General features: G+C 69.5%; 99 protein-coding genes, 1 tRNA gene, 3 rRNA genes and 1 riboswitch (2 of these 104 only partly in view). Of the genes, 78 read left to right on the forward strand and 25 right to left on the reverse strand.

All coding sequences use genetic code 11. The features are described 5' to 3' along the window. Positions 1-599, reverse strand: partial view of a Na+/H+ antiporter NhaA gene (gene nhaA / locus AC2IPW_RS02665; RefSeq protein WP_486376223.1) — the 5' end (the start) only. Its footprint begins 619 nt before the window's first position; only the first 599 of its 1,218 coding nucleotides appear in the window; it begins with the start codon at positions 597-599; the stop codon falls past the left edge of the window. Positions 600-794: 195 nt separating this feature from the next. Between nhaA and AC2IPW_RS02670 the strand changes: the two genes are divergently transcribed. Continuing rightward, the gene (locus AC2IPW_RS02670; protein WP_003935265.1) at positions 795-2,168 is read left to right on the forward strand and encodes an MFS transporter; all 1,374 of its coding nucleotides are present in this window, start codon (positions 795-797) and stop codon (positions 2,166-2,168) included. A gap of 70 nt (positions 2,169-2,238) precedes the next feature. Here AC2IPW_RS02670 and acs read toward each other — a convergent pair whose 3' ends face one another. Continuing rightward, a complete protein-coding gene (gene acs, locus AC2IPW_RS02675) occupies positions 2,239-4,176 on the reverse strand; it encodes an acetate--CoA ligase (protein ID WP_486376224.1) in 1,938 nt (645 codons plus the stop codon). A gap of 203 nt (positions 4,177-4,379) precedes the next feature. On the opposite strand from acs, the gene AC2IPW_RS02680 reads away from it, so the two are divergent. Next, positions 4,380-5,129, forward strand: a complete 750-nt coding sequence (locus tag AC2IPW_RS02680) for a Fic family protein (protein WP_450119476.1) — start codon at positions 4,380-4,382, stop codon at positions 5,127-5,129. Between the two features lie 411 nt (positions 5,130-5,540). Here AC2IPW_RS02680 and AC2IPW_RS02685 read toward each other — a convergent pair whose 3' ends face one another. Beyond that, a complete protein-coding gene (locus AC2IPW_RS02685; protein ID WP_486376225.1) occupies positions 5,541-6,383 on the reverse strand; it encodes an HAD-IB family hydrolase in 843 nt (280 codons plus the stop codon). A 343-nt stretch (positions 6,384-6,726) separates the two neighbouring features. On the opposite strand from AC2IPW_RS02685, the gene ssd reads away from it, so the two are divergent. The 7 genes from ssd to AC2IPW_RS02720 are packed head-to-tail and all read left to right on the forward strand — an operon-like array spanning position 6,727 to position 11,284. Continuing rightward, complete coding sequence (gene ssd / locus AC2IPW_RS02690) at positions 6,727-7,803, forward strand: septum site-determining protein Ssd (RefSeq protein WP_289377546.1); 1,077 nt, start codon at positions 6,727-6,729, stop codon at positions 7,801-7,803. Further along, positions 7,800-8,972, forward strand: a complete 1,173-nt coding sequence (locus AC2IPW_RS02695) for a TadA family conjugal transfer-associated ATPase (protein ID WP_416062574.1) — start codon at positions 7,800-7,802, stop codon at positions 8,970-8,972. Before ssd ends, AC2IPW_RS02695 begins: the two co-directional genes overlap by 4 nt. Then, positions 8,969-9,769: a secretion protein F gene (locus AC2IPW_RS02700; RefSeq protein ID WP_416062575.1), complete on the forward strand. Its 801-nt coding sequence runs from the start codon at positions 8,969-8,971 to the stop codon at positions 9,767-9,769. Before AC2IPW_RS02695 ends, AC2IPW_RS02700 begins: the two co-directional genes overlap by 4 nt. After that, positions 9,733-10,365, forward strand: a complete 633-nt coding sequence (locus AC2IPW_RS02705) for a type II secretion system F family protein (protein WP_416063605.1) — start codon at positions 9,733-9,735, stop codon at positions 10,363-10,365. The genes AC2IPW_RS02700 and AC2IPW_RS02705 overlap by 37 nt, the downstream gene beginning before the upstream one ends. A gap of 42 nt (positions 10,366-10,407) precedes the next feature. Then, complete coding sequence (locus tag AC2IPW_RS02710; protein WP_289377543.1) at positions 10,408-10,611, forward strand: DUF4244 domain-containing protein; 204 nt, start codon at positions 10,408-10,410, stop codon at positions 10,609-10,611. A gap of 17 nt (positions 10,612-10,628) precedes the next feature. Further along, positions 10,629-10,943, forward strand: a complete 315-nt coding sequence (locus tag AC2IPW_RS02715; RefSeq protein ID WP_003935255.1) for a TadE family type IV pilus minor pilin — start codon at positions 10,629-10,631, stop codon at positions 10,941-10,943. After that, a complete protein-coding gene (locus AC2IPW_RS02720) occupies positions 10,940-11,284 on the forward strand; it encodes an Rv3654c family TadE-like protein (protein ID WP_289377542.1) in 345 nt (114 codons plus the stop codon). The genes AC2IPW_RS02715 and AC2IPW_RS02720 overlap by 4 nt, the downstream gene beginning before the upstream one ends. 5 nt (positions 11,285-11,289) lie before the next feature. Here AC2IPW_RS02720 and AC2IPW_RS02725 read toward each other — a convergent pair whose 3' ends face one another. Next, the gene (locus AC2IPW_RS02725; protein ID WP_486376226.1) at positions 11,290-13,635 is read right to left on the reverse strand and encodes a DEAD/DEAH box helicase; all 2,346 of its coding nucleotides are present in this window, start codon (positions 13,633-13,635) and stop codon (positions 11,290-11,292) included. A gap of 391 nt (positions 13,636-14,026) precedes the next feature. Between AC2IPW_RS02725 and AC2IPW_RS02730 the strand changes: the two genes are divergently transcribed. From AC2IPW_RS02730 to AC2IPW_RS02745, 4 genes are all read left to right on the forward strand, one after another. Next, positions 14,027-14,230, forward strand: a complete 204-nt coding sequence (locus AC2IPW_RS02730; protein WP_003935252.1) for a cold-shock protein — start codon at positions 14,027-14,029, stop codon at positions 14,228-14,230. A gap of 129 nt (positions 14,231-14,359) precedes the next feature. Next, the gene (locus AC2IPW_RS02735) at positions 14,360-14,947 is read left to right on the forward strand and encodes a hypothetical protein (RefSeq protein WP_486376227.1); all 588 of its coding nucleotides are present in this window, start codon (positions 14,360-14,362) and stop codon (positions 14,945-14,947) included. 135 nt (positions 14,948-15,082) lie between these two features. After that, positions 15,083-18,010: a type I DNA topoisomerase gene (gene topA / locus AC2IPW_RS02740; protein WP_003935250.1), complete on the forward strand. Its 2,928-nt coding sequence runs from the start codon at positions 15,083-15,085 to the stop codon at positions 18,008-18,010. A gap of 31 nt (positions 18,011-18,041) precedes the next feature. Then, positions 18,042-18,716, forward strand: coding sequence for a helix-turn-helix transcriptional regulator (locus AC2IPW_RS02745; protein ID WP_486376228.1), 675 nt, complete (start codon positions 18,042-18,044; stop codon positions 18,714-18,716). Between the two features lie 4 nt (positions 18,717-18,720). Here AC2IPW_RS02745 and AC2IPW_RS02750 read toward each other — a convergent pair whose 3' ends face one another. After that, positions 18,721-19,107: a VOC family protein gene (locus AC2IPW_RS02750; RefSeq protein ID WP_003935248.1), complete on the reverse strand. Its 387-nt coding sequence runs from the start codon at positions 19,105-19,107 to the stop codon at positions 18,721-18,723. Between the two features lie 94 nt (positions 19,108-19,201). Here AC2IPW_RS02750 and AC2IPW_RS02755 point away from each other — a divergent pair, with 94 nt between their 5' ends. From AC2IPW_RS02755 to AC2IPW_RS02785, 7 genes are all read left to right on the forward strand, one after another. Next, positions 19,202-20,389: a DNA polymerase III subunit delta' gene (locus AC2IPW_RS02755; RefSeq protein ID WP_003935247.1), complete on the forward strand. Its 1,188-nt coding sequence runs from the start codon at positions 19,202-19,204 to the stop codon at positions 20,387-20,389. A gap of 65 nt (positions 20,390-20,454) precedes the next feature. Further along, positions 20,455-20,527, forward strand: a tRNA-Thr gene (locus AC2IPW_RS02760). A gap of 291 nt (positions 20,528-20,818) precedes the next feature. Continuing rightward, positions 20,819-21,016 (forward strand): hypothetical protein, encoded by a 198-nt coding sequence (locus tag AC2IPW_RS02765; RefSeq protein ID WP_003935246.1) that lies wholly within the window; start codon positions 20,819-20,821, stop codon positions 21,014-21,016. A gap of 498 nt (positions 21,017-21,514) precedes the next feature. Next, positions 21,515-23,037: ribosomal RNA gene (locus AC2IPW_RS02770) — 16S ribosomal RNA — on the forward strand. Between the two features lie 296 nt (positions 23,038-23,333). Continuing rightward, positions 23,334-26,468: ribosomal RNA gene (locus AC2IPW_RS02775) — 23S ribosomal RNA — on the forward strand. A gap of 85 nt (positions 26,469-26,553) precedes the next feature. Then, positions 26,554-26,670, forward strand: a 5S ribosomal RNA gene (gene rrf, locus AC2IPW_RS02780). Together the 16S, 23S and 5S rRNA genes form the textbook arrangement of a ribosomal RNA operon. A 206-nt stretch (positions 26,671-26,876) precedes the next feature. Then, a complete protein-coding gene (locus tag AC2IPW_RS02785) occupies positions 26,877-28,445 on the forward strand; it encodes an IS1634 family transposase (RefSeq protein WP_486376229.1) in 1,569 nt (522 codons plus the stop codon). A 68-nt stretch (positions 28,446-28,513) separates the two neighbouring features. Here the strand turns inward: AC2IPW_RS02785 and AC2IPW_RS02790 are convergent, their stop codons facing one another. After that, complete coding sequence (locus tag AC2IPW_RS02790; RefSeq protein ID WP_486376230.1) at positions 28,514-28,939, reverse strand: hypothetical protein; 426 nt, start codon at positions 28,937-28,939, stop codon at positions 28,514-28,516. Positions 28,940-29,091: 152 nt separating this feature from the next. On the opposite strand from AC2IPW_RS02790, the gene AC2IPW_RS02795 reads away from it, so the two are divergent. Next, on the forward strand, positions 29,092-29,733 hold the full coding sequence (locus AC2IPW_RS02795) for a GntR family transcriptional regulator (RefSeq protein ID WP_486376231.1): 642 nt from the start codon (positions 29,092-29,094) through the stop codon (positions 29,731-29,733). A gap of 86 nt (positions 29,734-29,819) precedes the next feature. Continuing rightward, positions 29,820-31,001, forward strand: a complete 1,182-nt coding sequence (locus AC2IPW_RS02800) for an MFS transporter (protein ID WP_486376963.1) — start codon at positions 29,820-29,822, stop codon at positions 30,999-31,001. A gap of 4 nt (positions 31,002-31,005) precedes the next feature. On the opposite strand, the gene AC2IPW_RS02805 is transcribed toward AC2IPW_RS02800, so the two are convergent. Both AC2IPW_RS02805 and AC2IPW_RS02810 read right to left on the reverse strand, forming a co-directional pair. Next, positions 31,006-32,421 (reverse strand): M1 family metallopeptidase, encoded by a 1,416-nt coding sequence (locus tag AC2IPW_RS02805; protein ID WP_486376232.1) that lies wholly within the window; start codon positions 32,419-32,421, stop codon positions 31,006-31,008. Next, positions 32,364-36,278, reverse strand: coding sequence for a Pls/PosA family non-ribosomal peptide synthetase (locus AC2IPW_RS02810; protein ID WP_486376233.1), 3,915 nt, complete (start codon positions 36,276-36,278; stop codon positions 32,364-32,366). Before AC2IPW_RS02810 ends, AC2IPW_RS02805 begins: the two co-directional genes overlap by 58 nt. A gap of 245 nt (positions 36,279-36,523) precedes the next feature. After that, positions 36,524-36,639: riboswitch (SAM riboswitch) on the forward strand. 66 nt (positions 36,640-36,705) lie between these two features. Here AC2IPW_RS02810 and AC2IPW_RS02815 point away from each other — a divergent pair. Further along, positions 36,706-38,025, forward strand: coding sequence for an aminotransferase class V-fold PLP-dependent enzyme (locus AC2IPW_RS02815; protein ID WP_003938275.1), 1,320 nt, complete (start codon positions 36,706-36,708; stop codon positions 38,023-38,025). 46 nt (positions 38,026-38,071) lie between these two features. Here the strand turns inward: AC2IPW_RS02815 and AC2IPW_RS02820 are convergent, their stop codons facing one another. Next, positions 38,072-38,545: a YbaK/EbsC family protein gene (locus tag AC2IPW_RS02820; protein WP_003938274.1), complete on the reverse strand. Its 474-nt coding sequence runs from the start codon at positions 38,543-38,545 to the stop codon at positions 38,072-38,074. A gap of 95 nt (positions 38,546-38,640) precedes the next feature. Further along, positions 38,641-39,162, reverse strand: a complete 522-nt coding sequence (locus tag AC2IPW_RS02825; RefSeq protein WP_416062585.1) for a 2-oxo-4-hydroxy-4-carboxy-5-ureidoimidazoline decarboxylase — start codon at positions 39,160-39,162, stop codon at positions 38,641-38,643. 148 nt (positions 39,163-39,310) lie between these two features. Between AC2IPW_RS02825 and AC2IPW_RS02830 the strand changes: the two genes are divergently transcribed. Both AC2IPW_RS02830 and AC2IPW_RS02835 read left to right on the forward strand, forming a co-directional pair. Continuing rightward, the gene (locus tag AC2IPW_RS02830; RefSeq protein WP_003938272.1) at positions 39,311-40,141 is read left to right on the forward strand and encodes a crotonase/enoyl-CoA hydratase family protein; all 831 of its coding nucleotides are present in this window, start codon (positions 39,311-39,313) and stop codon (positions 40,139-40,141) included. 11 nt (positions 40,142-40,152) lie between these two features. After that, positions 40,153-41,262, forward strand: coding sequence for an SRPBCC family protein (locus AC2IPW_RS02835; RefSeq protein ID WP_486376234.1), 1,110 nt, complete (start codon positions 40,153-40,155; stop codon positions 41,260-41,262). A gap of 54 nt (positions 41,263-41,316) precedes the next feature. Here AC2IPW_RS02835 and AC2IPW_RS02840 read toward each other — a convergent pair whose 3' ends face one another. Next, a complete protein-coding gene (locus AC2IPW_RS02840) occupies positions 41,317-41,808 on the reverse strand; it encodes an inorganic diphosphatase (protein WP_003938269.1) in 492 nt (163 codons plus the stop codon). 170 nt (positions 41,809-41,978) lie between these two features. Between AC2IPW_RS02840 and dacB the strand changes: the two genes are divergently transcribed. The 4 genes from dacB to hpt are packed head-to-tail and all read left to right on the forward strand — an operon-like array spanning position 41,979 to position 45,992. After that, positions 41,979-43,385: a D-alanyl-D-alanine carboxypeptidase/D-alanyl-D-alanine endopeptidase gene (gene dacB / locus AC2IPW_RS02845; protein ID WP_003938268.1), complete on the forward strand. Its 1,407-nt coding sequence runs from the start codon at positions 41,979-41,981 to the stop codon at positions 43,383-43,385. Continuing rightward, positions 43,376-44,416: a zinc-dependent metalloprotease gene (locus AC2IPW_RS02850; RefSeq protein WP_416062588.1), complete on the forward strand. Its 1,041-nt coding sequence runs from the start codon at positions 43,376-43,378 to the stop codon at positions 44,414-44,416. Before dacB ends, AC2IPW_RS02850 begins: the two co-directional genes overlap by 10 nt. A 2-nt stretch (positions 44,417-44,418) precedes the next feature. Further along, complete coding sequence (gene tilS / locus AC2IPW_RS02855) at positions 44,419-45,417, forward strand: tRNA lysidine(34) synthetase TilS (protein WP_486376235.1); 999 nt, start codon at positions 44,419-44,421, stop codon at positions 45,415-45,417. A gap of 20 nt (positions 45,418-45,437) precedes the next feature. Continuing rightward, entirely contained in the window at positions 45,438-45,992 is a 555-nt protein-coding gene (gene hpt, locus AC2IPW_RS02860) for a hypoxanthine phosphoribosyltransferase (protein WP_003938265.1), read from the forward strand. On the opposite strand, the gene AC2IPW_RS02865 is transcribed toward hpt, so the two are convergent. After that, positions 45,980-48,124 (reverse strand): serine/threonine-protein kinase, encoded by a 2,145-nt coding sequence (locus AC2IPW_RS02865; protein ID WP_486376236.1) that lies wholly within the window; start codon positions 48,122-48,124, stop codon positions 45,980-45,982. The two genes, hpt and AC2IPW_RS02865, sit on opposite strands and share 13 nt — an antisense overlap. A 227-nt stretch (positions 48,125-48,351) precedes the next feature. On the opposite strand from AC2IPW_RS02865, the gene ftsH reads away from it, so the two are divergent. From ftsH to AC2IPW_RS02945, 16 genes are all read left to right on the forward strand, one after another. Further along, positions 48,352-50,697, forward strand: coding sequence for an ATP-dependent zinc metalloprotease FtsH (ftsH, locus tag AC2IPW_RS02870; RefSeq protein ID WP_486376237.1), 2,346 nt, complete (start codon positions 48,352-48,354; stop codon positions 50,695-50,697). A 68-nt stretch (positions 50,698-50,765) separates the two neighbouring features. Further along, positions 50,766-51,383: a GTP cyclohydrolase I FolE gene (folE, locus tag AC2IPW_RS02875; RefSeq protein WP_238586230.1), complete on the forward strand. Its 618-nt coding sequence runs from the start codon at positions 50,766-50,768 to the stop codon at positions 51,381-51,383. A 32-nt stretch (positions 51,384-51,415) separates the two neighbouring features. Continuing rightward, positions 51,416-52,237 carry a dihydropteroate synthase gene (gene folP, locus AC2IPW_RS02880; protein ID WP_052033950.1) on the forward strand — a complete coding sequence of 274 codons (822 nt, stop codon included), beginning with the start codon at positions 51,416-51,418 and terminating at the stop codon, positions 52,235-52,237. Next, positions 52,234-52,602: a dihydroneopterin aldolase gene (gene folB / locus AC2IPW_RS02885; protein ID WP_003936005.1), complete on the forward strand. Its 369-nt coding sequence runs from the start codon at positions 52,234-52,236 to the stop codon at positions 52,600-52,602. Before folP ends, folB begins: the two co-directional genes overlap by 4 nt. Beyond that, the gene (gene folK, locus AC2IPW_RS02890; protein ID WP_003936004.1) at positions 52,599-53,123 is read left to right on the forward strand and encodes a 2-amino-4-hydroxy-6-hydroxymethyldihydropteridine diphosphokinase; all 525 of its coding nucleotides are present in this window, start codon (positions 52,599-52,601) and stop codon (positions 53,121-53,123) included. The genes folB and folK overlap by 4 nt, the downstream gene beginning before the upstream one ends. Further along, the gene (locus AC2IPW_RS02895) at positions 53,123-53,587 is read left to right on the forward strand and encodes a DUF3180 domain-containing protein (RefSeq protein ID WP_003936003.1); all 465 of its coding nucleotides are present in this window, start codon (positions 53,123-53,125) and stop codon (positions 53,585-53,587) included. The genes folK and AC2IPW_RS02895 overlap by 1 nt, the downstream gene beginning before the upstream one ends. A 130-nt stretch (positions 53,588-53,717) precedes the next feature. After that, positions 53,718-54,611, forward strand: coding sequence for a DUF6779 domain-containing protein (locus AC2IPW_RS02900; RefSeq protein WP_486376238.1), 894 nt, complete (start codon positions 53,718-53,720; stop codon positions 54,609-54,611). A 128-nt stretch (positions 54,612-54,739) separates the two neighbouring features. Beyond that, entirely contained in the window at positions 54,740-55,675 is a 936-nt protein-coding gene (locus tag AC2IPW_RS02905; RefSeq protein ID WP_054371497.1) for a Rossmann-like and DUF2520 domain-containing protein, read from the forward strand. Next, the gene (gene panC / locus AC2IPW_RS02910) at positions 55,668-56,609 is read left to right on the forward strand and encodes a pantoate--beta-alanine ligase (protein ID WP_289381495.1); all 942 of its coding nucleotides are present in this window, start codon (positions 55,668-55,670) and stop codon (positions 56,607-56,609) included. Before AC2IPW_RS02905 ends, panC begins: the two co-directional genes overlap by 8 nt. A 31-nt stretch (positions 56,610-56,640) precedes the next feature. Next, a complete protein-coding gene (gene panD / locus AC2IPW_RS02915) occupies positions 56,641-57,078 on the forward strand; it encodes an aspartate 1-decarboxylase (RefSeq protein ID WP_003935999.1) in 438 nt (145 codons plus the stop codon). A 2-nt stretch (positions 57,079-57,080) separates the two neighbouring features. After that, entirely contained in the window at positions 57,081-57,923 is an 843-nt protein-coding gene (locus tag AC2IPW_RS02920) for a type III pantothenate kinase (protein ID WP_486376239.1), read from the forward strand. Between the two features lie 87 nt (positions 57,924-58,010). Further along, positions 58,011-58,454: a rhodanese-like domain-containing protein gene (locus AC2IPW_RS02925; protein WP_486376240.1), complete on the forward strand. Its 444-nt coding sequence runs from the start codon at positions 58,011-58,013 to the stop codon at positions 58,452-58,454. A gap of 76 nt (positions 58,455-58,530) precedes the next feature. After that, on the forward strand, positions 58,531-60,039 hold the full coding sequence (lysS, locus tag AC2IPW_RS02930) for a lysine--tRNA ligase (RefSeq protein WP_003935996.1): 1,509 nt from the start codon (positions 58,531-58,533) through the stop codon (positions 60,037-60,039). 102 nt (positions 60,040-60,141) lie between these two features. Continuing rightward, on the forward strand, positions 60,142-60,498 hold the full coding sequence (locus tag AC2IPW_RS02935) for a histone-like nucleoid-structuring protein Lsr2 (RefSeq protein ID WP_054371500.1): 357 nt from the start codon (positions 60,142-60,144) through the stop codon (positions 60,496-60,498). A 220-nt stretch (positions 60,499-60,718) separates the two neighbouring features. Next, on the forward strand, positions 60,719-62,149 hold the full coding sequence (locus AC2IPW_RS02940) for a phospholipase D-like domain-containing protein (protein WP_486376241.1): 1,431 nt from the start codon (positions 60,719-60,721) through the stop codon (positions 62,147-62,149). A gap of 256 nt (positions 62,150-62,405) precedes the next feature. After that, on the forward strand, positions 62,406-64,931 hold the full coding sequence (locus tag AC2IPW_RS02945; RefSeq protein WP_010594602.1) for an ATP-dependent Clp protease ATP-binding subunit: 2,526 nt from the start codon (positions 62,406-62,408) through the stop codon (positions 64,929-64,931). A 70-nt stretch (positions 64,932-65,001) separates the two neighbouring features. Here the strand turns inward: AC2IPW_RS02945 and AC2IPW_RS02950 are convergent, their stop codons facing one another. Beyond that, on the reverse strand, positions 65,002-65,595 hold the full coding sequence (locus tag AC2IPW_RS02950) for a TIGR03086 family metal-binding protein (RefSeq protein ID WP_416062596.1): 594 nt from the start codon (positions 65,593-65,595) through the stop codon (positions 65,002-65,004). A gap of 94 nt (positions 65,596-65,689) precedes the next feature. On the opposite strand from AC2IPW_RS02950, the gene AC2IPW_RS02955 reads away from it, so the two are divergent. Then, complete coding sequence (locus AC2IPW_RS02955; RefSeq protein WP_486376242.1) at positions 65,690-66,637, forward strand: helix-turn-helix transcriptional regulator; 948 nt, start codon at positions 65,690-65,692, stop codon at positions 66,635-66,637. Between the two features lie 9 nt (positions 66,638-66,646). Here AC2IPW_RS02955 and AC2IPW_RS02960 read toward each other — a convergent pair whose 3' ends face one another. Further along, entirely contained in the window at positions 66,647-67,420 is a 774-nt protein-coding gene (locus tag AC2IPW_RS02960) for a PIG-L deacetylase family protein (protein ID WP_486376243.1), read from the reverse strand. A 106-nt stretch (positions 67,421-67,526) separates the two neighbouring features. On the opposite strand from AC2IPW_RS02960, the gene AC2IPW_RS02965 reads away from it, so the two are divergent. Further along, positions 67,527-68,726 carry an acyl-CoA dehydrogenase family protein gene (locus AC2IPW_RS02965; RefSeq protein ID WP_486376244.1) on the forward strand — a complete coding sequence of 400 codons (1,200 nt, stop codon included), beginning with the start codon at positions 67,527-67,529 and terminating at the stop codon, positions 68,724-68,726. 19 nt (positions 68,727-68,745) lie between these two features. Here AC2IPW_RS02965 and AC2IPW_RS02970 read toward each other — a convergent pair whose 3' ends face one another. Then, complete coding sequence (locus AC2IPW_RS02970; RefSeq protein WP_486376245.1) at positions 68,746-71,592, reverse strand: ATP-binding protein; 2,847 nt, start codon at positions 71,590-71,592, stop codon at positions 68,746-68,748. 47 nt (positions 71,593-71,639) lie between these two features. Next, positions 71,640-72,257 (reverse strand): YrhK family protein, encoded by a 618-nt coding sequence (locus tag AC2IPW_RS02975; protein ID WP_054371506.1) that lies wholly within the window; start codon positions 72,255-72,257, stop codon positions 71,640-71,642. A 155-nt stretch (positions 72,258-72,412) separates the two neighbouring features. Here AC2IPW_RS02975 and AC2IPW_RS02980 point away from each other — a divergent pair, with 155 nt between their 5' ends. Then, positions 72,413-72,853 (forward strand): OsmC family protein, encoded by a 441-nt coding sequence (locus AC2IPW_RS02980; protein ID WP_003935986.1) that lies wholly within the window; start codon positions 72,413-72,415, stop codon positions 72,851-72,853. Positions 72,854-72,916: 63 nt separating this feature from the next. On the opposite strand, the gene AC2IPW_RS02985 is transcribed toward AC2IPW_RS02980, so the two are convergent. Further along, positions 72,917-73,420: a DUF1990 domain-containing protein gene (locus AC2IPW_RS02985; protein WP_486376246.1), complete on the reverse strand. Its 504-nt coding sequence runs from the start codon at positions 73,418-73,420 to the stop codon at positions 72,917-72,919. A 10-nt stretch (positions 73,421-73,430) separates the two neighbouring features. Continuing rightward, positions 73,431-73,757 (reverse strand): antibiotic biosynthesis monooxygenase family protein, encoded by a 327-nt coding sequence (locus AC2IPW_RS02990; RefSeq protein WP_003935984.1) that lies wholly within the window; start codon positions 73,755-73,757, stop codon positions 73,431-73,433. A 32-nt stretch (positions 73,758-73,789) separates the two neighbouring features. Here AC2IPW_RS02990 and AC2IPW_RS02995 point away from each other — a divergent pair, with 32 nt between their 5' ends. Next, positions 73,790-74,533 carry an alpha/beta fold hydrolase gene (locus AC2IPW_RS02995; RefSeq protein ID WP_486376247.1) on the forward strand — a complete coding sequence of 248 codons (744 nt, stop codon included), beginning with the start codon at positions 73,790-73,792 and terminating at the stop codon, positions 74,531-74,533. Positions 74,534-74,540: 7 nt separating this feature from the next. On the opposite strand, the gene AC2IPW_RS03000 is transcribed toward AC2IPW_RS02995, so the two are convergent. Continuing rightward, positions 74,541-75,416, reverse strand: a complete 876-nt coding sequence (locus AC2IPW_RS03000) for an HhH-GPD family protein (RefSeq protein ID WP_003935982.1) — start codon at positions 75,414-75,416, stop codon at positions 74,541-74,543. Positions 75,417-75,511: 95 nt separating this feature from the next. Between AC2IPW_RS03000 and AC2IPW_RS03005 the strand changes: the two genes are divergently transcribed. Continuing rightward, positions 75,512-76,138, forward strand: coding sequence for a carbonic anhydrase (locus AC2IPW_RS03005; protein ID WP_003935981.1), 627 nt, complete (start codon positions 75,512-75,514; stop codon positions 76,136-76,138). Between the two features lie 58 nt (positions 76,139-76,196). Continuing rightward, positions 76,197-76,970, forward strand: a complete 774-nt coding sequence (locus AC2IPW_RS03010; RefSeq protein ID WP_040781906.1) for a hypothetical protein — start codon at positions 76,197-76,199, stop codon at positions 76,968-76,970. A gap of 37 nt (positions 76,971-77,007) precedes the next feature. Here the strand turns inward: AC2IPW_RS03010 and disA are convergent, their stop codons facing one another. After that, entirely contained in the window at positions 77,008-78,093 is a 1,086-nt protein-coding gene (gene disA, locus AC2IPW_RS03015) for a DNA integrity scanning diadenylate cyclase DisA (RefSeq protein ID WP_003935979.1), read from the reverse strand. A gap of 97 nt (positions 78,094-78,190) precedes the next feature. Here disA and AC2IPW_RS03020 point away from each other — a divergent pair, with 97 nt between their 5' ends. Continuing rightward, entirely contained in the window at positions 78,191-78,751 is a 561-nt protein-coding gene (locus AC2IPW_RS03020; RefSeq protein WP_040781904.1) for a PaaI family thioesterase, read from the forward strand. A gap of 8 nt (positions 78,752-78,759) precedes the next feature. On the opposite strand, the gene dinB is transcribed toward AC2IPW_RS03020, so the two are convergent. The 3 genes from dinB to AC2IPW_RS03035 form a co-directional block, all read right to left on the reverse strand. Further along, positions 78,760-80,007: a DNA polymerase IV gene (gene dinB, locus AC2IPW_RS03025; RefSeq protein WP_486376248.1), complete on the reverse strand. Its 1,248-nt coding sequence runs from the start codon at positions 80,005-80,007 to the stop codon at positions 78,760-78,762. Positions 80,008-80,032: 25 nt separating this feature from the next. Next, on the reverse strand, positions 80,033-81,445 hold the full coding sequence (gene radA, locus AC2IPW_RS03030) for a DNA repair protein RadA (RefSeq protein ID WP_040781902.1): 1,413 nt from the start codon (positions 81,443-81,445) through the stop codon (positions 80,033-80,035). 107 nt (positions 81,446-81,552) lie between these two features. Further along, positions 81,553-82,191 carry a copper chaperone PCu(A)C domain-containing protein gene (locus tag AC2IPW_RS03035; protein WP_003935975.1) on the reverse strand — a complete coding sequence of 213 codons (639 nt, stop codon included), beginning with the start codon at positions 82,189-82,191 and terminating at the stop codon, positions 81,553-81,555. A 286-nt stretch (positions 82,192-82,477) separates the two neighbouring features. Here AC2IPW_RS03035 and carD point away from each other — a divergent pair, with 286 nt between their 5' ends. The 6 genes from carD to AC2IPW_RS03065 all read left to right on the forward strand — a co-directional run bounded on the left by carD (position 82,478) and on the right by AC2IPW_RS03065 (position 87,120). Next, positions 82,478-82,966 carry an RNA polymerase-binding transcription factor CarD gene (carD, locus tag AC2IPW_RS03040; RefSeq protein ID WP_003935974.1) on the forward strand — a complete coding sequence of 163 codons (489 nt, stop codon included), beginning with the start codon at positions 82,478-82,480 and terminating at the stop codon, positions 82,964-82,966. A gap of 27 nt (positions 82,967-82,993) precedes the next feature. Next, positions 82,994-83,686: a 2-C-methyl-D-erythritol 4-phosphate cytidylyltransferase gene (gene ispD, locus AC2IPW_RS03045; RefSeq protein ID WP_003935973.1), complete on the forward strand. Its 693-nt coding sequence runs from the start codon at positions 82,994-82,996 to the stop codon at positions 83,684-83,686. Then, on the forward strand, positions 83,687-84,163 hold the full coding sequence (ispF, locus tag AC2IPW_RS03050; RefSeq protein ID WP_003935972.1) for a 2-C-methyl-D-erythritol 2,4-cyclodiphosphate synthase: 477 nt from the start codon (positions 83,687-83,689) through the stop codon (positions 84,161-84,163). 11 nt (positions 84,164-84,174) lie between these two features. After that, entirely contained in the window at positions 84,175-85,569 is a 1,395-nt protein-coding gene (cysS, locus tag AC2IPW_RS03055; protein ID WP_416062603.1) for a cysteine--tRNA ligase, read from the forward strand. After that, the gene (gene rlmB, locus AC2IPW_RS03060; protein ID WP_003935970.1) at positions 85,569-86,531 is read left to right on the forward strand and encodes a 23S rRNA (guanosine(2251)-2'-O)-methyltransferase RlmB; all 963 of its coding nucleotides are present in this window, start codon (positions 85,569-85,571) and stop codon (positions 86,529-86,531) included. Before cysS ends, rlmB begins: the two co-directional genes overlap by 1 nt. A gap of 118 nt (positions 86,532-86,649) precedes the next feature. Then, positions 86,650-87,120 carry a glycoside hydrolase family protein gene (locus tag AC2IPW_RS03065; protein ID WP_371384115.1) on the forward strand — a complete coding sequence of 157 codons (471 nt, stop codon included), beginning with the start codon at positions 86,650-86,652 and terminating at the stop codon, positions 87,118-87,120. 12 nt (positions 87,121-87,132) lie between these two features. Here AC2IPW_RS03065 and AC2IPW_RS03070 read toward each other — a convergent pair whose 3' ends face one another. Further along, on the reverse strand, positions 87,133-88,002 hold the full coding sequence (locus AC2IPW_RS03070; RefSeq protein WP_486376249.1) for a 5-oxoprolinase subunit C family protein: 870 nt from the start codon (positions 88,000-88,002) through the stop codon (positions 87,133-87,135). Positions 88,003-88,174: 172 nt separating this feature from the next. On the opposite strand from AC2IPW_RS03070, the gene AC2IPW_RS03075 reads away from it, so the two are divergent. The 20 genes from AC2IPW_RS03075 to AC2IPW_RS03170 all read left to right on the forward strand — a co-directional run bounded on the left by AC2IPW_RS03075 (position 88,175) and on the right by AC2IPW_RS03170 (position 112,011). Beyond that, positions 88,175-88,855 (forward strand): SGNH/GDSL hydrolase family protein, encoded by a 681-nt coding sequence (locus AC2IPW_RS03075; protein WP_003935967.1) that lies wholly within the window; start codon positions 88,175-88,177, stop codon positions 88,853-88,855. A 59-nt stretch (positions 88,856-88,914) separates the two neighbouring features. Then, the gene (locus AC2IPW_RS03080; RefSeq protein ID WP_486376250.1) at positions 88,915-89,565 is read left to right on the forward strand and encodes a TetR/AcrR family transcriptional regulator; all 651 of its coding nucleotides are present in this window, start codon (positions 88,915-88,917) and stop codon (positions 89,563-89,565) included. A 408-nt stretch (positions 89,566-89,973) separates the two neighbouring features. Next, entirely contained in the window at positions 89,974-92,220 is a 2,247-nt protein-coding gene (locus AC2IPW_RS03085) for an MMPL family transporter (protein WP_486376251.1), read from the forward strand. A gap of 68 nt (positions 92,221-92,288) precedes the next feature. Further along, the gene (locus AC2IPW_RS03090) at positions 92,289-92,711 is read left to right on the forward strand and encodes a hypothetical protein (protein ID WP_486376252.1); all 423 of its coding nucleotides are present in this window, start codon (positions 92,289-92,291) and stop codon (positions 92,709-92,711) included. Further along, positions 92,692-93,822: an acyl-CoA dehydrogenase family protein gene (locus tag AC2IPW_RS03095; RefSeq protein WP_003935963.1), complete on the forward strand. Its 1,131-nt coding sequence runs from the start codon at positions 92,692-92,694 to the stop codon at positions 93,820-93,822. The genes AC2IPW_RS03090 and AC2IPW_RS03095 overlap by 20 nt, the downstream gene beginning before the upstream one ends. A gap of 10 nt (positions 93,823-93,832) precedes the next feature. Further along, the gene (locus tag AC2IPW_RS03100; protein ID WP_486376253.1) at positions 93,833-94,873 is read left to right on the forward strand and encodes an SDR family oxidoreductase; all 1,041 of its coding nucleotides are present in this window, start codon (positions 93,833-93,835) and stop codon (positions 94,871-94,873) included. Then, entirely contained in the window at positions 94,870-96,111 is a 1,242-nt protein-coding gene (locus tag AC2IPW_RS03105; RefSeq protein WP_486376254.1) for an aspartate aminotransferase family protein, read from the forward strand. Before AC2IPW_RS03100 ends, AC2IPW_RS03105 begins: the two co-directional genes overlap by 4 nt. 23 nt (positions 96,112-96,134) lie before the next feature. After that, positions 96,135-96,593, forward strand: coding sequence for a type II toxin-antitoxin system RatA family toxin (locus tag AC2IPW_RS03110; RefSeq protein WP_003935960.1), 459 nt, complete (start codon positions 96,135-96,137; stop codon positions 96,591-96,593). Continuing rightward, positions 96,590-97,615 (forward strand): bifunctional lysylphosphatidylglycerol flippase/synthetase MprF, encoded by a 1,026-nt coding sequence (locus tag AC2IPW_RS03115; RefSeq protein ID WP_486376255.1) that lies wholly within the window; start codon positions 96,590-96,592, stop codon positions 97,613-97,615. The genes AC2IPW_RS03110 and AC2IPW_RS03115 overlap by 4 nt, the downstream gene beginning before the upstream one ends. 11 nt (positions 97,616-97,626) lie before the next feature. After that, complete coding sequence (locus tag AC2IPW_RS03120; RefSeq protein WP_486376256.1) at positions 97,627-99,027, forward strand: NAD(P)/FAD-dependent oxidoreductase; 1,401 nt, start codon at positions 97,627-97,629, stop codon at positions 99,025-99,027. After that, positions 99,024-100,439 (forward strand): NAD(P)/FAD-dependent oxidoreductase, encoded by a 1,416-nt coding sequence (locus AC2IPW_RS03125; protein ID WP_486376257.1) that lies wholly within the window; start codon positions 99,024-99,026, stop codon positions 100,437-100,439. Before AC2IPW_RS03120 ends, AC2IPW_RS03125 begins: the two co-directional genes overlap by 4 nt. Before the next feature lies 1 nt (position 100,440). Beyond that, positions 100,441-101,346, forward strand: a complete 906-nt coding sequence (locus AC2IPW_RS03130) for an alpha/beta fold hydrolase (protein ID WP_486376258.1) — start codon at positions 100,441-100,443, stop codon at positions 101,344-101,346. Beyond that, positions 101,336-102,256 (forward strand): alpha/beta fold hydrolase, encoded by a 921-nt coding sequence (locus AC2IPW_RS03135; RefSeq protein ID WP_486376259.1) that lies wholly within the window; start codon positions 101,336-101,338, stop codon positions 102,254-102,256. Before AC2IPW_RS03130 ends, AC2IPW_RS03135 begins: the two co-directional genes overlap by 11 nt. 4 nt (positions 102,257-102,260) lie before the next feature. Beyond that, positions 102,261-104,051, forward strand: a complete 1,791-nt coding sequence (locus tag AC2IPW_RS03140; protein WP_486376260.1) for an NAD(P)/FAD-dependent oxidoreductase — start codon at positions 102,261-102,263, stop codon at positions 104,049-104,051. Positions 104,052-104,060: 9 nt separating this feature from the next. Continuing rightward, positions 104,061-105,404, forward strand: coding sequence for a cation:proton antiporter (locus tag AC2IPW_RS03145; protein WP_486376261.1), 1,344 nt, complete (start codon positions 104,061-104,063; stop codon positions 105,402-105,404). After that, on the forward strand, positions 105,401-106,753 hold the full coding sequence (locus AC2IPW_RS03150; RefSeq protein WP_486376262.1) for a cytochrome P450: 1,353 nt from the start codon (positions 105,401-105,403) through the stop codon (positions 106,751-106,753). Before AC2IPW_RS03145 ends, AC2IPW_RS03150 begins: the two co-directional genes overlap by 4 nt. Continuing rightward, complete coding sequence (locus AC2IPW_RS03155; protein WP_486376263.1) at positions 106,750-107,595, forward strand: SDR family NAD(P)-dependent oxidoreductase; 846 nt, start codon at positions 106,750-106,752, stop codon at positions 107,593-107,595. The genes AC2IPW_RS03150 and AC2IPW_RS03155 overlap by 4 nt, the downstream gene beginning before the upstream one ends. Beyond that, complete coding sequence (locus AC2IPW_RS03160) at positions 107,592-109,118, forward strand: flavin-containing monooxygenase (protein ID WP_486376264.1); 1,527 nt, start codon at positions 107,592-107,594, stop codon at positions 109,116-109,118. Before AC2IPW_RS03155 ends, AC2IPW_RS03160 begins: the two co-directional genes overlap by 4 nt. A 49-nt stretch (positions 109,119-109,167) precedes the next feature. Further along, positions 109,168-110,580: a DHA2 family efflux MFS transporter permease subunit gene (locus AC2IPW_RS03165; RefSeq protein ID WP_003935949.1), complete on the forward strand. Its 1,413-nt coding sequence runs from the start codon at positions 109,168-109,170 to the stop codon at positions 110,578-110,580. Between the two features lie 165 nt (positions 110,581-110,745). Continuing rightward, positions 110,746-112,011, forward strand: a complete 1,266-nt coding sequence (locus AC2IPW_RS03170) for an MFS transporter (protein WP_289377133.1) — start codon at positions 110,746-110,748, stop codon at positions 112,009-112,011. Here AC2IPW_RS03170 and AC2IPW_RS03175 read toward each other — a convergent pair. Beyond that, positions 111,999-115,343 carry the 3' portion of a hydantoinase B/oxoprolinase family protein gene (locus AC2IPW_RS03175; protein WP_486376265.1) on the reverse strand. Its footprint extends 291 nt past the window's final position, so 3,345 of the gene's 3,636 nt are visible here — the last part of the coding sequence; the start codon falls outside the window, past its right edge — the gene reads right to left on this strand; it ends in the stop codon at positions 111,999-112,001. The two genes, AC2IPW_RS03170 and AC2IPW_RS03175, sit on opposite strands and share 13 nt — an antisense overlap.

A 115,343-nucleotide genomic window follows, 5' to 3' on the forward strand; every position in this document is an offset into this window, starting at 1 on the left:
TGGGCGTACCGATAGGCGGCGGCGCACGCGACGGTCCCGAGCAGCCACAGCGCCGCGATGGACGTGGTGAACAGGACGGCGATCAGTGCGATGCCGATGAGATCGTCGACGACGGCGAGGCTGAGCAGGAAGACACGCGCGCCGGTGGGGATGCGGGAACCGGTGAGGGCGAGGACTCCGAGGGCGAAGGCGATGTCGGTGGCGACGGGAATTGCCCAGCCGCGGTCCATGCCCGGGGTGCCCCATCCGACGGCGGCGGCGATGAGTGCCGGCAGCAGCACGCCGCCGCAGGCCGCGATGACCGGCAGCAGGGCCTTCTTGCGGTCCGCCAGTTCACCGATCACGAGTTCGCGTTTGAGTTCGAGTCCGGCGACGAAGAAGAACACGGCGAGCAGGCCGTCCTGTGCCCAGGTGCCGACGGTGAGATGCAGGTGCAGCGCCTCCGGTCCGACGGTGAAGTCGCGCAGCCTCTCGTAGACGGGTCCGAGTGGGGAGTTGACCCACAGGACGGCGACGGCGGCGGCGACCAGAAGGATGGCGCCACCGACGGTCTCGGTGCGTAGGTACCGAGTGAGTTCCGAGCGCAGTGGCTGAGTCACGTAGGCCTTCCATCGACGAATCCGCGGGGCGACGGTGCTGCCGCCGACCGGGATTCCCAGCGCACCCGGCGACGAATCGTATCCCCCGTCCGGCCGGTCGGCGGGTGTCCGATTTGATTCGTTCCGGAAAGAAGGTGTTCACTTTCCTAGAAGCTGGGATCGTTTCCCATCATGTGAATCTCTGGAGCTGGTTTCGTGAGTACTGCCCTCGACAACACCGCCGGCCGAGACGGATCGCTGGTCGCGGGAGTACCGCGCAGCCGCATCATCGTCGCGAGTACCGTCGGCACCTCGATCGAGTTCTACGACTTCTACATCTACGCGACCGCCGCGGTCTCGGTGTTCCCGCACCTGTTCTTCCCCAAGGGCAACGGCACCACCGCCCTGCTCGCCTCGCTCGCGACGTTCGGTCTCGCGTTCGTCGCCCGCCCGGTCGGCTCGATCCTGTTCGGCCACTTCGGCGACCGCATCGGCCGCAAAGCCACCCTCGTCGGCTCGCTGCTGACCATGGGCATCGCGACCTTCCTGATCGGCATCCTGCCCACGTACCACCAGGTGGGCCTGCTGGCCCCGGCGCTGCTCGCACTCATGCGCTTCTGCCAGGGCCTCGGCCTCGGGGGCGAATGGAGCGGTGCGGCGTTGCTGGCCACCGAGACCGCCGAGAAGGGCAAGCGGGCGTGGGCCGCCATGTGGCCACAGCTGGGCGCGCCGATCGGATTCTTCCTGGCCAACGGCCTGTTCCTGATCATCACCCTGTTCCTGAACCACAACAACGCCGAGCCCGACCTGGACAGCGCGTTCCTGACGTGGGGCTGGCGGATTCCGTTCCTGCTCAGCGCGGTGATGGTGATCATCGGCCTCTACGTGCGGCTCAAGCTGGAGGAGACGCCGGTGTTCGCCCGCGCCGTCGCCGAGGGCAAGAAGGTCAAGACCCCGCTGGCCGAGGTCTTCCGGACCAGCTGGCGACAGCTGATCATCGGCACGTTCGTGATGCTCGCGACGTACACCCTCTTCTACATCATGACGACCTGGGTGCTCAGCCACGGCACCGGGAAGACGCCCGCGCAAGGCGGTACCGGCGCCGGGTTCCAGTACTCGGACTTCCTGGTGCTGCAGCTGGTCGCGGTGCTGTTCTTCGCGGCCGCGATTCCGGTGTCCGGCCGGCTCGCCGACCGTTACGGCCGCCGCATCACCCTGCTCGTCGTCACCGGGATCATCATGGCGTTCGGCCTGACCTTCGGGATCCTCCTCGACCCGGAGGGCATGGACGAACCGCGCATGCTGCTGTTCCTGGTCGTCGGCATGATCCTGATGGGCTTCACCTTCGGTCCCATGAGCGCCGTGCTGCCCGAGCTGTTCCCCACCAACGTGCGCTACACCGGATCGGGCATCGCCTACAACGTCTCGAGCATCCTCGGCGCGGCCGTCGCCCCGTTCATCGCGACCTGGCTCGCCACGACCTACGGCGTCGGCTGGGTGGGGGTGTACCTCCTGGCCGCGGCCGCACTCACCTTCGTCGCGCTGCTCGTGATGCACGAGACCAAGGATCGCCAGCTGGACGAGGTCTAGGCCGCGCCGCGGCCGGTGTGTCCTTCGGGCTGTTGGGGCCGCCCAAAGGACACACCGGCAGCTCTGCTGCCTACTTGTTCTGGGAACGGATGGCTTCGAAGACCTTCGGGTCGACCAGGGTGGAGGTGTCGCCGAGTTCGCGGCCCTCGGCTACGTCGCGCAGCAGGCGGCGCATGATCTTGCCGGACCGGGTCTTGGGCAGTTCCGGCACGACGGAGATCTGCCGGGGCTTGGCGATCGGGGAGATCTCGGTGGAGACCTGGTTGCGCAGTTCCGCGATCAGCGCGTCGCCGGTGTTCTCCACGCCCTCGCGCAGGATGACGAACGCGACGATGCCCTGGCCGGTGGTCTCGTCGGCGGCACCGACGACGGCGGCCTCGGCGACGGCCGGGTGCCCGACGAGCGCGGATTCGACCTCCGAGGTCGAGATGCGGTGCCCGGAGACGTTCATGACGTCGTCGACGCGGCCGAGGACCCACAGGGCCCCGTCCTCGTCGTAGCGGGCGCCGTCGCCGGCGAAGTACCAGCCCTCCTCGGCGTACCGGGACCAGTAGGTGTCCTTGTACCGGTCCATGTCGCCCCAGATGCCGCGCAGCATCGACGGCCACGGCTGATCGAGCACCAGGTAGCCGTTGCCGCCGGCCCCGAGCGGGGCCGCGTTGTCGTCGACGATCTTGGCGGAGACACCCGGCAGCGGCGCCATCGCCGATCCCGGCTTGGTGGCGGTGATGCCCGGCAGCGGGGAGATCATGATCGCGCCGGTCTCGGTCTGCCACCAGGTGTCGACGATGGGGGCGGTGCCCGAGCCGATCACCTCCCGGAACCAGCGCCAGGCCTCCGGGTTGATCGGCTCACCGACCGACCCGAGCAGGCGGATCGAGGACAGGTCGTGCGCGTCGGGGATCTGCCGGCCCCACTTCATGAAGGTGCGGATCAGGGTCGGGGCGGTGTAGTAGATGCTCACCCCGTACTTTTCGATGATCTCGAAGTGCCGGTGCTCGTTCGGCGAGTTCGGAGTGCCCTCGTAGACGACCTGGGTCGCGCCGTTGGACAGCGGGCCGTACACGATGTAGCTGTGCCCGGTGACCCAGCCGATGTCGGCGGTGCACCAGTACACGTCCTGGCCGGGCTTGTGGTCGAACACGTAGTGGTGGGTGTACGAGGTCTGGGTCAGGTAGCCGCCGGAGGTGTGGACGATGCCCTTGGGCTTGCCGGTGGTGCCGGAGGTGTAGAGGATGAACAGCGGGTGCTCGGCGTCGAACGGCTGCGCGGTGTGCTCGGCGGAGGCCTTGTCCACCGTCTCGTGCCACCACAGATCGCGCCCGTCGGTCCAGTCGACGTCGATGCCGGTGCGCTTGACCACCAGCACGTGCTGCACCGACGCGGCTTCGGCGACGGCCTCGTCGGCGGCCGGCTTGAGCGGGGCGGCCTGGCCGCGGCGCCACTGTCCGTCGACGGTGACCACCAGCTTGGCCTGCGCGTCGTCGATGCGTGAGCGCAGCGCGTGCGAGGAGAAACCGCCGAAGACCACCGAGTGGGTCAGGCCCAGGCGGGCGCACGCGAGCATCGTCACGATCGCCTCGGGGATCATCGGCATGTAGATCGCCACCCGGTCGCCGGCGACCAGGCCCAGATCGGTGAAGGTGTTCGCCGCCTTGGACACCTCGGCGAGCAGATCGTTGTAGGTCAGCGAGCGCGAATCGCCGGGCTCGCCTTCGAAGTGGATCGCGACGCGGTCGCCGTTGCCGGCGAGCACGTGCCGGTCGACGCAGTTGTAGGCGACGTTGAGCTGCCCACCGACGAACCACTTCGCCACCGGCGCCTCGGACCAGTCCAGCACCTCGGTCCACGGCGTGGCCCAGTCCAGCCGGCGGGCCTGCGTCTCCCAGAACCCGAGCCGGTCGGCGTCCGCGGCGGCCTGCAACTCGGGACCGGCGTTGGCGGTGGCGACGAACTCGGGGCTCGGTGGGTACACCTGCTGTTCGTGGTCCTGCGCTGCGCTCGTCATGGTTGCGGGGCCTCTTTCCGGTCGGTCCAAACAGTTCGGGCACCCGTGAGGGTAGTCACCTGTGACCGACATCGCACCGTTGCATACGGCTGCAACCTGCTCACTTTCGACAATCGGTCGGTCCCACGCGACGGGCGGTCGGCCTCCACGGTCAGCGGAACCGGCAGACGGGCAGTCGGCGCCGGCCGGTACCGTCGGATGCCGTGAGCGACCCCTTGCAGCCCCTGCTCGACCTGCCCGGAGTGCGCGACGCCGCGGACCGGGCGCGCGACGCCCTCGCCGAGGTGCACCGGCACAAGACCAACCGGCGCGGCTGGCCGAACACCGCCGCCGAGGCGTCGGTCCGGGCGGCCCGGGCCTCCGCCGTGCTCGACGGCGGATCCATGGAACTGCCGACGCCCGGGGAGGCGGGTGATCCGATTCTGGCGGGCGCACTGCGAGTGGCGCAGGCGCTCGACGGCGACGGCCTGGCCGTCATGGTGTCCACCTGGCAGCGCGCGCCCTTGCAGACCCTCGCGCGTCTGCATCTGCTCGCGGCGGCCGACCTCGTCGACGATCCGGAGCTGCTGGGCCGGCCCCGCACGGAGCCCGGCGTAGGGGAGCGGCTCGACGTCCTCGCGCAGTTGGTGACCGGCGGGACCCGCGCACCTGCCCCGGTGCTGGCCGCGGTGGTGCACGGCGAGCTGGCGGTGCTGCGTCCCTTCGGGGTGGCCGACGGCGTGATCGCCCGGGCGGCGTCCCGCCTCGTGTCGGTCGCCAGTGGGCTGGACGTGCACAATCTCGGCGTACCCGAGGTGAGCTGGATGCGTCGCGCCCAGGCCTACCGCGACGGGCTCGCGGGTTTCGAGTCGGGCACCGCGGTCGGCGTCGGTGGCTGGATCGTCTTCTGCTGCGGTGGGCTGGAAGCGGGCGCGCGGGAGGCGACATCGATCGCGGACGCCTTCGCCGGCTAGTCCGAGCAGTGAATCAGGCTGCCCGACATCGTTTTCGGGGATCATGTGGTCACATGTAAGCGGGCGACGTCGCCGAATGACTTCGGTGGCGTCGCCCGCCAGCACGGACTGCCGAGTTACCAAGCGTGCTGCATGGGTTGTGTGTCACTGGCCTCGGCGAGTGTTCGGATATCGCTGGTTCGTCCTCGCAACGGGTGCGGGGTGCTCGCCCTCGAAGACCCGAATCTCGCAAGCCCACAACGCTTTTGCCCTTATAGTGGCATCGGCTCCGCGTGGGTGCTCGGTGTCCGTGCTGGGAAGTCCGGTCGGGAGATCGAACCTTCTCTTCCGATTCGCTCTTGGCCTTCCGTCCTTCCGTAACTCCTTTCTACTCCCGGTCTCACAGGGGGGCAAGCCCCATTTTCGGGACCGTCACCCCCGGGCCGCGAACCCGTGCCGGGGCCTCCGGCGCAACGCCAGGTACGCCGCGGCGCCCGCGGCGGCCGCGCCCGCGGTGATCGCGGCCGCCGCGGCGACCACGGTCGGCGACGTCGTGGCGAATCGGTGCAGGAGCGGCACGGGACGGGTGAAAGTGAGTATCGGCCAACCGTTTTCGACGGCTCCGCGACGCAGTACCCGATCCGGGTTCACCGCCCGCGGATGGCCTACGGCCCGCAGCATCGGGATGTCCGTCGACGAGTCCGAGTACGCGTAGCAACGTGCGAGGTCGTAGCCGTACTGCAGCGCCAGCGCCTGGATCGCCTCCGCCTTGGCCTCCCCGTAGCAGTAGAACTCCAGCTCCCCGGCGTAGCGGCCGTCCTCGATCCGCATCCGGCTCGCGGTGCTGTGCGTCGCCCCGAGTGCCGTCGCGATGGGGGTGACCACCTCCTCTCCGGACGCGGACACGATGATCACGTCGTGTCCGCGGAGCCGGTGGTCCGCGATGAGATCGGCGGCCTCGGCGAAGACCAGCGGGTCCACGATGTCGTGCAGTGTCTCGGCGACGATCGCCTTGATCTGCTCGACATCCCAGCCGGTACACATCGCCGCGATGTGGGCGCGCATGCGCTCCACCTGATCGTGATCGGCGCCGGAGAGCATGAACAGGAACTGGGCGTAGCTGCTCTTGAGCACCGCCCGCCGGTTGAGGAGCCCCTGGGCGAAGAAGGGCTTGCTGAAGGCGAGCGCGCTGGACTTCGCGATGACGGTCTTGTCGAGGTCGAAGAAGGCGGCGATTCGGCCGGACGGGGTCGGGGCCACGGTCGCATCGGTCACGGCACCACAATAGGTGCGGCTGCACCTTCCCGGCACGCCCCGTGATGCGGCCGGTCGTCGGGCACCTCCACCTGCATGGAACACGCGACGGTTGAACTTGCAAATATCAGGTCCCGGCGTAGTATCGACGTCACCTGGACATTGTCCAGGGGGTGTTCAGCCCGACCCCCCGGGGCTGAACATGACGACCCTCGCCTCCTCCCCCCCTGGCGAGGGTCGTCCTCTGTTCGGGGACCTTTTCGGAGCCCGGTGTTCATCCACAGGCGGCGCATTCATCCACAGATTTGCCGATTCGCTCCGTCTCCGCTTCCGGCAGGCCCGCTGGGCCCGCAAGCTGAGCGCCATGAACGACGTCCTGGCCCTCGTCGACGATCCCGCCCTGACGGCGAGTCTGCACCGCGTGGCCGCCGCCACCGACCGCACCGTCGGCGCGGCGGCGGCGACGCCACCGCCGCGCCGAACCTGGCTCGACGCGGGACTCGTCGTGGTCGACCGGAGCGCAGCCCTGCTCTGCGCGCAGCAGCTCCCCCGTCGCGGCGGAATCGTCCTGGTCACCGCCGGCGGGGCCGACCTCCCCGATTGGCAGGCGGCCACCGCCGTCGGGGCCGAACACGTCGTCGGTCTGCCCGACGACGAAGTCGAACTGCTCACGGTGCTCGGCACCGCCGCCGAACCCGACACCGGCGGTGGGCACGTCGTCGCCGTACTCGGCGGTTGCGGCGGGGCCGGCGCCTCCACGTTCGCGGCCGCCCTGGCATGGACCGTCGCCGCCTTCCGACGGAGTGCGGGAGCACTCCTCGTCGACGGTGATCCCCTGGGTGGAGGATTGGACGTCCTCACCGGAATCGAGGAGCGGCCGGGCGTCCGCTGGTCCGGCCTCGCCGTCGATCGTGGCCGGCTCTCCGCCCGGTCCCTGCGGGACGCGGTGCCCGAATGGCTCCCGGGACTCGGCGTGCTGTCCGCAGATCGCGAGTCCACGTCCGAACCGGCTCCCGCCGCCGTCACCGCGGTGCTCGACACCGTCCGTCGCTCGGGTGACGTGGTGGTGTGCGACGTGCCGCGCAGCCGCGGGCCGGCCGCCGAGGCGATGGTGGCGGCCGCCGACCTGGCCGTGCTGGTGGTCCCCGCCCGTGTGCGTGCCGCCCTCGCCGCGGGACGGGTCGCAGGCTGGGTCGCCGACCAGAACACCAACCAGGGAATCGTCGTGCGCGGCCCGGCCCCCGGCGGACTGCGCGGCCGGGACGTCGCCGAGGTGGTGGGGTTGCCGCTGCTCGCCACGATGCGCGCGCAGCCCGGCCTTGCCGAGACACTCGAACGCGGTGGACTGCGGCTCGGACGTCGCTCGCCTCTCGTCCACGCCGCCGAGTCGGTCCTCGACGTGCTGGCCGGTCCCGAGCCGGGATCGCGGTGGGCAGCATGAGCGCCGTCCTCACTGCCGAGCTGCTCGACCGGGTCCGCGAACGTCTCGCGACGGAGGCCGGCGAGCTTACACCGGACCGGGTCGCCGCCGCGTTGCGCGCCGAATCCGGCGGGGTCCTCGGCGATTTCGATCTGCTCACGGCCTTGCGGCACCTGCAGACCGAGTTGTCCGGCGCCGGACCGCTCGAAGCGCTGCTCGCCGAACCCGGCGTCACCGACGTACTCGTCACCGCCCCCGACCGCGTCTGGGTCGACCGCGGCGGCGGGCTGCGGCTCACTCCCGTCGCCTTTCCCGACGAGGCGTCGGTGCGACGACTGGCCCAGCGCCTCGCGCTGTTCGCGGGGCGGCGGCTCGACGACGCCCAACCGTGGGTCGACGGCCGGCTGCCCGGGCACGGCGAATTCGGGGTCCGCCTGCATGCCGTCCTCGCGCCCGTCGCGCAGGGCGGCACGTGCCTGTCGCTACGGGTGCTGCGGCCCGCCACCCAGGGACTCGACGCGCTGCGCGACCGCGGCGCCGTCGACCCGCACGCGTACGGGTTGCTGCGCCGGATCGTCGCCGCCCGGCTCGCCTTCCTCGTCGTCGGGGGTACGGGGGCGGGCAAGACCACCCTGCTCGCGGCGCTGCTCGGCACCGTGGATCCGGGCGAGCGGATCGTGTGCGTCGAGGACGCGGCGGAACTGGCGCCCGCTCATCCCCACGTCGTGCGGCTCGTCGCGCGGGCCGCGAACGTCGAGGGGGTCGGGGAGGTCGCGGTGCGCGATCTCGTCCGGCAGGCGCTGCGAATGCGACCCGACCGCATCGTCGTCGGTGAGGTGCGCGGCGCCGAGGTCGTGGATCTGCTGACAGCGCTGAACACCGGTCACGACGGGGGCGCGGGCACCGTGCACGCCAATTCTCCGGACGAGGTGCCGGCGCGGCTCGAAGCCCTCGCCGCGCTCGGCGGTCTGGACCGCGCCGCCCTGCACAGTCAGCTCGTCGCAGCGGTGCAGGTGGTCCTGCACGTGCACCGCACCCCCGACGGCACCCGTCGGCTGACGGAGATCGGTGTCGTGCAGCGGGACGAGGTCTCGGGGGTCGTCGTCGCACCCGCGTGGACCCACGGGCGCGGCACGCAGGCCGGCATGGACCGGCTCGAACAGCTCTTCCGGCGACGGGAGGTGCCGTGACCGCGACTACCTTGTGCCTGGCCGCGGCCCTGCTGGTCGCACCGGCGACGGTCGCCGCGCCGCGCCTGCGGTCGTTGCGCACGACAGTCGTCGCCGGACGGCCGTGGCGACCGCCGCAGGAGGTGACGGCAGTGCTGTGCGTCCTCCCGGTGTTGTCGGTCGGCGTCGCGCCGGCCGTCGCGGCGGCGATCGTCGCGGGCACCACCGTGCGCCGGGTACGGCGACGCCGCCGCGACCGAGCCCGTGACGCCGAACAGCGCGCCCTCCTCGCCGGTCTCGAAACCGTCGTCGCCGAGTTGGAGGTGGGCACCCATCCGGCTGACGCGTGTGCGACGGCGGCACGGGAGACGACCGGGCCCACTGCCGACGCCTTCCGCGTCGCGGCGGCGCGGGCACGGCTCGGCGGAAGCGCGGCCGACGGCCTGCGTGCGGTAGCCCGCGCGACGGAGCCGTCCGGAATCGCCGCGTCGCTCGATAGGGTCGCCGGGGCCTGGGAGGTGTCCGACCGGTACGGGCTGGCGCTGGCGCAACTCCTCGCGGCCGCACGAGCAGATCTGTCCGGTCGTATGCGTCTGCGCTCACGCACCGAGGCGGGCCTGGCGGGGGCCCGCGCGACGGCGGCGGTGCTCGCGGCTCTGCCGGCGCTCGGGGTGGCGCTCGGGCAGATGATGGGGGCGGCGCCGGTGTCGGTGCTGCTCGGCGACGGTGTCGGCGGGGTGCTGCTGGTGGTGGGCACCGTGCTGGCGTGCGCCGGACTGCTGTGGACCGATCGGATTGCGACGCGGGCGGCATCGTGACGGTAGCGCTGGTGTGCCTGGCCGCGGCACTCGTGATCCTGCCGGACCTGCGGACGCGACGGTGCCGGACTGCCGGGGCCGCGACCCCCGGGGGAGCCACCGGATCCGGCGGCGCCCCGGACGACCCGCATGCCGTGCCGGCCGCATTCGACCTGATGGCCGCCTGCCTGCGTGCCGGCCTTCCGACGGCGACGGCGGCCCGGGCGGTGGCCGATTCGGCGCCCCCGGCGCTGGCACTGGCCCTGCGACGGGGCGCCGACCGGCTCGAGCTCGGGGCGGCGCCGTCGGACGCGTGGAGCGGTCTCGGTGAGGCGACGGCCGACGGATCCGACGACGAGACGGAGGCGCTGGAGGCCTTCGCTCGCGCCGCGCGGCGATCGGCACGATCCGGCGCGCCGCTGTCGGGCATCGTCGCCGAGGTGGCGGAACGGCAGCGCGAACGAGCGGAGGACCGGGCGGCTGCAGCCGTCGAGCGCGCCGGGGTTCTGGTCAGCGGCCCCCTGGGCCTGTGCTTCCTGCCGGCGTTCGTGTGCCTGGGCATCGTGCCCGTCGTGATCGGGCTCGCGGGCCGCGTGCTCGGTGAGGGGCTGTTGTGAGACGTCGGTGCGGACGGTCCGCGCCGGAGAAGGGGAGGAACCATGGTAGGCAACGGGATTCGTTCGATCGTGCAACGGCTGAGCGGTGCTGTCGCTGCGGAGGACGGGATGTCCACCGCGGAGTACGCGATCGGCACGATCGCCGCGGCGGCGTTCGGGGCCGTGCTCTACACGGTCGTCACCGGCGACAACATCGTCACTGCGCTCACCGGCATCGTCGAGCGCGCACTGAACACGGCGGTGTGAGCGGGGACGACGGTGGGGTGACCGTCGAGGCGGCGATCGCCCTCACCGCACTGGTGAGCGTTCTCGTGCTGTGTCTCGGTGCGGTGCTGTGTGTTTCGAGTCAGCTCCGGTGTCAGGACGCGGCACGGGAGGCCGCCCGGCTCGCGGCCCGCGGCGACGGGGCGCGGGCGGTGGAGGTCGCGGCGCGGATCGCGCCGGAGGGCGCACGGATCTCCGTGCGCCCCGACGGGGACCTCGTCGTGGCGACGGTGACAGCGGACGGTCCGCTGCTGCCGGCGGTGACGCTCACCGCGGAGGCCGTGGCGGCGTTCGAACCGGAAGTGGCGCAGTGACATTCCGGGACGATCGGGGGAGTGCGAGTGTGGTGGGGTGTTTCGTTGCGGTCGCGCTGATCGCGGTCACCGGGCTGCTCGTACAGATCGGTGCGGGGGTCGCGACGCGGCATCGGGCGCAGGGAGCGGCCGACCTGGCGGCCCTCGCGGTGGCCGGCGCACTCGACCGCGGGGCGGGTACCGCCTGCTCGGAGGCGAACCGGATCGCGGCGCGGATGCGGGTGCAGGTGCGTTCGTGCACCGTCGACGGCTGGGACGCCGTCGTCGAGGTCGAGGCCGCGGTGTCGCTGCCGGGCGGGCGGCAGGCCCGGGCGATCGCGCGGGCGGGGCCGGTCGAGTGAGCCGGTCAGGCGAGGGCGTCGAGCACCGCGCCCAGCAGCGCGATCGCGCCGGCCTTGTCGAGCGGGTCGTTGCCGTTGCCGCATTTGGGGGAGTACACGCACGACGGGCAGCCGGCGGCGCACTCGCAGGCCGTCACGGCCGCGCGGGTCGCACCGAGCCATTCGGCGAGGCGCGCGTAACCGCGGTCGGCGAAGCCCGCGCCGCCGGGATGCCCGTCGTAGACGAAGACGGTGGGCAGCCCGGTGTCCGGGTGCACGGCCGTGGACACACCGCCGATGTCCCAGCGGTCGCACGTCGCCACCAACGGCAGCAGCCCGATCGCGGCATGCTCGGCGGCGTGCAGCGCGCCTGGTACCCGCTCCGGTCCGATTCCGCTCCGGTCGAGCAGTTCGGGAGTGACGGTGTACATCACTGCGCGCGTGGGCAGGCACTGCGACGGCATGTCGAGTTCGGTGCTGTCGAGAACCTCGCCCGACGGCAGCCGCCGCAGGTAGGAGACCACCTGATGGGTCACCTCCACCTCGACGAGGGCCACGGTCACCGGGCCGAGCGAGCGCTGCTCCGTCACGGCGGTCACGACGATGTCGGTGATCTCCCGTGCGGACGTGGACCATTCGGGGTCCTCGGAGTGCACGAGCGCGATCCCGTCGTCGAGGTGCAACTCGTCGACGACGAACGACTCGCCGCGGTGCAGGTACACCGCGCCCGGATGCACGGTCGCCGGCGCGCGGCCGCCGTCGACGGTGCCGAGCATCCGTCCGGTGTCCGATTCGACGATGGCGATCTGGGTGCCGATGCCGCCGCGGATATCGATGTCGGAGTGCGGACGGGTGTCGGGGGTGACGAACCAGCCGTGCGGGCGCCGCCGGATCGCGCCCTGGGCGGCCAGGGCGGCGAGTACGTCGGCCGCACCGAACTCCTCGACCTCGGCATCGGTGAGCGGCAGCTCGAGCGCGGCGCACAGCAGTTGCGGACCGAGCACGTACGGGTTGGTGGGATCGGTGACCGTCGCCTCGACGGGCTTGTCGAGCAGCGCCGCCGGATGGTGCACGAGGTAGGTGTCGAGGGGATCGTCGCGGGCGACGAGCACGACCAGCGATCCCGCGCCGCGGCGGCCGGCCCGGCCGGCCTGCTGCCAGAACGACGCGACGGTGCCCGGGAATCCGGCGACGACGACGGCGTCGAGGCCGGCGATGTCCATGCCGAGTTCGAGTGCGTTGGTGCTGGCGGCACCGAGCAGGCGACCGTCCGCCAGAGCCGCCTCGAGCTCGCGCCGTTCCTCGGCGAGGTAGCCGGCGCGGTACGCGGCGACACGATCGACGAGTTCGGGGGCGGCCTCGGCGAGCAGCCGCTGCGCGCCGAGCGCGGTGAGCTCGGCACCGCGCCGGGACCGTACGAAGGCGAGGGTGCGGGCACCTTCGACGACGAGGTCGGCGAGGATGCGCGCCGCCTCGGTTCCGGCGGCGCGGCGCACCGGGGCGCCGTTCTCACCGGTCACCTGCTCGAGCAGTGGCGGTTCCCACAGCGCGACGGTGCGCGGCCCGTGCGGGGAGCCGTCCTCGGTCACCTCCCGGCAGGGCGCGCCGACGAGCCGGGACGCCGCGGCGCCGGGGTCGGCGGTCGTGGCGGAGGCGAGGACGAAGACCGGTCGGGCGCCGTAGCGTGCGGCGATCCGTCGCAGCCGGCGCAGTACCAGAGCCACGTTGGAGCCGAAGACGCCGCGATAGGAGTGGCACTCGTCGACCACGACGTAGCGCAGTCGCCGGAAGAACCGGGACCAGCGGGCGTGCCCGGGCAACATCGACATGTGCAGCATGTCGGGGTTGGTGAAGATCCACCGCGAGTGGCTGCGCGCCCACTGCCGCAGTTCGGTGGAGGTGTCGCCGTCGTAGGCACACGCGTGCACCCGACCGAGTTCGGGTTCGGCGGTGGTCACGTCGGTGACGGCGCGCAACTGGTCCGCACACAGTGCCTTCGTGGGGGAGAGGTACAGCGCGGTGGCGTGCGGGTCCTCGACGAGTGCGGTGAGCACGGGCAACTGGTAGGCGAGGGACTTACCCGAGGCGGTGCCGGTGGAGACGACGACGTGCTCCCCTCCGGTTGCGAGGTCGGCGGCCGCCCTCTGGTGGCTCCACGGCTGGGGCACGCCCGTCGCGCGCAGGGCCCGGACGACGGCGTCGGACGCCCAGTCCGGCCAGTCGGTGTGCCGCACGTCGCGGGCGGGCAGTTCCGCGCTGTGGGTGAGGGGGTGCTCCGTGGCCGGCGTGCCCGCGAGAACTCGTTCGAGCAGTTCGTGGCCGAAGCTCGTCGGCCCGTCGCCGACGGGACGGCGGTGCGGCGAGCTGGTCACACGGGTACTCCGGAGGATGCGGTCGGGATGGGAAACCAGCGTAGTCGGCCGTCGTTCCCGGCGTTCGGTCGGTGTCCGGCCCGCGCGCGGGTTAACATCGATGTAACCGTACCGACGAGTAATCGTACCGTCGGTATGTACAAGATCAAATTTTCGGGCGAATTGTGCGCCCTCCTACTGTTGTCGGCGCCCGGAACGTGGTTCACTGACATCGGTCGCAGCTTCTGTGTTCGGTGACTTGAGAAAGTGCACGGCTCGCAGGATCGATGGTTGCGAGCGCGGTGCTTTGCTCTTCCTGTGGGGGGATCAAGAAGTACAGCGGTCGGAACCGGCCCGGCGGCTCGCTCGCCCGCGAACCGCCGCATCCGGTGTTAGAAAGAGAAGGAAAAGCATGGCACAGGGCACTGTGAAGTGGTTCAACGCGGAGAAGGGCTTCGGCTTCATCGCTCCCGAGGACGGCTCCGCCGACGTTTTCGTCCACTACTCGGAGATCCAGGGCAGCGGCTTCCGCACCCTGGAGGAGAACCAGCGCGTGGAGTTCGAGGTCGGCCAGGGCACCAAGGGCCCGCAGGCCACCGGCGTTCGCGCGCTCTGATCGTCGACGCTCCTGCCGGAGCGTGACGTGACTCGGTCCGCAAGGACCGAAGCCTCGATCGTCCCCCGTCACCATCGGTGATGGGGGACGATCTGTTTCTGCGGGAGGCAGCGAAGGAAGGACGGGGGAGTGAGTCAACTGTCGTTCTTCGGGGCCGAGGAGATGCCACCGGACCCGGCCGACCTCGGTGGTCTACTGGCGGCGCACGGGCACGCGGTGGTCTCCGGCGACGGCGCGCGGATCTCGGTGGTCGTGGACGAACCGTGGCGGGCGGACGCGATCGCGGAACTGATGGCGCAGGCCGCGCTGTCCCCGGAGGTGACCCGCACGGACGAGGGACATCCGCTGGTGCGCACCGCCGCCCTGCCCGAACTGGTCCCGATCGCGGCCGAATGGACGCGGGGCGCGGTGAAGTCGGTGCCAGCGGGATGGGTGCCGGGTTCGCGAGCCCTGCGGGCGTGGGTGCTCGCGGCCGGTCGTGTCGAGGTCGAGGGCGAACGCTACGTTCTGGGGCTGGATCCGCACGCCCCGGACACCCACGCGGTGCTGGCCCAGTCGCTGATGCGTGCCGGGATCGCGCCGACGCTGATCGGCACCCGTGGCGCCGGACCGGGCCTGCGGGTGTCCGGGAGACGGCGATTGACGCGTCTCGTCGAGAACATCGGGGCGCCCCCGGACGACCCCCGCGCGCGGCAGATCTGGCCACGCGTGCAGTAGGCGCCGCATCACACGTGACAGGCCTTCCGTTGCAGGTGTGCGACCCTGTGTATGGCCGCGTCCGGGGAACGGGTCGGTATACATGTCTTCAGAGAAGCGGGACATGTCAGCGAACAGGGAAGGTGCGGCAGCGCTGTGGCAGCACGGGACAACAGCACGTCGAACGGCTCGTCGGGCACGCGTCGGCTCGTCATCGTCGAGTCCCCGACCAAGGCGAAGAAGATCGCGCCCTACCTGGGCCGCGACTACGTCGTCGAGGCGTCCGTCGGGCACATCCGCGACCTGCCCCGCGGGGCCGCCGACGTGCCGGCCAAGTACAAGGGCGAGTCGTGGGCCCGCCTCGGCGTGAACGTCGACCACGGTTTCGAGCCGCTGTACGTCGTCAGTCCCGAGAAGAAGTCCAAGGTCACCGAGCTGAAGGGGCTGCTGAAGGACGCCGACGAGCTGTACCTCGCGACCGACCCCGACCGGGAGGGCGAGGCCATCGCCTGGCACCTGCTCGAGACGCTCAAGCCGAAGGTCCCGGTCCGCCGGATGGTGTTCCACGAGATCACCGAGCCGGCCATCAGAGCCGCCGCGGAGCACACCCGCGACCTCGACAACAATCTGGTCGACGCGCAGGAGACCCGCCGGATCCTCGACCGCCTCTACGGCTACGAGGTCAGCCCGGTGCTGTGGAAGAAGGTCATGCCGCGGCTGTCGGCGGGCCGCGTGCAGTCCGTCGCCACCCGGGTCATCGTCCAGCGCGAACGTGAGCGCATGGCTTTCCGGTCCGCGACGTACTGGGACATTGCCGCCACCCTCGACGCCGGCGCCGACGCGAGCCCCCGATCGTTCGGGGCGCGGCTCGTCGGTGTCGACGGCGCCCGCGTCGCCGCCGGCCGCGATTTCGGTGCCGACGGCCAGTTGAAGTCCACCGGCGTCGTCGTGCTCGACGAGGCGTACGCGCGACGGCTCGCCGACGCTCTGCACGGCGTGGACCTGACGGTGACGTCGGTCGAGAGCAAGCCGTACACGCGCAAGCCGTACGCCCCGTTCATGACGTCGACGCTGCAGCAGGAGGCGGGCCGCAAGCTGCGGTTCTCGTCCGAGCGCACGATGCGCATCGCCCAGCGCCTGTACGAGAACGGCTACATCACGTACATGCGTACCGACTCGACGACCCTGTCCGAGAGCGCGATCGCCGCCGCCCGGGCGCAGGCCACCGAGTTGTACGGCGCGGAGTACGTGCACGCCACCCCGCGGCAGTTCACCCGCAAGGTCAAGAACGCGCAGGAGGCCCACGAGGCGATCCGCCCAGCCGGCGACGTGTTCGCCACGCCCGGCGAACTGCACTCGCGTCTCGACACCGACGAGTACCGCCTCTACGAACTCATCTGGCAGCGCACCGTCGCCTCCCAGATGGCCGACGCGCGGGGCACGACCCTGACGCTGCGCATCACCGGCACCGCCGCGAGTGGCGAGGAATGCACGTTCTCGTCGTCCGGCCGCACCATCACCTTCCCCGGCTTCCTGAGGGCGTACGTCGAGAGCGTCGACGAGGAAGCCGGCGGCCAGTCCGACGACGCCGAATCCCGGCTGCCGAACCTGTCCGAGGGGCAGCGCGTCACCGCGACGAAGCTCGACCCGGACGGTCACTCGACCAACCCGCCGGCTCGCTACACCGAGGCCAGCCTGATCAAGGCCCTCGAGGACCTCGGCATCGGCCGGCCGTCGACGTACGCGTCGATCATCAAGACCATCCTCGACCGCGGCTACGTCTACAAGCGGGGTAGCGCCCTGGTCCCGTCGTGGGTGGCGTTCGCGGTCATCGGGCTCCTCGAGGCGCATTTCGGACGCCTCGTCGACTACGGGTTCACCGCTGCCATGGAGGACGACCTCGACGAGATCGCGGGCGGTCACGAGCAGCGCACCGACTGGCTGTCGAGCTTCTACTTCGGTGGCGCCCACGGAGCCGAGAACTCGGTGGCGCGCGAGGGCGGCCTGAAGAAGATGGTGGGGGAGAACCTCGAGGACATCGACGCCCGCGAGATCAACTCCATCCGGTTGTTCGACGACGCCGAGGGACGGGAGATCCGCGTGCGCGTCGGCCGGTTCGGCCCCTACCTCGAGCGGATGGTTGCCGATCCCGACGCGCCCGACGGGGAACCGGTCTCCCAGCGGGCGAACCTGCCCGACGACCTGCCGCCGGACGAGCTGACGCTCGAGTATGCGGAGAAGCTGTTCTCGACCCCGCAGGAGGGCCGGGTCCTCGGCGCCGACCCGGTCACCGGCAACGAGATCGTCGCGCGGGAGGGCCGCTTCGGTCCGTATGTGACCGAGTTGCTGCGTGAGCCGGAGCCGGAGCCGGAGCCCGACATCACGCCGATCCCGGTCGAGGAATCGCCCGTGGCGGGCGGCACCAGCACCACCGCCACGGCCGTGGCGAAGAAGGCTGCGAAGAAGGCACCGGCGAAGAAGGCCACCAAGAAGGCGGCCGGTCCCAAGCCGCGGACGGCGTCGCTGCTCAAGTCGATGGAACTGTCGACGGTGACGCTCGAGGACGCACTGCGGCTGCTGTCGTTGCCGCGGGTCGTCGGGGTCGACCCTGCGACGGGTGAGGAGATCACCGCCCAGAACGGTCGCTACGGCCCGTACCTGAAGAAGGGCACCGACTCGCGGTCGCTGGCGAACGAGGAACAGATGTTTACCGTCACCCTCGAGGAGGCGCTGAAGATCTACTCCGAGCCGAAACGACGCGGACGGCAGGCCGCTGCCACGCCGCCGCTGCGGGAACTGGGCACCGACCCGGTCAGCGGCAAGCCGATGGTGATCAAGGACGGCCGCTTCGGCCCGTACGTCACGGACGGCGAGACCAACGCGAGCCTCCGCAAGGGCGACGAGGTCGACAGCATCACCGACGAGCGGGCCTCCGAGCTGCTCGCGGATCGTCGTGCCCGCGGTCCGGCGAAGAAGACCGCCAAGAAGACCGCTGCGAAGAAGGCCCCCGCGAAGAAGACGGCGGCGAAGAAGACCGCGGCCAAGAAGACGACTGCGAAGAAGACCGCCGCGAAGAAGGAGTGACCTCCGGGGTACGGCGTCATATCCTCGCCGTGTGTACCGCGAAGCGGCGTCCGGCATACCCGGTGTGCTCGTGTGGACGGCGACGAGGACCGCGGATTCGGCGGGAACGTCCGTGCTGCCCGACGGTTGCACGGACCTGATCTGGCACGAGGACGGCCTCCTCGTCGCCGGACCGGACACCCGAGCGCAGTTCTCCGACCTGGGTACCCGCCGTGGCCTGACCGCCGTGCGTTTCGGCCCCGGCGTGGGGCCGGTGGTGCTCGGCGTGGACGCGGCCGAGTTACGTGACGCACGCGTACCGCTGGACCACATCCGGCCCAGCGCACACGTTCGTCGCCTGGTGTCGGACGCGGAGTCCGACCCGGTCGGTGCGCTTCTGCGCGAGACCCGGCGCCGTCTGGACGGCGTCGACCGCAGCGTCGAGACGGGCATCGCGGCGCAGCTCGGTGCCGGAGCGTCCGTCGCCGAGGTGGCGGGCTCGGCGGGCTGGAGTGTGCGCCGGCTGCACCGGCACGCGCTGCGCGCGTACGGCTACGGACCGAAGACGCTGGCACGAGTGCTGCGGTTCCGCCGGGCGGTCGGTCTCGCCCGCACCGGCCGACCGTTCGCCGACGTCGCGGCCGAGTGCGGCTTCAGCGACCAGGCTCATCTCGCACGGGAGGTCCGCGCCCTCTCCGGTACCACGCTCGGTGCGCTCCTCGGCTGAGCGGTCACCCGGGCAGGGACGCGAACAGTTCGATGCTGTGCCCGTCGGGATCGTGGACGCTCGCGTAGCGCTGCTTCCAGAACGCGTCCCACGGTTCGAGCGCGCTCGTGCATCCCGCCTCCAGCAAGTCGCGGTACGTCGCATCCACGCCTGCCGGTGAACCGCAGTCGAAGGCGAGCGCAGGGCCACCCGTTCCCGGCCGGAAGTCCGGATGGAAGGACCGGACCGACTCGACGGTGTCCCATGCCAAGCGGAGCCCACCCGGGAGTGTCGTTTCGAAGTGGGGTTCGTCGGTACCGGCAGGAAGGTCCAGTCCGAGGCGTCGATAGCAGTCGAAGGAACGGGTCATGTCGGCGACGACGAGCCCGACCAGGGCGAGTTGTGCAGTCATACCGGTGACGCTAGGTCGCGGTGACGTCACCGTCTTGAAGGTTTCGGACGGCCGACGCCTCGGCGGCGTCGGAGCCGGTCGCTACGCTGAGGCCATGCCCGGTGTCTTCGAACGTCTCGTCGGTCAGCGCGACGTGGAGACCGAACTGATCGCCGCAGCCACCGCGGCGCGCGGCGGTGGGGCCGGTTCCCGGATGACGCACTCGTGGCTGTTCACCGGCCCTCCCGGTTCCGGACGGTCGATCGCGGCGCTCTGCTTCGCCGCTGCCCTGCAGTGCACCGATCCCGATGTCCCGGGTTGCGGTCGCTGCCACGCGTGCAGCACCACCATGGCCGGTACCCACGGCGACGTCCGTCGGGTCGTTCCCGAGGGGCTCACGATCAGTGTCAAGGCGATGCGCGACATCGTCCGGACCGCGTCGCGTCGTCCGAGCACCGGGCAGTGGCAGGTAGTGGTGATCGAGGATGCGGACCGTCTCACCGAGGGCGCCGCGAACGCACTGCTCAAGGTCGTCGAGGAACCGCCCGAGCGCACGGTGTTCCTCCTGTGCGCGCCGTCCGTCGATCCACAGGACATCTCCGTGACCCTGCGTTCACGATGCCGGCACGTCGCGCTCGTCACGCCCAACACGGACGCAATCGCCCGGGTGCTGCGCGAACGCGACGGACTCGACTCCGAGACCGCGAACTGGGCTGCATCGATCAGCGGGGGCCACGTCGGGCGGGCCCGACGTCTGGCCACCGACGAGACCGCTCGCACCAGCCGTCGACGTGCGCTGGATCTGGCCGCGGCGGTACTCCGCCCCGCCACCACGTACACCGCTGCGGACGAGCTGGTGCAGCGTGCGGAGGCGGAAGCCAAGGAGATCAGCGCCACGCGCGACGAACGAGAGACCGAGGAACTTCGGACCGCTCTCGGCGCCGGAGGCACCGGTAAGGGTGCCGCCGGGGCGCTCCGGGGCGCGGCGGGCGTCCTCAAGGACCTCGAACGCACCCAGAAGTCCCGACGTACCCGGACCGAGCGCGACATCATGGACCGCGCTCTCATCGATCTGGCCGGTCTGTACCGGGATGCGCTGGCACGTTCCCTGGGCGCTTCCGGCACCGCCAATCATCCCGACATGGCCGAGCGTGCCGCCGACCTGGCGTCGCGTGCCCGGCCGGAGGCGCTGCTGACCTGCATCGAGGCGATCCTCGAGTGCCGCGAGGTCCTCGCGCAGAACGTCAAGCCGCGCTTCGCGGTGGCCGCGATGGCGGCCCGGTTGAGCTCGGCCTTCCGGTAGGCGCCGACGGGTGGTTTGCATTGGGCAGGGGGGTAGGCGCTAGACTCGTGCGCGCCGTCAGGCACGCTGCCTTAGCTCAGTCGGTAGAGCATTTCACTCGTAATGAAAAGGTCGCGAGTTCGATTCTCGCAGGCAGCTCCGAACGACGAAGGCCCTCCATCCCGAACGCGGATGGAGGGCCTTCGTCGTCGTGCGCACGTGCATTCTCCGGTCCGGTCGCCCCGGGCAAAGTCGCCCGCCGCTGCGCTGCGTGCCGGATGATGGCGGGTGTGCTCCTGGAGATCTTCTCGATCGTTCTGATCGTCGGCGCCCTGGTCGTTCTCATCCCCACCGCGGTGCGCGTGTTCCGCCGGCGCGACGACGACCACTAGGCCGATCGTCGCTGCTCGGCGCCCCGCTCAGGCGTCGCCGGCTCAGTACACTCGACTTATGAGTGAGTCGTTGAAGGAGCGGGTGCGAGCGAAGATTCTGCGCCAGCGCGGAGAAGACGGCGGGCGGCCCCTCGGGGACGCGGAAGGGGACAACCCCCGGCTCATCGACATCGGCCTCGACCTGGCACTGCTGGACCAGGCCGCCGAGGGAGACGCCGTTGTAGAGGAGCTGGCCGCGAAGTACTGGGTGCCCTGATGTCGTCCGGAAAAGCGGTTTGACCAGGCGATTTGGTAAGTCGCGCAATGTTCACGTAACTTATTGCAGGTCAGAGCGACACGGACACCGACCCGGCCCGCAGGGGCTCGGGACAACGAGGTTGGACGCAGGCGCCTGATTGTTCGGTTCGGGATCTTCTGGTAGGGTTCTGGGCCGTTGCTGATCCCACCGAGTGCGTCGGGTTTGTGCCCGTCGGGTGGTGTGGGTAGGCTGGAACGGTTGCCCCGGAGCGCCGCGGACGTCGGTTCGCGGGGTGATGGTGTGTGCGTGTTCTTTGAGAACTCAACAGTGTGCCGATGAATGTCAGTGCCAAATATTTTTGGTGCGGCCGCCCCGCGTTCGTGTGGGGTGGTTGTTGCTGGACATCGCATTCTTCCGTCTGTGATGGTCCAGTGTTTTTGCTAGTTTGAGTTTTTTGCTAGTGATTCGGCTCTACGCTTATGGCTGATCAGCCCTTCGGGGTTTGGTTGAGAGTCTTCAACGGAGAGTTTGATCCTGGCTCAGGACGAACGCTGGCGGCGTGCTTAACACATGCAAGTCGAACGATGAAGCCCAGCTTGCTGGGTGGATTAGTGGCGAACGGGTGAGTAACACGTGGGTGATCTGCCCTGCACTTCGGGATAAGCCTGGGAAACTGGGTCTAATACCGGATAGGACCTTCTGCCGCATGGTGGGGGGTGGAAAGGTTTTCCGGTGCAGGATGGGCCCGCGGCCTATCAGCTTGTTGGTGGGGTAACGGCCCACCAAGGCGACGACGGGTAGCCGGCCTGAGAGGGCGACCGGCCACACTGGGACTGAGACACGGCCCAGACTCCTACGGGAGGCAGCAGTGGGGAATATTGCACAATGGGCGCAAGCCTGATGCAGCGACGCCGCGTGAGGGATGACGGCCTTCGGGTTGTAAACCTCTTTCAGTACCGACGAAGCGCAAGTGACGGTAGGTACAGAAGAAGCACCGGCCAACTACGTGCCAGCAGCCGCGGTAATACGTAGGGTGCGAGCGTTGTCCGGAATTACTGGGCGTAAAGAGCTCGTAGGCGGTTTGTCGCGTCGTCTGTGAAAACCCGCAGCTCAACTGCGGGCTTGCAGGCGATACGGGCAGACTTGAGTACTGCAGGGGAGACTGGAATTCCTGGTGTAGCGGTGAAATGCGCAGATATCAGGAGGAACACCGGTGGCGAAGGCGGGTCTCTGGGCAGTAACTGACGCTGAGGAGCGAAAGCGTGGGTAGCGAACAGGATTAGATACCCTGGTAGTCCACGCCGTAAACGGTGGGCGCTAGGTGTGGGTTTCCTTCCACGGGATCCGTGCCGTAGCTAACGCATTAAGCGCCCCGCCTGGGGAGTACGGCCGCAAGGCTAAAACTCAAAGGAATTGACGGGGGCCCGCACAAGCGGCGGAGCATGTGGATTAATTCGATGCAACGCGAAGAACCTTACCTGGGTTTGACATACACCGGACCGCCCCAGAGATGGGGTTTCCCTTGTGGTCGGTGTACAGGTGGTGCATGGCTGTCGTCAGCTCGTGTCGTGAGATGTTGGGTTAAGTCCCGCAACGAGCGCAACCCTTGTCCTGTGTTGCCAGCAAGTCAAGTTGGGGACTCGCAGGAGACTGCCGGGGTCAACTCGGAGGAAGGTGGGGACGACGTCAAGTCATCATGCCCCTTATGTCCAGGGCTTCACACATGCTACAATGGCCGGTACAGAGGGCTGCGATACCGCGAGGTGGAGCGAATCCCTTAAAGCCGGTCTCAGTTCGGATCGGGGTCTGCAACTCGACCCCGTGAAGTCGGAGTCGCTAGTAATCGCAGATCAGCAACGCTGCGGTGAATACGTTCCCGGGCCTTGTACACACCGCCCGTCACGTCATGAAAGTCGGTAACACCCGAAGCCGGTGGCCTAACCCCTCGTGGGAGGGAGCCGTCGAAGGTGGGATCGGCGATTGGGACGAAGTCGTAACAAGGTAGCCGTACCGGAAGGTGCGGCTGGATCACCTCCTTTCTAAGGAGCACCTCCTTCGTCCGCCTGCACACAGGTGCCGGCGGGGAAGGCAGAGCCCGTTTGTCCCCGCATGTGGGACACGGGAGCTCATGGGTGGAACGCTGACAAGCACTTCTCATCGATTCTTCTCCATGCAGAAGAATCCGGGAGGTTATATCGGTGCACTGTTGGGTCCTGAGAGAACACGCAATGTGTTTTGTCAGCGACGATGACCTGCGAAGTAAGGAACTGGTTTTCTTGCGGTAGGGGTTGTTGTGTGTTGTTTGAGAACTGCACAGTGGACGCGAGCATCTTTGTTGTAAGTGTTTATGAGCGTACGGTGGATGCCTTGGCACCAGGAGCCGATGAAGGACGTGGGAGGCTGCGATATGCCTCGGGGAGCTGTCAACCGAGCTGTGATCCGAGGATTTCCGAATGGGGAAACCCAGCACGAGTGATGTCGTGTTACCCGCGCCTGAATATATAGGGCGTGTGGAGGGAACGTGGGGAAGTGAAACATCTCAGTACCCACAGGAAGAGAAAACAACATGTGATTCCGTGAGTAGTGGCGAGCGAAAGCGGAAGAGGCTAAACCGGGCACATGCGATACCCGGCAGGGGTTGTGTGTTCGGGGTTGTGGGGTTCGATGTGTCGGTGCTGCCGCACCGGCCGACAGTGAGAAATCGCCTGTGTTAGTCGAAGTGGTCTGGAACGGCCTGTCGTAGAGGGTGAGAATCCCGTAGACGAAAACACGGTGACTGTCGATTCGAATACCCGAGTAGCAGCGGGCCCGTGAAATCTGCTGTGAATCCGTCGGGACCACCCGATAAGCCTGAATACTCCCTGGTGACCGATAGCGGACTAGTACCGTGAGGGAAAGGTGAAAAGTACCCCGGGAGGGGAGTGAAATAGTACCTGAAACCGTGCGCTTACAATCCGTCGGAGCCTGCGCGACCTTTGGTGGTCGGTGGGTGACGGCGTGCCTTTTGAAGAATGAGCCTGCGAGTTAGTGGCATGTCGCGAGGTTAACCCGTGTGGGGTAGTCGTAGCGAAAGCGAGTCCGAACAGGGCGTATCAGTGGCATGTTCTAGACCCGAAGCGGAGTGATCTACCCATGGCCAGGGTGAAGCGACGGTAAGACGTCGTGGAGGCCCGAACCCACTTAGGTTGAAAACTGAGGGGATGAGCTGTGGGTAGGGGTGAAAGGCCAATCAAACTCCGTGATAGCTGGTTCTCCCCGAAATGCATTTAGGTGCAGCGTCGCGTGTTTCTCACCGGAGGTAGAGCTACTGGATGGTCTAGGGGGCCCACAAGCTTACCGAAATCAGCCAAACTCCGAATGCCGGTGAGTGAGAGCGCGGCAGTGAGACTGCGGGGGATAAGCTTCGTAGTCGAGAGGGAAACAGCCCAGATCGCCGGCTAAGGCCCCTAAGCGTGTACTAAGTGGAAAAGGATGTGGGATCGCTGAGACAACCAGGAGGTTGGCTTAGAAGCAGCCACCCTTGAAAGAGTGCGTAATAGCTCACTGGTCAAGTGGTTCTGCGCCGACAATGTAGCGGGGCTCAAGTACACCGCCGAAGCCGCGGCACTCACACAACACCCCGGAGGGTTTACGGACCGTCCGGCAGTGGTGTGGGTGGGTAGGGGAGCGTCGTGCCGCCGGGGAAGCGCCGGAGTGATCCAGGTGTGGAGGCGGCGCGAGTGAGAATGCAGGCATGAGTAGCGAAAGACGAGTGAGAAACTCGTCCGCCGAATGACCAAGGGTTCCTGGGCCAGGTTAATCCGCCCAGGGTGAGTCGGGACCTAAGGCGAGGCCGACAGGCGTAGTCGATGGACAACGGGTTGATATTCCCGTACCCGTGTGAACGCGCCCCTGGTGAATCAGTGATGCTAACCGTCCTGAAGCCGGCCGGTTCCTTCGGGAATCGGTTGTGTGGATGCACGGGACCCGATCTGGTAGTAGCCAAGCGATGGGGTGACGCAGGAAGGTAGTGGGGCCGGTCAGTGGTTGTACCGGTGTAAGCCCGTAGGGCGTGACATAGGCAAATCCGTGTCGCACACAGCCTGAGAGGTGATGCGTAGCCGAATGAGGCGAATTCCATGATCCTATGCTGCCGAGAAAAGCCTCTAGCGAGCTTTCACACGGCCCGTACCCCAAACCGACACAGGTGGTCAGGTAGAGAATACCGAGGCGATCGAGAGAACTGTGGTTAAGGAACTCGGCAAAATGCCCCCGTAACTTCGGGAGAAGGGGGACCACGCCCGGTGAAGACCTTCGCGGTCGGAGCTGGGGGTGGTCGCAGAGACCAGAGAGAAGCGACTGTTTACTAAAAACACAGGTCCGTGCGAAGTCGTAAGACGAGGTATACGGACTGACGCCTGCCCGGTGCTGGAAGGTTAAGAGGACCGGTCAGCGGAGTGATCCGCGAAGCTGAGAATTTAAGCCCCAGTAAACGGCGGTGGTAACTATAACCATCCTAAGGTAGCGAAATTCCTTGTCGGGTAAGTTCCGACCTGCACGAATGGCGTAACGACTTCTCTGCTGTCTCAACCACAGACTCGGCGAAATTGCATTACGAGTAAAGATGCTCGTTACGCGCGGCAGGACGAAAAGACCCCGGGACCTTCACTACAGCTTGGTATTGGTGTTCGGTTCGGTTTGTGTAGGATAGGTGGGAGACGGAGAAGCCCGCACGCCAGTGTGGGTGGAGTCGTTGTTGAAATACCACTCTGATCGTATTGGACCTCTAACCTCGGACCCTGATCGGGTTCAGGGACAGTGCCTGGTGGGTAGTTTAACTGGGGCGGTTGCCTCCCAAAATGTAACGGAGGCGCCCAAAGGTTCCCTCAGCCTGGTTGGCAATCAGGTGGCGAGTGCAAGTGCACAAGGGAGCTTGACTGTGAGACCGACAGGTCGAGCAGGGACGAAAGTCGGGACTAGTGATCCGGCACCGGCATGTGGAAGCGGTGTCGCTCAACGGATAAAAGGTACCCCGGGGATAACAGGCTGATCTTCCCCAAGAGTCCATATCGACGGGATGGTTTGGCACCTCGATGTCGGCTCGTCGCATCCTGGGGCTGGAGTAGGTCCCAAGGGTTGGGCTGTTCGCCCATTAAAGCGGCACGCGAGCTGGGTTTAGAACGTCGTGAGACAGTTCGGTCTCTATCCGCCGCGCGCGTTAGAAACTTGAGGAAGGCTGTCCCTAGTACGAGAGGACCGGGACGGACGAACCTCTGGTGTGCCAGTTGTCCCGCCAGGGGCACGGCTGGTTGGCTACGTTCGGAAGGGATAACCGCTGAAAGCATCTAAGCGGGAAGCCTGTTCCAAGATGAGGTTTCTCACCCCCTCGAGGGGGTAAGGCCCCCGGCAGACCACCGGGTTGATAGGCCGGAACTGGAAGTGCGGCAACGCATGCAGGTGACCGGTACTAATAGGCCGAGGACTTACCACGAAGAAGCTACGCGTCCACTGTGCGGTATCTGAAACAACACACCCGAACTCACTCCGAGCACCGGGGTGTGACAGTTTCACAGAGTTACGGCGGCCATAGCGACAGGGAAACGCCCGGTCCCATTCCGAACCCGGAAGCTAAGCCTGTCTGCGCCGATGGTACTGCACCCGACAGGGTGTGGGAGAGTAGGACACCGCCGAACACCCGTTACCGGAAGCCCCCCCGACACTGTCGGGGGGGCTTCCGGCATTTCCGGAGCAGGTACCCGATTCGACGGAGCCCGCGGCGACCGTACGACCTGAGTTGCACCAGGTAAGTCGGTTTCCGGGGTAGTCGCGGACATTTGTGCAGGTAGCGGCGGTGCGTTGCCGGAAAGTGGCACACTAACGGCTCGGTAGACTCCGCCCCGTGGCCGCCTACATCCGCAAAGTCCGCACCGCCTCGGGAGCAACCGCGGTGCAGATCGCGGCCAAGCAGGGCCGCCGCGACAAGGTCCTCGAGTACCTCGGATCGGCCCACACCGACAGCGAACTCGCCGCCCTGCTCGAAACCGCTCGAACCAAGCTGCTCGCCGGCCAGCAAGAGCTCGACCTCGACCTGGGCACCACCAGCTCTGCACCGACGATCACCGGGAAACGCTCCCGCTGGCTGATCGAGGTCATCGCTGCGGCCTGGCGACGTCTCGGCTTCGATGTGCGCGACAACGACGCGTTCTTCCAGCTCGTGGCAGCCCGCCTCGTCGAGCCGACGTCGGTTGCGGATGCGGGCAGAGTGCTGCGGGAGATCGGGATCGCCCCGGCCCACCGCAACACCTTCGTGCGGACCCTGCAGCGATGCACTGGCCACGGGTACCGCGACGACATCGCACGACGCTGCTTCGAGCATGCCGCCACCGCGGGGGATCTGAACCTGCTGCTCTACGACGTCACGACCTTGTATTTCGAAGCGGAGAAGGAAGACGAGCTCCGTAAGGTCGGCTACTCCAAGGAGCGGCGGGTCGACCCGCAGATCGTCGTCGGGCTGCTCGTCGATCGCACCGGATTCCCGTTGGAGATCGGATGTTTCGAAGGAAACCACGCCGAGACCCGCACCATCGTGCCCATCGTGCGCCAGTTCCAGGCCCGCCACAATATCGAGGGGGTGGAGATGGTCATCGCCGCCGACGCCGGGATGTTGTCGGCGACGAATCTCAAGGATCTCGATGCCGCCGGGCTGAAGTTCATCGTCGGTTCGCGGGTGACGAAGGCCCCGGCGGATCTGGCCAGTCATTTCCACTGGAACGGGGACGTGTTCACCGACGGGCAAATCATCGACACCGTCACCCCACGGCACGCCAAGAGCACGGTCAACGACCTCACCCGTCGCAGCGAGCCGGTGTGGGCGCCGGCCGACACGACGGCGTGGCGGGCGATCTGGGCGTACTCGACCAAGCGTGCCCTGCGGGACAACCAGACGCTGAACGCGCAGGAAGCCCGGGCCCGGGAGGTCGTCGACGGCACCCGTGCTGCTAGAGCACCGCGGTTCGTCAAGAGCACCGCGAAGGGCAAATCCCTCGATACCGATGCTCTGGCCCGGGCGCGTTCCCTGATCGGTCTGAAAGGCTACGTGACGAACCTGCCTGTCTCGCTGATGAATCCACAGGAAGTCATGGCGAAGTATCACGATCTGTGGCATGTCGAGCAGTCGTTTCGGATGTCGAAGACCGACCTGCGGGCCCGCCCGATCTTCAGTCACACCCGCGATTCCATCGAGGCGCACCTGACCATCGTGTTCGCCGCGTTGGCGATCTCACGCTATCTGCAGGACGCGACCGGGATGTCGATCCGGAAGATCGTGCGGACCCTGCGTCCCTTGCAGGAAGTCACAATCACGATCGCCGGCCACGAGCACACCGCCTTCGATCCGCTCACCGACGACGCCGTGCACATCCTCGATTCCCTCGGCATCGCGAATCCCCGGTCAGGGTTGGCACACTAATCTGGTGCAACTCGGGAGGTACCCGATTCGACGGAGCCCGCGGCGACCGTACGACCGGGGGCGTCCGCTCAGCCGGCGAGTGCCTCGCGCCGCCGCCACAGTCGTGCGACAGTCCACGGTCCGAACGCGAGCGAGACGACATTGATGCCCGTCTCGACTGCCATTTCGGTAGTCATTCGCCGGTAGTTGCCGTGCTCGAGATTCCACAGCGTGTCCATGGCTCCGAGGAATGTCATCGCGCCGCCGGCCGCGATCCCCAGCGGGACGGCGAGTGACCGCCCCCTCGTCAGGTGCCAGGCGCTCACTGCGAAACTCGCGGCCATCAGCCCGTCAGCGGCCGGGAATGCGTTCTCGAACGCGACGTACGAGGGGTCGTCGGACGATCTGACATGTCCGGCGGTGAAGTAGTCGAGCCAGTACAACGCGACGCCGGTGGCGACGCTGCCCATCGCAGCCGCGTGCAGCAGGTCACTACGGGCCGGTTGTCGCCTCATCGCAACCTCCTCCAGCCCTTCCTCCCTCGGTCTCTTCGAGTATGGCTTCCCCCAGTGTCTGCAGACCGTCGTTTACCTGGCGGCCTTCGGTAGGGGCACAGGGCCGGGTGGCACTCCACCGACAGCTTGCTGTATAAATACATCTTGTGTCTATGTCGTATTCAGCGGCCGAGTCGGTCTATCGCGAGGTCAAGGAGCTGATCCTGTCGGGTGAGTTGCCCGGCGGTGATCTGATCAGCGAAGGGGAGATCGCGGCTCGGATGTCGTGCAGCCGTACCCCGGTGCGCGAGGCCTTCCTCCGCCTCGAGGCCGAGGGCTGGATGCGTCTGTACCCCAAGCGCGGCGCACTGGTAGTTCCGGTGGCGGACGGGGAGGCTGAGCACGTCGTCGATGCGCGACGGTTGCTCGAGGCCCACGCTGTGCGCGCCGTCGCGTCCGCTCCGCCGGCACGAGAGCAACTCGAACGTACCTTGCGCGCAAGCCTGGACACGCAGCGTGAACTTGCCGAGCGTGGTGACGTCGGTGGCTTCAGCGGTGCCGACGCGGACTTCCACCGCAACATCGTGGCCGCGGGCGGCAATCCGCTCCTCGACACCTTCTATGCCGGCCTGCGGGAACGCCAGCGACGGATGACGGCCCGTTCTGTCGCCCGGGATCCGGCGCAGCTGCAGAAGATCATCGCCGACCATGCGCATCTGGTGGATCTCGTCGCCGCCGGGGATGCCGACGCGTTCGACGAGGCGCTCGAGGTGCACATGCGCGAGGTGCACGGACTCGGAGGGGGACGACTGTGACCGCAACTGCCACCGAACCGGGTCGTCTGCCCACTGCTGGTACGGATGCCGCTCCCCGCAGGGCGTGGCTGCTCGTGGCCGCCGCGATGTTCGCTGTCGCCTGGGGCGGCAACGAATTCACCCCGCTCCTGGTGATGTACCGGCTCGAACACGGTTTCGCGCCGGTCGTCGTCGACCTGTTCCTCTTCGCCTATGTCCTGGGCATCGTGCCGGCCCTGCTCGTCGGCGGTCCGCTCTCCGACCGGCTCGGTCGTCGGCCTGTCATGGTGCCCGCACCGTTCGTCGCCCTCGTCGGTTCCGCGGTGCTCGCCCTCGGATCGGACTCCGCGCCGCTGCTCATCCTCGGCCGCATCCTCTGCGGGATCGCGCTCGGACTGGGCATGGCGGTCGGTGGCAGCTGGCTGAAGGAACTGTCCGACCCGCGCTGGGACCCGCGCGCGACGGCCGGAGCCGGTGCGCGACGGGCCGCGATGAGCCTGACCGCCGGCTTCGGTGTCGGTGCCGGCATCGCGGGTGCCCTCGCCCAGTGGGCCCCGATGCCGAGTGCCCTGTCCTACCTCGTGCATATCGGGCTGAGTATCGGCGCAGGTGCGGCACTGCTGCGGACGCCGGAGACCCGCCCGGCGCAGCCGGAATCGGAACGGACCGCGCTGCGGGAAGACCTGAAGATCCCGGCGGCCGGGCACGCCCGCTTCCTGTTCGTGATCGCCCCCGTCGCCCCCTGGGTGTTCGGCGCCGCCAGTTCGGCGTACGCGATCCTGCCGGCGCTGATGACCGGACACAGCGGCGACGCCCCGATCGCGTTCTCGGCGCTGCTGTGCGTCGTCGCCCTCGGTGCCGGTTTCGCGATCCAGTCGCTGGGCCGTCGGATCGACACCCCCCACAATGCCCGTGCGGTAGCGGTGGCGCTGACGTTGCTCGTGGTGGGGATGGTCACGGCGGCGGCCGCGGCCGCCGCCCTGACCGTGCCGCTGGCCCTACTGGCCGCGGTCGTCCTGGGCTGCGGCTACGGAATGGCGCTGGTGTCGGGCCTGCAGGAAGTGCAGCGTATCGCCCGCCCCGACGACCTCGCCGGGCTCACCGCGGTGTTCTATTCGCTGAGCTATCTCGGCTTCGCGGTACCCGCGGTGATGGTGTACCTGTCGCAGACGTACCCGGTCCTGACCTACCCGACCATGTTCGTCGTGGGCGCGGTCGCGGCGGCCGCGTGCCTGGTGCTCGTCCTGGCGAAATGGCAGGCACACCTGCCGGAGCGAGCGTCGGCCTGACGTTTCACGGCTCGGGCATCGGCGGCAGTGCCTTCTCGGCGAGCCACGCGTCCCACAGCGGACGCAGCGGTGCGTCCGCGAACCGGGCCGCGAGGTCGGTGAACTGCTCGGTGGTGACGGTCGCGTGCCGGTGGTTCGCGGTCCACTGCCGAATCAGCGTGAAGAACTTCTCGTCGCCGAGGCGCAGGCGCAGCGCGTGCAGTGTCAGGGCGCCCCGCTTGTAGACGCGGTCGTCGAACATCAGGTCCGGCCCGGGGTCGCCGAGGAGGATGTCCTGAGGTTTGCGGCCGAGCCCGCGGTGCGCCTCCTCGGCGATCGTGTGCGCGGACGGCCCGTCGGAGTTCTCCGACCACAGCCACTCCGCGTAGCAGGCGAAGCCCTCGTTCAGCCAGATGTCGCGCCACCGTGACGGGGTGAGGCTGTTGCCGAACCACTGGTGCGCGAGTTCGTGTGCGACGAGCCGCTCTTCGCTCCGGGTGCCGTCGCAGTGGTTCGCGCCGAAGATCGACAGGGTCTGCGCCTCGATCGGGATCTCGAGTTCGTCCTCGGTGACGACGACGCTGTAGTGCGGGAACGGGTACGGCCCGAAGAGCCGGCAGAAGACCTCCATCATCTGTGGTTGCCGGCCGAAGTCCCGGTCGAAGTGCGCCCGCAGACGCGGCGGATGCACCGCGACGAGCGGCACGGGTGTCTCGGACATCCTGCGGGTCTCGTAGTTCCCGATCTGCACCGTGGCGAGGTAGGTCGCCATCGGTTCCGGCTGCTCGTACACCCAGGTGGTCTGGCTGGCCCTCGTCGTCCTGCGCACCAGCGTGCCGTTCGCGATCACCTGGAAGGGGGAGTCGGCCGTGACCGTGATCCGGTAGCTCGCCTTCGCGCCGGGATGGTCGTCGCAGGGGAACCACGACGAGGCGCCGTTGGGCTGGCTCGCGACCAGTGCCCCCTCCTCGAGTTCCTCCCAGCCGACTTCGCCCCACGGACTGCGGATCGGTTTCGGGGTGCCGTGATAGTGGACGACGATCGTCAGTACGCCGCCGACGGGGATCTTCCGGGCGGGGGTGACGACGAGTTTGCCGTCACGCTGGGCGTACTTGGCGGGCCGGGACCCGTTGACCGACAGTTTGGTCACCCGCATGGTCGGCGCGAGGTCGAGCGCGAACTTGCCGCGTTCGTCGGTGGTGGTGGCGACGACGGTGGCCGTGCCGGTGAGCCGGTTGGCCACGACCCGGTAGTTCAGGTCGAGTTCGTACCTCGACACGCGGTACCCGCGGTTGCCGCTGCGCGGCAGGTACGGATCGATCGGAGCGTCCGGTTTCGAGGTTCTGCCGTTCTCGCGGGTCTTCTTCGGGTCGTTCCCCGGCTTCACTGCGGGGACCAATCGCTCGGGTGCGACCACGGCGCGATCGGATTGCCCTGCCATTTGGTCGAATCCGGAACGACGTCACCGCGCATCACCAGCGAGGCCGGGCCGACGGTGGCGCCGGCCCCGATTCCGGCGGCGGGCAGTGCGACGCACTGGGGGCCGAGGGTGGCGCCGGCGCCGAGCGTGACGGTGTCCATGGACATGATCCGATCATGGAACAGGTGCGTTTGCACAACACACCCGCGTTCCACCGTCGCACCGTCGCCGAGGGTCACCAGGTCGGCCTCGGGCAGCCAGTAGCTCTCGCACCACACCCCGCGGCCGATCTTCGCGCCCAGGCCCCGTAGCCACAGGTTCATCACGGCCGTGCCGGTGGCCGGGCGGGCGAACCACGGTGCTGCGACCGTTTCGACGAAGGTGTCGGCCACCTCGTTGCGCCACACGAACCAGCTCCACAGCGGGTGTTCCTCCCGGCCGATGCGTCCGACGGCCGCCCATTTGGCGGCCACGGACACGATGCCGGCCACGGCGCCGGCGAGGATGAGCACGACTCCGCTCAGCGCCGCGGCCGCCGCGTACCCCACCGAGGTCGCCAGCGATTGCAGGGCGAACAGCACGCCGAGACCGATACCGAACGTGACGATCATCGGCAGCAGGCGGAAGGTCTCGACGAAGCCGCGGGCCACGCGCAGCCGCACCGGGGGCGCGAACGTGCGGCTCGAATCGCCGTCGTTCGCGGCGCGACGCAGCCGCACCGGGGGGCTGCCGAGCCACGAGGAACCCGACTTGGCCTTCGACGGCGCAGCCGAGAGGACCGCGACGAGTCCGTACTTGGGGACCCGTCGCCCCGGGGCGGCCATACCCGAGTTGCCGAGAAACGCGCGCTTGCCCACCTTGGCGCGGGAGATGTACAGCCAGCCGCCACCGAGCTCGTAGCTGGCGACCATGGTGTCGTCCGCGAGGAAGGCGCCGTCGGCGACGCGGGTGAACTTGGGCACCATCAGCACGGTGGAGGCCTCGACGTCCTTGCCGATGTCGGCGCCGAGCAGTCGCAGCCAGCCCGGCGTGAGCATCGAGGCGTAGAGCGGGAACAGGAACGTGCGCGAACTGTCCATCAGTCGCTCGGTCGCCCACACCTGCCAGCCGACGCGGCTGCGGACGGGATGGTGTCCCTCGGTCATGCCGACGGCCAGGGCACGCACCGACAGCACCGTGAGGGCGGCGAACACGAACAAGGTCAGCAGGGCGGCCACCGGCAGGATCGCCGCGCTGCGGAGCAACGCATCGGTGAGGTCGGCGGCGTCGCGGATCCACCATCCGACAAGGGTGAGCCCGGCGCCGATCGCGACGATCGGCAGCGAGGCCAGCACCATCGAGGTGAGGCCGAAGATCGGCACCCACCACGAGGCACGCCGCGGCGGCTCGGCGGGCCACGGATGCAGGGCCTTGCCGACCTTCCGGGCGGGGGAGCCGGCCCAGTGCTGGCCGGCCTTGACGCGGCCGAACACGGCGGAGCCGGCGGCGACCTCGGCGTTCTTGCCGACTCGGGCGCCCGGGGCCAGAGTCGAGCGGGCGCCGACCGTCGCGCCGGCTCCGATCCGGATGCTGCCGATGTGGACCTCGTCGCCGTCGATCCAGTGTCCGGACAGGTCGACCTCGGGTTCGATGGAACAGCCGTCCCCGAGTTCGAGCATGCCGGTGACCGGCGGCAGACTGTGCAGGTCGACGCCCTTTCCGACTTTCGCGCCCAGCGCGCGGGCGTAGTACAGCATCCACGGCGCCCCGGACAGGTTCACTGCACCGCTGGCCTCCGACAGCCGCAGCGCCGTCCACAGCCGGAGATGCTCGCTGCCGCCCCTCCGGTAGGTGCCGGGTTGCAGGTTGCGCAGCAGCAGCCGCGTCCCGGCGACGGCGACGGACATGCGGCCGAGCGGGGTCAGGAACAGCAGGATGCCGACGGTCACCCACCACCACGACGCCGGAGCGAGCCACGGCACGTCGACGAACAGCGAGAAGACGTTGTTCGCGATCGCGAGCCAGGTCACCCACTGCAGCCCCGTAAGAGTGGTGAGTGGCACCGTGACGGCGAGTTGCAGCAGCTGTGCCCGGCGCGGAACGGGGGTCACCTGCCGCGGGGCGACCACAGCTGACGGCGCGAGGTCGTCGAGGTACTCGGCCAGCGAGCCGAGTCGCGGATGGTCGTACAGTTCGGCGACGGTCATCGCGGGATAGCGTTCGCGCAGGGCCGTCACCAGCTGGGCCGCGGCGAGGGAGCCGCCGCCGAGTTCGAAGAAGTCGTCGTCGATGCTCTCGATCGGGGTGCCGAGAATCGACACCCACAGCCCGGCGACCCACTCGGCGGTCGGGTCGAGGCCGAGAGCCTCGGCGGCGGCGGCCTCCGCGCCGGGCAGCGGCCACGGAAGCGCATTGCGGTCCACCTTGCCGGAGGTCCGGGTGGGCAGTTCGTCCACCAGCGCCAGTCTCGGGACCAGGGCCGCCGGCAGCTGCTCGCCGAGCAGGTCGCGCGCGGAGGCGAGGTCGAACTCGGGGTCGGTGCTGGCGATGTAGCCGACGAGGATCGAGTGCCCGGCCGCGGTCTTGCGTACGGCGGCCGCGCCGCCGGCGACGCCGGGCAGGTTCTGCAGAGCGTTGTCGACTTCGCCGAGTTCGATGCGCCGGCCGCCGATCTTGACCTGATCGTCGGCACGTCCCTGGAACAGCAGCCCCGCGCGGTCGAGGGTGACCAGGTCGCCGCTGCGGTAGGCGCGGTCCCAGCCGAGGGTGGGCATGGGAGCGTACTTCTCGGCGTCCTTGGCCGGGTCCAGATAGCGGGCCAGTCCGACGCCGCCGATGACGAGTTCGCCGGTGCCGCCCTCCGGGACGGGCCGGCCCTCGCCGTCCACCACGGCGAGGTCCCAGCCGTCGAGCGGCAGGCCGATGCGGACCGGGCCGGTGCCGTCCATCGTCGCCGCACACGCGACCACGGTGGCCTCGGTGGGCCCGTACGTGTTCCACACCTCGCGCCCGGGCACAGCCAGCCGCTCGGCGAGATCCGGCGGACAGGCCTCCCCACCGAAGATCAACAGCCGCACCGCTTCGAGCGCCTCGGCGGGCCACATCGCCGCGAGGGTGGGAACGGTGGAGACGACGCTGATGTCGCGGGAGACCAGCCACGGTCCGAGGTCCATCCCGGACCGCACGAGCGAGCGGGGCGCGGGGACGAGGCACGCGCCGTGCCGCCACGCGAGCCACATCTCCTCGCAGGACGCGTCGAACGCGACCGACAGCCCGGCCAGTACGCGGTCGCCGGGGCCGATCGGGTTCTCGCGCAGGAACAGCCGGGCCTCGGCGTCGACGAAGGCGGCGGCGCTGCGATGGCTGACCGCGACCCCTTTGGGGGTGCCGGTGGATCCGGAGGTGAAGATGATCCAGGCGGCGTCGTCGAGACGCGGACCGCGCAGCTGCGGCTGCGGCGACGGCGGCGCGGTGCCCGGGCCGATGCCGTCGGCGGTGACGACGGCGGTGACCTGCGCTTCCCCGAACACGAGTTCGGCGCGTTCGTCGGGATCGTCGGCGTCCACCGGCACGTAGGCCGCGCCGGCGGCGAGGATGCCCAGGATCGTCACGTACAGGTCCGCGGAGCCGGACGGCATGCGCACGCCGACGCGGTCCCCGCCCCCGACTCCCGCGTCGGCGAGCCGGTAGGAGCAGGCGACGACCTCCTCGACGAGTTCGGTGTAGCTGAGGGTGACGGATCCGTCGTCGACGGCCGGAGCGTCCGGGTGGGTGTCGGCGGTGGCACGCAGGATGTCGACGAGGGTGCGAGGGGCCGGGGCATGGGAGGAGCGGAGGAACTCCTCGGGGATGCGATACGACCGATCCGAATCCGTCGTGGGCTGGGCAGGCAATCGCATGTCCTTCTCTCGGCCTGGTGGTGCGTACGTCCGGTTATCTCACGGTCAGGTGGACGGAGGGTGAACATCGGGTGTGTCGGTGCCCACGCGCGCGGTGGAATTTCTCCGCCTCCCGGGCGCCGGAATCCCGGCCGCTGTCCGGTTCTGGGCGAGAAACCGCCTCTCCCTGGGGATTCGCGTGCCGGACGACGGACGGTGCGATCCCGGTTTGACATCCGTGCGCGCTTTTGCCATCCTCTTCCGCAGGTCACGAGAACCAGCGACAAGCCCCGGCTAGCTGGTCGGCAACCCTCCTCCGCGGTGGGGTGCTCCGGGTGACGACCTGGCCGTGTTTCCACACCGGACACGGCAAGCGCGGATTCGGACCGTGATCGCACTCGAGCGACGAGGCGACCACCGGCGAATCCCTGAACGACGAGGGAACGTCATGACTGCCGCTGTACTGACCGCCGACACCTGTATCGCACCGTTCGCCCGGGTCACCGGATGTGATCTTCAGGTACCCCTGGTGCAGGGCGGTGCCTGCACCTACGCCAACTTCGACTACGCGGCGAGCGCGCCGGCCCTCGAAGCGGTCACCGAGCGGATCGCCGAACTCCTGCCGTACTACGCCAGCGTGCATCGCGGTGCCGGTTACGCCTCGAGGATCTCCACCACCAGCTACGAGCAGGCCCGCGAATCCGTGGCCCGATTCGTCTGCGCCGCAGACGATCAAGTGGTCGTCTTCACCCGCAACACCACCGACTCGCTCAACCTCCTGGCCGGAGCCGTGCCCGGCGACGTGGTGGTACTCGACGTCGAACACCACGCAAACCTGTTGCCCTGGAAGAATGCTCGCGTAGTCGAGGCTGCCGACACCGTCGCCGAGACCGTCCGCCGGCTCGTCGCCGAACTGTGCAGCAGGCCTGCTGCGCTGCTCGCCGTCACCGGCGCCTCCAACGTCACCGGCGAGGTCCTCCCGATCGCCGAACTCGCCGACGTCGCGCACGCCTGCGGTGCCCGGATCCTCGTCGACGGAGCACAATTGGTTCCGCACCGGCGGATCGACCTCACCGCGCTCGGCGTCGACTACCTCGCATTCTCGGGGCACAAGCTCTACGCTCCGTTCGGTGCCGGTGCTCTGGTGGGGCGCCGGGACTGGCTCGACGTCGCGGAACCGTACCTCGCAGGGGGTGGTGCGGTCCGCGACGTCAGTCTCAATCACACCGAATGGGCCTGTGCCCCAGCGCGACACGAGGCGGGCACACCGAACGTGCTCGGTGTCGCGGCGCTCGCCGCAGCGTGCGACGCGCTCGCCGGCTTCGACGCCGATGCCGCCACCGTGCACGAGCAGGCGTTGTGCCGGCGCCTGCTCGACGGGTTGCGCGGCGTCGACGGCGTCGAGATCCTGCGGCTGTGGAGCGACTCCCCGGACTCCGTCGGCATCGTCACCTTCACGGTCGCCGGCTTCGAGCCCGGCGAGGTGGCGTCGTATCTCTCCGCCGAACACGGAATCGGGGTGCGCGACGGCCGGTTCTGCGCGCACCCGCTGCTCGCCCGGGTCGGACTGCCCGCCGGCGCGGTTCGTGCCTCGCTCGGTCTCGGCAGTTCCTCCGCCGACGTGGATCGTCTGCTCGACGCGCTGCACACGCTGGTGGATGCCGGTCCCGGCTGGACCTACGCGAAGACCGACGGCCTGTGGGGGCCGTCGCCCGAGACCCGTCCGGGCCTGGCGGAGTCCACCGCCGGGGCGGCGCAGTGCAGCTGACCGCTTCCCGGGCGGACTGCCGCACCGGCCGTCCGGACCGGCAGGTCTAGTCGACGTCGACGTCGACGGCTGCCGTGATGCGCATCAGTTCGCGGAACGTCGTGCGGAACAGCGTGCGTGGATGCCCGCCGGAGGCCCAGAGCTGGGGGAAAGCAGCCAGGGCGGTGTCGACGTACGTGGTCAGGTTCGTCGGATGCCCGAGCGGTGCCACGCCGCCGACGGGCTGACCCGTGACCTCGGTGACCACGTCCGGGGGCGCCGCGACGAGCGCACCGCCGAGGCGTTTGCCGGTTCGTTCCGGATTCACCCGGTGGGCACCCGAGACCAGCAGCAGTACCGGTTCGTCGTCGAGCAGGAACACCAGCGACTTGACGATCGCTCCCACGTCGACCCCGAGCGCGGCCGCCGCCTGCTCGGCGGTGTGCACCGACTCCGGTTGGGTCGTGATCAACCCGTGGTGACCGCGCGCGATGAGCGTGTCGGCTACCCGAGCGGCATTCGGATGCAGTGTCCCGGACATGGTTCCAGCCTAGGAGTCCGCCGCCGTCCGTGGCTCCGATCGGCAGGTCCGGCCGCGGCCGAGGTCGATACGGTCGGAGTCGATACAGTCGGGGGTCAATACGGCGGAAAGCCGTCCTCGGGTCCGAGCATGCGCTCGAGCCGGGTGCGGGTGATCTTGGCGAGTTCCTCCGTGCACACCTTGCGTTCCGCCTCGGGGTCGTGTGCGAGCCGGTGGTTCAGGTCCGTCAGCAGTTCTTGCAGTCCGCGGCCCTGCGGGCACCACAGATAGCGGTACCCGAAGCGCTCTTCGTAGGCGGCGGCGGCGGCCGTGATCGCGGCCGTCAAGGCCTCGTCCTCGTCCCACAGCGAGCACTGCTCGAGCCGCGAGGCGGTGCTGCCGCGCCGGCGGCCCACCACCGGGTGGCAATCGAGGGCCTCCGCGATCTCCGCGTCGCTCGCGGAGAACAGGGCGGCGTCGGCGCGGGCGAACAGTTCCGAGTAGCTCGCATAGGGACGTCCCGCCGCGACCGCCTGGGCCCAGGTGAGCGACGCGCAGCACTCGTACAGCGCATGGGTGGCGCCCCGCCGGGACAGGGCGTTGAAGGCACCCAGACCGATGCCCTGGTGCATCAGCATGACAGTCGCTCCTCTGCGGGCCGGACCGTTCGTTACCCCCAGGATCCGTCCGCGCCGTGGCGGCCACCAGGGGCAGAGCGCGGAATTTTCCGGGCTGTAACGAGCGGTCCGTGACAGCGGAGCGGCGCCCGCATATTACTCTCGAGTAATGACTCAGGAATCTCGCTGGAAAGCGTTCACGGTCGACGTCGCGGACCACGTCGCGCTCGTCACCCTCGTCGGTCCGGGCAAAGGCAACGCCATGGGCCCCGACTTCTGGACCGAGCTGCCGCTGTTGTTCGGCGAGCTCGACGCGGATCCGGACGTGCGTGCCGTCGTGCTCGCCGGTGCCGGCAAGCACTTCTCCTTCGGTCTCGACCTGCCCGCCATGAGCGGCGACCTGGGCAAGGTCCTCGCCGACAAGGCGCTGGCCGCCCCGCGAACCGAGTTCCACGAGATGGTCAAGCGGATGCAGGCGGCGATCACCGCGGTCGCGGACTGCCGTAAGCCCGTCGTCGCCGCCGTGCAGGGCTGGTGCATCGGCGGCGGCGTCGACCTGATCTCCGCGGCCGACATCCGCTACGCCAGTGCCGACGCGAAGTTCAGTGTCCGCGAGGTCAAGGTCGGGATGGTCGCCGACGTGGGCAGCCTCGCGCGCCTGCCGCTCATCATCGGCGACGGGCACCTGCGTGAGCTGGCCCTCACCGGCAAGGACATCGACGCGGCACGCGCGGAGAAGATCGGCCTGGTCAACGACGTCTTCGAGGACGCGGACGCCGTCCTGGCCGCCGCGCAGGCCACCGCCGCCGAGATCGCGGCGAATCCGCCGCTGGTCGTGCACGGCATCAAGGCCGTCCTCGACCACAGCCGCTCGCCGCGTGTCGATGACAGCCTGCGCTACGTCGCGGCCTGGAACGCCGCGTTCCTGCCGTCGGAGGACCTGACCGAGGCCGTCGCGGCGGTCTTCGAGAAGCGGCCCCCGGAGTTCCGGGGCCGGTAGAGGATGGACGGGTGCGAAGGCATCCGGTCCTGACGTGGGGCGGTCGGCTGGTGCCGGCCGTCCCACTGGCGTATCTGACGGCCTACCGGCCCTGGCAGTTGCACTGGGGTGCGACGGGGACCGAGGTGGCGGGACGGATGCCGGGGGACGAGATCCTGCCCCGGCCCCACTGGTCGGCAACCCGAGCGGTGTCGATCGCAGCCGAGCCGGTGGACGTGTGGCCGTGGCTGGTCCAGATGGGCGCCGGGGACCGTGCCGGCTGGTACAGCTACGACTTCGTCGACAACGGCGGGAAGCCGAGCGCCCGGGAGATCCGGCCAGAACTGCAGCGGCTCGAGGTCGGCGACCCGGTCCGGCTGGTCGCGGGTTCCCCGGCCGCCTTCCGGGTGGAGTCGATCGACCCCGGACGTTCCCTCGTGTACGCCCACTCGCACGACGGGGGTGCGGTCACCGCCGCGCTGGCGTTACGTCCGGACGGGCCCGGACACAGCCGGCTGGTGCATCGCGTGCGATTCCGGATCCCCCCGTCGCCGTTCGCGGTCGGCTGGGCCGTCCTCATGGACGCGGGCGACTTCGTGATGTCCCGGCGGATGCTGCTCGGTATCCGGGACCGCGCCGAGCGGCACGCGCGGCGCCGCCGGGGCGGTGACCCGCCGGCCGACGAAAGTCCTTGCACCCCAACGGATATCCAACTGCATATCCCGGTGCGCCGACCCGCCGGGGAAGTGTTCGCGCTGCTCGCCGACGTGCAGGACCATGTGGGTGCACCGGCGCGCACAGGCGTCCGGATGGACAAGTCCCCGTCCGGTCCGACCGTCGAGGGCACCCGGTGGCACGAGCGGGTGCGGCTCGCACCCGGCTGGTGGATGTCCGTCGACAGCGTCGTGACCGCGATCGAGGACCCGGAACTGCTCGCGATGGACTTCCGCAGTGCCTGGTTCACCGGCCACCTCGACTACCGGATCGAGTCCACCCCGCAGGGATGTCTCCTGCGGCAGCACTTCGTCCTGCGATTGCCGCGCCTGCTGCGGCCGTGGTCGGCGCGGGTGGACGCCCAGCTCCGGCCGCGCCTGCTCGACCGGCTCGCCGAGATCCGGGACGCGATCGAGCGCAGCGGCTGAGAACGCGTTCGGGCTCCGCAGCCGGCGGCCGCGGAGCCCGAACGACGCGTGGTGTCAGTGCCCGCCGTTCGCCTTCAGGCGCTCGATCGACGCGGAGACCTCGGCCTCGGCCTCGGCGCGGCCGACCCAGTCCGCGGCCTCGACGTGCTTGCCCGGCTCGAGGTCCTTGTAGTGGACGAAGAAGTGCTTGATCGCGTCCAGTTCGAACTGCGAGACGTCGCTGATGTCCTTGACGTGGTCCCAGCGCGGATCGCCCGCGGGCACGGCGAGGACCTTGTCGTCGCCGCCGGCCTCGTCGACCATCTTGAACATGCCCACCGGACGGGCCTCGACGATGACGCCGGGGAACACGGACTCGGGGAGCAGCACCATGCAGTCCAGCGGGTCGCCGTCCTCGCCGAGGGTGTTCTCGATGTAGCCGTAGTCGGCGGGGTAGCCGAACGAGGTGTAGAGGTAGCGGTCCAGCTTCACGCGGCCGGTTTCGTGATCGACCTCGTACTTGTTGCGCTGCCCCTTGGGGATCTCGATGGTGACCTCGAACTCCACGCCGTGTCCTCACTTGTAGATCGATACGACTGCCGTATCTGCGGTGATGGTCCGCACAGAGGATAACGGGTCGGCGCTACGCTGGTGGCGCAGGTGCCGGACCACCGGGGCGGTCACCAGGGCGCGGGATTCGCCAGAGCGAACGCCGCGGGATTCGACACAGCGGAGGCGTGTTGGCGGGGCAGGGCAAGAAGAAGCTGGGCACACTGGCGGGACGGCGCCGCCGGAACCTCCGGATCCTGTTCACCATCTGGGCAGCGGGGACCGTCGCGCTGCTCGTGGGAGGGGCCTTCGCGCTCTCCGACTTCCGCAGCGGCGAGGCTGCCGCCGCCATAGCGCCGGCACCGGCGCCCGTCACCGCGACCCCGCAGGTGGCCCCGGTACCGGCAGACGCCCCCGCCCCCGCCGGTCCCGCCCTGGCGGCCGCGCTCGCGCCGGCGCTGGGGAATGCGGGACTGGGCAACTTCACCGGTTCGATCACCGACGCCGCCACAGGCACCGTGCTGTGGTCGAAGGACCCGGCCCGGCCGATGATCCCGGCGTCGACGACGAAGGTTCTCACCGCCGCTGCCGCGCTGCTCGCCCTGCCCGCCGAACACCGGGTCACCACCAAGGTCGTCGAGGGCAGCCGGCCGGGGGAGATCGTGCTCGTCGCCGGCGGCGATCCCACCCTCACCGCCCGTCCCCTCGGCGAGTCCGGCTTCTACGCCGGCGCCCCGCGCATCGCCGACCTCGTGCAGCAGATCCAGCGCAGCGGCGCGGCCGTCGACACGGTGCTCGTCGACACCGGCGCCTACGCCGGCGACTCCCTGGCCACGGGCTGGTTTCCCGCCGACATCGCCGGCGGCTCCGTGGCGCCGATCGAACCGGTGATGCTCGACGGCGGCCGGTTGAACCCCCTCGAGGACGAGTCGCCGCGCACCCCCACCCCCGCCCTCGACGCCGGCCGGGCCCTCGCCGCCGCGCTCGGCGCGGACCCTGCCCGGGTCGCCCCCGGGACAGTCCGGCCCGGAGCGGCCCCGCTGGCCGCGGTGCAGTCGGCACCGCTGCGCGATCGGCTGGGGCAGATGATGAGTTACTCCGACAACGTCCTTGCCGAGGCCGTCGGCCGCGAGATCGCCGCGGCCGAGGGCGTCGAGCCGTCCTTCCGCGGCGCGGTCGACAGCGTCTCCACGGTCCTGCGCGAGGCGGGATTCGACCTGACCGGGCTCACCCTCCACGACGTGAGCGGGCTGTCCGTGGACAACCGGATTCCCGCTCGGCTGCTCGACGCGGTGATGGCCGCCGCCGCCGGAACCGAAGAGGCGTCGCTGCGCCCGATGCTGGACTACCTGCCGGTCGCGGGCGCCACCGGCACCCTCTCGGAGCGCTACGCCTCGACCAACCGCGACGGGGCGGGTTGGGTCCGCGCGAAGACGGGCACCCTGTCGCAGGCGAGCGGCCTGACCGGATTCGTCGTCGACACCGACGGTCGGGTGCTGACGTTCGCCCTGTTATCCAACGACCGTCCGCCGGGCGAGAGCCGACCTGCCCTCGACGCGGTGGCGGCGACCCTCCGAGGATGCGGATGCCGATGACCGACCGGGACCGGATGCTGGGTGACGCGATCGACTGGAAGTTCGCGGCCGGGGTCGGAGCACGCCTGACCCGGCCGGGCCCGGCGATGTCGCGGTACACCGCCGAAACCGTCGTCGCCGAGCTGGCCTCGGCCGCCGACCGCGCCGAGCCACCGGTGCGGGAGCTGACCGGCCTCGGCGACGGCCGAGACGTCCCGCCCGCCACGGTCGTCGACCGGTCCGAATGGGTGCACGCCGCCGCCAGGTCGATGGCGGACCTCACCGGTTCCGGGCCTGCCGAGGGGCGGTGGGTCGGCAAGCCCGCGGGCATGCAGGCCGGCGCGATGCTCGCGTACCTGTCCACCGCCGTGCTCGGTCAGTACGACCCCTTCTCGCGGTCGCTGCTGCTCGTCGCCCCGAACGTCGTTGCCGTCGAGCGGGCGCTGCGGGTGCCCACCGCCGACTTCCGGATGTGGGTGTGCCTGCACGAGGTCACACACCGCGTGCAGTTCGCCGAGGCCCCGTGGATGGCGGATCTGATGCGCGAGGCGGCGGCGGAGCTGGGCCGGACCGTGGACGAGTCGTTCACCGATCTCGCCGCCCGGATCACCGGGGTCCTGCGCGATCGCCGGCCGGGCGAGGAGAAACCCATGGCCGAGCGAGGTGTGCTCGGTCTCGTCCGGGCGGTGCAGTCCGAGCCCCAGCGCACCGCCCTCGACCGCATGCTGGCCCTGGGCACCGTGCTCGAAGGCCACGCCGACCACGTGATGGACGCCGTCGGGCCCTCCGTGGTGCCCGCCGTCGCGCAGATCCGGCGCGCGTTCGACAACCGTCGCCGACGCGCGGTGAACCCCGTCCACCGCATCGTCCGGGCACTGCTCGGGATGGACGCCAAGATGGCCCAGTACGTGCAGGGCAAGAAGTTCGTCGACACCGTCGTCGAACGGGTGGGCATGGCCCGGTTCAACACCGTCTGGAGCGGACCTGACGCGATGCCGACCCTCGCCGAGATCGACGACCCCGACGCGTGGATCGCACGGGTACTGGCCTGACGGTGTCGTCCGAGCGACCGCTCCCGCCCGAGACCCCGGCCGTCCACGAGGTGCGTCTGGCCGTCCGGCGCTGGGTCGCGGACCACGGCCGGTCCGTCGCGGTCGGCCTGTCCGGCGGCGCCGACTCGTCGGCTCTGACCGTCGCCGCCGTTGCCGAGGCGGATTCGGTGCACGCCGTCGTCGTCGACCACGGTCTGCAACCCGGCTCCGCCGACGTCGCCGCCCGCGCCGCGGCGTTCGCCCGGTCGGCCGGATGCGCATCGGTGCAGGTCGTCCGTGTCGCGGTGACCGGCCCCGGCGGTCCCGAGGCGGCCGCGCGTGCGGCCCGCTACCGGGCACTCGACGAGGCCCGGGCCGGATTGCCGGTGCTGCTCGGGCACACGCTCGACGATCAGGCCGAGACCGTGCTGCTGGGGCTGGGCCGCGGTTCCGGGGCCCGGTCCCTGCGCGGCATGTGCGAGTTCGACGAGCCGTGGGGGCGCCCCCTGCTCGGCGTGCGCCGCGACGTCACCCGCCGGGCCTGCGCGGAACTGGGGTACCTGCCCTACGAGGACGCGCACAACAGCGACCGGCGTTTCACCAGGGTCCGGCTACGTGAGGAAGTGCTGCCGCTGCTCGAGGACGTACTCGGCGGTGGCGTCGCACCGGCCCTCGCGCGCACGGCCGCGCAGCTGCGCGAGGACGAGGACGCGCTGGAGGAACTGGCGCGGCACCGGCTGGGGGAGGCCCGGGCCGGGGCCGGGCTGGCGGTGGACGTCCTCGCCGGCACGCCCGTCGCGGTACGACGACGGGTCCTGCGACGATGGCTGCTCGAGTCGGGAGCTTCGGCCCCGACGGACCGCAAGCTGCGAGCCGTCGACGACCTGATCGGGCAGTGGCGCGGCCAGGGTGCCGTCGCCGTGGGCGGTGGGCCGCAGCCCGGCGTCAGGTTGGTCGTCACGCGTCGGCGTGGCAGGCTGATCGTCGAGTTCGTCGGCCGGCGACAGGGTGCGGACGACTGAGGGAAGGCAGGATGAACCCGGTGTACGAGAACGACATCGCGTCGGTACTGATCTCCGAGGAACAGATCGAACAGCGCACGAAGGAGCTGGCCGAGACCATCGCCGCGCGCTATCCGGTGGGCGCACCCGAAGGTGATCTGCTGCTCATCGGCGTGCTCAAGGGCGCGATCTTCTTCATGACCGACTTCGCGCGGGCGCTGCCGATCCCCACCCAGATGGAGTTCATGGCAGTCAGCTCGTACGGATCGTCCACCTCGTCGTCCGGCGTGGTGCGCATCCTCAAGGACCTCGACAAGGACATCGCCGGCCGGAACGTGCTGATCGTCGAGGACATCATCGACTCGGGCCTGACGCTGTCCTGGCTCATGCGCAACCTCTCCTCACGGAACCCGGCGTCCCTCGAGGTGGTGACGTTGCTGCGCAAACCGGAGGCCGTGAAGGTCGACGTCCACGTCGCCGACGTGGGATTCGACATCCCGGACGAGTTCGTCGTCGGCTACGGCCTCGACTACGACGAGCGCTACCGCGATCTGCCGTACATCGGCACCCTCGACCCGAAGGTCTACACGGACTGAGCCGGGCTCCGCTTCGGCGGCTCGCGCGTCACCCGCGTCGGGGCCATGCCGCGCTGTAGGGCCCGCAGGTCGTCCTCCATGATGCGGAACAACCAGTACACGAGCACGAATGCGGCGATGCTGCCCACCGCGAGCACCCGGACCGCGACGAGGACCTGCTGGATCTCCTCGGGCGAGAGGTACGTCACGCCGGCCACCCCGACGAGCGGAACGGCCGCCGCGAGCGCCAGGTAGAACACACTGCGCCGGTGCAGTCCTTCGAGTTCCCGGGCATCCGTGGCGTCGGTGGCCCCGTGCGGCAGGAACGCCGGGTACAACGAGCGGACCATGTAGAAGGCGACGAGGAAGAACGGATAGGCGACGGCGATCGCCCCGCACACCAGGATCGACGTGAGGAAGTGCGCGGCGGAGGGACCGTCGATGTTGCCGCCGACGAAGTGCAGTGCCACCGGGAACGCGATGCCCGCAACCGTCCACAGGGTCATCACCACGGCTGCGATACGGTCGCTGACCAGGAGCGCGTCGTGCCGCGCCCGGGCGAGTTCCGCCGCGTCGTAGCTGCGGCCGCGGTGCAGACCGCGCGGGACGGTGATCAACCGTCGGCACAGGTACACGATGATCACCGTGCCGAGCGGGAAGGTGATCCCGTTGATGATCAGCGCGAGCTGCTCGAATTCGCGTTGAGTGTCCGGTGGGAGCCGGTCGACGATCAGGTTCGCATTGTGCTGGTAGTTGTACAGCGCGGCCAGCACGTTCGGGATCGCGATCGCGGCGGTGAGGATCGGCACCACGGGGCGGCGGAGCCGGGCGCGCCAGCTGTGCGGCGGCGGGTCGACGAGGTCCCGGGCCCGCGGATCGAGGCACAGGTCGAACTGCTGTGCCAGCTCCGCACCCGACGCCCACCGATCCGCCGGATCCGGTTCGAGGCACTTCCCGAGCACCCGCAGCAGAGTCTGGGGACAGTCGGCCGGGATCCGCTCGCGCGCGGCCGCGGTCAGTCCGGAGCGTCGCCGCGCGAGCATCGTCTCGAGTGCGGGCAGGGTTTCGGCGCCCAGGTCGTCCTCGCTGTTGGGCCGGCCACCCGTGAGCAGTTCCCACAGCATGACCCCGAGCGCATAGATGTCGCTGCGGGTGTCCATGTCCGCGGCGGTGCCGGGCAGACCGGGATGGCACGCCTCGAGCTGCTCGGGCGACATGTACGCCAGGGACCCGCCGAGGTATGCCACGGCCGACGTGCCACCGACGGACTCGGCGAAACTGATGTTGAAGTCGGCGAGCTTGGGCACGCCCTCCGCGGTGAGCAGGACATTGGCGGGTTTCACGTCGCGGTGCAGGACGCCGCGCCGATCGGCGTAGTCCAGTGCGGAGGCGAGCCGGCGCCCGAGCCACGCGACGGTCTCGGGCCAGGTCAGGCTCTCGAGCCGGCTGCGCACGGTCGATTCGGCGGCCCGGATCTCCCCCTTCTCGGCGAGGGTCTCGTCGACGACGTCGAGTAGGAGCCGGCCGCTGCGCTGCTCCGGTGGGGTGGTGCGCACCCGGTGCAGCACCCGCAGCAGCGTCCCACCCGGCAGATACTGCATGTACAGCAGCCGCAGGCCGTGCTCCGGCAGGATCCGCTGATCGAAGACACGAACGATGTAGTCGTGGTCGAGCTGGGCGAGGGTCTGGGCCTCGGTACCGCGGTCGGGCGAGATCTTCACGGCGACGAGCCGCTGCATCGAGTGCTGCCGGGCCAGGAACACTCGCCCGAACGCGCCGCGGCCGAGGTTGGTGAGCAGGTCGAAGTCGTCGATCCGGCTCCCGGCCTCGACGTCGTCGATGCCGGTCGGGACGCGGACCGGGAAGGGCTCGGTCGTCTCCTCGCCGGGAGGGACGACCGCGCTGGTACGGGCCGGTTCGGTGGGCGCCTCGGCCGTGCGGGTCGGCTCCGCCTCGGCCGTGCGGGTGAGCTCTGCCTCGGTCGTGCGGGTCGGCTCCGCCTCGGTCGTGCGGGTCGGCTCCGCCTCGGTCGTGCGGGTCGGCTCCGCCTCGGCGGTCCGGGTGGGATCGGCCGCAACCGTGCGGGTCGGCTCGGCCGCAGCGGTACGGGTCGGGTCGGCCTCGGTTGCAGCGTCCGGCTCCTGCATGGCCATGCGAAATGATAACCACGGTGGGGCCCGGGCCCGCAGGCAGCTGACGCGACCGGTGGGAACCTCCGGGTGGCCTCGGACGTTGACCCCTCGGACCGTGCGGCCGCGCGAGGGCAACGCTGCGCGTACACGCGGTAACCTTGCGGTGTCCGGTTCGTCGCCGGACTCCTCGGGACGACCACGATGATGACCGCACTATCGAAAGGACCGGCCGGCCGGGCCGAACCTGTATGAACCGCAAGACAGTGTTCCGTAATCTGGCGATCGTCGCCGGCATCCTGTTGGTCATCTACGCCTTCAGCTACTTCGGCGACGACACCCGCGGTTTCACCAAGGTGGACACGTCTGTCGCGCTCGCTCAGCTCGACGCGGACAACGTCAGCCGGGCGCAGATCGACGACCGTGAGCAGCAGGTGCGCCTGTGGTTGAAGAGCGGCAACGAGGCGACCGGGGACGACACCGAAATCCTCGCCAAGTACCCGGAGTCGGCGTCCGAGCAGATCTTCGACAAGGTCGCCGGCGCGGGCCTCGAGAAGTTCGACACCACCGTCACCCAGGAGAGCTGGCTGACGTCGATCCTGCTGTTCGTGCTCCCGATGATCATCCTGCTCGGGGTGTTCTTCTTCGTGATGAGCCGCATGCAGGGCGGTGGCCGCGGCGGGATGATGGGCTTCGGCAAGTCCAAGGCCAAGCAGCTGACCAAGGACATGCCCAAGACCACGTTCGCCGACGTCGCCGGTGCGGACGAGGCCGTCGAAGAGCTGTACGAGATCAAGGACTTCCTCCAGAACCCGGCGCGCTACCAGGCCCTCGGCGCGAAGATCCCGAAGGGCGTCCTGCTGTACGGTCCTCCCGGCACGGGCAAGACCCTGCTCGCCCGCGCGGTCGCCGGTGAGGCCGGTGTCCCGTTCTTCACCATCTCCGGTTCGGATTTCGTGGAGATGTTCGTCGGCGTCGGCGCCTCCCGGGTGCGCGACCTCTTCGAGCAGGCGAAGCAGAACAGCCCGTGCATCATCTTCGTCGACGAGATCGACGCGGTCGGCCGTCAGCGTGGTGCCGGCCTCGGCGGTGGCCACGACGAACGCGAGCAGACGCTCAACCAGCTGCTCGTCGAAATGGACGGCTTCGGGGACCGGCAGGGCATCATCCTCATCGCTGCCACCAACCGTCCCGACATCCTGGATCCGGCCCTGCTGCGGCCGGGCCGCTTCGACCGGCAGATCCCGGTCACCAATCCCGACCTCGCCGGGCGCCGGGCGATCCTGCAGGTGCATTCCAAGGGCAAGCCGCTCGACCAGCACGCCGACCTCGAGGGACTGGCCAAGCGCACCGTCGGCATGTCCGGCGCCGACCTTGCCAACGTCGTCAACGAGGCCGCGCTGCTCACCGCGCGCGAGAACGGCACCGTGATCACCGAGGCCGCACTCGAGGAGTCGGTGGACCGGGTCATCGGCGGCCCGCGCCGCAAGAGCCGCATCATCAGCGAGCACGAGAAGAAGATCACCGCCTACCACGAGGGCGGGCACACGCTCGCCGCGTGGGCGATGCCCGACATCGAGCCGGTCTACAAGGTGACGATCCTGGCCCGCGGCCGCACCGGCGGTCACGCGATGACCGTCCCCGAGGACGACAAGGGCCTGATGACCCGCTCGGAGATGATCGCCCGCCTGGTGATGGCCATGGGCGGCCGGGCGGCCGAGGAACTCGTGTTCCACGAGCCGACGACGGGTGCCTCCTCGGACATCGACCAGGCCACCAAGATCGCCCGCGCGATGGTCACCGAGTACGGCATGAGCGCCCGCCTCGGAGCCGTCCGCTACGGGCAGGAACACGGCGACCCGTTCCTCGGCCGCTCGATGGGCGTGCAGTCCGACTACTCGCACGAGGTGGCCCGCGAGATCGACGAAGAGGTGCGCAACCTCATCGAGGCCGCGCACACCGAGGCCTGGGCGATCCTCAACGACTACCGCGACGTGCTGGACGTGCTCGCCGGGGAGCTGCTCGAACACGAGACCCTCACCCGCAAGGATCTCGAGCGGATCCTCACCTCCGTCGAGAAGCGGCCGCGGATCACCGAGTTCAACGACTTCGGTGGACGTACGCCGTCGGACAAGCCTCCCATCAAGACGCCGGCCGAGCGGGCGAAGGAACGCGGTGAGCCGTGGCCGCCGGAAGCGGTGCGCCCGTCCTTCACCAAGCCTGCCCAGCCGCAGCCGCAGCCGCAGCCTCAGCCGCAGCACCCGCAGCACCCGCAGCCGCAGCCCGCGGCGCCGACCAACGGGCATCCGGCGCCGGTGCCGGCACCCGCATCGGAGCCGCTGCCGGGCTTCGGGCAGCCGCCGTACCCGGGCGGACCGCGCCACGCCACCCGGCCCGACTACGGCGCCCCGGCGGGCTGGTCGGCACCCGGTTGGCCGCCTGCCGAATCCGAGCAGCCGCAGAGCACCTATCCTGGGTATCCGCAATGGACCCAGCCCGCGCGCTCGGCCGACGAGGACGAGCGACAGGCCGACAGGAATGTAGCTCCCGAGTCACCGCCTACCCAGCCGTGGGAGGGGCCGACCGGTCCGCGCTGAACCCGAGTCGAGAAGAGTGGAGGTACGGTCTGGTGTCGGTGAACCACCTGGATTCCGAGGCGGATTCCGTGTCGATCGGCGGTGACGGTCAGCCCCTGCGCAGCCGGGAATCGGGCCGGGCCTTCGATCAGGCTCGCGCGGAGGCGGCGGTGCGGGAACTGTTGATCGCGGTGGGGGAGGACCCCGAGCGCGAAGGGCTGCTCGACACTCCGGCCCGGGTCGCGCGGGCGTACCGGGAGATGTTCGCCGGTCTGTACACCGACCCGGACTCGGTTCTGGACAAGACCTTCGACGAGGGCCATCAGGAACTCGTCCTGGTCCGCGACATCCCGATGTACTCGACGTGCGAGCATCACCTGGTCTCCTTCCACGGCGTCGCGCACGTCGGCTACATCCCCGGTCCCACCGGCCGGGTGACGGGCCTGTCGAAGCTGGCGCGGGTGGTGGATCTGTACGCCAAGCGGCCGCAGGTGCAGGAGCGGCTGACCAGTCAGGTGGCGGATGCGCTGATGCGCAAGCTGGATCCGGTCGGGGTGATCGTGGTCGTCGAGGCCGAGCATCTGTGCATGGCCATGCGGGGCATCCGCAAGCCGGGGGCGAGCACCACGACCTCGGCGGTGCGCGGGTTGTTGCAGACCAACTCGGCGTCGCGTGCCGAGGCCCTGGATCTGATCCTGCGCCGGTGAGCACGCTGCCGAACCCCGGGCGCCCGGTGGTGATGGGCGTGCTGAACGTGACGCGGGATTCGTTCTCGGACGGCGGCCGGTACCTCGACCGTGACGCGGCGATCGCGCACGGCCTGGAACTGCGTGACCTCGGTGTGGACATCGTCGACGTCGGTGGGGAATCCACCCGTCCCGGAGCGGCTCGCGTCGACCCGGAGGTCGAGGCCGGGCGGGTCGCCCCGGTCGTCGCCGCGTTGAGCGCCGCCGGAATTCCCACCAGCGTCGACACCATGCGGGCGTCCGTGGCCGAGGCGGCGATCGAGGCCGGGGTCACCATCGTCAACGACGTCTCGGGCGGACGCGCCGACTCTCGCATGGCCGCGGTCGTGGCCGCGGCCGGCGTGCCGTGGATCCTCATGCACTGGCGGCCCGCCGGCGGCTTCGTGCACGCCGGCGGATCCACCCACTACGACGACGTGGTCCGTGAAGTTCGGGGGGAGCTGATGGTGCAGGTGGACGCCGCGATCGCCGCCGGGGTCGATCCGGCGAACATCATCCTCGATCCCGGTCTCGGCTTCGTGAAGGACGCCGACCACAACTGGGAACTGCTGCATCGCCTGCCCGAACTCACCGAACTCGGCTACCCGGTGCTGATCGGTGCGTCGCGCAAACGCTTCCTCGGTTCCCTGCTCGCCGCCCCCGACGGCACGATCCGGCCACCCGGTGGCCGCGAGGTGGCCACGGCCGTCGTGTCGGCGCTCGCGGCGGAGCACGGCGCCTGGGGGGTGCGCGTGCACGACGTGCGGGCGTCGCTGGACGCTGTCGCCGTCGTCGGAGCGTGGCAGCGCGGCAGTGCGGCGGGAGGATCGGCGTGAGCGACCGGATCGAACTGCGCGGACTGCGGGTCCGCGGCCACCACGGGGTGTTCGACCACGAGAAGCGCGACGGCCAGGACTTCCTGGTGGACATCGTCGCGTGGCTCGATCTCGCACCGGCTGCCGCGAGCGACGTCCTCGACGACACCCTGCACTACGGCATCCTCGCCGAGCGGGCCGCCGCGATCGTCGCGGGCCCGTCGCGCGACCTCATCGAGACCGTCGCCGGTGAGATCGCCGACGACGTCCTCACCGACTCGCGGGTCACCCGGGTCGAGGTCACCCTGCACAAGCCGTCGGCGCCGATCCCGCTGACCTTCGCCGACGTGGCGGTGGTGGTCGAGCGCACCCGGAGCGGCTCGTGAGCCGGGCGGTGCTGTCCATCGGCTCGAACATCGGGGACCGGACAGCGCATCTGCGCTCGGTCACCGAAGCCCTCGGCGACCGAATCGTGGCCGTGTCGCCGGTGTACTCGACGGCGCCGTGGGGCGGGGTCGAGCAGCAGGACTTCCTCAACGCCGTCGTCGTCGCCGAGGACCCGTCGCTGGACTGCCGCGGCTGGCTCGATCTGGGGCGGCAGCTCGAGGCTGCCGCCGACCGGGTCCGGGAACAGCGGTGGGGCCCGCGCAGCCTCGACGTGGATGTGGTCACCTGCCACGACTCGGACGGTCGGGAGGTTCTCAGCGACGACCCCGAACTGACCCTGCCGCATCCGCGCGCCCACCTGCGTGCCTTCGTGCTCGTCCCGTGGTGGGACGTCGAACCGCAGGCGACGCTGGTCGCCGACGGCATGCGGCGGCCGTTGACGGAGTGGCTCGCGGCTCTCGACGTCGACGAACGCGAAGGTGTGCGCCGCACCGAGCACCGGCTGGAGCCGCCGCGGTGATGAAGCCGACGCGTATCCGGGACCTGCTGGCGCTGGCAGTGCTCGCCGCCGTCGCGGCCTGGCTGCTGGCGCGCGGCCTGTACGGCACGCTGCCGCCGATTCCCGTCTACGCGGGAGCGTCGCTGTATCCGGTCGCGATCGTCGAGGTGGTGCTGGCCTTCGTGATCCGCTCCCGGGTCGGCAAGCACGAGATCGGCGACGGACCGCACCAGCTGCATCCCATCACGGCAGCTCGTGCGGTGGCGCTCGCGAAGGCATCGGCACTGGTCGGTGCGGCCAGCGCGGGCATCTGGGCGGGATTCCTGCTGTACCTGGTGCCGCAGCGACCGGTGCTCCAGGCCGCGGTCGAGGACAGTGCCGGTGTGATCGTCGGGCTGCTCGCCGGCGTGGCGCTCGCCGGCGCCGCGTTGTGGCTCGAACATTGTTGCCGGACACCGGAAGATCCGGACGAGCCGGCGACCTGACCGTGACGGCGCCTCGGGTGCGCTCGACTCTCGGGACACGGCGGCCCCGCCCAGTAGTCTGGAGCCCATGGGGACCCCGGTGCGAACGAGGAAGGGCCGTCGGCCACGGCGCAGCGCGAGTTCTGTGATCGTGGCGGGATTGCTCGCCCTGGCGCTGATCGCGTCGCTGTTCCTGGTCTTCAGCGACAGCGTCCAGCTGTTGCGTGTCGGGCTGGTGGTCGCGCTGTGGGCTGCCACCGTCGGCGCGATCGCCATGACGAAGTATCGACGCGAGTCGGCACTGGACCGTGCCAAGGTCCGGGATCTGCAGACCGTGTACGAATTGCAGCTCGAACGGGAGATCGCGGCACGCCGTGAGTACGAGCTGACGGTCGAGGAGAAGGTCCGTTCGGAGCTGCGCATCGACGCCGACCAGATGGCCGCCCTGCGAGCCGAACTCGGTGCGCTGCGACGCAACCTCGAGGTGCTCTTCGACGGCCGGCTGCCCGAGGACCGTGCGGCGTTGTGGGCGGGCCGGGGGCAACTGCAGGAGCTCGGTGGCGGGAACTTCCGGGTCACCGCCGCGCCTCGTCCGGCGGGACCGTTCTTCGCGTCACCGGACGACGAGCCGGTGACCGCCGAGACCACGGTGGTCACCGACGGCGACACGACGACCGCTGTGCCCCGCCGCCCGGCGGGGGCGACGCCCGCTTCCGGTGCGTCGCCGGCCCCGCAACGGCAGGATCGGACCGAGGCCGAGGTCGAGGTCGAGGTCGATGCCGCGGTCGACGACCGGACCGGAGCCGAGGCACCGCCGGAGCAACCCGAGGACGCGGGCTCCCGGGCGGAGCAGCCCGAGAACTGGTCGGAGCAGCCCCGGGACGCCGGGGCGCAGCCGGAGGACGAGACCTCGGACGCGGACGACGACGCCGAACCCACCGGCCGGCGTGCCCGGCGGCGGCGGTCGGACGACGTGGGCGAGGGCGCGCACAGCCAGGGGCGCACGGTCGCGGAGATCCTCGCCGCCCTGTCCGCCGAGCGCTGAGCACCCGCCACGGCGGGTGAGGCGCAGATCACGTTCTCAGCCGTGGCCGTGGTCGCTCGCACCGCGCTATCGTCGATCGGAACGTCTGGTACCCGCCGAGCGGGACTGGAACGAACGAGAGGACTCCCGTGACTTCCTTCGGGATCACCAACGAGCCTGCGCCTGCACGACTGACGGTCGGAATCGTTTCCGCCGGGCGGGTGGGCACGGCGATCGGCGCGGCACTCGAACGCGTCGGCCACCTGGTCGTGGCCTGTTCCGCCGTGTCCGAACAGTCCAAGCACCGCGCCCGCACCCGGCTCCCGGACACCGAAATTCTCCCTGTCGACGAGGTAGCCGCGCGCTGCGACCTGCTGCTCCTCGCCGTCCCGGACTCGGAACTCCACGCTCTCGTCCGCGGCCTCGCGGCCACCGGTTCCGTATCGCGCGGCACGATCGTCGCCCACACGTCCGGTGCGAACGGCGTCGGTGTTCTCGCTCCGCTGGCCGACCAGGGGGTCGTGCCGCTCGCCATCCATCCGGCGATGACGTTCACCGGCCACGACGAGGACACCGTCCGGCTCGCGTCGGCGTGCTTCGGCATCACGGCCGCCGACGACATCGGCTACGCGATCGCCCAGTCCCTCGTGCTCGAGATCGGCGGCGAACCGGTGCGTGTCCGGGAGGAGCGGCGTGCGCTGTACCACGCCGCGCTCGCCCACGGCAGCAACCACCTCGTCACCCTCGTGGTCGATGCGGTGGAGGCGCTACGGGTGGCGCTCGAGGGTGACGAACTGCTCGGCCAGCAACTCGTCGACGACGCGCCCGGTGGTGTCGCGGAGCGGGTGCTGCAGCCGCTGCTGTCGGCGGCGCTCGACAACGCGCTGCGCCGCGGACCGTCCGCGCTGACCGGTCCGGTCGCTCGCGGCGACGCGCAGGCCGTGGCCACGCACCTGCGGGAGCTCGACGAGGTCGATTCTCGGATCGCCGCCGGCTACCGGGCGATGTCGCTGCGTTCGGCGCAGCGGGCCGGTGCGAAACCGGAACTGATGGAGATCCTCGAAGGGGCTGATCACGGTGAGTGAAACGCAACAGGGCGGCTACGTGCGCGGCGAGTTGACCGTGCACCACGATCCCGCCGGCCTGACCAAGGTCACCAAGGCGCTGCGCGGGGTCGGCCGCACCGTGGCACTCGTGCCGACGATGGGTGCCCTGCACGCCGGTCATCTCGAACTCGTCCGGCAGGCGAAGCTCACCGGTGCCGTGGTGGTGGTGTCGATCTTCGTCAATCCGCTGCAGTTCGGTGCCGGTGAGGATCTCGACGCGTACCCCCGCACCCTCGACGCGGACCTCGCGCTGCTGCGCGAGGCCGGTGTCGAGCTGGCGTTCGTGCCGACGGCGGCCGCGATGTACCCCGAGGGCAGGCGGACCATGATCCATCCGGGTCCCCTGGGTGCGGAGCTCGAGGGCGGCAGCCGCCCGACGCACTTCGCGGGCATGCTCACCGTCGTCGCGAAGCTGCTGCAGATCGCGGCGCCCAACGTCGTGTTCTTCGGTGAGAAGGACTACCAGCAGCTCGCGCTGGTCCGGCAAATGGTGCAGGACTTGAACTTCGACGTCCGCGTCGTGGGCGTGCCGACGGTGCGCGAGCAGGACGGGCTCGCGCTGTCGTCGCGCAACCGCTACCTGGATCCGGAGCAGCGCCGGATCGCCACCGTGCTGTCCGCGGCGTTGGTCGCCGGGGCGCATGCCGCCGCCGGCGGGCCGGAGGCCGTGCTCACCACCGCACGCGAGGTGCTCGCCGCCGAGCCCGAGGTGGAGCTGGACTATCTCGAACTGCGGGGTGCGGATCTCGGTCCCGCCCCGGAACGTGGCGACGGCCGGCTGCTGATCGCCGCTCGGATCGGCACCACCCGGCTCATCGACAACGTCGGTGTCGCAATCGGCACCGGATTCCTCGAACGCGAGACCGGCCCGGTCGACGCGTCCACCCCCGACGACCTGCTCACCCGCCGATAGCGCGACCGGCACGAAAAGCTGAGGAGACACCATGTTCCGCACGATGATGAAGTCGAAGATCCACCGCGCCACGGTGACCCACGCCGATCTGCACTACGTGGGTTCGGTGACGGTCGACCAGGACCTGATGGATGCCGCCGACCTGCTCGAGGGTGAGCAGGTCGCGATCGTCGACATCGACAACGGCAACCGTCTCGAAACCTATGTCATCGCGGGCGAGCGAGGCTCCGGCGTCATCGGGATCAACGGTGCCGCAGCACGTCTCGTGAGCCCCGGTGACCTCGTCATCCTCATCGCCTACGGCGTGATGAACGAGCAGGAGTGCCGCGACTACAACCCGCGCGTGGTGTTCGTCGACGCGGACAACCGCCAGGTCGAGCTCGGCAACGATCCGGCGCACGCGCCGGAGGGTTCCGGTCTGATCACCCCGCGCATGCTCGCCACGCTCGACTCCGGTTCGTTGGTGTAGCAGTGCTCCTCGCCGTCGACGTCCGGAACACGAACGTCGTACTCGGTCTGTTCACCGGCAGCGGCTCGCATGCGAAGTTGTTGCGGGACTGGCGGATGCGTACCGATCCGCGGATGACCGCCGACGAGCTCGCGCTCATCTTCCGTGGTCTGCTCGGCGGATACGTCGATCAGATCACCGGTGTGACCGCGCTGTCCACGGTTCCGTCGGTGCTGCGTGAGATCCGGGTGATGCTGGCCCGCTACTGGGAACACGTGCCGCACGTGGTCGTCGAGCCGGGCGTGCGCACCGGGGTGCCGTTGCTCGTCGACAACCCCAAGGAGGTCGGCGCCGACCGCATCGTCAACAGCCTTGCGGCACATCACTTCTACGACGGTCCGTGCATCGTGGTGGACTTCGGGACGTCCACGTGCGTGGACGTGGTCTCCGCGAAGGGGGAGTTCCTCGGCGGCATCATCGCCCCCGGCATCGAGGTGTCGATGGACGCGCTCGCCTCCCAGTCCGCGGCGCTGCGCAAGGTGGAGCTGCTGCGCCCGCGGGCCGTGGTCGGCAAGAACACCGTCGAATGCATGCAGTCCGGAGCGGTTTTCGGATTCGCCGGGATGGTCGACGGACTGGTGCGGCTGGTGCGTTCCGAGCAGCGGGGATTCGACGGTGACGGCGTCGCGGTCATCGGGACCGGCGACCGGGCGCCGCTGATCATGCCGGAATCCGAAACGCTCGAGCATCACGAGCCGGACCTGACGCTGGAGGGACTGCGCCTGGTGTACGAGCGCAATCTCGCACGGCGCGGCGCCCGATCCGCCGCAGTGGGTTCCGCCCGCCGCGATCCTGTGCAAGAATAGTCGCCGTGATCCGCTGCATGAGCGCCCAGGAGTGTTGTCGAGGCTGACGTCCGCCTCGATCGTTCACACCTTCCTGGAGTCTCTCTCATGCGCACTGCGCTTGCTGCATCCTTCGTCGCCGCACCCGCCCACCCCCTCCAGCTCACCACCGAGCGCATCTATCCGGCCGGACTGGCCGCGACCGTCGCGCGCGGCGCTGTGGTCGTCGACATCCGCACCCACGCCGAACGCGCCGCCCAGGGCACCTTGCCCGGCGCCCTGGCCATCTCTGCGGACCTGCTGCCCCGGCGTCTGCATCCAGCCGACGACGAGCGCCTGGCGGTGGCTGTCGACCGTGACGTCGAGTGGGTCGTGGTCTCGGCCTCCGGCGCGGAGACCGACACGGTCGTCGCTGGGCTGCAGGCCCTCGGTCTGCGCCGCGTCACCGGTCTCGCCGGCGGGTACGCGGCCCTGGCGGCGGCCGGGGCGACCGGTGCGATCGCCGCTGCCCCGCACGTCGAGGACGACGTGGCGCGCGTCACCGCACACTGATCCGCCGGGGCACCGGTGTCCCCGGGCGCGTCGGTGCTGCGCGGGCGTCCGACGCGGTCCGATAGTCTGGTCACCCGTGAGTGATGCACCGGTTCAGCAGTCCGACGACACCCCCGAGCAGATCCGTATCCGCCGCGAGAAGCGCGAACGGATCCTGGCGCAGGGCAAGGACGCGTACCCCGTCGTCGTGCCGCGCACTCACACCCTCGCGGAGATCCGCGAGAAGTACCCCGACCTCGAGCCCGACACCGTCACCGGTGAGCAGGTCGGCGTCGCCGGCCGGGTCATCTTCTTCCGCAACACGGGCAAGCTCTGCTTCGCCACGCTGCAGGAGGGCGACGGCACCCAGTTGCAGGCGATGATCAGCCTGAACGGTGTCGGCGAGGAGTCCCTGGCGGCGTGGAAGCACGAGGTGGACCTCGGCGACTTCGTGTTCGTGCACGGCGAGGTGATCAGTTCTCGCCGCGGCGAGCTCAGTGTCATGGCGGACTCGTGGCAGATGGCCGCGAAGGCCCTGCGCCCGCTGCCGGTCGCGCACAAGGAGATGAACGAGGAGACCCGCGTCCGGCAGCGTTACGCCGACCTGATCGTGCGTCCCGAGGCTCGCGCCAACGCCCGCATGCGTGTCGCCGTGGTGCGCGAACTGCGCAATGCTCTCGAGCGGCGTGGCTTCCTCGAGGTCGAGACCCCGATGCTGCAGACCCTGCACGGTGGTGCGACGGCGCGTCCGTTCGTCACCCATTCGAACGCGCTCGACATGGATCTGTATCTGCGTATCGCGCCGGAACTGTTCCTCAAGCGCTGCGTGGTGGGTGGCATCGAGAAGGTCTTCGAGATCAACCGCAACTTTCGCAACGAGGGTGCGGACTCCACGCACTCGCCCGAATTCGCCATGCTCGAGACGTACGAGGCGTACGGCACGTACGACGATTCGGCGACGATGATTCGCGAGCTCATCCAGGAGGTGGCGATGGCGGTGTTCGGCACCCACGTCGTCACCCTCGCCGACGGCACCGAGTACGACTTCGGCGGCGAATGGAAAGTGATGGAGATGTACCCGTCGCTGTCCGCGGCCATCGGCACCGAGGTCACGCCCGACACGTCCCTCGAGGAGTTGCACGCGCTCGCCGATCGGGTGGGTCTCGAGGTCCCGGAGGGTAAGGGCTGGGGCCACGGAAAACTTGTCGAGGAGTTGTGGGAGCACCAGTGCGGCGACCAGTTGCACGAGCCGACGTTCGTGCGGGACTACCCCGTCGAGACCTCGCCGCTCACCCGGCAGCACCGCAGCAAGAACGGTGTGACCGAGAAATGGGACCTGTACGTGCGCGGTTTCGAACTGGCCACCGGTTACTCGGAACTCGTCGACCCCGTGATCCAGCGGGAGCGGTTCGTCGACCAGGCGCGGCTGGCCTCCGCCGGTGACGACGAGGCGATGGTCCTCGACGAGGATTTCCTCGCAGCGATGGAACAGGGAATGCCTCCGACGACCGGGACCGGTATGGGAATCGATCGATTGCTGATGGCGCTGACCGGCCTCGGAATCCGGGAAACAATCCTGTTCCCAATTGTGCGTCCGGCGCGGTAATTGATCCCATTCGATTTCCGTATTGCCATGAATTGATTCCCGGGTATTGTTGTCTCGTACCGCGGGGGGCCGCGCTTCTTCATTCGAGAGGATTTGCAGCACATGGCAAAGAAGGTCACCGTTACCCTGATCGACGATGTGGACGGGGAGACGGCGGCGGACGAATCCGTGGAATTCGGGCTCGACGGAGTCACCTACGAGATCGATCTGTCCGAGGAAAATGCGGCCAAGCTCCGGGAAGAATTGGAGTTCTGGGTCACCCATGCCCGCAAGGTGGGTGGCCGTAAGCGCGCGAAGGTCGTGCCCAGTGCGCCGCCGGCGCGCAAGTCCGCGCGTGGTGGTTCGGATCGGGAACGAACCGCGGAAATCCGGGAATGGGCCCGCAACAACGACATGCCCGTCTCGGCGCGGGGCCGCATCTCCGCCGAAATCATCGAGGCATACAACAAGGCGCACTGAGCAGTAGACGCCGTCTTCCGGACGACCGGGCGATATCCGCGACAACTGTCGCGGATATCGCCCGGTCGTCGTGGTGTGCGGATTACGTTCCCCTATTCGTCCGAAAGCGGAGCGGTCGTTCGGAACGGTGTGGGGCCGGGAAGCGGAGACAAACGTCACAACGGCCCGCGCTTTCGCCCGTCGCGGCGCGCGGGCGCAATTCCCGGGTAGCGTGTCGGCCATGGCAGAGCGGATTGCCGTCCCGGGTGAGACGTGCTGGCGGATCGATCGGGCCGATCGTCTCGCCTGCATCGTCGACGCCGCCGACTATTTCCGGTACGCCAAGTCGGCGATGCTGCAGGCGCGCCGGCGGATCCTCCTGATCGGGTGGGACTTCGACACGAGGATCAAGTTCGAACCCGATCACAAGACCCTCGAGGGCCCGAACCGGCTGGGTGCGTTCCTCAAGTGGCTGCCGCGCCGGCATCCGGACCTCGAGGTGATGCTGCTGAAGTGGAACATCGGCGCATTCGCCGCCATCGGGCGCGGGATGACACCCGTCTTCGTGCTGAACTGGCTGAGCGACCCCCGGCTCCGGCTCGAGATCGACGGCGCCCACCCGGTGGGCGCGGCGCATCACCAGAAGATCATCGTGATCGACGACGTCGTCGCGTTCTGCGGTGGCATCGACATGACCGTCGATCGGTGGGACACCAGCGAGCATCCCGACCACAGCCGCTACCGGCGGGAGCCGAACGGCCGCCGGTACGGACCGTGGCACGACGTCACCACGGCGGTGGACGGCGCGGCCGCCCACGCGATCGGTGAGCAGGCCCGTGCCCGGTGGAAAGCAGCGACGGGCGAGGACCTCGAACCGGTCGAGGCGGACCACACCATCTGGCCCGACGGGTTGCGCCCGGCGCTGCGCGACGTCGACGTCGCCGTCGCCCGCACCCTGCCCGAACTCCGCGACCGGGCGGAGGTCCGGGAGATCGAAGCCCTCTACCTGGCGGTGATCGCCGGCGCCCGTCGCACGCTCTACATGGAGAGCCAGTACCTGGCGTCCCGGACCCTCGCCGAAGCCCTCGCGAAGCGGCTGCACGAACCGGACGGCCCGCAGATCGTGCTGGTCCTGCCGCGCAACGCCGAGGGGTGGCTCGAGCAGAAAGCGATGGACGGTGCCCGTCGCAAGCTGCTGCACATGCTGTGGAACGCCGACGTCCACGGGCGGTTCGCCGCCTATTACCCGGTCACCGCGGGCGGAGCACCGATCTACGTGCACGCGAAGGTCGTCGTCATGGACGACGTGCTGCTGCGCATCGGCTCGTCGAACCTGAACAACCGGTCCCTGGGCTTCGACACCGAGTGCGATCTCTTCGTCGAGGCGGACCACGAGGGCGACCACATCAGCCGTGCGGTCGTCGAGATGCGCGAGCGCCTGCTGTCCGAACACCTGGGGGTGTCCCCGGAGGACGTCGCGTCCGCGGTCCGGTCCGAAGGCTCGCTCGTCGCCGCGGTGGAACGCCTGCGCGGACCGGGCCGGACGCTCGAGCGGTTCGAGCCCGGCACCGTCGCCGACGAGGACAGTCCCCTCGCGGAGAACGAACTCGTCGACCCCGAACGCGCCCCGCAGCGCGTCGGGCAGCGCATTCGCCGGTTGATGCCCCGCTGAGCAGCGTGTTCGCTGCTGGCGTACACGGAGGTGGGAACGCGGGGTCGACGTGCAGCGTTACCCCTCGTAACCGGAGTTGCCGCCGGTGCCGATCGGGTGGAGGGGCAGCGCCTCGAAACGGCGGCAACTAGAGTGTCGAGTGGGGTCGTGGAACCTGGTTCCACTCGACGACTCGAGTGCCGGAGCGAAACGCGGCAGCCGGGTCCGGAACGATCCGCGTACCGGACCTGTCGGCCGGAGAGTGTGAGGGAGTGCGATGTTCGAAAGGTTCACCGATCGCGCGCGGCGCGTCGTCGTCCTGGCTCAGGAAGAGGCCAGGATGCTCAACCACAACTACATCGGCACGGAGCACATTCTCCTGGGCCTCATTCACGAAGGCGAGGGCGTAGCGGCCAAGTCGCTCGAATCTTTGGGGATCTCCCTCGAAGGCGTCCGCAGCCAGGTCGAGGAGATCATCGGCCAGGGACAGCAGGCCCCGTCGGGTCACATCCCGTTCACGCCCCGTGCCAAGAAGGTGCTCGAGCTCAGCCTGCGTGAGGCGCTGCAGCTCGGCCACAACTACATCGGTACCGAGCACATCCTGCTCGGCCTCATCCGCGAGGGTGAGGGCGTCGCGGCGCAGGTGCTCGTCAAGCTCGGCGCGGACCTGAACCGGGTGCGTCAGCAGGTCATCCAGCTGCTCTCCGGATACCAGGGCAAGGAGCCCCAGGAATCCGGCACCAGCCGTGGCGAGGCCGGCACCCCGTCGACGTCGCTGGTGCTCGATCAGTTCGGCCGCAACCTCACGCAGGCCGCGCTCGAAGGCAAGCTCGACCCCGTCATCGGACGCGCGAAGGAAATCGAGCGCGTGATGCAGGTCCTGAGCCGTCGCACCAAGAACAACCCGGTGCTCATCGGCGAGCCGGGTGTCGGCAAGACCGCCGTCGTCGAGGGCCTGGCGCAGGCCATCGTCAACGGTGAGGTCCCCGAGACCCTCAAGGACAAGCAGCTCTACACCCTCGACCTCGGTTCGCTGGTCGCGGGCAGCCGTTACCGCGGTGACTTCGAGGAACGCCTGAAGAAGGTCCTCAAGGAGATCAACAGCCGCGGCGACATCATCCTGTTCATCGACGAGCTGCACACGCTGGTCGGTGCGGGTGCCGCCGAGGGCGCCATCGACGCGGCGTCGATCCTGAAGCCGAAGCTGGCGCGCGGCGAGCTGCAGACCATCGGTGCCACCACCCTCGACGAGTACCGCAAGTACATCGAGAAGGACGCCGCTCTCGAGCGCCGGTTCCAGCCGGTGCAGGTCGGCGAGCCCACGGTCGAGCACACCATCGAGATCCTCAAGGGTCTGCGCGACCGGTACGAGGCGCACCACCGCGTGTCCATCACCGACAAGGCACTGGTCGCCGCGGCGAGCCTGGCGGACCGCTACATCAACGACCGCTTCCTGCCGGACAAGGCGATCGACCTCATCGACGAGGCCGGTGCGCGCATGCGCATCCGCCGGATGACCGCGCCGCCGGACCTGCGCGAGTTCGACGACAAGATCGCCGACGCGCGCCGGGAGAAGGAGTCCGCGATCGACGCGCAGGACTTCGAGAAGGCCGCGAACCTGCGCGACAAGGAGAAGCAGCTCGTCGCGCAGCGTGCCGAGCGCGAGAAGCAGTGGCGCGCCGGTGATCTCGACGTCATCGCCGAGGTCGACGAGGAGCAGATCGCCGAGGTCCTCGCCAACTGGACCGGTATCCCGGTGTTCAAGCTCACCGAGGAGGAGACCACCCGTCTGCTCCGTATGGAGGACGAGCTGCACAAGCGGATCATCGGCCAGGAGGACGCCGTCAAGGCCGTCGCCAAGGCGATCCGGCGTACCCGCGCCGGCCTGAAGGACCCGAAGCGTCCCGCCGGTTCGTTCATCTTCGCCGGCCCGTCCGGCGTCGGTAAGACCGAGCTGTCGAAGGCGCTCGCGAACTTCCTGTTCGGCGAGGACGACGCGCTCATCCAGATCGACATGGGCGAGTTCCACGACCGGTTCACCGCGTCACGGCTGTTCGGTGCCCCTCCGGGCTACGTCGGCTACGAAGAGGGCGGCCAGCTCACCGAGAAGGTGCGCCGCAAGCCGTTCTCCGTGGTTCTGTTCGACGAGATCGAGAAGGCCCACCAGGAGATCTACAACACCCTCCTGCAGGTCCTCGAGGACGGCCGCCTCACCGACGGCCAGGGACGCACGGTCGACTTCAAGAACACCGTGCTGATCTTCACCTCGAACCTCGGTACCGCCGACATCTCGAAGGCGGTGGGCCTGGGCTTCACCAAGGGCACCGGCGCGGAGTCGAACTACGAGCGGATGAAGCTCAAGGTCAACGACGAGCTCAAGAAGCACTTCCGGCCCGAGTTCCTCAACCGCATCGACGACATCATCGTCTTCCACCAGCTCACCCAGGAGCAGATCATCGAGATGGTGGACCTGATGATCGGTCGTGTCGAGGTGCAGCTGAAGAACAAGGACATGGGCATCGAGCTCACCGAGAAGGCGAAGTCGCTGCTCGCCAAGCGCGGCTTCGACCCCGTCCTCGGCGCCCGGCCGCTGCGTCGCACGATCCAGCGCGAGATCGAGGACCAGCTCTCGGAGAAGATCCTCTTCAACGAGATCGGCCCCGGCCAGATCGTCCTGGTCGACGTCGAAGGCTGGGACGGCGAGGGTGCCGGCGAGAACGCGAAGTTCACCTTCACCCCGAGCGAGAAGCCGGCGGCGGTGCCCGACACCCCGGCGGTGGCCCTGGCCAAGGACGCCGAGTAGTCCTGCTGTAGCGAACGCCGACGGGCGGCACCCATTGCGGGTGCCGCCCGTCGGCGTCGGTGTGTCCGGCTCAGCGCCGCCAGGCCGCGGTGTTCCGCCCGGACCAGTTCGCGAGCCGTTCGAGGGGGCTCGCATCCGGCGCGGATTCGACGACCGTGCCGAAGGGAACCCGTCCGCCGCGCCCGGCCGCGGGAATCGTCCGGCGCGCGACGGCGAATGCGGCCTCCACGAGCGCCGTGTCGGGTTCGGCCGGCAGACCGGTGGCGGCGGAAAGGTCCCACCCGTGCACGAGAGCCTCGTTGAGGTTGCTCAGCACCGCGGCGCGTCCGGGCACCGTTCCCCACGGCGCGACGACGGGCCGGTCGAGCAGCTCGTCGTCGCTCCACACCTTCCGGTAGTGGGCCTGCGCCCGCTCGAGTTCGGCTCGCCACGCGTCGTCGGGGACGCCGGTGAGGAATTCCGGGATGCTCAGCGGGTCGCCGCCGTCGCCGATCACCCGCCCCCTGTCCACGGTTGCGACGAGGTGGCCGAGCAGGGCCCGCACGTCGAAATCCGGGCACGGGGTCGGGTCGGTCATCTGCTCGGGGCGCACTCGCGCGAACAGCAGATCCACCCACGCCAGGGCGTCACGGTAGAGGGGACGAGGATCTATGGCGGTGCTCATGTCCGGCCTTCCTGTGGTGTGTCGATGTCGGCGGACACGATGCTTCCGTCGAAACACGACATCTCCTGTCAGGTATCTCTGCGAGAGTGCGGGTATGCGTGCGGATCGGCTGCTGTCCCTCGTCCTACTGCTGCGGCACCGCGGCCTGATGACCGCGCCCGCGATCGCCCGGGAACTCGAGGTGTCGGTGCGCACCGTGCTGCGCGACATCGAGGCGTTGTCCACGGCAGGCATCCCCGTCTACGCCGAACGGGGACGCGCCGGCGGGTACGCGTTGCTGCCCGGCTTCACCACCGACCTGACCGGTCTGACCGTCGACGAGGCGACCGCCCTGCTCGCGGCGAGCGCCTCGGCGACGCCCGACTCGCTCGGTATGGCGCCCGCGTTCGCGTCGGCGATGCGGAAGGTGACCGTGGCGCTACCCGAGGCGCAGCGCACCGCCGCGGCCCGGGTCGGGGAGCGGATCGTGGTCAGTTCGGCGGGGTGGGTGGTCGATCCCCAGCGGGACGAGCACCTCGGCATCGTCCAGCAGGCAGTGTTCACCGATCGTCGCCTGCGTATCCGCTACCGCTCCCGTGGCGCCGAGGCGCGGTGGCGGACCGTCGACCCGCTCGGGTTGGTCAGCGCGGCGGGCCGCTGGTATCTGGTGGCGCTGCATCGCGGCGCCGAACGCACCTACCGCCTCTCCCGCGTGGAGCAGGTGCAACTGCTCGACACCGCGGCGCACCGCCCGCCCGAGGTCGACCTCGCCCGGATCTGGCAGCGGCGCCGCGCCGAGTTTCGGGCCGGCCTGGGCACGGTCACCGCCGCCGTGCAGATCCGGGACCGGCGCCGGGAAGACCTCGCGGCGATCGCGATCCGCGTCGTCGCACAGCGGCCCACAGGCGACGGGTGGTGGGCGGTCGAGGTCGAGTTCGGTGGGGCCGCCCACGCCGGTGCCGCGATGTGGCAGCTCGGCGACGACGCCGAACTGCTCGGACCGCCCGAGCTCCGCGAGCAGGTCCGGTCGGCGGCCGAGCGCCTCGCCGAGCGGCACCGGTAGACCGGCCTGTCACCATGCCGCCGCCGTTCCTGTCGCCGCCGTTCCTGTCACCGCCTCGTCCCGGTCGGGGACGCGGAGTGCGTCGACGAACGCCTCCTCCGCGATCTGGGCCGCGTAGATCGCCGGGTCGATCCGCGCGACGAGGTCGCCGGTCTGGGTGGCCATGGCCCGCAGCGCGGTGAGTTTGCGGTCGAGCTCGGGTCCCCGCAGCCGGACGTGGACCGCGAGCAGCTCCTCGGGGACACCGGTGGGGCGCTCGTCGCTCATGTACATGCCCCATTCCTCGTAGAGGTCCCGGAACCGGGCGAGATGCTCCACGGTCGGGGTGGCGTACAGCAACCGGGACCGGCAGCCGCGGTCACGCCAGGCGCGGGTGACCCAGCGGTGTACGGCGTTGTGGTCCGGGTGGTAGGTCATTCCGTCGGCACCGAAGGTCAGGATCGTGTCGGGGCGCAGATCGTCGAGGAGCCGGCCGGCCCATGCGAGACCGGCGTCGTCGTGATCGGCGAGGGCGCCGTCCGGCAGGCCGAGGACGTGGTGCTCCTCGACACCGAGAACGGCCAGGGCGGCGGCCGCTTCCCAGCGGCGGACCCGGGCCAGCCGTTCCGGCGGCCACGAGCGAGGGTCTGCGGTTCCGTGCTCGCCGGCGCTGGCCGAGGCGCACACGACGCGCCGGCCGGAGTCGCGGGCGGCAGCCATGATCCCCGCGGCGAGATAGGTCTCGTCGTCGGGGTGGGCCCAGATCGACAGGATGGTCCCGAGCGGGGAGGTCGTCGCGTTCATGTCTGCCACGGTGCGTGAGGGGACTCCCACGGCGCCCCCACGTGCTCTCGGGGCGGTGTGATCCGGTGGGAGCGCGACGGGAGCGGACCGGCGCATCGTCGTGGCCATGGACACCACACTCACCATGAACTCGACCCGAGACGCGACGGCGGCCGAGCTGCCGACCGAGATGCTGGAGCGGTTCCGCTCCCGTGCCGGCGAACTCGACCGGTCCAACTCCTACTTCGACGAGGACCTCGCGGAACTGCGAGCGGCCGGCTACCTCGGCGCCGCCGTACCCGTCCGCTACGGGGGATGGGGTCTCGATCTGGCCCGGCTGGCCGCAAGTCAGCGGCGCCTCGCGCGCTACGCCCCGGCGACCGCGCTGGCGATGACGATGCACTCGTACTGGATCGGGATAGCGACCGAACTGGAACGCACGGGCGACACGTCGCTCCGCTGGATCTCGGAGGCCGCGGTGGCCGGCGACGTGTTCGCTGCCGGACATGCCGAGACGGGCAACGACATCCCGGTACTCCTGTCGACGTGCCGGGCGCAGCGCGTGGCGGGCGGCTATCGCCTGACCGGCCGCAAACAGTTCGGCTCCAACGGTCCGGCGTGGCGGTGGCTCGGCGCGCATGCCGTCGATGCGGACGCGGCCGGCGGGCCGCACATCGTGCACGCGTTCGTCGAACGAGGCAGCGCGGGGGTGAACGTCGTGCCGACGTGGGACACCCTCGGTATGCGGCCGACGCAGAGCCACGACACGGTTCTCGACGACGTCTTCGTTCCCGACGACCGCATCGGGCGGGTGGTCCCCGCGGGCGACGGCAGCGATCCGTTTCTCGTGGCGATGACGATGTGGCCGCTTTCGCTCATGGCGGCGGTGTATCTGGGAATCGCCGACCGCGCCCTCGAACTCGCCGTCCGCAGCGCCCGCCGCAAGACCTCGGTGGCGATCGAGCGGGGCGCGCACGCCTACAACCCGTTCGTGCAGCACCAGGTTGCACAGATGTACCTCGAGCTGGACGCCGCCTCGGCGACGCTCGACCGGTTCGTCGCGGACTGGGTGGCCGGCGCGGATCACGGCGACGAATGGGTTCCCAAGGTCTATGCGATGAAGTGGCGGGCGGTGGAAGCGGCCAAACGAGTCGTCGACATCGCTCTCGACGTGACCGGCGGCGCCGGCATGTTCACCGGGAACGAGCTCGAACGTCTCTACCGCGACGTGCGGTGCGGGGGATTCCACCCCGGGAACGACGCGCTCACCCACGAACTCGTCGGCAAGTCGTTGCTCGGCATCCTCGGCGAACAGCCCCGATGGTGAGGTTCCGGACCCCCGGCGGTCACAGGGCTCGGAGCGCATGCTCGGCGGCGGCCTCGCCGTCGAGCATCGCGCCGCGTCGCCGCGCCACCTCGTACTCGTCGTCGCCGAGCTCGGTGCGCAGCCGCACGCCGAGGTCGTCCAGGGCCACCTCGTCGGCGCCGAAGATGCGGTGACCGGCCGCTGTCGCACGCACGGCCCCCTCGAGCACCGCCGCGTCATGGTAGCGGCCCAGGCGTTCGAGAAGTCCGGCGATCGAGCGCAGCATCGTCCACTGCGTCGACCACACCCCGGCCCGCCGCCAGTGCGGGATCAGCCGCCGGTACTCGGCGGCGGCCGCCACAGGGTCACCGATCCGGGCGTCGATGGACGCCTTCGACGCACCGGCGAGGCCGGTCACGAAGGAGGCGTTCGTCTGCTCCGCGATCTCCAGGGCCCGTGCGAAGCGGGCTCGGGCCCGTTCGACGTCGACCGCCAGGTCCGCCTCCCCGGCGCAGTACCAGACGTACGCCGCGTGCGGCGTACGTGCATCGCCGATCTCGACGAGGAGTGTCGCGGCCAGCCCGACGGCGGCCGGTGCGCCCGCATAGCCCAGCGGCAGCAGCTCGCTGGCACGTGCCATGAGGCGCTGCGCCGGGTCGTGCACGGCTGCCGCGGCGGCCCGCCGGTACCAGGCGGCAGCCGCGTCCAGATGGCCTTCGAACAACTCGTAGCTCCCGCGGACGGTCAGCGCTTCCGCCGCCGGCTCGGTCTTCACCCGCTCGACCGCGCGCAGCGCACCGGCGCTGAGCCGGCCGGTCTCGGGTACGTCGCCGGACATCCACGCCGCGTAGGCGGCCACCACCTGCACGCGCGCGGCGAACGGGCTCCGCCCCTCCGGGTCGGCGGCGATCACCATCCGGGCCCAGCTCAGTACATCCGGTCGCAACCGAAAGATCCCGTAGTCCAGCAGGGCATTGACGAGGCGGCCCGCAAGGGCGATCTCGTCGTGGTCGAGCAACCAGCCGAGCGCACTGCGCAACTCCGGTACGGCGGCGTCGATCTGCGACAGGACCGGCTCACCCGGCTGCAGCAGTCGGGAATCCGCGCGGTCGACCCAGTCGACCAGGTGCCGGGCGTGCCGCTCCGCGATCGTGTCGGCCCGGCCCGTGCGGACGAGCTGTTCGGTGCCGAACGCCCGCAGCGTCTCGAGGAGCATGTACCGGCGACCGGGTATCCGAATCACCAGCGAACGCTCCACGAGGTGCGTCAACGCCGCGACGGTCGTCCCGGGATCCGTGCCGCAGACCGCCGCGGCGTCGGCCGCGTCGAACGATCCGGCGAACACCGACAGGTCCGCGAAGGTCCGCCGCAGATCCTCCGGGAGCAGCCCGAACGACCACGACACGGCCGCGGCCAGCGACCCGTGCCGCGGTGTCGTGCGGTACCCCGACGCCAGCAGCTCGAAGCGGTGGTCCAGGCCCGCCGCGACCTCCGCGACCTCGTGGGTGTGCAGGCACGCCGCCGCCAGCTCGATTGCCAACGGCAACCCGTCCAGGCGACGCACGATCTCGGCGATGCAGGCGCGTTCCCGCCCGTCCGGCTCGAATCCGGGGACGACGGCCCGCGCCCGCTCCTCGAACAGCCGCACGGCCGGGGCGTCCTCCCCGTCGTACGCCAGCGTCGGCACCCTGCGGACGTACTCGCCCACAACGCGCAGCCGCTCCCGGCTCGTCGCCACGACCCGCACGTTCGCACATGTGCCGAGCAGGCGTTCGACGAAGGCGGCGATCGGCTCGAGCACGTGCTCGCAGTTGTCGAGCAGCAACACGATCTCGGTCTCGCCCAGCACGTCGGCCACCCGCTCGGCGAGTGCGGTGCCGGGACGGGCGTCGATCCGCAGGGCGGCGGCGACCACATCGACCGCCGAGCGCGGTTCGGCAGTGGCCAGCTCGCACAGCACCACCGGACGGTCGGGTCGGACGGCGCGGAGCCGGTGCCCGGCCTCGAGGAGCAACCGGGTCTTGCCGACTCCACCCGGACCGACCAGGGTCACCAGTCGCCCCGACTCCGTCAGCCCGGTCACCTCCGCCGCGAGAGCGTCCCGGCCTACGAGTGACGTCGCCGGAACCGGCAGCCGGCCCACCGGAGCCCACACCCGATCGGGGGCGCCGGCCAGCAGTTCCGCGTGCTGGGCCGCCAGTGCCGGCGACGGCTCTATGCCCAGCTCGTCGCCGATCAGCCGCCGGAAATCGTCGTAAACGCGGAGCGCTTCCGCCCGGCGTCCGGTTGCCGCGAGCGCCGTCATCAGCAGCGCACGCGGTCGTTCCCTCGACGGCTGCGCGTCGGCCAGTGCGGTCAGTTCGGCGACGAGACCGTCGGTGTCGCCCCGCGCGAGCCGGGTCTCGGCCCGCACCTCCCGGGTCCGGAAACGCAGTTCCTCCAGCCGCGTCGCCTCCATACGGGCCTCGTCCACGTCGTCGAGTTCCGGGTAGGCAGGACCCTGCCAGCGCGAGAGCACGGCGTCGATCTCGGCTGTATCGGTTCCTCCCGCCGTCGAGACCGCGACGAGGCGGTCGGCGTCGACATCCACGCGGGCCGGATCGAGCCGGTAGCCCTCGCCGACGGACTCGATCAGGCCGTGAGGCAGGCCACGACGCAGCCGGAACATGTGGTTCTGCAGGGCGGCGGCCGGATCCGCCGGCAGCCTGGACGGCCACAGGGCCTCGACGGCGGAGTGCGCCGGCACCACCCGGCCCCGCCGAAGCACCAGCAGGGCCAGCAGGCGCCGTTGCAGCAGCCCGTCGGGAGTGATGTCCTGACGATCCCCGTCCAGCACCCGGATCGGGCCGAGCACCTCGACCCGCACCCGGTCGCCACCCGTGGCCACGCCTCCATTGGACCACCCGGGCCGGTCTCCTGCCGAGACCCGGGACGTCAGGTTCGATGCGGGTCCGGCGGGTCGGCCGGCCGCATCGACAACGCCGCGACGAGGAAACACAGCGCCCCGACGAAGGTGCCGAGGTCGGCGAGCCGTGGTGCGAACGTTGCGCCCGCCGGGTCGACGTGGGCGCCGACGGCCGAGGCGCCGAAGGCGAGCGAACCGAGCATGTTCAGCCAGGTGCTGCGCCAGTTGCGGGCGTGCGGGTCCCACAGCGCATCGGTGTCGGTGGTGGCCACTACCGCCAGGGCGCTGCTGACGAGGAAGCACACCGAGCCGACAGCGTCGGGGCGCCACACCAGATTTCGCTCCTCGGTCGCCGTCAGACCGGCGACGAGCGCGAATCCCGTGCTCACGTTGAATGCGAGCGTGCCGGCCCACTGCACCGCGGCCGACCACCAGTCGTACCGGTCCACGCGGGTCGCCACCGGCGGGCGGTGCGTCAGCAGCAACTGCACAGTCGCCGCCGCGGTGAAGAACCACGAGCCCACGAAGTAGAGCAGATTGGAGGTGGCGGCGGGGAGGACGAGCACGCCGCCGGCACCGGCCCCGAACAGGGCGGAACCGATGACGAACAGTCGCGATTCGCGGCGCAGCGTCGGCCGGGTGAACACACCCGCGAACCTAGCGGGCGCGGCTCGCCGCCGTGCAGAATGCGGCTCGCCGCCGTGTGCCGGGGCGGCTCGCCGCCGTGCGGAAGCAGCGCCGCGCCGCGCGACGTGGCGTAGGTTCGGCTGAGAGAACACGCCACGACGAAAGGGACCGATCGATGCCCACACGTACCGCTCGCACAGCCTGGAACGGTGGCCTGCAGGACGGCGCAGGACAGGTCGAGCTCACCAGCTCCGGCCGCGCCACGTTCGACGTCTCGTTCCCCAAGCGGGCCGCGGACGACGCCGATGGCACCACCAGCCCGGAGGAACTCATCGCCGCGGCACACTCGTCGTGCTACGCGATGCAACTCTCGGCGCTGATCGCCGAGGCCGGCGGCACGCCGCAGAGCCTCGACGTCACGGCCGACGTCTCGCTCGGCCCGGACCCGAACGGCGGATTCCGGCTCACCGGCATCAAGCTGACGGTCCGCGGCGAGGTCGACGGTCTCGACGCCGACGGGTTCGCGAAGGCGGCGCAGGGAGCCAAGGAGGGCTGCCCGGTCAGCAAGGCCCTGACCGGAGTGGACATCACGCTCGACGCAGCGCTCGAATCCTGAGCGAACCGGCGAGTGCGCACGTCCCGCGGCGACGACCGCCGGGAGGTGCGCACTCGCGCCGTGTCAGCCGCCGGCGAGCGCGTCGAGGTAACGGCCCATCATCCACCGCTGAGCGAGCGGCAGCACCGGTGCGCCGAGGCGGGTGAACCAGCGACCGGGCCGGGAGACGGCAGTGATGTGCCCGAACACCGCGCCGTCGGGCCGGCGCTCGACCACGAACGCCTCCTCCCCGCTGAGGGGGTGTCCCTCCAGCGTGCCGTAGGCGAAGCCACGACGGTCCGGCTCGTCGACGACGTAGACGACCCGGCACCATGACCCCCAGCGCGCCGGACCGATGGGGGGATCCAGCCGTACCTCCAGCCCCGCCCGCGGCGCGGGTGTATGCGAATCGACGCGAAAACCCGCATGCCGCTGCATATTCCAGTTCTCGAGTACCCGGACGGCGGTGCGGAATGCGACGTCGCCCGAGCCGAGGCGGGAGGTCAGGTGCGCGTGCCGGAACCCCGCCGGTGTCCCGCCACGGGTCGCGCCGACGTGCGGGTAGTTGAACGGGCGCTGCGCGTTCACGTCGGCACGCTCAGCCGCGAGCGGTGTCCTCGCCGGCGGCTTTGACGTCGAGCACGACCTCGAATTCGAGCAGCGACGCGCCCGATGCGACCGGCCGCTTCGCCTCACCCGCGTGCGCCTGCCGGGCCGGGCCGTCCCGCCAGGCCGCGAACGCCTCCTCCGACTCCCACTGGGTCACCACGAAGTAGCGCGATTCGCCCTGCACGGGACGCAGGAGCTGGAATCCGAGGAAACCGGGGGAGTTCTCCACGGTGTGCGCCCGATGCGCGAAGCGTGTCTCCAGTTCCGGGCCGGCGCCCTCGGGGACCTCGATTGCGTTGATCTTCACCACTGCCATGGCGGCGAGCGTACTCCGCTACCTTGGCGGTTGTGTTGCACGACGAAGGTGGTTCCGGGCGGCCCATCCTGCTGCTGCACGGCCTGATGGGCAGCTCCCGCACGTGGCGCCGGCACGTGCCGTGGCTGCGCAGCCACGGCCGCGTCCACACCTTCGATGCCGCCGGCCACGGGCGTCCCGCCCCGGACCGGCTCACCACCGAGGCGTTCGTCGCAGACCTCGCCGCGCACGTCGACGGCATCGGTGAACCCCTGGTGGTGATCGGGCACTCGATGGGCGCCCTGCACGGGTGGTGCTTCGCCGCCGCGTACCCCGACCGGGTGGCCGCCCTCGTCGTCGAGGACATGGCCCCCGACTTCCGTGGCCGGACCGCGGCGGACTGGGCCGCGATGATCGCGCAGTGGCCGCAACCGTTTCCGGACGAGGACGCGGTCGTCGGCTACTTCGGCGACGTCGCCGGACGGTACTTCCTCGATTCCTTCGAGCATCGCTCCGACGGCTGGTACCTGCACGGGGAGGTGGGCACCTTTCGGGACATCTCCGAGGAGTGGGGCGCCCGGCACTTCTGGGACCAGTGGCGGTCGATCTCGGTGCCGGCCCTGCTCGTCGAGGGCGAGTTCACCATCACGCCCGATGGGCAGATGCGGCGGATGGCCGCCGAGCACCCCCGGTCCCGGTACGTCCGGATCCCGGGCGCGGGGCACCTGGTGCACGACGAGCGCCCCGGCGAATACCGCGCCGAAGTCGAACGATTCCTCGACACGCTCGACGAGTGAGCGCGGCTCACCCCTCGCCGGCGAGCGCGAAACGCCCGTCGTCGGTCTGCTCGACCAGGCCGTCCACGAGCAGCGAGTGCAGCGCCCGGTCCCGTTGCCCCGGATCCGCGAGCCACACCTGATCCAGCACCGGCCGCTCCACCGGGACGTCGCTCTCGCGCAACACCGCCATGAGCCTGCCTCGCACCTGCCGGTCGGTGCCCGTGAACTTCTGCACCCGGCGGGGCGGTCCGGCATGGGCGGGCCGCCCCGCCGACACCCACTCGCACCGCGGAAGCGGACACCGGGCGCAGTCGGGGGAGCGGGCCGTGCAGATCGTCGCGCCGAGTTCCATCAGGGCTGCGGAGAACGTCGCCGCCCGCTCGCGGGTGCGTGGCAACAGTGCCTCGACGTCGGCCAGGTCCCGCGTCGTCGAGGGATTGCCGGGCTCGGCCGCGCCGTGCACCGCGCGTGCGACGACCCGGCGGACGTTCGTGTCCACCACCGGGACACGCCGGCCGTACGCGAAACAGGCGACGGCACGCGCCGTGTAGGCGCCGATGCCGGGAAGGGTCAGCAGCACGTCCACGTCCGCCGGCACCTCGTCGCCGTGCTCGGCGGCCAGGACGCCGGCGCACTCGTGCAGCCGCAGGGCCCGTCGCGGATACCCGAGCTTGCCCCACGCGCGCAGCACGTCGGCCCGGCTCGACGCGGCCATCGCCGACGGCACCGGCCAGCGCTGCACCCACTCCAGCCAGATCGGGGCCACCCGGACCACCGGGGTCTGCTGCAGCATGACCTCGCTCATCAGGATCTGCCAGCCGGTGACGCCGTCCTCACGCCACGGCAGATCCCTCGCCTCGGCGGCGTACCAGCGCAGCAGGGCGGTCGCATCGACCGGCATCTCTCACGTCCTCCCGTCGGAATGTCGGGCCGATGTGACCTCGCGGTAACCCGGCCGTGCGAAGCGCGTCACAGGCGAGGGTGGATAATGTCCGCATGCCGAACTCCAACCCCATCTCTGCCTGGAAGGCCCTGACCGAGGGTAACCAGCGGTTCGTCAGTGGTACCCCGCTGCATCCCAGCCAGGGCATCGACCGTCGCGCCGAACTGGTCAACGGACAGCACCCCATCGCGGTGCTGTTCGGCTGCGGCGACTCCCGCGTGGCCGCCGAGATCATCTTCGACCAGGGTCTCGGCGACATGTTCGTCGTGCGCACCGCCGGTCACGTGATCGACGGCTCGGTCCTCGGCTCCATCGAGTACGCCGTGGGAATCCTGGACGTGCCGCTGATCATCGTGCTCGGTCACGACAGCTGCGGCGCGGTCAAGGCCACCCTGGACGCGCTCGACAAGGGGCAGATCCCGCCGGGATTCATCCGTGACATCGTCGAGCGTGTCGCACCGTCGATCCTCATGGGCCGCAACGACGGGCTGTCCACCGTCGACGAGCTCGAGGGCCGGCACGTGGTGGAAACCGCGAAGCTGCTCAGCCAGCGGTCGCAGATCATCGCCGAGCGCGTCGCCGACGGCCGCTGCGCGATCGCAGGCGTCACCTACAAGCTCTCCGACGGCCGTGTCCAGCTGCAGGGGCACGTCGGCGACATCGGTGTGACGGTCGACTGACGCGACACGCCGACTTCGGTGCGGCGGCCCTTCGCCGGTGGCACATACCGTGTGAGACGTGCTTGAACCGAACGGGCCGCTGCCCCCCGAGATCTACTGGCGTCGACGCGCGCTCGCCGTGGGTGTCGGCGTGGTCGTGCTTGCGCTCGTCGTGTGGCTCGTCCTGTCCCTGACCGGAGGGGGCGACGACCCGGAGCCGGACCCGGCGGCCGCCGGCGTCCTGACGTCCGAGACCAGCACCACCCGCACCCCGACCAGCAGCACTGGGGACGAGGCGGACGACGACACGGCCGACGGTGTCGCCGCCGCCGGTCCCGGCGGGTCCTCCGGCGGCACCGAGTCGGGATCGTCCCAGCCGGGGTCGTCCCCGTCGAGCACGACGTCGGGGTCCGCCGCGTCCTCGAGTTCCGCGGCGGCGAGCGCATCCGCCGTCGCCGCCGGCCAGTGCCCGGACCAGGCGCTCGCCGTGCGGGTGACCGCGGACCGGCCCAACTACCAGGTGGGCGAGGAACCCGAGTTCACGATCGTCATCACCAACATCGGCACGACCGCGTGCGAGCGTGACCTCGGCGCGGGTCTGCAGCAGGTGCTGGTGTACTCACTCGACGGCAGCCGGCGGTTGTGGTCGAACACCGACTGTTTTCCCGAGTCGACCGCCGACGTGCGCAAACTGCCGCCGGGTGGTCAGGCCGCGTTCGCGGTGAAGTGGTCCGGAACGACTTCCGAACCCGGATGCCAGGCGCCGCGGGAGCGGGTTCCGGCCGGCGCCTACACGGTGGTCGGCCAGCTCGGCGGCCTGCGCAGCACGCCCGAGCCGTTCAACATCGCCTGATCCGTCGCCCTGTGCCCGATCGGCACCGGGGTGCGGATCAGTCGTACGGGCCGTTGATCGACGACTCCGCCAGCCGTGACAGGCCTTCGCGGATGGAGCGTGCCCACAGCCCGCCGATCCCCTCCACGGACTGCAGGTCCGCCGCCGTTGCCGCCAGCAGGCCCTGCAAGCTCCCGAACGAGCCCACCAGCCGGTGGATCTGCGAGGACTGCAGCCGCGGCACGCGGTGCAGCACGCGATAACCACGCGGACTCGTCGCGGTGTCCAGGGCCTCGATCGTGCCCGGATACCCGAACACGCGCGCCAACGTCGTCAGATCCAGTAGGTCGACGTCGGTGAGCCGATCCAGCGCGGCGAGGGTCTGCTCGACTGCGACGAGCTGCGGGGCCTCCGAACCGGCCAGATAGTCCCGCACGATCAGCTGGCGGGCCAGGTCGTTGTCGCCCACCAGCTCCTCGAGCTGCAACGCCAGCTGGCGGCCGTCGGTGCCCAGTTGGAGCACCTCCTGTTCGATCTCCACCGAGACGCGCCGCACCATCTCGAGCCGCTGCGCGACGGTGAGCGCATCGCGCAGCGTCACGAAGTCCTCGATCTCCACCACCGAGAGCTGCCGGGTGACCTCGTCCAGCCGCGACTTGTAGCGTTCGAGCGTCGCGACGGCCTGGTTGGCGCGCGAGAGGATAGTGGCCGAATCGTTGATCACGTGCCGCTGACCGTCGACGTAGACGGTCACGATGCTCATCGACTGGCTCACCGACACCACCGGGTAGCCCGTCTGGATCGCGGTGCGCTCCGCGGCGCGGTGCCGCGTGCCCGATTCGACGGTGGGGATCCGATGATCGGGTACCAGCTGCACGTTGGCCCGCACGATCCGGCTGCCGTCGGTGGACACCACGACCGCGCCGTCCATCTTCGACAGCTCCCGCAGCCGGGTGGGGGCGAACTCCACGTCCAGCTCGAAGCCGCCGTCGCACAGCGCCGCCACCTCGTCGTCGAACCCGAGAACGATGAGGCCTCCGGTGCGGCCGCGCAGGATGCGCTCGAGACCGTCGCGCAGGGCGGTGCCGGGTGCAAGCCGGGCGATGGTCTCGCGCAGCGTCACGGACGGTGCCACATCGGTCATCGATGGTTCCTTTCCGTGTCCGGCCGGTGCGGCGAACGCCACTTCGTGTCGGTCCGCCCGGGGGAGCCGACCGAACCGCCGACTAGATTACTTCCCCATGAGCGGTACCTGGACCCTGCCCGACGACCTCGCCCTTCCCGAGCTCCCCGACGACCATCCCGGGGCGGGCGCACCGATTCCGTCTCATTGGAGCAGGTGCTTCGGCTGCGGTGACGACCAGCCCGCGGGAATGGCGATGCAGTTCACCTTCGGGGAGGGCCTCGAGGTCACCGGCATGCTCGACGTCGCGAACCGCTACCAGGGCGGTCCGGGCTTCATCCACGGCGGGATCCTGACCACCGCGTTCGACGAGGCGCAGGGCATGGCGTGCATGGTCCTGCGCCGGCCCGTCGTCACCGGCCACCTGCAGATCGACTTCGCCGCGCCCATCCCACTCGGATCGGTGCTGGAACTGCGCGCGCGGATCGACGGCACGGTACGCCGCAAGGTCTACACCAGCGCGGAGGCCCGCATCGTCGAGGGCCCGTTCGCCGATCCGGACGTCGTCGTCGCGACGTCGCGCGGGCTGTTCCTCACCGTCGGTGCGGAGCACTTCGACCGGGCCAAGGACTTCGTCGACGGCGTGCCCGTGTCGCCGCACGGCACCTCGTCCGTCTGACACCGGGGTCACTCCGGGAGGAGGGGCACGGCCGGGTGCGGCCGCCGGCCGAGCAACGAGGCCGAGGTGAGCGCGCGCGTACCGAACCGGCCGTGCACATCGTCGAGCACGGCGTCCAGTGCGCGACGGTCGACAGCCGGGTGACCGGCTGCCGCGCCGTCGCGGGGTGGTTCGTCGAACGGCAGCTCGAGCTGTTCGGTATCGGCGGAGTCGAGATTCGACACGGCCACCCCGATCAGGGTCAGCCCCCGGTCGGAGACCAGTGGCTGCGCGAGTCCGAGCAGTTCCCGCGCGGCGCCGAGGACGACGTCGGTGCGGGCCGTGGGTGCGCGCAGCGTGTGCGATCGCGTCGCCCGGGAGTAGTCGGCGAAGCGCAGGCGCAGCACGACGGTGCGGCCGGGACGCCCGGCCGCACGCATGCGGCCGGTGACCCGTTCCACCAGCATTCGCAGGGTCGCGTCGATCATCTCGGGATCGTGTCCGCCGGCGCTGCGGGGCCGGCCGAGGGCGTGCTGGGCCCCCATGGTCCGGCGCCGACGGTGGGGCCGGACGGGTCGCGGATCGTATCCCTGCGCCAGCGCATGCAGGTGACGTCCCACCGACCTGCCGAGCAGCGCGACGAGCTCGACCTCGCTCTCCCGTGCGAGGTCGGCCACGCGATGGAGGCCGTGCGCGTGCAGCGTCGCGGCGGTCACTTTGCCGACACCCCACAACCGTTCGACCGGTAACGGACGCAGGAACTCGAGTTCCCGGTCGGGCGGCACCACCAGCAGCCCGTCGGGCTTGGCGACCCCGCTCGCGACCTTGGCGAGGAACTTGGTCCGGGCCACCCCCACCGTGATCGGCAACCCCACCTGTTCGGCGACGTCGCGCCGCAGCCGGGCGGCGATGTCCGCCGGGGTGCCGTCGATCCGCCACAGGCCGGCGACGTCGAGGAAGGCCTCGTCGACGGAGACCGCCTCGACGAGTGGCGTGGTCTGCTCGAACACCGCGAACACGGCGCGGCTGGCCTGCGTGTACGCGTGCATGCGGGGAGGAACGACGATCGCCGCGGGGCACAGGGCGCGGGCGGCACGTCCGGACATGGCCGTCACGACGCCGAAGGCCTTCGCCTCGTAACTGGCGGCGAGAACGACGCCGCCCCCACCCACGATCACGGGACGGCCGCGCAGGCGTGGGTCGTCGCGTTGTTCGACCGAGGCGTAGAACGAGTCGAGGTCGGCGTGCAGGATGGTCGCGTGACCGGACACGAACATATGTTCGCATCCGGCTCCGACAGGGTTACAGTCCCAGCGCGGCCAGGGCCTGACCGACGTTGCCGACCTCGATCGGACCGCCGTCGGAGCCCGGGGGCCGCGACGTCCGCCGTCCCGCCTGCGCGAGTTCGTGCGGCACGATCGCGCGGCCGAAGCCGAGCCGGCTCGCCTCCGCGATGCGTCGGCCGGCTCCGGTGACGCGGCGGACCTCGCCGGCCAGGCCGACCTCGCCGAGCAGTACCGTGCCCGGCGGCAGGGGGCGTTCCCGCGCGGCCGACGCGACCGCCAGGGCCAGCGCCAGGTCCGCCGCCGGATCGGTGATGCGCATGCCGCCGACGGTCGAGGCGTAGACGTCGCACTTGCCGAGCGGCAGCCGGCATCGCCGCTCGAGCACGGCCAGCACCATCGCGACCCGCGCCGCATCCAGGCCGCTGACGGCGCGCCGGGGTGCAGGGTTCTGCGTCGGCACGACCAGGGCCTGCAGTTCGCCGAGCAGGGGCCGTTTCCCGTCCATGGTGACGGTCACGGCGGTCCCGGCCACCTCCTCGGTCCGGTGGTGCAGGAACAGTCCCGACGGATCGCTGACGCCGACGATGCCGCCCTCGGTCAGTTCGAAGCAGCCCACCTCGTCGGCGGCGCCGAAGCGGTTCTTCACACCCCGCACCATGCGCAGGGTGGAGTGCTTGTCGCCCTCGAAGTGCAGAACCACGTCGACCAGGTGCTCGAGCGAGCGCGGCCCCGCCACCGCACCGTCCTTGGTGACGTGCCCGATCAGCAGCACCGGGACACCGCTGGCTTTGGCGAGCGAGGTCAGCGCGCTGGTCACCGCCCGGACCTGGGTGACGCCGCCGGACACGCCCTCGACGTCGGCGGCGAGCATCGTCTGCACGGAGTCGACGACGAGCAGGGTCGGTTTCACCTGCTCGATGTGGCCGAGGACGGTCGCCAGATCCGACTCGGCGGCGAGAAAGACACGTTCGTGCACGGACCCGGTGCGGTCGGCGCGCAGGCGCACCTGGCCCGCAGATTCCTCCCCGGTGACGTAGAGGGCCCGGTCGTCGCTGCCGCGCTGCGCCCAGCGATGGACCACCTCGAGCAGCAGTGTGGACTTGCCGACGCCGGGCTCTCCGGCGAGCAGTACCACCGAGCCGGGTACGACGCCGCCGCCGAGCACGCGGTCGAGTTCCTCGATGCCGGTGGGCTTCGCGTGGGTGGTCCTGCTGTCGACGAGGGTCAGCGGTGTGGCGGGGGTGGTCGGGAGCAGTGCAGCGGCCCCGGCGCGGGCGAGCGAGGTGCCGGGCCGCGCCGCCACCGCGGTGGGCAACGCCGGCGCCTCGTCCATCGAACCCCACGTCCCGCAGTCCGGGCAGCGGCCCACCCATTTCGCGACGGTGTGCCCGCAGTCGGTGCACCGGTAGGTCGACTTCGTCTTTGCCACCGCGCCAGCCTAGGGCCGGGGGCCGACACGACAGGGTGCCGACATGAGAACGGGGCCCGGACCGAGTGGAGTGCTCGGCCCGGGCCCCGGGAGTGTCGGGGTGCCGGTCAGTGACCCTCGCCCTCGACCGGCGACTTCTCGGAGACGTTGCGCTCGACCTCGGTGCCTGCGTCGACCGGGACCTGCACGGTGACGTCGCCGGCTTCGGCGAAGGTGAACGTGACCGGAATGGTCAGGCCCGGGCGCACGCCCTCCTTCAGGCCGGTGAGCTCGACCTGGGCGACGGACGGGGTGTCGGAGGACTCCGCGGCCTCGGCGGGACGCGGGGACTCGTCGGTTGCGGCCTCGGCGGTCGCGTCCTCGGCGAGGGTCTCACCGGTCAGGCCGGCCGAGATCGACGCCTGCGGCTCGATGCGCAGGCCGGACACGCCGGTGGTCGACGACGCGAAGTCGGTGGTGATGCGGGTCAGCTCGTCGGGGGTGGTCTCGCTCAGGTTGACCACGGTGAAGCCGAGTGCGGCCTTGCCTCCGGGTTCGAGGCTGTACTCCTCGGAGTCCGGGTAGATCACGTGCACGTTGCGCAGCGCGATGTCCCCGACTTCGGCGCTGTTGCCGTTGACCGCGGCCACCTGGGTGGCGGTCTGGCTGATCTGGCCGGCGCCGCAGGCGGACAGCGTGAGCGCCGCCCCCGCGGCCAGGGCGAGAGCGGTCGCGACTCGGCGAGTCGGCGCTTTGAGAGCAGTCACGGGTTGTCCTCCACTCGAGTAAGGCTCGCAATCCACTAGGCAGAGTAGTAGTAGAAGAGCGCCGAGTCTGCGCCGGGGGCGGAAGTCGTGGCTTTCGTCCTGCCCGGGCGCCTCGGTGAGGCCGTCGAGGGTCGCTTCGGGTGACGTGTCGAACATCACGGGATACACGGAACCGATTGGCTGTCAAGTCCTACGCGCACGCCTCTGTGCCCCTGACCTGCGCCGTTGATGGGAGCCGGATGTAAGCACGTGTTAAACTCGAAGAATCGAAAGGGGCACGGGACACATGATTTTCAAGGTCGGAGATACCGTCGTATACCCCCATCACGGTGCGGCGCTGATCGAAGCTATCGAAACTCGCACCATCAAGGGTGAGCAGAAGGAATATCTGGTTCTGAAAGTCGCTCAGGGCGACCTGACGGTTCGGGTACCTGCGGATAATGCGGAATACGTCGGGGTTCGCGACGTGGTCGGGCAAGAGGGCCTCGACAAGGTTTTCCAGGTGCTGCGCGCGCCGCACACCGAAGAGCCGACCAACTGGTCGCGGCGGTACAAGGCCAATCTGGAGAAGTTGGCCTCCGGAGACGTGAACAAGGTCGCCGAGGTCGTGCGCGACCTGTGGCGGCGGGAGCAGGACCGCGGCTTGTCCGCAGGTGAGAAGCGGATGCTGGCCAAGGCCCGGCAGATTCTCGTGGGCGAACTCGCCCTCGCGGAAGGCACGGACGACGTCAAGGCCGACAGCCTGCTCGACGAGGTGCTCGCCGCCGCTTCCTGAGCGGCCACGCGCACCGCAGAACTGCAGATGAACGATCGCAACGGGCCGGTCGTCGGAATCGTTCCGGCGGCCGGCCGTGGCGTACGCCTGGGTGAATCGCTGCCCAAGGCGTTCGTCGAACTCGACGGGCGCACGATGCTGGACCGGTCCGTCGCGGCCATGCTGACCTCGGCGGCGGTCGACCGGGTCGTCGTGGTGGTGCCGCCAGAACTGGTGGCGTCCGTCGCGGCCACGGCGCCGCCGCAGGTGCGAGTGGTGGCGGGCGGCGCAGAACGCACCGATTCGGTGCGCGCCGGACTGGCGGCCGCGGACGACGCCGCCTACGTCTTGGTGCACGACGCCGCACGGGCCCTGACTCCACCGGTGCTGTTCGCCCGGATCGTGGCGGAACTGCGCGGCGGTCGTCGCGCAGTGATCCCGGTGCTGCCGGTCGCGGACACCGTCAAGAGCGTCGACGGCGCGGGCCGAGTCACCGGCACCCCCGACCGGTCCGCTCTCCGCGCGGTGCAGACGCCGCAGGGATTCGCCGCCGACCTGTTGCGCCGAGCCAACGCCGGCGCCGGCGATGCCACGGACGATGCGGGCCTCGTCGAGCGTCTCGGCGAGAGTGTGTACACCGTTCCGGGCGAACCGCTCGCCTTCAAGATCACCACACCGCTCGATCTGGTCCTGGCCCGCGCCGTGCTCGCGGCCGGGACCCCCGTCCGACAGGAGAGATGAGTGCGCGTCGGAATCGGTACCGATGTCCATCCGGTCGAACCCGGACGGCCGTGCCGGCTGGCGGGGTTGCTGTTCGAGGATGCCGACGGATGCGCAGGCCATTCGGACGGTGACGTCGCGGCGCACGCGCTGTGCGACGCACTGCTCTCCGCGGCCGGTCTCGGTGACCTCGGGTCGGTCTTCGGTACCGGCCGACCGGAGATGCACGGCGCGAGTGGGGTGTCGATGCTCGCCGAGGTGCGGCACCTGCTCGACCTGCAGGGCTTCACGATCGGGAACGCGGCCGTCCAGGTGATCGGGAACAGGCCGAAGATCGGTCCCCGCCGCGACGAGGCGCAGCAGGTGCTGTCCGAGGTCCTCGGGGCGCCGGTGTCGGTATCCGCGACGACGACGGACGGGCTCGGGCTGACCGGGCGCGGCGAGGGTATCGCCGCCGTCGCGACGGCACTCGTATTTCCGCGCGACGACGACCGGTAGGATTGCCGGTCGTGACCTTGCGCTTGTTCGACACCGAATCGCGGGCCGTGCGGGATTTCGTTCCGCTGGTCCCCGGCCGGGCTTCGGTGTACCTCTGTGGCGCGACGGTCCAGGGCGAGCCCCACATCGGTCACGTGCGCAGCGGCGTCGCGTTCGACGTCCTGCGGCGTTGGCTCATGGCCAAGGGCCTCGACGTCGCCTTTGTGAGAAACGTCACAGACATCGACGACAAGATTCTGCGTAAGGCCGCCGAGGCAGGTCGCCCCTGGTGGGAGTGGAAGACGACGTACGAGCGGGCCTTTGCGCGCGCCTACGACCGGCTCGGAGTGCTGCCGCCGTCCGTGGAGCCGCGCGCGACGGGTCACGTCACCCAGATGGTCGAGCTGATGCAGCGCCTGATCGACGCCGGCCACGCGTACGCGGCCGACGGCAATGTGTATTTCGACGTGCTCAGCTACCCCGAGTACGGCCGGTTGTCGGGGCACCGGATCGACGACGTCCATCAGGGGGAGAGCGCGGGGAGCGGTAAGCGGGACCCGCGTGACTTCACCCTGTGGAAGGCGGCGAAGCCGGACGAGCCGTCGTGGCCGACGCCCTGGGGCCGCGGCCGCCCGGGCTGGCACCTCGAGTGCTCCGCGATGGCGGAGTACTACCTCGGGGAGTCCTTCGACATCCACTGTGGCGGCATGGACCTGGTCTTCCCGCACCACGAGAACGAGATCGCCCAGGCCAAGGCAGCCGGTGACGGGTTCGCGCGGTACTGGCTGCACAACGGCTGGGTGACGATGGGCGGCGAGAAGATGTCGAAGTCTCTCGGCAACGTGCTGTCCATCCCGAACGTCCTCGCCCGAGTGCGTCCTCAGGAGCTGCGCTACTACCTGGGCAGTGCCCACTACCGGTCCATGCTCGAATACTCCGACGCGGCTCTGCACGAGGCGGCGGCGGGGTACCGCGGACTGGAGTCGTTCGTCCTCAAGACCCGGGACCGGGCCGGTGAGATCCCGGTGGGAACGTGGACCGAGGAGTTCGCCGCCGCCCTCGACGACGATCTCGGCGTGCCGAAGGCGCTCGCCGAGATCCACGGCCGGCGCAGCGAGGGCAACAAGGCGCTCGACGCCGGCGACCTGGACACTGCGGTGCACATCGCCGGACAGGTGCGTGCCATGCTCGGGATCCTCGGGGTGGACCCGCTCGACCCGCACTGGGCCGAGGTGGCCGGCAGCGACTCGGCGGCCCTCGAAGCCCTCGAGGTGCTGGTGGCCGCAGAGCTCGAGCGCCGGCAGGCAGCGCGGGCTGCGAAGAACTGGGCGCTCGCCGACGAGGTGCGCGATCGATTGACGGCGGCGGGCATCGAGGTGACCGATACGCCCAACGGACCCGAGTGGTCCCTGAAAGCAGGGCAGTGATGGCTGGTAATTCTCAGCGACGAGGTGCGATCCGCAAGGGTGGTACCAAGAAGGGACAGGTCGTCGGCTCCGGCGGGCAGCGCCGCCGCGGGCTCGAGGGCCGTGGGGCCACCCCCAAGGCCGAGGACCGTCCGTACCATCCCGCCGCGCGGCGCGCCCGTGCTGCGGCGAAGACCGCCGACAAGCGTGGTCGCAGCACGGCCGGCCGCAAAGGCGAGGACGGCCCGGAGATGGTGCTGGGCCGCAACCCGGTGGTGGAGTGCCTCCGCGCGGACGTTCCCGCGACGGCCCTGTACGTCGCCGTGGGCGCCGAGGCGGACGAGCGACTCAAGGAGGCCGTGCAGCGGGCCGGAGACGCCGGCATCTCGATCCTGGAGGTCCCGCGCGGCGAGCTCGACCGGCTCACCGCCAACGGCATGCACCAGGGCATCGGACTGCAGGTCCCGCCGTATCGCTACGCCCACCCGGACGACCTGCTGGCCGTCGCCCACGACAACCACGAGCGGCCGCTGCTGGTGGCTCTCGACAACATCACAGACCCGCGGAACCTCGGCGCGGTGATCCGCTCGGTCGCGGCGTTCGGCGGCCACGGCGTGCTGATCCCGCAGCGTCGCAGCGCGGCCGTCTCGGCGGTGGCATGGCGAACCAGCGCGGGCGCCGCGGCCCGCCTCCCGGTCGCCCGGGCGACCAACCTGACGCGCACCCTCAAGGACTGGCAGTCCCGTGGGGTCCGGGTCGTCGGTCTGGATGCGGGGGGCGACACCACCCTCGACGATTTCGACGGCACGGACCCCGTGGTGATCGTCGTCGGCTCCGAGGGTAAGGGACTGTCCCGCCTGGTCCGGGAGACGTGCGACTCGATCCTGTCGATCCCGATGGCCGGCGACGTCGAGTCGCTCAATGCGTCCGTCGCCGCCGGTGTCGTGCTCGCGGACATCGCGCGTCAACGCCGCATGCTGTAGCTCCCTCGGCCGTGCGGCCGGTGAAGTCTTATCGGCCGCGCGGCCGGTGTTCGGGGAACCGTTCCGGTTCCGACCGCGTCGAATCGGGTAGACCTGATCGACCGCGGACGGGGGACACATGGCACAACGAACCGAATTCACGGGACGGATCGCTATCGATCCGCCGCTGAACCGACACGAGATCGACTTTCTCGTCGCGTTCGCCGGACCGGCGAGCGGCCCCCACCGGTCACCGGCCGACGGGTTGCCCAGCCGGGGGCGACCGCTGTCGTGGTGCCAGTGGGTACCCACCGCCGACGGCACCGCGCTGGTGTGGAACGGCGGCGAGTGCTTCTACTTCTACACGGAGTGGCTGGCCTACCTGATCGACACCTTCCTTTCGCGCCGGGCGCGGCTGCAGCGTGCCTCGCGTGCGACGGTTCCGTCCGGGAACTTCACCTTCGACCACGTTCTCGCCGGTACGGTCGACGTTCGCACACCGGCGGGCACGCTGCTGCGAATTACCGTGCGGGACAACCATGTCCAGGAGTGTGTCGTCGTGGAGCCGAGCCCTGCGGTCCGGCCGCCGAGAGATGTCGCGGTGTCCTGAGCTGTTCCGCAGTCACCGGACGAGGGTGGCGACGAACCGCACCCGATGCCCCGGTCCGAGCTGTGCGGCGCCGGGAAGATCGGCGGACAGGACGACGGCGATCACCGGGTGGTCGCCGACGACCGGATGGTCGGCAAGGAACAGGATGGGGTTGCCGTCCGGGGGGACCTGCACCGAGCCCGCGACGGTCGGTTCCGGGCGATCGGTCCCGCCACGCGCGAGATGCAGTCTGCCGGGACCCTGCAAGCGGATGCCGATGCGGTCCAGCTGCGGGGTGACGGTCCATGTCTCGTGCAGCAGCGCATGCACCGAACCGGCGCTGAACTCTCCGGAGTGCCGGCCCAGATGCACGCGGAGCATCGCGGGGTCCTCGATCGGGGCCGGCGGCGGGATCTGTTCCTCACCGGGCAGCTCGCCCGCCAGGGTGCCGACCGGTAGCCGGTCGCCGTCCCTGATCCGGTCGGGCCCGGTCCCGGTCAGGGTGTCGGTGGATCGGCTGCCGTGGGTCTCGGGCACGTCGATTCCACCGCGTACCGCCAGATACGAGCGCAACCCGCTCGTCGGATTGCCCAGGGCCAGCGCGGCGCCGTCGTCCAGCCTGAGCGCCGAGTAGTCGGCCTCGGGACGACCGTCGACGGTGACCGGAACGCGGGCGCCCGTCACCGCGACGACGTTCGCGCCGATGCTGCGCACCGTCAGCCCGCCGCCGGTGATCTCGAGCGTCGCCGCAGACGGGTCGTTGCCGACCAGGCGGTTCGCGGCGTCGTGCGCCGTTCGGTCGACAGCACCCGACACGCCCAGCCCCTGGTCCTCGTGTCCCGGCCGGCCGCGGTCCTGGACTGTGGTGAACATTCCGCTGTGGACGACCTCGAGCCCCTGCATGGGGAAATTGTCCTCGCCCCACGCCTGCACCGGGCGAGTCCGGGCGATCTCGCTTCCCCCGAACGCATCGCCCTCGGAGAGCGGTCGGCGTCGAGCCACACGCAGCCGCTTCGAGCACGACCGGAGCGCCACGTCTTGCTGATGTAATACGGTCGATCGTATGCTCAGTTGCATGACGACAGCATCGAAGCCACTCACCGAGGACACCGACCCGCACGTCCTGCCTCCGGCCCAGGCCGCCGCGCTGCTCGAGGGTGCACCGTGGAAGCGGTATGCCGTGTTCGGCGACAGCCTGTCGGTGGGTGCGGGGGATCCCACGCCCGGTTACGACAACCTCGGCTGGCCTGCTCGGGTCGAACGGGTACTTCGGATGGTCGAACCCGACCTCCGCTACCTCAACACTGCGCGCATCGGCGCCACGACGGCGCAGGCGCTGGAGGAGCAGGCCGAGCGGATCGTCGCCTTCGAACCCGATCTATTGCATGTCAACAGCGGTGCGAACGATCTCCTCCGTCGCAATCCCGACTGGGAGCAGATCGAAGACGGTCTGCGCACGATGTACACCTGGGCGGCGGGGACGGGCGCCCAGCTCAGTGTCCTGACGTTGGGCCGCGCATTCGTCATCCCGGCCTTCCCGGACTGGACCGAGCGTGTCGCCCGCCTCAACGACATCACCCGGAAACTCGCCCGCGAGTTCGACGCCGTCCTTGCCGATTCGTGGGACCACCCCCTCAACGACCGTGAGAACCTGCTGAGTGAGGACAAGATTCACTTCGCCACCACCGGGCAGGCCGTCCTCGCGACGTTGGTCCTCGAGCAGCTTGCGGCTCGGGTGGGCACACCCCGGTCCTAGGGGCAGGGCCGGATCCGCCACGAAATCGCTGGAGAATCGGGTGACGTAACATTCCCAGCATGTCGAGCGCGACCCCCCCGTCGTCGGGAACGGCAAGTCCGCTTGTCGGTGACATCACCGACAAGCGGCTTCTCCGGGGCGCCCGAACTCGTCGCGCGGTCCTGGACCAAGCTGTCGACATCGCATCGCTGGACGGTCTCGAGGGGCTGAGCTTCGGACGCCTCGCCACCGACACCGGTCTCAGCAAGGCCGGTATCCAGAGCCTGTTCCGTACCAAGGAGGCGCTGCAGCTCGCCACCGTCGACCATGCCCGGTCGATGTTCGTCGATTTCGTCGTTCGTCCTGCCCTGTCGGCGCCCCGAGGTGTGGAGCGGATCCGGGAGCTGATCGGACGCTGGATCGTATACGCGGAACGGCCACTGTTCGCCGGCGGCTGTTTCCAGGCAGCCAACCTGACGGAGTTCGACAGTCGACCCGGTCCGATTCGGGACAAGCTCGCGTGCAACCAGCAGGAGTGGATCGACGCACTTTCCAGCGAGTTCACCTTCGCCGTCGAGAACGGCGAAATTGCCGCTCTCGATGTGGATCTCGCGGCGTTCCAGATCGACGCAGTACTGAGATCCGCGAACACCGCCATGCGTCTCGGAGACGGAGCGGCGGGGAACAAGGTCCGGCGTGTCGTGGAAGGACTGCTGCGTCCGCCGGGGTGAACCTCCCGACAGGGCGCGGACTCGCGCGTGTGAGCCGGCGCGATCCGATGGCGGGCCCCGTGATTCGGATATCTCCGACTTCGTTGTGGGGCAACAATATGCACAGGAACGCCCAACTCGTCGGGATCCAGGTGGCCGGTCCGGACGTCGTCGAGGTTGTTCGCTGACAGGTTGACGCCGGGGGTGCCCTCGGGCATGATCATCGGCAACGGCGCCGCCGTCGGTCCGACCGGCCGAGGGGGCGCCGGCGCATGGCTGTCGAGACAGCGGCCACACCGGGTAGGGGACCTCGGTGGCAGGTCATTGGGGGGATTCACCGTTACGGCAACACATCTGGATGTCGGTGCACAACGAGGTCGCCGCCGTCCAGGTCGCCGTGCCGGTGATTGATCAGAATGGGCACAGCGCATGATCCTTGGCAGACTCGCCGAATTGGCATGGCGTCTACCTCGCACCGTGGTCGGGGTGGCGATGTTGTTCCTCGTCGTCGCAGGTGTCTATGCAGCGCCGGCCGCAACCCGGCTGCCGTCCGGTGGATACGATGTTCCGTCATCGGAATCAGCTCGGGCAGAACAGATCCTGCACGAGACGTTCCGAGCGGGTGGACTGCCGCTGGTGTTCACGGTCACCGACCCTACAGGGGCCGGCAGTGTGCGAGCGCGCGACGAATCCTCCAGGATTGTTGCGGCACTGGAAGAGTCACCACACGCGGGCGAGATCAAGTCATACTGGACCACCCCCTCCCCTCTCGACCAGGCCCTGCTGAGTGCGGACCGGAACACCGGGCTGGTCGTCGCACGAATCGCCGGCGACGATCGGGACGCACCGATCCGGGCGCACGAGATCGCCGCGTCCCTCGTCGGAACCCGCGACGGGGTGACCGTCACAGCCGGTGGTCAGGCCATCACGTACTACGAAGGCACACAACAGTCCCGAAGCGATCTGATCCGGCTCGAGATCATTGCGGTACCGCTGACCTTCATCGCGCTGGTGTGGGTGTTCGGCAGTCTCGTCGCGGCGCTGCTCCCGCTGCTCGTCGCGGCCGTCGCCGTCGTCGGCACCGGTGCCTGTCTCTGGGCGCTGTACGCCGTCACCGACGTCTCGGTGTTCGCGGTGAACCTGGCGACGGGCCTGTGCCTGGCTCTCGCGGTCGACTACACGCTGTTCATCGTCAACCGATTCCGTGAGGAACGAGATGCGGGGACCGACGCACATGCGGCGCTGGTGCGCACCATGCTCACGGCCGGTCGAACCGTGTTCTATTCGGCACTGACCATGGCGGTGACCCTGGCGACGTTACTGATCTTCGAACCGTATCTGCTTCGCTCCCTGGCATATGCCGGTCTTGCGAGTGTCGGATTCGCGATGGCAGGTGCGCTGTGCGTCGCGCCGGCGCTGATCGTTCTCGCAGGAGCTCGGATCGACGCACTCGATGTGCGAAAGCCGCTGCGACGCTGGATTCGTCGCGAAGCCGTGCCGATCCGTGCCGTCGAGGATTCGTTCTGGTACCGCACGTCGGCGGTGGTGATGCGACGACCGGTCGTCGTCCTGGCGACGCTCACGATCGTGCTGCTGACCCTCGCGTGGCCGTTCCAGGGTGTGCAGTTGGCGTATCCCGACGACCGGGCGCTGCCGGAGTCGACGACTTCGCGCCAGACGGGCGACATTCTGCGCGCCGATTTCGCCCAGGACTTCGCCGGCTCGACGCCGATCGTTCTGACCGGTGCAGTAACGACCGTGCAGCAGGTCGCGGACTACGCGAGGGAACTGTCGACGATCGACGGTGTCCTGTCGGTCAGCAGTCCCGGCGGGGTGTATGCGAAGGGCATGCAGATCAGCCCACTCCGAGTCGATTCGGCAATCTCCGGTGACAGCGCATACGTCACGGTCTCGACCGCGATGGACCCGTACTCGCAGGAGGGCAAAGAGCAGCTCGAACAGTTGCGCGATCTCCGGTCGCCGGCACCCACGCTCTTCGGCGGCCTCGCGCAGCGTGACCTCGACAACGTGCACGGCATCACCGACCGGGCGCCCATCGCAGTTGCGTTGATCGCACTCGCGACGTTCGTGCTCATGTTCCTGATGACCGGCAGCGTGGTGCTCCCAGTGAAAGCGCTGGTCACCAACGCCCTCTCGCTCACAGCCGGATTCGGCGCCATGGTGTGGATCTTCCAGGACGGCAACCTCGGGGGTCTGGGTACCACCGCGACCGGACATGTCACGGCGTTCGTTCCGCCTCTGCTCGCTGCCATCGCCTATGCGCTCTCGATGGACTACGAGGTCTTCGTGTTGTCACGCATCCGCGAGGAATGGCTGGCGACCGGGGACAACCAGCGGTCGGTGTGTGTCGGCCTGGCGCGGACAGGTCGCATCGTCACGGCCGCCGCGGTCGTCATGACGGTGGTCTTCCTCGCGATCACCGCCGGGGAGGTTTCGTTCATGCGCGGACTCGGCCTCGGATTGACCATCTGCGTACTGGTGGACGCGTTCGTGGTGCGCACGTTCCTCGTCCCGGCCGTCATGGCACTGACGGGCCGGTACAACTGGTGGGCTCCCGCGCCGCTGGCCCGATGGCATGCCGGACGCGGACTCCGCGAAGGTGATGCGGTCCCGATCCCAGAACTACGAAAAGAGCAGTCGCTGTGGACAACCTGAACAGATTCGAAACCGAGGCCACGCACGCGGTCGCGCGGGCGGAGTGGTTTCTCGCACTGGTGGTCGTCGTGGTGCTGGCCGTCGCCCATCTCGGCGAGATCGACTGGGTGGCGTTCGTCGCGCTCTTTCTGATCATCGACATCATCGGCTACATTCCAGGCGCGATCGCGTACCGGCGCAGCGCGGACCACGCCGTTGCGAAGGGCTACTATGTCGCCTACAACGTGATGCACAGCTTCCTCACGGCAGCCGCAATTGCGGCGGTATGGTCGCTGATCTTCGGTCCGGAATGGGCGCTTCTCGCACTGCCGATCCATCTGTGCGGGGACCGAGCTCTGTTCGGAAACACCATGAAGCCGTTCGGAATCTCGTTCGAACCGGTGAAGCATCCGGAGTTCGATGCCTTCGACCGTGCCTACCACCGCGTCGGTGTCCGCTCCGACGATTCCACGAACCACAGGGGGTTTCGACGTGCGCTTCCTCGCGCGTGAACGTGCCGTACTCGAGCAGTTCCTGCCGGGACTCGACGACGCGCTGGCCGGTGTCCCGCTCGCGGACCTCGAGGGCAGTTCGGCCCTCGGTATCCCGCTGCTGCGTGATGCCGGCGGAGCCGGACTCGTGATTCCGGTCGAATACAAAGGCAAGGGCGCGAATGCTCTCGATGCCGTCAGGATCCAGCGGGCACTGGGCTCACGGTCGCCGTCCCTCGCCGTGGCGAGCACCATGCACCACTTCTCCGTGTCCAGCCTCGTGCTGCTCGCCGAGGCCGGGGGGAAGGAGTGGCTCGTCCTCGAAGCGATCTCCGCGAAGAACATGCTGGTCGCGTCCGGATTCGCGGAGGGCCGCCCCGACGGCCACATCCTCGCCCCGACCATGGACGCCACGGTGACGGCCGACGGGGTCCGGGTCAGCGGCACGAAACGACCGTGCAGCCTGGCGCGGTCCATGGACCTGCTCACCGCCAGTCTACGGCTGCCCTCCCCGGACGGTCGCGGGGACCGGCTGGCCGTTGCACTCATTCCCGCCGACGACCCGGGTGTGACGGTCGCGCCGTTCTGGTCCAGCTTCGCTCTCGCCGGCGCCGAGAGCGACCAGGTGACGATCGACGACGTCCTGGTGCCTGCGGATCTGGTGGTACTCACGGAGGTGACCGAGGACGGGCGGCTCGACGCCGTCCAGACCGCGGGTTTCGTGTGGTTCGAGCTGCTCATGGCCGCCTCGTACCTGGGTGCGGCCAGTGCACTGGTCGAGCGTGTGCTGTCGGTGGAACGATGCGCCGACGGCGAGCGGATGCAGCTCGTCTCGCGCACCGAGAGCGCGCACGCGGCGATCGAGAACATCGCCCGGCAGGTCCCGCACGCGCAGACGGACGCGGGGCTCCTGGCCGACACCCTGTTGGTGCGGTACGCGGTACAGGACACGATCGCGTCGGTGGTACCCAGAGCGGTCGAACTGCTCGGTGGCATGAATTTCATGACGTCGGACGACGTCGGATACCTCGCTGGGGCCGTCAACGGCCTCGGCTTCCACCCGCCGTCGCGCACGCGAATGGCGGGACCGCTGACGCGCTATTTCGCGGGCAGCCCCCTCGAGATCGCATGAGGAGCGAACAATGACGTGGCGTAGAAAGACACTGTTGTTGACCGGCGGCTCGGGCGTCGTCGGACGGGCACTGATCGACGAGCTTTCGCACGACTTCGACGTGGTCTGCATGCGCAATCGCAACCCGGTCGACGACGTCCGGGTCAGCGAGTTCGCCGGGTCCTTCGCCGAACCGCGGCTCGGCCTGTCCGCCGGCGACTATGCCGTCCTGTCCCGCCGGGTGGATGTGATCGTGCACGCGGCGGCGGAAACCAGTTGGCGGGAGGACCCGCGACGGATTCGTGAGGTCAATCTCGGCGGCCCGACGGCATTGCTGGAGCTGGCGACGCAGGCATCGGCGCCGCTGTACTTCTTCAGTACCGCCTTCGTTGCGGATCCTCCTTCCGCACAGGGGCATTCGCCGGGAGCCGCGGCCTATGTGCAGTCCAAGATCGAAGCCGAAGCGCTCGTCCGATCGCACCCCGTGCCGAGTGTGATCGTGCGGCCGTCGATCGTCATCGGTGATTCGGCGGACGGGCGGATGGCGGCGTTCCAGGGCCTGCATGCGGTGCTGGGAGCGATCGTGCGGGGCGCCGCACCGATGATCCCGATGCCGGCGAGCGCTCTCATCGACTTCGTACCGCAGGACCTGGTTGCGTCCGTCATCGGCCGGCTCGTACGCCAGGAGGTCACCTCCGGCGAGTACTGGCTCACAGCCGGCGACCAAGCCTTGTGCGCACGGCAGATCATGGACCTGTGCATGGGCCTGGCGGGTGACCTGGGTCTGTCGACGCGGGAACCGCGTCTCATCCCTACCGAGGCCGTGGACCGCCTGATCCTTCCGCTGCTGGAGGATTCGCTTCCGGCCCCGCTCCAGGCGAAGTTCCGCGATCTGCTCGAGTTCGCCTGGCTCTTCCAGAGCACCGACCCGCTGCCGAACTCGCTGCCGGAACTGGGCTTCGCCGCGCAGGTCACCACGGAGGAGCTCAGGAAGACGGCCTACCTGTCGATGCGCTACTGGGCGCAGGTGAAGGGGCTCGCGGCCGGTGACGACGACGGGCGGGCAGCGTGACCGCCTCGGGCGTCCGGACCGGGATCGAGGATCTCTGCCGTGCTCACCAGGGCAGTGGCCGAGCCGCTCTCGGCCGTCTGCTCGGTGGCATGGAGGAGGTCGCGTCGGAGGGCGCCTGGGTCGTCGTCGCGGACGGTCGGCGCTTCCTGAACTTCGGCGGCCACGGGGTGTATCTGCTCGGGCACCGGCATCCGGAGGTGACGGCAGCGGTGCACCGGCAGATCGACACGCATCCGATGTCGACGCGTGTCTTCTTCGAACCCACGGGCGTGCACGCGGCGGCTGCCCTGTCCTCCGTCACGCCTGCGGGACTGGACCTCGTGCACTTCGTCAACTCGGGCGCCGAGGCCACCGAGGCGGCGTTGAAGCTGGCCCGGGCGCATGGCAAGACCGAGATCGTCACGACCGTCAACGGCTTCCACGGCAAGACCCTGGGGGCACTGAGCGTCACCGCCCGCCCGGTCTTCCAGAGGCCGTTCGAGCCGCTGCTGCCGGGGGTGACCGCCGTGCGGTACGGGGACGCCGCCGAACTCGATGCCGCGCTTGCCCGGGTCGCCGGCCGGGGCGTCCTCATCGTCGAGCCGGTACAGGGCGAGGGTGGTGTGATCGTCCCTCCTTCCGGCTATCTCGCGGCCGCGGCCGATCTGTGCCGACAGCACGACGCGCTGTTGATCGTCGACGAGATCCAGACCGGTCTGGGTCGCTTGGGCACGTGGTGGGGTATCGACGACGCTCGGATCGTTCCGGACATCATGCTCGTCGGCAAGGGACTGTCGGGCGGTGTCGTCCCGATCTCCGCGATGGTCGCCACAGCAGAGACATACCAACCGTTCGCCAAGGACCCGTACCTGCATTCCTCGACCTTCGCGGCCTCGCCGATCGCGTGTGCGGCAGCCTCGGCGGCGATCCGTGTCATGCGCGACGACGACATCGTCGGCAAGGCGGCGGATCTGGGCCGGCGCCTGGTCCACGCGGTCGGGAACGCCGTGGCGGCTCACTCCTCGGCGCACCGCATCGAGGTCCGCGGCCGGGGTCTGCTGATCGGCATCGAGTTCGCCGATCCTCGATCGGTCGGGGACCTGTACCTGAACCTCGTCGATCGCGGCGTTCTGGTCAACCACTCCCTGAATTCGCCGACCGTGCTACGTCTCACCCCACCGGCCGTCCTTTCCGACGGTGAACTGGACTTCTTCCTGACCGCGTTCACCGACGCGCTGTCCGCTGCCTTTTTCGCCTGAGCCCTACAGCAAGGAGAACCCCCATGCGCAGTGTCACCATGTCGTTCGTCCTACCCGGAATCGACCCGGGCGCCGCCTTCGACCGGATCGGCGACTTCGAGAGCTACCCCCGGCTGACCGAAGCAGTGGTCGCGGTCGAGGTGGCCCCGGGGGACGTCGGCGAAGTCCGGTCCAGCTGGACCGTCAAGTTCCGCAAGGGGCTGCTGCGCTGGACCGAGCACGATGTGCTCGACCGGGAGGCCGGAACAATCGAGTTCACGCAACTCGAAGGGGACTTCGAGGTGTTCGACGGAACCTGGCGCATCGGCCGGACGGAAGACGGCGCGTCGGTGGTCTTCGACGCCCGGTTCGACCTGGGCATTCCGTCACTGGCCGACATTCTCGACCCGGTCGCCGAGGGAGCGCTACGCGAGAACATCGCCCTCATCCTGTCCGGGTTGTTCGGCGAGATACGACAGCCGGCGCTGGCGGTCGACGCGTGACCACCACCCAGGACGCTGCGCAGCACCTCGCGCGGCGAGATGCGCTCGCCGTGCTGCGGGACTGCGCCCACAGCTCGTCCGCGTTCCTCGCACTCAACGAGGGCAACCGGTACTTCACGGTGCCGGGGCGCACCGGGTTCGTCGCCTACCGGCCGATCGGCCGACGATACTGGATCCAGTTCACCGGTGCCGTCACCCCCGAGCACGATCGATCCGCCGTCGACGGTGCCTTCGCCGAAGCGGCGAAGCGCGCCGGGAAAAGGGTCGTGGCCGTTCAACTGGAGCGGTCCGATGCCGAGCGCGCAGCCGCGAACGGATGGGTGGTCAATCAGTTCGGATCCTCGTACAGCATCGATCTCTCCGCATTCAGCCTGCGCGGCCGGAAGTTCGTCAAGACCCGCAACATGATCACCCGTTCGCGCCGTGAGGGGGTGACCGTGCGCGAGGCGACGCCGGAGCAGCTGACCGACCCCGCGTTCACCACCCAACTGGACCGGCTCGATGCCGCGTGGTTGCGGAACAAGGGGCGTCATGTCAAGGGACTCAGGCTGATGGTCGGGGAGCGCGGCGGCGAGGTCCAGGATCAACGCCGGCTCTTCGTCGCCGAAGCCGCCGGCCGGATCGTCGCGTACATCTCCTACTCGCCTGTGTTCGGTGCGAAGGCCGGCTGGCTCTACGACTTGACGCGGCGATCCCCGGACGCGCCACCCGGCGTTGTCGAGCACACCTTCGCCGAGGCGGCACAGGTGCTGCGCGAGGACAATGCGCCCTGGCTGCACCTGGGGCTCACACCGTTCGTCGGCATCGACCCGGACGCTGCTCTTCCGGGTGCGTCCCGCATGCTGACCACCGCAACAGGACTGATCGCGAAGCACGGTTCGGCCGTCTATCCGGCCGCGAGTCAGCTGGCCTTCAAGCTCAAATGGCGTCCCACCCTGGTGACCCCGGAGTACATCGCATTTCCCGGTCGTGTTCGCCTGCGAGATCTCTGGAGTCTCGCCCGGGCGACGAATTCGCTCTGAAAGGAGGAACAATGGTCGATGCGACCCGGTGCCTGGACACGGCACCGATCTGGAAGCAACTGGCGGATTACGTCCCCGATGCACCACGACTTCGCGGGCCGGCCGGGGCCGACCTCGTGGTCGTCGGCGCCGGACTCGCCGGACTCACCGCGGCCTACTACGCGGCCAGGGAACGGCCCGAACTGAAGATCACCGTCCTGGAGGCCGGCCGGATCGGATCGGGGGCGACGGGCGCCAGCACCGGCATCGTCGGTCCCGGTCTGAAGATCCCGCTCGCGTCGCTGAGGAGGAGGTACAGCGATACCACGGCGCGCGCCGCCTTCGGCGCCTCGCAGCACGGGGTGAACCTGCTGCGCGAGCTCATCTGGACCGAGCAGATCGACTGTGATGCGCGAGAGGAACCGCACACGCTCGCGGCGCTCACGCCGCGTCAGCGCGAGCGGATGGCGGCCCATCTGATGCACCTCGAACAACTCGGCTTCGGCGTCGAGTGGCTCGGTCCGCAGGACCTCGTCGAGCGGGCGGGACCGGGATACGTGGCCGGATTCTCGTACGAGAACGTGCTGCTCGTGGATCCATACCGCCTGCTGCTCGGCCTGGCCGACGCACTACGCCGCCGCGGTGTCGAGATCCACGAGCACAGTCGTGTCGTCGACATGCAGCCGGCACGAGGGGGCGCAACCAAGCTCTACACTGCGTCGGCCGACATCACCGCGGACCGTGTCCTGTTGGCCGTGGACGGGTACGCGCAGAAGCTCAATCCCTTCCCGAACTCGGTGGTGACGATCCGAGCTCACGTACTGGCCACCGAGCCGCTGAACTCCGAACAGCGCGCTGCGCTCGGCTGGAACGGTCGTGGCGGAATCATCGACCAGCGAAACTATTTCAACTACTACCGAATGACCGCCGACCACCGGCTGGTATTCGGCGGGGGACCGGTCGTCGTACCGACCGGCGATCCCGTCCCCGACGCCCGCACCGCGGATGCGGTACAGCAGAGACTCCGTCGCGAGATCGGTGAGAGATTCCCGATTCTGAAGGATGTTCCGGTGGTGGCGAGATGGACTGCGTTGGCCGGGAGTACCGAGGACCGGCTGCCGGTCGTCGCTCCGGTGCCCGGACGGCCCGGTGTCCTCTACGCGGGCGCCTGGTGTGGTCACGGTCTGTCCCTCGCCGTGGATTCCGCCTGGCGATTCGGGCGGACGGTGGGCGGCAGTGCGGCCGACAGCGCACTGCCGTGGACCCGCCTGCGGGGCCTGGCGCTGCCGAAGCCCGCCCTCGAGGCCGGCACGAGGGCATACCTGAGGATGCTCGACCTCGCCGATCGGCACGACCTGCGGACCGGATCGCCGAAGTCCCGGGAGGACGTGTCCGGGCGCGTCGCTCCGGCCGAGGAAGGACTCTTCTCATGAGCGCGAAGATCGATTCGACCGTCCTGGCGCCGTCGACGGACGACATCCCGCCCGGTGCCGCGACGCAGGATCCCGGGCCGCCGAGCGGTGCGGGCGACCGTGAGAGCGCGAGTATCTCGAGCCGGACCGGTGAACCGTCCGTCGAGACCGCCGACATCGTGATCGTCGGCGCCCGGATCGCGGGATGTGCACTCGCCGTCCGCTTCGCGGAGGCGGGAAAGCGCGTGGCGCTGCTCGACCGTGGTGAGCGGGAAACGGATGTGCTCTCCACTCACTACCTGCAGGACCTGCGGCTGTGGGACGAGCTGGGCGTGCTGCGCGAGTTGCACGAGTTCGGTTCGCCGCCACTGCATTCCACTCGAACGGTCATGGACGGAGTGGATATGTCCGTGCATCACCCGCAGTGGCCGCGGATGTGTGTGCGACGTTCGGGTCTCGACGAGCTCCTGCGTCGCAGAGTCGAAGCCGTCGGGGTGCCGGTGCGCACCGGCGTGACGGTGCGACGGCTGCTGAAGGAGCACAACGGACGGGTTCGGGGGGTGCTGGCGACGAGAGCGGACGGCAGCGAGGTCCGGATCCTGGCACCACTGGTCGTGGGTGCGGACGGCAGGAACTCGACGGTTGCGAAGCTCGCGGGTTCCGCCAAGTACGCGGTCACCACCAACGATCGCGATGCCGTCTGGCGGTACTACCGGAATCTGCCGGTGCCGCCCGAGTTCCAGCTGGTTCGCGACGGCCGCGACATCTATTTCATGGTCCCGTGCGACGACGGCCTGACCCTGGTCGTCGCCCAACCGCCTCGCGACGATCCCCGCGATTACCGGAACAGGGAGGTGTTCGAGGAGAACGCGCAGCGCATCATCCCCACGTTGCGCGGTCTCATGGCCGCCGCGGAACAGGTCGGTGACGTCCGCCAGGTACGTCGGATGGACGGCTACTTCCGGGAGGCGGCGGGTCCGGGCTGGGTGCTGATCGGCGACTCCGGACACTTCAAGGACGTCATCACCGGCCAGGGGATCTCCGACGCTCTGCGGCAGGTACGGATGTTCACCCGCACGGTGCTGCCGGAATGGGGGAGCCCGCGCACCATCGACCGCGCTACCCGACGGTGGTGGAAGGAACGCGACGCCGAAGCGCGTCCGATGTACTACTTCTCCCGGTCGATCGGACTGGGTCTTCCGACCAACTCGGTGGACATCGAACTGTTCCGCTACATCAGTGCGTCCCGCCGGCGCCGGGACAATCTCACGCTCATGCTGAGGCACGAGTACAACCCACGCAGGCTGATGGGTCTGCCCGCGGCGGTGTCGATGGTCCGTGCCGCGAGTCGGCCGCACAATTCGGTGGTCTCCGTCGTCGACGATGCAAGGGCATCGCTGTACCGGCAGTTCGGCCGGAAGCAGGCGAGGTGACATGATGGTGCGCAATCGATTCCAGTCCGGCTGGCGGCATCCCGATCTCGGCGAACGCGGCGACGTGCGCATCGGGTCGGGTGCAGTGAAATACTTCGAACGCGGAGACGGCGAACCGATCGTCCTCGTCCACGGCGCGATGGTCAACGCGAACCTGTGGCGTCGGGTCGTGCCCCAGCTGTCGAAGCAGTTCCGGTGCGTGACGCTCGACCTGCCCTTCGGATCGCACGATACCGGCATGCCCCACGTCGACCTGTCACTGCCCGGGCTGGCACGACTGGTCGTCGACTCGATCGAGACGCTGGGACTGAGTGGCGCAACCCTGCTGGCGAACGACACGGGTGGCGCGGTCGCGCAGCTCGTCGTCGCACAACGTCCCGATCTCGTCGGACGCCTGGTCCTCACCTCCAGTGATGCGTACGGCGACTGTCCGCCCGCGGCATTCGGCTTCTTCAAGCTCGCGGCATCGGTGCCCGGAGGCCTGCTCCCGATTCTCGCGCCGATGACGGTGCGGTCCTTGCGGCGGCTGCCGATCGCCCAGGGCTGGCTCACCCGACGGGCACTTCCGTCACACATCTCGGATTCGTATGTGCTGCCGGCGATCCGGGATCGCGGAGTGCGCCGGGACCTGGCACGAGTGGTGACCGGTCTGCAGTCGCGGCACACACTGGAAGCAGCGCGGCACTTCGACAGGTTCGACGGTCCCGTCCTCGTCGCGTGGTCCCGAGAGGACCGATTCTGCCCGCCGGCCAATGCGCACCGGCTCACGAGGGACTTTCCGGATGCACGGCTGGAATGGATCCAGGACGCCTACACCCTCGCACCCGAGGACCGACCCGAGCGGGTGGCCGCACTCGTCTCGCACTTCATCACCACGACCGAAACGAGAGTCCCTCATGACCGATGATCGTCGCGCATGGTGGCGCCATCGCAGTCTCGGCACACGGCGCGAGCTCACACTGTCCACCGGCCGGCTCGCCTACTTCGAGGCCGGTGCCGGTGAACCGATCGTTCTCCTTCACGGTCCACTCACGAATGCGAACGTCTGGCGCAAGGTGGTTGCCGCTCTGTCCGGGCGCTTCCGCTGCATCGCGCTGGACCTTCCCTTCGGCGCCCATTCCGTCCCGATGCCCGAGGCGGATCTGTCCTTCGCCGGATTGGCGGCGATCGTGACGGAGGCGCTCGAAGAACTCGATCTGCACGAGGTGACGCTGGTCGGCAACGACGGCGGCACCCCCGTCGCTCAACTCGTTGCCACGACGCGGCCGGACCTCGTCCGACGGTTGGCCCTGACGGCCGGCGGCGCGTACGACAACTGCCCGCCGCGGCGGTACCGGGCGATCATGAAGGCCATCGCCTACGCGCCGGCGGCGCGTGAACTGATTCTCGGCCCGTTGCGCATCCGGGCCCTGCGACGGCTGCCGGTGTCCTACGGCTGGCTCACGCGCCGACCCGTCGAACCGGCCACCTCCGACTCGTGGGTCCTCCCGGCTCTCGAGAGCGACGCCGTCTACGCAGACCTCCGCCGTATGCTCCGCAGCCTGGAACCGAGCGCTGTCCTCACGGCCGCAGAGTCGTTCGGTGACTTCCCGGGGCCGGTGCTCGTAGTGTGGTCCCGGGAGGATCGCGTGTTCCCACCCGAACACGCCGAGCGTCTGGCCGGAGATTTCGCGGATGCCGGACTCGAGTGGATCGCCGACTCGTGTTCGCTGCTTCCCGAGGACAAACCCTTCGAAGTGGCACAGCTGCTCGCAGACTTCGTGCAGCGCACCAGCTCGGTGCCGGCTGCCGCAATCTCGACGAACCAGGAGAGCTGAGACGATGCTGGAAATCAGTAGACCCGATGTGGCTGACGACACCCGCACCTTCGACGTCGCCATCATCGGTGGCGGCATCGGCGGAACCGCGCTCGCGGCGATCCTCGCCCGCAACGGCGTCCGGGTCGTGATGATCGAAGCCGGCGGACATCCACGCTTCGCGATCGGGGAGTCGACGGTGCCGGAGACGATCGTCGGGCTGCGGGTGCTGGCGCGTCGCTACGACGTCCCGGAGCTGGGATACCTGGCCGGGCACAACACACTTCGGCGGAAGGTCAGTGCCGCATCCGGGGTGAAACGCAATTTCGGATTCGCGTACCACCGCGAAGGAGAGCCGTTCGCGGCCGAGGAATGCACACAGCATCCGACGTGGAGCCCGCCCATCGGCCCGGATTCGCACTTCTTCCGGCAGGACGTCGACGCCTACATGTTCCAGGTCGCGCTGTCGTACGGTGCGACGGGTCTGACCTACACACCGGTCACCGCGGTCGACTTCGACTCCGACGGGGCAACCATCCGGACCGCGTCGAGCGGTGACTTCCGGGCCGGCTTCGTGGTGGACGCGGGAGGCATGCGCAGTCTGCTCGGCGAGCAGCTCGATCTGCGCATCGACCCGCCGTACCGGACCCGGTCCCGCACGATCTTCAACCACTTCGTGGGTGTCGAACCGTTCGACCGCGTGGCCCCGCCGCGCAAGCAGCACCTGATGCCGAGCCCGTTCTCCCAGGGAACGCTGCACCACCTGTTCGAGGGCGGCTGGGCGTGGGTGATTCCCTTCGACAACCACGTGGGCACCACCAGTCAACTGTGCAGTGTCGGGATCAATCTCGACATCGACGTGTACCCGAAGCGAGACGACGAGACGCCGGAGGAGGAGTTCTGGGCGCACGTCAATCGCTTTCCCACGATCCAGCGGCAGATGCGGGCGGCCCGGGCGGTGCGGCCGTACACGTCCTCGAACCGGAGCCAGTTCGCCTCGAAGCAGATCGTCGGCGATCGCTGGGTCCTGCTCCCGCACGCGTCCGACTTCATCGATCCGCTGTTCTCCAGCGGTCTCGCGGTCACCATGATGATCCTGAACGCACTCGGTCACCGGCTGATCTCCGCGGTCCGGGAGGGCGACTTCTCGGTGGAGCGGTTCGAGTACGTCCAGACCTGGACGAAGCGGTCGTTCCGGTACTACGACGATCTCGTCAGCTTCTCGTACACCTCCTGGGACCATTTCGACCTGTGGAATGCGTGGCACCGGGTGTGGTGCCTGGCCACCATGTACGGCGCCAACGCGCAGATGCAGACCGTCATGGAGTACGAGAAGACCAGGGACAAGGCGGTGTTCGATCGGTTGGAGCAACCGCCCTACCGCGGGTTGCAGGCCGTCGACAATCCGCGGTTCGCTGCGATGTTCGATGCGGCGTGCGCGGCAATGCAGGCATACCGCGACAAGGAGATCGACGCGACCGAGGCCGGCCACCGCATCCACGTCGCGCTGAAGGAGAGCGAGCTGGTTCCGTCCGCGCGGTGGACCGGTTGGCGAGCGCTAGACCCGGACAATCGTCTGCCCACGGGTGAGTTCACGCTGTGGGATATGACCCGGCTTCTGCTGTGGGGCAAGTACGCCAGTCCGTCCCACATCCGCGGAACCTACTTCACCAACGGATTCGCCGGAGTGGCTAAGGAAGCGGGCAAATTGTATCTGTCGGAGCTGCGCCACGGCAGCGGGCTGAGCATGCAGGTGGCCCGCGACATGGTGTCGTATCGGAACCGGGACTGGCGTCGGGTCGGCGGACTCGACTAGGCGAATCCGATGACATCGGCACTCGACCTCAACGCGCCGTTGCCGGCGCACTGGTTGCTGGTCTTCCTGGTGCAGGTCACCGTGCTGTTGCTGTGTGCGCGGGTCCTCGGCGGTCTGGCGGTCAGGCTCGGCCTGCCCACCCTTGCCGGAGAGTTGCTGGCCGGAGTGCTGCTCGGGCCGTCCGTCCTGGCGCACGTGGCTCCCGGCGTGTGGGGGTGGCTGTTCCCTGCGGAGGGCGGGCAAGTCCACCTTCTCGACGCCGTCGGCCAGTTCGGCGTACTGCTGCTCGTCGGTCTGGCGGGAATGCACGTGGACGTCGGGCGTCTGCGACGGCTGGCCGGCCCGGCAGCCAAGATCAGCCTTGCCGGCCTGCTGATTCCCCTCGCACTCGGTGTCGGCATCGGTGCGATCGCGCCGCCCCCCATGCGTCCGGAGGGCACGAGCCCGGCCGTCTTCGCGATGTTCGTCGGGGTGGCGATCTGCGTGACCGCAGTCCCGGTCATCGCCAAGGTGCTCATGGAACTCGGGCTGACCGACGGCAAGATCGGGCAACTCGTCCTGTCCGCAGCGGTGATCGACGACGTCATCGCCTGGTTCCTGCTCTCGCTGGTGTCCGCGTTGGTGACGGCCGGGGAACTGGGGGCATCGGACGTGCTGGAGCCGGTCGGATGTCTTGTCGGTGTCGTGCTCTTCGCCGCGACGGTCGGCAGGATGCTCGTGCGCCGCGCGGTGCGCCACGCCGAGGCGTCACGCGATTCGACTGCGATGGTGAGCACGGCGGTGATCCTCGTCCTCGGCGGTGCGGCGGCCACGCACGCCATGGGACTGGAGCCGATCCTGGGTGCATTCGTCGCCGGTGTCCTCGTCGGCTCCGGCGGCGTGCGGGCGCCGGTCCTCGCACCCTTGCATGCGGTTGTCATGTCGGTCCTCGCCCCGCTGTTCTTCGCCACCGCAGGGCTCCGGATAGACCTGTCCGGTCTGCTCCGACCCGGTGTCCTGCTGGCGACGGCGGGGCTCCTCGTCGTGGCCGTCGCCGGGAAGTTCGCCGGTGCGTTCGTCGGCGGCAGACTCAGCGGTCTCGACCGCGCGGAATGTGTCGCTCTGGGGGCCGGGATGAACGCACGCGGTGTGGTGGAGGTGATCATCGCCACCGTCGGTCTGAGCCTGGGGGTGCTCGGCACCGAGGCGTACACGGCCCTGGTCCTGGTCGCCGTCGTCACCTCCGTCATGGCCCCACCCATCCTGCGCCGCGCCGTCGGCCGCTCCGACCGCGCTGCCGAAGAGCAACCCGGCGCGCGACCCGCCGAGTCCCGGTCCGGGGCCGGCACCGTCTCACTCGAGGAACCACGATGACCCTGTCCCGATCCGAAACCGCGCATCCTCCGACATCGCTGCCGCCCGGCCCGAGGTTGCCCGCCGTGGTCCAGACCCTGCTGTTCACGCTGGCGCGGCATCGTATCTATCCCGTGCTCACGCGGCGCTACGGTGACACCTTCCTGATCAAGCCCACCGCGCCGTACCGGCCCATGGTGGTGCTCGGACGGCAGGAGGACATCCGGACGGTCTTCGCCGGCAGCCCCGAGATCTACCATGCCGGCGAGGGCAACGCCATCATGCGTCCGGTCATGGGCGAGCACGCCGTGCTGGTCACCGACGAGGACCGGCACAGGCGGGTCCGGCGGCTGCTCACGCCCGCGTTCAGTGCTCGGGCACTGCAGGGCTACCGCGACGACGTGACCACGCTGGTCCGGCACGAGGTCGCGCAATGGCCCGTGGGCCGCCCCTTCGCCACATTGGGGCGGCTGCAGGACCTCATGCTGGAGGTCATCCTCACCGTCGTGCTGGGTGTCACCGCGCCCGACCGCCTCGCCGAGCTGCGACCCTCGATCCGGCACATCACGGAGATCGACCCGATCACGTTGATGGGACTGCACAGCCCGAAGCTTGCGCGGATCCGGCCCTGGAGCACGCATTGGAAGCATCAGCGCAGATTCGACGAGATCGTCTACGCCGAGATCTCCGAACGCCGGGTCGCAGGCGACCTGCACGACCGGACCGACGTGCTCTCCCGGCTGGTGCAGGCCGCGGTGGACGACGCAGACGGTGGGCTCGGCGATGCCGAACTGCGTGATCAGCTCATCTCCATTCTCCTGGCCGGGCACGACACCACGGCCACGGGGCTGGCGTGGGCCTTCCACGAACTGGTCCGCAACCCCGGCGTGCTGGTGGCCGCGCAGAAGGCGGCGGACACGGGGGACGACGAGTATCTCGGCGCGGTGGCCAGGGAGGCGCTGCGCATCAAGCCGGTGATCCAGGATGTGGCCCGGCAGCTCACCGCACCTGTCGACCTGGGCGGATACCAGCTGCCCGCGGGCATCACCGTGCTCCCCGCGATCGGTATCGTCCACGCCGACCCCGAGCATCACGAATCACCGGGCCAGTTCCGGCCGGAGCGGTTCCTGGGCGTCCAACCCGCGCCGAACACCTGGATTCCGTTCGGCGGCGGTGCACGCCGGTGTCCGGGTGCCGCGTTCGCGGCCATGGAGATGACGGTCGTCCTGCGGGAGGTGCTGCGCGCCTACGATCTCAGCCCGCCCGGCCGGCATCCGGAGAAGCAGAAGGCACGCAACATCACGACCGTTCCGTCGCGGGGAGCTCGCGTAGTGGCCCGGCGACGCACCACGAAGGCGGTGACGCTGTGAGCCCGACCGTGTTCACGGGAAAGACGTGTGTGGTCACCGGTGCCGGGTCCGGAATCGGCCGCGCACTCGCCGAGAACCTGGCCGGTCGGGGTGCGCGACTCGCGCTCTCCGACATCGACGGCAGCAATCTGGCCGAGACTGCGCGCCGATGTGAATCCCTCGGTGCCCACGTGTCGACGGCACTTCTCGACGTGTCCGATCGAGACGCCGTCTCGCGGTACGCCGAGGAGGTGGTTGCGGAGTTCGGCATCGTGCACCAGGTGTACAACAACGCGGGCATCGCCTACTTCGGCAGTGTCCTGGAGTCGGACTTCGCCGCCATGGAACGCGTCCTGGCGGTGGACTACTGGGGCGTCGTACACGGGACGAAGGCGTTCCTGCCGCACCTCGTCGCGTCGGGCGACGGTCACGTCGTCAACATCTCGAGCCTGTTCGGCTTGCTCTCGCTGGGCGGGCAGAGCGCGTACAACTCGGCGAAGTTCGCCGTCCGAGGATTCACCGAGGCGCTGCGCCAGGAGATGATCACCGAACGGCTTCCGGTCCGGGTCACGTGTGTGCATCCGGGTGGGATCAGGACTGCGGTGGCACGCAACGCGACGACGGCTCGGGGGATCGACGCGGCGGCGGTCGCGGAGATCTTCGATCGGCGGCTGGCGTTCCATTCACCGGAGATGGCGGCCCGGGCCATCGTCACCGGGGTGCGACGCCGCAGGGCGCGCGTGGTGATCGGCTGGGAGGCGAAGGGGCTCGACATGTTTCAGCGAGTGACCGGAGCGGGGTATCAGCGGGTACTGGCCGTGACCAATCCGTTCACCGCCGCAGCGGATCGGAACCGGAAATGACCGAGCACTTCGATGTCGTCATCGTGGGGGCCGGACTGTCCGGTATCGGCGCCGCCTGTCGTCTCGGACGGGAACTTCCGGACAAGACGTTCGCTGTCTTCGAGGCACGCGCGCGCCTCGGTGGCACCTGGAGTCTGTTCACCTATCCGGGTGCCCGATCCGACTCCGACATGTTCACCCTGAGTTACCCGTTCAAGCCGTGGCGCGGCGCGGACGCGATCGCCGGCCGGCAGGCGATTCTGGACTATCTCGAGGAGGCCGCGGCCGAGGGCGGTCTCGACGGCAGGATCCGGTACAACAGCCGTGTCGTCGAGGCGTCGTGGGATTCGGCCCGCTCGCGGTGGAGTCTCACCGTCGAACAGCGGGTCGGCCCGGACGAGACGGCCCGCCGCACCGTGACGTGTGCGTTCCTCTACGCCTGTGCCGGGTACTACGACTACGAACGCGCATACACCCCCGATTTCGAGGGCATCGAGTCGTTCACCGGAACGGTGGTCCATCCGCAGTTCTGGCCCGAGGAACTGGACTACGCGGGCCGACGCGTCGTGATCATCGGGAGCGGAGCCACGGCCATCACCTTGGCGCCGTCGATGGCGGAGCACGCGGAGCACGTCACGATGCTGCAGCGCTCACCCACGTGGGTGTTCCCGATTCCGCGCCGGGACGTCGCTGCGGACTGGGCGCGGGCAGTGCTGCCGCCGCTCGCAGCCCATCGGTTGATGCGTGCGAAGAACATCGCCTTCACCGGCTCGCTGTACTGGTTCTGTCGCCGGTATCCGCGGGCCGCGCGGTCGCTGCTGGCCGGTCTGGTCACCCGCTCCCTGCAGGATCGGGACGCCGTCGCCGAGCACTTCACTCCCACCTATGCGCCGTGGGATCAGAGGCTGTGTGCCGTCGTGGACGAGGATCTGTTCACCGCGATCCGGCACGGCACGGTCACGATGGTCACCGACCACGTCGACCGGTTCCTCCCGGCGGGGATCCGGCTGCGGTCGGGGCGTGTCCTCGAAGCCGATATCGTCGTCACCGCAACCGGATTGCAGATGCAGGTGTTCGGCGGCATCGACTTCGTCGTGGACGGCCGGCCGGTGACGATGTCCGACGAGTTCCTCTGGCAGGGCACGATGGTGACCGGGGTGCCGAATTTCGCGGCGGGGATCGGATATGCGAATGCGTCGTGGACGTTGCGCGCGGATCTCAACGCGCGCGTGATGTGCAGGGTGCTGCGCCATATCGACCGCAACGGACAGGTGCCGGTGGTGCCGCGCCGGGAGGAGACGTTGTCGGCGCGTCCCTTCCTGGATCTGTCGTCGGGCTACATCCGCCGGTCGGTCGATCGGTTTCCGCGTCACGGAGATCGGGATCCCTGGCGGGCCAGGAACTATGTGCGCGACGTTCTCACCCTTCGGCGCACATCGCTGCGGGGGTCGCTCGCGCCGTTCGGGTCCACAGGAGCGTCTCGTCGACGCGAAGGCACTCCCGGACAGAATGTTTCGTCCTTCGGCCGAACCAGACTTGTGTAGACCATAGTCAGCCGTTTAGAGTCGGACCATGGTCGAATCAAGTCGGACGATGGTCGGCGAGCAGACGGGCGACGCCCCGGTTCGGGACCGATCCAATCTCATGTTGCTCGTACTGTGTTCGGCGGCGTTCATGGCGATGCTCGACGTGTTCGTCGTCAGTGTCGCCTTCGCCGCGATCGGGGAGGGGTATCCCGGATCGTCCCTGGCGGACCTGAGCTGGGTCCTGAATGCGTACACCATTGTGTATGCGGCCCTTCTTATTCCGGCCGGCCGCCTGGCCGACCGATACGGTCGCAGGGCAGGGTTCGTCGTGGGGCTCGTGGTGTTCACGGTCGCGAGCCTGGCGTGCGCGTTCGGTCCGACACTGTGGTGGCTCGTCGGATTCCGGGTCCTGCAGGCGGTCGGTGCGGCGGCCCTGACCCCCACGAGCCTGGGTCTGCTGCTGACGGCACTGCCGCCCGAGCGGCGCGCCACGGCGGTGAAGATCTGGGCCACGTCGACCTCCCTGGCCGCGGCGGTCGGGCCGGTGATCGGCGGGGCGCTCGTGAAGGTGTCCTGGCAGTGGGTGTTCCTGATCAACGTGCCGGTCGGCATCGCGGCGGTGGTGGGGGCCGTCGCGTTGCTGCCCGAGACGAAGGACGCTACCGTGACGCGGATTCCCGACCTCCTCGGCGCGACGGTGCTCGCGGTGGCGCTCGGCTCGCTCGCCCTCGCGCTGGTGAAGGGGCAGGAGTGGGGCTGGTCGGGAACCGGCACCCTGACCGCCTTCGCGGTCGCCGTCGTCGGGCTCGCCGCAGTGGCCGTCCGGATGCGACGGCACCCGGCGCCGGTCGTGGATCCCGCGCTGCTGCGGGTGCGGTCCTTCTTCTGGTCGAACGTCACCGCCCTGCTGTTCTGTACGGCCTTCGGCGCGGTATTGCTGAGCGTGATCCTCCGATTGCAGACGGGTGCGCACTACAGCGCCCTGGTCACTGGTCTGGCGGTGGCACCGAGTCCGCTGATGGTGCCGATCTTCGCGGCGGTGAGCCAGCGCCTGTCGAATCGTCTCGCGCCGTCCACCCTCGTCGCGATCGGCAACGTGCTCGTCGGCGTCGGTGTGATCGTGCTGGCCGTCAGCGCCACCGAAGAAGTGCACTACGCCACGCAGGTGCTGCCGGGTTGGCTCCTCGTCGGTGTGGGCGTCGGCTTCTCGCTGCCCAACCTCCTGGCCAAGGCCACGGTCGATCTGCCGCCCGCACGAGTGTCCACGGGCAGTGCGGTGGTCAACACCAGCCGTCAGATGGGGTACGTGCTGGGCGTGTCCATGCTGGTCGCCATTCTCGGCGAGTTCGGTTCGGCCGACGCCGAGACGTTGGCGGTGTTCACGTACGCATGGTGGGCGATCGCAGTGGTCGCGCTCGCGAGTGCCGCCACCGCGATGGGGATGAGGTCGCGCCGAGCGTCCGCCGAGGTGCTCCGGTAGCGGCAGCCGGGCGACGGACCCGCCGGTCGCCTCGTGCGCCGCAGCATCGGACCCCGATGCCGCGGCGCACCTCGCGGCCCGTCAGGGACGGCGTCCCCGGCCGAAAATCACTCGTGCCGGGTCCCGTGCGCCTGCTAGCGTCGCGGCACCCCCGCCTCCGAGTGAATGCCGATCGACGTGACCACCCTCGACCTGACCACCCGCCGCTTCGCGCCACTGACCCTGCTCGGCGTTGCCACCCTGCTGTCCGCCACCGGCAACGGCATCGTGGTCGTCGCACTGCCGTGGCTGGTGCTCGAACAGACGGGCCGGGCGACCGACGCGGCGATCGTCGCCGGTGCAGGCACCGTGCCGCTGCTGCTGGCGAGCCTGCTCACCGGGACCGTGGTCGACCGTTTCGGGCGACGGCGCACCGCACTGGTCTCCGATGCGCTCTCGGCACTGTCGGTCGCGGCCGTCCCGGTCCTCGCCGCGACCGTCGGACTCTCGGTGCCCCTGCTGGCCGTGCTCGCGGCCCTCGGCGCCGTCTTCGACCCGGCGGGCATCTCGGCGCGCGAATCGATGCTGCCGGCTGCGACCCGCGCCGCCGGGTGGTCACTGGACCGCGCCAACAGTCTCTACGAGGCGAACTACAACCTTGCGTACCTGATCGGCCCGGGTATCGGCGGCGTCCTCATCGCAGCCGTCGGCCCCGTGAACACCCTGTGGGTGACGTCGGCGTGCTTCGTGCTCTCCCTCGTCACCCTCACCTTCCTCCGGCTCGAGCACGCCGGCCGGCCCGACCGGTCCACCCGGCCGGCGTCGCTGTGGGCCGGCACGCTCGAGGGGATGCAGTTCGTGTGGCGAGACCGGTTGCTGCGCACGCTCGCACTGGTCGACATGGTCATCGTGGCATTGTTCCTCCCGATCGAGTCGGTGCTGCTTCCGACCTACTTCACCGGCATGGACGCACCGGCCCGGCTCGGCTGGGTGATGATGTCGGTGAGTGTCGGTGGGCTGGTGGGAGCCCTGGCCTACGGTGCCTTCGCGTCGCGTCTGCGGCGCCGCACCCTGATGCTCGTCGCGGTCACGGTGCTGGGTGCGGCGACCATCGGCATGGCGTTCCTGCCGTCGCTGTGGGTCCTCGTGCTGCTGGGCATCCTCATCGGCCTGGCGTACGGCCCGGTGGGGCCGATCGTGAACTGGGCCATGCAGACCCGCAGCCCGGAGCACATGCGGGGCCGTGTCGTCGGCGTGATGACCTCGACCGCGTACGCGGCGGGCCCGGCCGGGATCCTGGTCGCCGGGCCCCTGATCGACTCGACGGGGGTGCGCACGACGTTCTTCGCGCTGGCCCTGCCGATGGTCGGTGTCGCGGCGGTGTGCTTCGCGCTGCCCGTCCTGCGGGAACTGGATCCTGACGCGGAGTCCCGTTCGCCCTACCGTCCGTAGCCGCCTCCACCCGGGGTCTCGACCACGAGCACGTCATCGACCTCGACCTCGACGGAGTCGCAGCCGGCCATGCGGGTGACGGTGCCGTCGGCGCGCTCGACGCGGTTGCCGCCCAGGGCTCCCGGCTCGCCGCCGGCCATCCCGTACGGCGGCACGCGCCGGTGCCCGGACAGCGTGCTGACGGTCATCGGCTCGAGGAACCGGAGCCGCCGCACGGCGCCGTCACCGCCGCGCCACCTGCCGTCGCCGCCGCTGCCGTGCCGAATCGTGAACGCTTCCAGCAACACCGGCAGGCGCCACTCCAGTACCTCCGGATCGGTGAGTCGCGAATTGGTCATGTGGGTCTGCACCACCGATGTCCCGTCGAACCCCTCGCCCGCGCCCGACCCGGAGCCGAGCGTCTCGTAGTACTGGTACCGCTCGTTGCCGAAGGTGACGTTGTTCATGGTCCCGGCACCCTCGGCCTGCACCCGTAGCGCCGCGTAGAGCGCGCCGGTGACTGCCTGCGACGTCTCGACGTTGCCCGCGACGACCGCGGCGGGGAATTCGGGGGCGAGCATCGACCCGTCGGGTACGACGATGCGCAGCGGACGCAGACAGCCGTCGTTGAGGGGGATGTCGTCGGCGACCAGCGTGCGGAAGACGTACAGCGTCGCGGCCCGCGCGACCGAGGAGGGCGCATTGAAGTTCGACGCGAGTTGTGGTGACGTACCGGTGAAGTCGATCGTCGCCGAACGTGCCTGCCGGTCGACGGTGATCCGGACCGCGATCACCGCACCGGAGTCCATCTCGTAGCGGTACTCGCCGTCGTGGAGACGGTCGACGACACGGCGCACTTCCTCCTCGGCGTTGTCCTGCACGTGCCGCATGTACGCCTCGACGACGTCGAGACCGAAGTGGTCGATCATCCGGCCCACCTCGACCACGCCGCGAGCATTGGCCGCGACCTGGGCGCGCAGATCCGCGAGGTTGGTGTCGGGGTTCCGGGACGGGTACGGGCCGCCGCTGAGCAGCGCCCGGGTCTCGGTTTCCCGGAAGGACCCGTTCTCGACGAGCAGCCAGTTGTCGAACAGCACGCCCTCCTCGCGGATGTCGCGGCTGGCGGCGGGCATGGACCCCGGTGTCGTTCCGCCTATTTCGGCGTGGTGCCCGCGGGAGGCGACGAAGAAGAGGATGTGCTCGCCGGACCCGTCGAACACGGGCGTGATCACCGTGACGTCCGGCAGGTGGGTACCGCCGTGGTACGGGTCGTTGACCGCGTACACGTCACCGGACTTCATCGACCCGTGCCGGCGGCGCACCACCTCCTGCACGCTCGTCCCCATCGAGCCGAGATGGACGGGGATGTGCGGCGCGTTCGCGATCAGGTTTCCGTCCGGATCGAACAACGCGCACGAGAAGTCCAGGCGTTCCTTGATGTTCACGGACTGCGCGGTGGACTCGAGAGTAGTGCCCATCTGCTCGGCGATCGACATGAACAGGTTATTGAAGATCTCGAGCATCACCGGATCGGCATGGGTGCCCACCGCCGCGTCGTCGTGGGCGCGCACCCGCGCCAGCACGAGATGGCCCTGTTCCGACATCGCCGCCTCCCAGCCGGCCTCGACGACGGTGGTCGAGTTGTCCTCCGCGACGATGGCCGGGCCGGCCACGGAGTCGCCGGGGGCCAAGTGCTCACGACGGTACAGCGGTGCCTCGCGCCACGACCCGTCGACGAACATCCGGACGGTGTCGCGGGGTGGGCGGGTGGACCCGGTCGCGCCGCTGTCGGTGCGACCGAGCCCGGACAGATCGGGCCGGCGCGTGGCCCCGACGGCCTCGACCGCGACGGCGTCGACGATCAGCGGCCGGTCCATGAGGAACGAGTAGGTGCGCCGGTGCACGGCCTCGAACTCGGCGGTCATCGTCGCCGGGTCGGCGAGCGCGACGGGCACGGAGGTGTCGGTGCCGTCGTAGCGCAGGTGTGCCCGGGCGGTCACGTCGATGCGCTCGGTGGGCACGTCCTCGTCGAGCAGTTCCGTGCGCGCCGCAGCTTCGAGTTCGGCGGCGACGTCGCGCAGCCGGGGCATCGCCTCGTCGTTCAGTTCGACGACGACGGACTGCTCGCGCATCGCGGTGGTGTCCGCGAGACCCATGCCCAGCGCGGACAGGACACCGGCCAGGGGCGGCACGAGGACGGTCCGGATGCCGAGCGAGTCGGCGACCGCGCAGGCGTGCTGTCCGCCGGCCCCGCCGAAGGTCGTGAGGGCGTACTCGGTGACGTCGTGGCCCTTCTGCACCGAGATGTGCTTGACGGCGTTGGCCATGTTCGCGACCGCGATCTGCAGGAAGCCCGCGGCGACCTCCTCGGGGCTGCGGTCGTCGCCGGTCGCCTCCCGGATCTCGGCCGCCAGGGCGGTGAACCGCGCCCGCACCGTCTGCTCGTCCAGCGGTTCGTCGCCGCCGGGGCCGAACACGTGCGGGAAGTGGGCGGGCTGCACGCGCCCGAGCATGACGTTGGCATCGGTGACGGTGAGCGGGCCGCCGCCCCGATAGCAGGCCGGACCGGGGTCGGCGCCGGCGGAGTCGGGCCCCACCCGGTACCGGCTGCCGTCGAAGTGCAGAATCGATCCTCCACCGGCGGCGACGGTGTGGATGTCCATCATGGGGGCCCGCAACCGCACCCCGGCGACGACGGTGTGGAAGACGCGCTCGTATTCGCCCGCGAAGTGCGACACGTCCGTCGACGTGCCACCCATGTCGAACCCGATCACCTTGCCGAACCCGGCCAGGGCCGACATCCGGCTCATGCCGACGATGCCTCCGGCCGGACCGGAGAGGATCGCGTCCTTGCCGCGGAAGTGCATCGCCTCGGTGAGCCCGCCATTGGACTGCATGAACATCAGCCGGACACCCGGCAGTTGGCCGGCCACGCGGTCGACGTAGTGGCGGAGCACGGGGGACAGGTACGCGTCGACGACGGTGGTGTCGCCGCGCGGGACGAGCTTCATCAGCGGGCTCGCCTCCGCGGACAGGGAGATCTGGCCGAAGCCGAGACGCTCGGCGAGGTCGCCGACGGCATGCTCGTGCTGCGGATACAGGTGGCTGTGCATGCACACCACGGCGACGGAGTCGATCCCGTCGTCGCGCACCTGCCTCAGATCGCGCTCGAGCCGATCCAGATCCGGGGCCCGCAGCACCGTGCCGTCGGCTCCGATCCGTTCGTCGACCTCGATCACCCGCTCGTACAGCAGCTCGGGCAGCACGATGTTGCGGTCGAAGATCCGCGGCCGGTTCTGGTAGCCGATGCGCAACGCGTCTCGAAAACCTGAGGTGATCACCAGGGCGGTCCG

The organism is Rhodococcus sp. NS-SX18, from assembly GCF_057367935.1.

Bases quoted from the DNA above. Each gene is read 5' to 3' on its own strand.
- acs (WP_486376224.1), bottom strand. From the start codon at position 4,176: ATGACGAGCGCAGCGCAGGACCACGAACAGCAGGTGTACCCACCGAGC.
- ssd (WP_289377546.1), top strand. From the start codon at position 6,727: ATGAACGACGTCCTGGCCCTCGTCGACGATCCCGCCCTGACGGCGAGT.
- AC2IPW_RS02695 (WP_416062574.1), top strand. From the start codon at position 7,800: ATGAGCGCCGTCCTCACTGCCGAGCTGCTCGACCGGGTCCGCGAACGT.
- AC2IPW_RS02710 (WP_289377543.1), top strand. From the start codon at position 10,408: ATGGTAGGCAACGGGATTCGTTCGATCGTGCAACGGCTGAGCGGTGCT.
- AC2IPW_RS02730 (WP_003935252.1), top strand. From the start codon at position 14,027: ATGGCACAGGGCACTGTGAAGTGGTTCAACGCGGAGAAGGGCTTCGGC.
- AC2IPW_RS02750 (WP_003935248.1), bottom strand. From the start codon at position 19,107: ATGACTGCACAACTCGCCCTGGTCGGGCTCGTCGTCGCCGACATGACC.
- AC2IPW_RS02755 (WP_003935247.1), top strand. From the start codon at position 19,202: ATGCCCGGTGTCTTCGAACGTCTCGTCGGTCAGCGCGACGTGGAGACC.
- AC2IPW_RS02765 (WP_003935246.1), top strand. From the start codon at position 20,819: ATGAGTGAGTCGTTGAAGGAGCGGGTGCGAGCGAAGATTCTGCGCCAG.
- AC2IPW_RS02790 (WP_486376230.1), bottom strand. From the start codon at position 28,939: ATGAGGCGACAACCGGCCCGTAGTGACCTGCTGCACGCGGCTGCGATG.
- AC2IPW_RS02795 (WP_486376231.1), top strand. From the start codon at position 29,092: ATGTCGTATTCAGCGGCCGAGTCGGTCTATCGCGAGGTCAAGGAGCTG.
- AC2IPW_RS02800 (WP_486376963.1), top strand. From the start codon at position 29,820: ATGTTCGCTGTCGCCTGGGGCGGCAACGAATTCACCCCGCTCCTGGTG.
- AC2IPW_RS02805 (WP_486376232.1), bottom strand. From the start codon at position 32,421: ATGGCAGGGCAATCCGATCGCGCCGTGGTCGCACCCGAGCGATTGGTC.
- AC2IPW_RS02810 (WP_486376233.1), bottom strand. From the start codon at position 36,278: ATGCGATTGCCTGCCCAGCCCACGACGGATTCGGATCGGTCGTATCGC.
- AC2IPW_RS02815 (WP_003938275.1), top strand. From the start codon at position 36,706: ATGACTGCCGCTGTACTGACCGCCGACACCTGTATCGCACCGTTCGCC.
- AC2IPW_RS02820 (WP_003938274.1), bottom strand. From the start codon at position 38,545: ATGTCCGGGACACTGCATCCGAATGCCGCTCGGGTAGCCGACACGCTC.
- AC2IPW_RS02825 (WP_416062585.1), bottom strand. From the start codon at position 39,162: ATGCTGATGCACCAGGGCATCGGTCTGGGTGCCTTCAACGCCCTGTCC.
- AC2IPW_RS02830 (WP_003938272.1), top strand. From the start codon at position 39,311: ATGACTCAGGAATCTCGCTGGAAAGCGTTCACGGTCGACGTCGCGGAC.
- AC2IPW_RS02850 (WP_416062588.1), top strand. From the start codon at position 43,376: ATGCCGATGACCGACCGGGACCGGATGCTGGGTGACGCGATCGACTGG.
- AC2IPW_RS02865 (WP_486376236.1), bottom strand. From the start codon at position 48,124: ATGGCCATGCAGGAGCCGGACGCTGCAACCGAGGCCGACCCGACCCGT.
- ftsH (WP_486376237.1), top strand. From the start codon at position 48,352: ATGAACCGCAAGACAGTGTTCCGTAATCTGGCGATCGTCGCCGGCATC.
- folP (WP_052033950.1), top strand. From the start codon at position 51,416: ATGGGCGTGCTGAACGTGACGCGGGATTCGTTCTCGGACGGCGGCCGG.
- AC2IPW_RS02895 (WP_003936003.1), top strand. From the start codon at position 53,123: ATGAAGCCGACGCGTATCCGGGACCTGCTGGCGCTGGCAGTGCTCGCC.
- panD (WP_003935999.1), top strand. From the start codon at position 56,641: ATGTTCCGCACGATGATGAAGTCGAAGATCCACCGCGCCACGGTGACC.
- AC2IPW_RS02925 (WP_486376240.1), top strand. From the start codon at position 58,011: ATGCGCACTGCGCTTGCTGCATCCTTCGTCGCCGCACCCGCCCACCCC.
- AC2IPW_RS02935 (WP_054371500.1), top strand. From the start codon at position 60,142: ATGGCAAAGAAGGTCACCGTTACCCTGATCGACGATGTGGACGGGGAG.
- AC2IPW_RS02940 (WP_486376241.1), top strand. From the start codon at position 60,719: ATGGCAGAGCGGATTGCCGTCCCGGGTGAGACGTGCTGGCGGATCGAT.
- AC2IPW_RS02945 (WP_010594602.1), top strand. From the start codon at position 62,406: ATGTTCGAAAGGTTCACCGATCGCGCGCGGCGCGTCGTCGTCCTGGCT.
- AC2IPW_RS02950 (WP_416062596.1), bottom strand. From the start codon at position 65,595: ATGAGCACCGCCATAGATCCTCGTCCCCTCTACCGTGACGCCCTGGCG.
- AC2IPW_RS02955 (WP_486376242.1), top strand. From the start codon at position 65,690: ATGCGTGCGGATCGGCTGCTGTCCCTCGTCCTACTGCTGCGGCACCGC.
- AC2IPW_RS02960 (WP_486376243.1), bottom strand. From the start codon at position 67,420: ATGAACGCGACGACCTCCCCGCTCGGGACCATCCTGTCGATCTGGGCC.
- AC2IPW_RS02965 (WP_486376244.1), top strand. From the start codon at position 67,527: ATGGACACCACACTCACCATGAACTCGACCCGAGACGCGACGGCGGCC.
- AC2IPW_RS02980 (WP_003935986.1), top strand. From the start codon at position 72,413: ATGCCCACACGTACCGCTCGCACAGCCTGGAACGGTGGCCTGCAGGAC.
- AC2IPW_RS02990 (WP_003935984.1), bottom strand. From the start codon at position 73,757: ATGGCAGTGGTGAAGATCAACGCAATCGAGGTCCCCGAGGGCGCCGGC.
- AC2IPW_RS03000 (WP_003935982.1), bottom strand. From the start codon at position 75,416: ATGCCGGTCGATGCGACCGCCCTGCTGCGCTGGTACGCCGCCGAGGCG.
- AC2IPW_RS03005 (WP_003935981.1), top strand. From the start codon at position 75,512: ATGCCGAACTCCAACCCCATCTCTGCCTGGAAGGCCCTGACCGAGGGT.
- disA (WP_003935979.1), bottom strand. From the start codon at position 78,093: ATGACCGATGTGGCACCGTCCGTGACGCTGCGCGAGACCATCGCCCGG.
- AC2IPW_RS03020 (WP_040781904.1), top strand. From the start codon at position 78,191: ATGAGCGGTACCTGGACCCTGCCCGACGACCTCGCCCTTCCCGAGCTC.
- dinB (WP_486376248.1), bottom strand. From the start codon at position 80,007: ATGTTCGTGTCCGGTCACGCGACCATCCTGCACGCCGACCTCGACTCG.
- carD (WP_003935974.1), top strand. From the start codon at position 82,478: ATGATTTTCAAGGTCGGAGATACCGTCGTATACCCCCATCACGGTGCG.
- ispD (WP_003935973.1), top strand. From the start codon at position 82,994: ATGAACGATCGCAACGGGCCGGTCGTCGGAATCGTTCCGGCGGCCGGC.
- rlmB (WP_003935970.1), top strand. From the start codon at position 85,569: ATGGCTGGTAATTCTCAGCGACGAGGTGCGATCCGCAAGGGTGGTACC.
- AC2IPW_RS03065 (WP_371384115.1), top strand. From the start codon at position 86,650: ATGGCACAACGAACCGAATTCACGGGACGGATCGCTATCGATCCGCCG.
- AC2IPW_RS03070 (WP_486376249.1), bottom strand. From the start codon at position 88,002: ATGCAGGGGCTCGAGGTCGTCCACAGCGGAATGTTCACCACAGTCCAG.
- AC2IPW_RS03075 (WP_003935967.1), top strand. From the start codon at position 88,175: ATGACGACAGCATCGAAGCCACTCACCGAGGACACCGACCCGCACGTC.
- AC2IPW_RS03080 (WP_486376250.1), top strand. From the start codon at position 88,915: ATGTCGAGCGCGACCCCCCCGTCGTCGGGAACGGCAAGTCCGCTTGTC.
- AC2IPW_RS03085 (WP_486376251.1), top strand. From the start codon at position 89,974: ATGATCCTTGGCAGACTCGCCGAATTGGCATGGCGTCTACCTCGCACC.
- AC2IPW_RS03100 (WP_486376253.1), top strand. From the start codon at position 93,833: ATGACGTGGCGTAGAAAGACACTGTTGTTGACCGGCGGCTCGGGCGTC.
- AC2IPW_RS03110 (WP_003935960.1), top strand. From the start codon at position 96,135: ATGCGCAGTGTCACCATGTCGTTCGTCCTACCCGGAATCGACCCGGGC.
- AC2IPW_RS03120 (WP_486376256.1), top strand. From the start codon at position 97,627: ATGGTCGATGCGACCCGGTGCCTGGACACGGCACCGATCTGGAAGCAA.
- AC2IPW_RS03125 (WP_486376257.1), top strand. From the start codon at position 99,024: ATGAGCGCGAAGATCGATTCGACCGTCCTGGCGCCGTCGACGGACGAC.
- AC2IPW_RS03130 (WP_486376258.1), top strand. From the start codon at position 100,441: ATGATGGTGCGCAATCGATTCCAGTCCGGCTGGCGGCATCCCGATCTC.
- AC2IPW_RS03135 (WP_486376259.1), top strand. From the start codon at position 101,336: ATGACCGATGATCGTCGCGCATGGTGGCGCCATCGCAGTCTCGGCACA.
- AC2IPW_RS03140 (WP_486376260.1), top strand. From the start codon at position 102,261: ATGCTGGAAATCAGTAGACCCGATGTGGCTGACGACACCCGCACCTTC.
- AC2IPW_RS03145 (WP_486376261.1), top strand. From the start codon at position 104,061: ATGACATCGGCACTCGACCTCAACGCGCCGTTGCCGGCGCACTGGTTG.
- AC2IPW_RS03150 (WP_486376262.1), top strand. From the start codon at position 105,401: ATGACCCTGTCCCGATCCGAAACCGCGCATCCTCCGACATCGCTGCCG.
- AC2IPW_RS03160 (WP_486376264.1), top strand. From the start codon at position 107,592: ATGACCGAGCACTTCGATGTCGTCATCGTGGGGGCCGGACTGTCCGGT.
- AC2IPW_RS03165 (WP_003935949.1), top strand. From the start codon at position 109,168: ATGGTCGGCGAGCAGACGGGCGACGCCCCGGTTCGGGACCGATCCAAT.
- AC2IPW_RS03170 (WP_289377133.1), top strand. From the start codon at position 110,746: ATGCCGATCGACGTGACCACCCTCGACCTGACCACCCGCCGCTTCGCG.